Below are 115,343 nucleotides of genomic sequence, written 5' to 3' on the forward strand. Positions count from 1 at the left end.
GCGGCGCTCGCGCGCGGCTGGTGCCTGATGGACCTCAACCGGCCGCTGGAGGCCGCCGAAGCATTCGAGGTGGCCTTGCAGGCGCCTGCGTCGCAGATGCGCGAAGACGCTGCCTATGGCCAGAGCCTGGCCTACCTGCGCGCTGGTCTCACCAACAAGGCCGCGGTGTCGGCGACCAAGTCGACGCAGAGCCGGGGGCGGGTCGACGAGCTGCAGACGGCGATCCTCGCCGACCGTGCCATTGCCGCCTTCAATGCCAATCGCTACCGCGAGGCCATCCTTTTTCTCGATCAGCTCGGGCAGATCTCGACCCGCCGCCAGGACCTGATGGTGCTGCGCGGCTACGCCTACATGAACCTCAAGTACCACGCGGAAGCGCGACGCATCTTCGAGGCGCTTGCCGCCACCGGCAATAGAGACGCGATGCAGGGCCTTGCGGCCGTCGAGGCCAGCCAGGAAATCTGGCCGAACAAGAACTGATCGTCGATCCCGCGATGTCACGGCGACACCTGCTGCCGTACCAGGAGTGGAACGCCTGCCGCCGGACTCGGCGCGAGGGCCCGCCAACTCGTTCGCGCACAGGATGCAATCGGCAGGCGGTTCCGGATTTGCATATCGTGCTTGGCTTTGCCCCTCTTTGGAAGGAAATTAGCGAAACGCGGTGCTATCGTCCGGCCATGTCGCGGCGTTGATCTCATTGCATTCGCTGCGATCCGCGTAGAGGATGGAGCGTTATCGTCCGGCCGCTGTGGGAGGAGACCGCACTGGCCGGCACGATGGGAGGATAGACATGTTTCAGGGCGGATTGAGCTTCGCGCTTGGCGAGGACATCGACGCGTTGCGCGAGAGTGTGCGGCGCTTCGCAACGGACCGTATCGCGCCTTTGGCGGACGAGACCGATCGCAGCAACGCATTTCCGATGCCGCTCTGGCGCGAGATGGGCGAGCTTGGTCTGCTTGGGATTACCGCCGGCGAGGAGCATGGCGGGGCCGCTATGGGCTATCTCGCCCATTGCGTGGCGATGGAGGAGATCAGCCGCGCATCGGCCTCGATCGGCCTTAGCTACGGCGCCCATTCCAATCTCTGCGTCAACCAGATCAACCGCAACGGCAACCACCACCAGAAGGCGCGTTACCTGCCGAAGCTGATTTCCGGCGAGAATGTCGGTGCGCTGGCGATGTCGGAGCCCGGCGCCGGTTCCGACGTCGTTTCGATGACGCTCAGAGCCGACAAGCGCGGCGACCGTTATGTGCTCAACGGTAACAAGATGTGGATCACCAACGGTCCGGACGCCGACGTGCTCGTCGTCTATGCCAAGACCGATCCGACCGCCGGCCCGCGCGGCATCACCGCCTTCCTCGTCGAGAAGGGCTATGCCGGCTTTTCGACCGGCCAGAAGCTCGACAAGCTCGGCATGCGCGGCTCCAATACCTGCGAGCTGATTTTCAAGGACTGCGAAGTGCCGGAAGAAAACGTGCTCGGCACCATCGGCGGTGGCGTGCGCGTGCTGATGTCGGGGCTCGACTATGAGCGTGTCGTGCTTTCGGCCGGGCCGCTCGGCATCATGGCCGCCTGCCTCGATGTGGTCGTCCCCTATCTGCATGAGCGCAAGCAGTTCGGCCAGGCGATCGGCGAGTTCCAGCTGATGCAGGGCAAGCTCGCCGACATGTATGTAACGGCGAATGCGGCGCGCGCCTATGTCTATGCCGTGGCGGCGGCCTGCGATCGCGGCGAGACCACGCGCAAGGATGCGGCCGGTTGCATCCTCTATGCGGCGGAGAAGGCGACGGCGCTGGCGCTCGAAGCGATCCAGGCGCTCGGAGGTAACGGCTACACCAACGACTACCCGGCGGGTCGCCTGCTGCGCGACGCCAAGCTCTACGAGATCGGCGCCGGCACCAGCGAGATCCGCCGCATGCTGATCGGGCGGGAGCTGTTCACCGAGACGCGGTAGCCGCCGCCAACTGAAACGGCCGAACTCGATCGAAAGAGGACTTGATGACCCTTCTGAAATCTCACATTTCTCCGTCCTCCGATACGTTCAAGGCAAACCAGGCGGCCATGGCGGAGGCGATCGCGACTGTCGAAGACGCGGTGAAGGTGGCGGCCGCCGGCGGCGGTGATACCGCGCGCGAACGCCATGTCAGCCGCGGCAAACTCTTGCCGCGCGACCGGGTGGCCAGCCTCATCGATCCGGCAACACCCTTCCTCGAAGTCGGCATGACGGCGGCGCACGGCATGTACAACGGCGATGCGCCGGCGGCCGGGCTGATCACCGGCATCGGCCGGGTGTCTGGCCGTGAGTGCATGATCGTTTGCAACGACCCGACGGTCAAAGGCGGCACCTACTATCCGCTGACGGTCAAGAAGCACCTGCGCGCGCAGGAGATCGCCGCGGAAAACAATCTGCCCTGCATCTATCTGGTCGATTCCGGCGGCGCCAACCTGCCGAACCAGGACGAGGTTTTTCCGGACCGCGATCACTTCGGTCGGATCTTCTATAACCAGGCCAATATGTCGGCCGCCGGCATCCCGCAGATCGCCGTGGTGATGGGTTCCTGCACCGCGGGTGGCGCCTATGTGCCGGCCATGTCCGACGAGACGATCATCGTCGAAGGCCAGGGCACGATCTTTCTCGCCGGCCCCCCGCTCGTGCGCGCCGCGACCGGCGAGGTCGTCTCGGCGGAGGATCTCGGCGGCGCCGATGTGCACACGCGGCTCTCCGGCGTGGCCGACCATCTGGCGCGCGATGACGCTCATGCACTGGCGCTCGCCCGCCGGGCCGTTTCGGCACTCAATCGGCTGAAGCCGTTGACGGTCGAGCTGGTGACGCCTGAGCCGCCGCTCTACGACCCGCACGAGATCGCCGGCATCGTGCCCTCGGATCTGCGCACGCCCTACGACATCCGCGAGGTCATCGCCCGCACCGTGGACGGTTCCCGTTTCGACGAATTCAAGGCGCGCTACGGCACCACGCTCGTCTGCGGCTTTGCCCATGTGCACGGCATCCCGGTCGGCATCATCGCCAACAACGGCGTGCTGTTTTCGGAATCCGCCCTGAAGGGCGCGCATTTCGTCGAGCTCTGCGCCCAGCGCAAGATCCCGCTCGTCTTCCTGCAGAACATCACCGGCTTCATGGTCGGGCGGAAATATGAGACGGAAGGCATCGCCAAGCACGGCGCCAAACTGGTGACGGCGGTGGCGACGGCACGTGTGCCGAAGGTGACGATGCTGGTCGGCGGTTCCTTCGGCGCTGGCAACTACGGCATGTGCGGTCGGGCGTTTTCGCCGCGGTTCCTGTGGACCTGGCCGAACAGCCGCATCTCCGTCATGGGTGGTGAGCAGGCGGCCGGCGTCCTGACGACCGTGCGCAGCGAGGCCCTGAAGCGGGCGGGAACGCCCTGGAGCGAGGAGGAGGAGGCGCGTTTCCGCCAGCCCATCCTTGATCTCTTCGAACGCCAGAGCCATCCGCTCTATGCCTCGGCCAGACTTTGGGACGACGGCGTCGTCGATCCGCGCAAGACGCGCGACGTGCTCGGCCTGTCGCTGTCGGCGGCGCTCAATGCGCCGATCGAAGACACGCGCTTCGGCCTCTTCAGGATGTAGGGACACCGCCATGAAACGCGAAAACATCAATGCCCCGAACGCACCGCAGCCGCGTGGAGGCTACTCGCAGGCCGTTCGCCTGGAGAACTTCGAGCGTCTGCTCTTCGTCAGCGGGCAGGTGCCGCTGACGCCTGAAGACGCGCTGCCGAAGGGTTTCGAGGCGCAGGCGCGCCAGGTCTGGGCCAACATCGACGCGCAATTGACCGCGGCGGGCATGACCAAGGTCGATATCGTCAAGGTGACGGTGCTGCTTGCCGATCGGCAACACGCCATGGCCAACCGCGCGGCCCGCGCCGAATATCTCGGCGCGCTAGCACCCGCCATGACGGTCGCGATCGCCGGCATCTTCGATGCCGGATGGTTGCTCGAAATCGATGTGATCGCAGCGCAATAGGGCCAGGAGATGCCGATGTTTTCCAAACTCCTGATTGCCAATCGCGGTGAGATCGCCTGCCGGGTGATCCGCACAGCCAAGCGCCTCGGCATCCGCACGGTCGCCGTCTACTCCGATGCCGATGTCGGCGCGCTGCATGTGGCGCTGGCCGACGAGGCGATCCGCATCGGCCCGGCGCCGGCGCTCGACAGCTACCTTGTGGCCGAACGCATCATCGCGGCGGCGCACTCCGTCGGCGCAGACGCCATTCATCCCGGCTACGGCTTCCTGTCGGAGAATGCCGACTTTGCCGAAGCTGTCGAGGCGGCCGGCATCACCTTCGTCGGACCGTCGGCGTCGGCCATTCGCGCCATGGGGCTGAAGGATGCCGCCAAGGCGCTGATGGAGCAATCCGGCGTGCCGGTGGTTCCGGGCTATCACGGCGAGACACAGGAGCCGGACTTCCTTGCCGGGGAAGCGGTGAACATCGGCTATCCCGTGCTGATCAAGGCGCGCGCCGGCGGCGGCGGCAAGGGCATGCGGCGGGTCGACAGCGCCGCCGACTTTCCGGCTGCGCTGGAGGCGGCGCGCCGCGAGGCGGAAGCGGCCTTCGGCGACGGCGCGGTCCTGATCGAGAAATATCTGACGAAGCCGCGGCATATCGAGGTGCAGGTCTTCGGTGACCGGCACGGCAACATCCTGCATCTTTACGAGCGCGACTGCTCGCTGCAACGACGCCACCAGAAGGTGATCGAGGAAGCGCCGGCGCCGGGCATGACCGCGGAAGTGCGGCGCGCCATGGGCGAAGCCGCCGTTCGCGCGGCGCAGGCGATCGGCTATGTCGGCGCGGGCACTGTCGAGTTCATCGCCGACGTGACCGACGGACTCTGGCCGGATCAGTTCTATTTCATGGAAATGAACACCCGGCTGCAGGTCGAGCATCCGGTCACCGAGGCGATCACCGGCATCGATCTCGTCGAGTGGCAGTTGCGGGCTGCAGCCGGTGAAGCGCTGCCGAAACGCCAGAGCGAGATCGCCATCGACGGCTGGGCCTTCGAGGCCCGCATCTATGCGGAAGACCCGTCGCGCGGCTTCCTGCCGGCGACCGGGCATCTCACGACCTTGAGCTTTCCGGAGGAGGGCGTCCGTGTCGATGCCGGTGTCCGGCAGGGAGACAGGATCACGCCGTTCTATGACCCGCTGATCGCCAAGCTGATCGTGCACGGGTCCAACCGGTCGACGGCGCTGGCCAGGCTCGAGAACGCGCTCAGGGCCTGCCGCATCGGTGGCACGGTCACCAATCTCGATTTTCTGGCCCGCCTTGCGGCCGAACCGGATTTTCGCGCCGGGCACCCCGATACCGGCCTGATCGATCGTTCGATCGATCGGCTATCGGCGTCGCCGGTGCCGAACGATGCGGCCCTCGCGCTTGCGGCCATCATTTCGACCGGAGCCTTGCAGCCGGACGGATCGGCCGATCCCTGGTCTTCGCTCGGCCATTGGCAGATTTGGGGTGACGCAAACCGCAACATCGCGATCGAGCACCTGGGTGGACGGACGACCGTGGCGCTGGCGGCCCGTGGCCGGGATCAGTTCGCCGTCCACACCGGGACGGCGGCGCTGCCGGTCGTTATCCTCCATCGCTCTGCCGATGGCGCCCGGGCGGAAATCGCCGGCGCGCAGCAGGAGTTCCGTTTCCTGCGCGAAGGCGAGCAGATCACGCTGTTCCTGAACGGTGAGACCTACGGACTTCGCTTGCCGGACGCGCTTGGTGCCGGTCACTCAAGCGAGGTCGCCGACGACGCGGTCTCGGCGCCGATGCCCGGCATCGTCAAGCTCATCCGGGTCCGCCCCGGTGATGCGGTCGAGAAGGGCCAGGCGCTTGCGGTCATGGAAGCGATGAAGATGGAACTCACCTTGTCGGCCTCGCGCGCCGGCGTGGTCGAGAGCGTGCAGGTCAGCGAAGGCGAGCAGGTGACAGCCGGCGCCGTGCTGGTGATGCTCCAGCCGGAGAGCGCGGAATGAGCGGAGCGGCGCCTGGGCATGTGACGATCGTCGAGATGGCGCCGCGCGACGGGCTGCAGAATGAAAGCGCGCTCGTCCCAACGACTGAGAAGATACGTCTCGTCGATATGCTCTCGGATTGCGGCTACGAGCGGATCGAGGTGACGAGCTTCGTCAGCCCGAAATGGGTGCCGCAGATGGCCGACGCCGCCGAAGTGATGGCCGGCATCCGGAGGCGGCCCGGGACGCGCTACGCGGTGCTGACGCCCAACATGCGCGGTCTTGAAGCCGCGCTCGAAGCCGGCGCCGACGAGGTGGCGATCTTCGCGTCGGCTTCCGAAACCTTCTCGCAAAAGAACATCAATTGTTCGATCGCCGAGAGCATCGAGCGGTTCCTACCGGTTGCCGAACTGTGCCGGGAAAAAGGAATTCTGCTGCGCGGCTATGTGAGTTGCGTTGTCGAATGCCCTTATGAGGGTGCGATCGCCCCAGCGAGCCCCGCCCGCGTCGCCGACCTGCTCGACGATCTCGGTTGCTACGAGATCAGTCTCGGCGACACGATCGGCCGCGGCACGCCGGAGGCGGTGGACGCGATGCTGGCCGCGGTGCTGGAGCGCATTCCGGCCAACAGGCTCGCCGGGCATTTCCACGACACCTCCGGCCGCGCGCTCGACAACATTGCCGTTTCGCTCGACCGCGGCCTCAGGGTCTTCGACGGTTCGGCCGGCGGTCTCGGTGGCTGCCCCTATGCGCCGGGTGCTGCCGGCAATGTCGACACGCTCGCCGTCAACGCCTTCGTAACGGCCAAGGGTTTTGCGACGGGGCTCGACGTAGCGAAGCTCGAACAGGCCGCCGCTTTCGCGCGGACCTTAAGGACGGGATCATGACCTTCGAAACGATCCGGATCGAAACCGATGCACGCGGTGTCGCGCGGCTGACCTTGGCACTGCCGCAGAAGCACAACGCGCTTTCGGCGCGGATGATCGGCGAACTGACCGAGGCGGCAGAGCAGCTTTCGGCCGACCGTTCTGTCCGCGTCGTTATCCTTGAGGGCGAGGGCCGCAGCTTCTGCGCCGGCGGCGACCTCGGCTGGATGCGCGAGCAGTTCGATGCAGACAGGGCGACTCGCATTGCTGAGGCGACGCGATTGGCGATGATGTTCAAGGGGCTGAACGAGATCTCGAAGCCCATGATCGGCCGCCTGCATGGCAATGCCTTTGGCGGCGGCGTTGGCCTCATGAGCATCTGTGACGCGGCGGTTGCCTCGACCGACGCCAAGTTCGGCCTGACCGAAACACGTCTCGGCCTGATCCCGGCGACCATCAGCCCCTATGTCGTCGCCCGCATCGGCGAGGGTAAGGCGCGGCCGCTGTTCATGTCCGCCCGTCTGTTTGGTGCGGAGGAGGCGCGCGCCTTGGGGCTCGCCACCACCGTTGTCACCGCCGACGCGCTGGATGCGGCGATCGAAGCGGAGATCGAGCCCTATCTGGCGGTCGCGCCGGAGGCCACCGGCCGGGCCAAGCGACTGGCTCGCTCGCTTGGGGCTCCAATCACCGAAAAGACCATTGCCGCGACCATCGAACAGCTTGCCGATTGCTGGGAATCCGATGAGGCGCGTGAGGGTGTCGGCGCGTTCTTCGACAAGCGCGAGCCCGCCTGGCGGCGATAGGCGTCCTTGATTTGGGCATGTTTTGATCTTACTTTGATAACACGATGATCAAAACAAGTGCGGATCCTGTCATGGCTGCTGTCGGTCTCAACATCTCCACCGCCCACTACGGCGAGAGCCAGTCGTCCTTCCTGTCCGCTCGGCTGGTCGCCGAACGCCTTGGCGTGACGCTTGCCGAACTCGCGAAGCTGATCGGTGTCGCGCGCAACACGCTGACGGCGAAGTCCAGTGCCCGAAAGGTCGATGCGGCCTTGAGCAGCGTCGTCCGTATCCTTGCCATAGCCGGCGAAATGGCGGGCGACGATAGCCGCGCCGTCATCTGGTTCAAGCACCAGCCGATCCCCGGCTGGGCCGGCAAGACCGCCTATGATCTCGTCGGCGAGGGCAAGGCCGACAAGGTGCTCGCCTATCTCGAAGCCGTGCGTTCCGGTGTCTACGCCTGATGGCGGTTGGTGAGCCGGTGCGCCTCTGGCGCGCTTATGTGCCGCGCTGGGCGCATGCGCCGCTCTCGGGCGAAGGGGCAGGGCGGTACGGTGGGAGGTGGAATCCCGTTGGAACGCCGACGATTTACGCCGCCCGCGAGCTCTCGACCGCCTGGGCCGAATACAATCAGGGTTTCGTCCAACACCCGGCGCTGATCGCCCAGCTTGAACTCCGCTTTGCCCGTCTTGCCGATCTGACGGCGCCGGAGATCCTTTCCGACCTTGGTCTCACCGAAGAAATCCACCGATGCGAATGGCGCGATGCGCTCGATCGTGGTCTGGTGCCGGAGACGCACCAGCTGCAACTGGCGTTGAGCGACCGAGGCTTCGATGGCCTGATCTATCCGTCCTTCATGTCGCCCGGCGGCACCTGCGTCGCGCTGTGGCACTGGAACGCGGGCGAGGGTTCCGAACTGAAGGTTATCGATCCCGAAGGGCGCCTGCCGAAAACGCCGGCGTCCTGGCTCTGAAGTTGAGCCGTTTGCGTGGCGATGAGGCTGCCTCAGATCACCTTGCCCGGATTGAGGATGCCGTTCGGGTCGAGCGCCCGTTTGATCCGGTGCATGAGTTCGAGTTCGGCCGGGCTGCGCGAATGGTCGAGGAAATCCCGCTTCAGCGTGCCGATGCCATGTTCGGCCGAGATCGAGCCTTTGTAGCGCCGCACGATTTCGTAGACGATGCCGTCGACGATATGCGGCGTGTCCGCGTCGCTGTCAGGCTCCGAAAAGGCGATATGCAGGTTGCTGTCGGCGACGTGGCCGAAGAAAGAGACATGGGCGGCCGGGAACCGTTGAGATAGAGCCGCACCACATTCCGCGGCGAAGCGGCCGATATCGCCGATCGGCAGGCTGACGTCGAGGTTGACGAGCGCCGGCAGCTGGCTGTCCATCGCGTGGCCTTCGCGCACGCTCCAGAACGAACGGCTTTCCTTCTCCGACTGGGCGATCAGCGCATCGGCAATGATCCCATCTTCAAGCGCCTCACCGAGAAAGGCCTCGAAGCCGTCACGCTCGCTGGCATCACCGAGCAGATCCTGCTCGACGATCACCGCGAAGGGCGGGATTTCATCGAAGAACTTCAGCTTCTCCGCCTCGGCGTTGAAGCGGAAGTAGTTTTCCCACATCGCCTCGAAGGCCGAGAGGCCGGGCAGGCGGCGTTGGCAGCGCGTGAGGAAGGCGACCAGATCGTCGTAGCTTTCGAGAGCGCAGAGCGCCGTCAGCCGGCCGGCGGGCAAGGGCCGCAGGCGCAGGACCGCGCGGGTGATCACGCCGAGCGTTCCTTCGGAGCCGATGAAGAATTGCCGGAGGTCGTAGCCGGTGTTGTTCTTGATCATCTTGTTGAGCGACGAGATGATCGTGCCGTCGGCGAGCACCGCTTCGAGACCGAGCACGTTGTCGCGGGTCACGCCGTAGCGAAGCACCCGGATGCCGCCGGCATTGGTGGCGAGGTTGCCGCCGATCTGGCAGGAACCACGGGCGCCGAGATCGATTGGCAGCAGGAAACCGGCGTCTTCGGCGGCGCGTTGCGCCACTTCGAGCGGCGTTCCGGCCCGCACAGTCATGGTGCCTGCCTGTGGGTCGATCTCTTCGATGCCGGTGTAACGCTCGAGCGAGATCACCACCGCGTCCTTGCCGGCATTGGCGCCGCCAGCAAGTCCGGTCAGGCCGCCCTGGACGACGACCGTTTGGCCGTTCTCGTTGCAGAGCCGGAGGGCCGTGGCGATCTCGCCACTGCTTGTCGGGCGGATCACGGCTTTGGGCAGCTCCCGGCCGGTCAGGCTGGCGTCGCTCCGGTGGCGTTCGCCGATTTGCGTGCCGGTGAGCACGATGTCGCCGAGGGCTTGTTTCAGGTCGTCGACGATGGTCATGCGCTTCTCCTGGTTCCGCAGCCATTGTCGGCAGCGGGTATCCTTGCTTAGCGCATCGCGAAGCAAACCGATATCCGCACGGCGACTCTCAGCCCGTCGTTGTCGGCGCGCTTGCACGCTAGGCATGACGAGACGGGTGAAACTGGGCTAGGAGCGCGACCGGTCAGCTGCCGGTGCGTGCCAGTTCAAACGGTTCGGCGGTCTCCACTTCGGCCGGCGGCTCCGGCGTTGCGGCCGCATTCGCCTGCTCCTCCCTGAACAGTTTCCACTTTGTCGGTCGGAAGGCGATGCGGCTGTGGTCGCCGGCAGCGGCGCGTTCGGGCGAGAGTTCGATCTCGACATGCGGATGGTTGCGGCCAAGGTCAAGTTCGAGATGACGGGTGCCGGCGACGCGGCGGCTGGCGGCAACGAGGCCGGCAAGGCAACCGCCGCAGCCGTCGATCAGTTCGATGTCGTGCGGGCGGAAGTGCAGTTTCGCGGGGCCGTCGGGCTCGGACGGGGCGCGCAGCCCGATCGGCCGATCCTCGAACCAGATCTCGCCGTTCTGCAGCGTAACATTGAGGCAGTTCGACTGGCCGATGAAGCCGTAGACGAAGGGCGAGACCGGATGGTCGTAGATCTCGTCGGGGGTGCCGACCTGTTCGATCACGCCCTTGCTCATGACGACGACGCGGTCGGCGAGCTCCAGCGCCTCGTCCTGGTCATGGGTGACGAAGATCGTCGTGTGGCCGGTGCGGTCGTGAATGTCGCGCAGCCACTTGCGCAGTTCTTTTCGGACCTGCGCGTCGAGCGCGCCGAAGGGCTCGTCGAGCAGAAGCACGTTCGGTTCCACCGCCATGGCGCGGGCGAGCGCCACACGCTGGCGCTGGCCACCCGAGAGCTGCGCCGGATAGCGCTTGTCGAGGCCGGAGAGCTGGACGAGGTCGAGAAGGTCGAGGGCGCGCTTGCGGATCTCGGCCGACGGCGGGCGGCGATTGGAGGGCCGCACCTTGAGGCCGAAGGCGACGTTGTCGAGCACGGTCATGTGGCGGAACAAGGCATAGTGCTGGAAGACGAAGCCGATGTTGCGCTCCTGCACGGTCTTTTGCGAGGCATCCTCGTCGCCGAAGAAGATCGTGCCTTCGGTCGGGCTTTCGAGCCCGGCAACGAGACGCAGAAGCGTCGTCTTGCCGGAGCCGGAGGGGCCGAGCAGCGCGATCAGCTCGCCGGAGCGGATGTCGAGCGAGACGTCGTCGAGCGCCGGGAAGCGGCCGAATTCCTTGCGGATGTTGTGAACGCGCACGTCCATGACAATACCTTTCGAATGCCGGCTTTCCCGGTCAGTGCCTGCGGCTGGCGGCGATCTCGGCGCTGTAGCGGATCTCCAGCGCCGTCTTCAAAATCAGGGTGATCAGCGCCAGCAGCGCCAGCAACGCCGCCACCGCGAAAGCGGCGACGAAGTTGTATTCATTATAGAGGATTTCGACCTGCAACGGCATGGTGTTGGTCTCGCCGCGGATATGGCCGGACACCACCGAGACGGCGCCGAACTCGCCCATGGCGCGGGCGTTGCACAAAAGCACGCCGTAAAGCAGCCCCCATTTGATGTTGGGCAGCGTCACATGCCAGAAGGTCTGCCAGCCCGATGCCCCGAGAGACAAGGCTGCCTCCTCGTCGCTACTGCCCTGTTCCTGCATCAACGGGATCAGCTCGCGGGCGACGAAGGGGAAGGTGACGAAGACGGTGGCGAGCACCAGGCCCGGCACGGCAAAGAGGATCTGGATGCCGTGGCTCTGCAGCCAGGGACCAAGGACACTGTGCGAGCCGAACAGAAGCACGAAGACGAGGCCGGAGATCACCGGCGAGACCGAGAACGGCAGGTCGATCAGCGTCGTCAGGAAGGCCTTGCCCTTGAACTCGAACTTGGCGATCGCCCAGGCGGCGGCCACGCCGAAGACGAGGTTGAGCGGCACGGCGATGGCGGCGACGATCAGCGTCAGGCGGATGGCGGAAAAGGTTTCGGCATCGCCAAGGGCCAGCACGAATTCCGTCACGCCCTTGCGCAGCGCCTCGGTAAAGACGGCGGCGAGCGGCAAAAGCAAAAACAGTGCGACGAAGGCGAGCGCCGTGATCGTCAGCGTCAGCCGGGCAAAGCGGCTTTCGGAGGTGGCAGCGGCCAGTTCCGGCAGGGCGGCGCGAGGGCCGGAGGCCGGACTGAGACCGGGACTGGGTGCTGAGGCGGCGGTCAGGTCATGCGACATAGACATATCTCCGCCGGCTCCAGGCCTGGATCGAGTTGATGAGGAGCAGCATGGCAAACGAGATCGCCAGCATGACAGCGGCAATCGCTGTCGCAGCCGCATAGTTGAACTCTTCGAGCCGGATGACGATCAGCAGCGGGGCGATCTCGGAGACGTAAGGCAGGTTGCCGGCGATGAAGATCACCGAGCCGTATTCGCCGACACCACGGGCAAAGGCGAGCGCAAAGCCGGTGAGGCCGGCTGGCAAGAGCCCCGGCAAAAGCACCCGGCTGATCGTCTGGAAGCGGCTGGCGCCAAGGGTGGCTGCAGCTTCCTCCACTTCCTTGTCGATCTCCTCCATGATCGGCTGCACGGTCCTGACCACAAAGGGCAGGCCGACGAAGATCAGGGCGATGACGATGCCGGCCGGAGTGAAGGCGATCTTGAGGCCAAGCGGCTCCAGGAACTGGCCGATCCAGCCGTTCGGGGCATAGAGCGTCGTCAGCGCAATGCCGGCAACCGCGGTCGGCAGCGCAAAGGGCAGGTCGACCATGGCGTCGATCACCCGCTTGCCGGGGAACCGGTAGCGCACCAATACCCAGGCGAGGATGACGCCGAAGACGAGATTGATAACGGCGGCGATAAAGGCCGTGCCGAAGGAGATCTTCAAGGCATTGAGCGTGCGCGGATCAAGCGCCAGCGCCACGAACTGCGCCCAGCCGAGCCCGCTGGCGCGAAACACCAGACCCGACAGCGGGATCAACACGATCAGAACCAGCCAGCTCAGCGTGATCCCGAGCGACAATCCAAATCCAGGCAAAACACTCGGCTGGCGAAATCGCCAGGGTGCAGTCTTCGTCGCATCCGTCAATGGCACTACCTTTGCAGTCTTTACGCGGCACGATGAAACGCGCTTCGCTCGAGGGCTCGGCCCGGCGCGACGCGAAGCAGCGCGCGCAGCCGGGCTCGCCGGCTGCGCGCGCTGTTCAGGTTTTATTGGCCCGGCTTGTAGAGCGTGTCGAAGACACCGCCGTCGCCGAAGAATTTCGGCTGGGCTTCTTTCCAGCCGCCGAAGTCTTCGATGGTGACGAGCTTCAGTTCGCCGAACCGCTTGATATCGGCCGGGTCTGCCGCTGCCGGCTTGAACGGCCGGTAGTAGTGCTTGGCCGCGATCTTCTGGCCGGCATCGCTGTAGAGGTAGCCGAGATAGGCTTCCGCCACCTTGCGTGTACCCTTGGTGTCGACGTTGCCGTCGACGAGCGCTACGGGCGGCTCCGCCTTGATCGAGATCGACGGCGTGACGATCTCGAACTTGTCGGGGCCGAGTTCCTCGAGCGACAGGTAGGCTTCGTTTTCCCAGGCGAGCAGCACGTCGCCGAGGCCGCGCTGCACGAAGGTCGTCGTAGCGCCACGCGCGCCGGTATCGAGCACCGGCACGTGCTTGAAGAGCTCGGTCACATATTCCTGCGCCTTGGCGTCGTCACCGCCATTGGCGGAGCGGCCATAGGCCCAGGCAGCGAGGAAGTTCCAGCGCGCGCCGCCCGAGGTCTTCGGGTTTGGCGTGATCACCTGGATATCGGGCTTGACCAGATCGCCCCAGTCCTTGATGCCCTTGGGGTTGCCCTTGCGCACCAGGAACACGATCGTCGACGTGTAGGGCGCGCTGTTGTTTTCGAACTTCGTCTTCCAGTCTGCCGGGATCTTGCCGGTTTCCTTGGCGATCGCGTCGATGTCCGCTTCGAGCGCCAGCGTCACGACGTCGGCCTGCAGGCCGTCGATGACCGAGCGGGCCTGCTTGCCCGAACCGCCGTGCGACGTCTGGATCGTCACGGTCTCACCGGTGTCCGCCTTCCACTTCTCGGCAAAGGCAGCATTGAAGTCCTTGTAGAGTTCTCGTGTCGGATCATAAGACACGTTCAGGATCGTCGTGTCGGCAAACGCAACACTTGCAGCTCCCAGCTGCAGGCCTCCGAGCACGATTGCCAGTCCCACCATTCCGGTAATTCGTCCAAAGACCATTTCGACCTCCATTGGTTACCAGATAAAACTATCAATTTTGTCGACTGCTACAACGTAAACCGATGACGCCAGAAGCAGCTATGGGGAAATGTCCTATCGTTTTGTCGGGCTTTTCGGGAACGGTTTGCCTGCAACCGCCTCCGCGACCGCGCCAAACCAACGACAGAATACATGGAGAGCGCGAAGCGGCTGTCCAGAAAAAATGCGCGGCGGCGGAAATATTTGGCGCGCATCTGCGAGGAGGCGACGACGGCCGTGCTCGGCCGGCTGAACGCCGAAGACTTCCTCGGTTACTGGTCGGCGGTTGCCGGGGACGAAGCGGCCTGCTCTCGCGACCGCGGCTATGCGGACGGGCTGGTCGTGGCGGAAAAGGTGGTGTTTTCGAGGATGCTGACCGAAGCTCCCTGGGAGCGCACGCGGATCGCGAATGGATCGGTGATGGACGTCGTTTCAGACCTCAAGGCGTCCGGCGAAGGTGACATTCTCGTCAACAGCAGCGCCAGCCTCATCAAGTCGCTCCTTTCGGCCGACATGATCGACAGGCCCTATCTGCTGATCTGCCTGGAGATTGCAGGAGGTGGCGCGCGGCTCTTCGAGGACGGCCTGCCGGGCACGACGTGGCGCGTTGCGCACCAGGAGACGGGTGAGCGGGGCAAGATCGCGCTCGTTTATGACCGGGTCCGCTGAGCGCGGAGCGTCAAGAGTGGCGGCGCGGCAAACGCGCCGCTCAACTATGGCGACCGGCTAAAGCACGTGGCCGCGCGCCACTACCGGCCAGATATCCTTCAGCCTGTCGCCTTCGACGATATGGACGGCGTCGAACATGTTGGTCACGACGCAGGCGTGGTTCGGCACGATCCTCAGCTGCTCGCCGACCTTGAGCCCGATTGGCCCGTCGGTGACGAGGCGGCCGTGTTCCTCAGAGAGCTGGTCGATGCGGATGTCGTCGCGGCCGAGCACGTGGCCGTAGCCGGTGAGGCCGAGTAGATCCGAGGTCAGCACCTTGCTGCCGGCATCGATGATGGCGCGGTTCTCGGAGGGGACCGAGACGACGGTCGCAAGCACCGTCAGCGCGCACTCGTCCCAGCCGGCGACGCCGCGCGAAACCAGCGAGCGGTCGTTGTAGATATAGGTTCCGGGGCGGTATTCGCTGGCAACAGGCGCGCCGTCGGCATGCATCATGCTCGGCGTGCCGCCTGAGGTGATGGCGGGGACAGTGATGCCGTCGGCCTCGATCAACTGCTTCGCCTCGCTCATGAAGGCCTGGACCTTCGCCTGGCCGTTGACGGGCGGATAGGTCATCAGGCCGCCGAACACGAGCCCCTTTGCCTCTTCGATCCGGCGGGCGAGCTTGGCGGCCTCTGCCGGGGAGCCGACACCGCAGCGATCGGCGCCGGTGTTGCATTCGACAAGCACGTGCAGCGGCTTGTCCTTGTCGGCGAAATAGCCGGCGAGCCCGTCGATGACCGTTTCGCTGTCGGCGACGACCGAGAGCGAAACGCGGTCATTGAGCCGCTCCAGCCGCGCCATCTTGGCGTCGCCGAGAATGTTGTAGGTGATCAGCACGTCCTTGATCCGGTCGCTGCCCGCAACCATTGCCTCCGCCTCGGTGACCTTCTGGCAGGTGATGCCGATGGCGCCGGCTTGAAGTTGAAGCTCGGCCATCTGCGGCAGCTTGTGCGTCTTGATGTGGGGGCGCACGCGAATGCCGTGCTCATCCGCATAGGCCTGAAAGCGCTCGATGTTGCGCTTGGCAATTTCAAGATCGACGAGAACGGCCGGGGTTTCGATCGGCAGGGGCATCGCGACTCAACTCCTCTTGGGCGGCGCAGGATCGGGGCGAAACTACCTCAACTGCCCTTGACAAGATATGACCGCGGGCCTTTGATACGTCAATCCATTATTCAAGATTATGATGCATAGTAATAGAATAATGGTGGGGAGGCTAAAAAAGGGAGGAATGAAATGAGCAAGACCGTTTTTGCAGCGGCTGCCGTCGCAGTCATGGCTATGGCCGGCTCGGCCTTGGCCCAGGAGCCGGCGAGCAAGCTGGACGAAGTTATCGCCCGCGGCCATCTGGTCATGGGCACCGGCAGCACCAATGCGCCGTGGCATTTCAAGAGCGCCGACGACAAGCTGCAGGGCTTCGATGTCGACATGGGGCGCATCATCGCCAAGGCCCTCTTCGGCGATCCGGAGAAGATCGAGTTCGTCAACCAGTCGTCCGACGCCCGCATTCCGAACATCACCACGAACAAGGTGGACATCACCTGCCAGTTCATGACGGTGACCGGTGAGCGCGCGCAGCAGATCGCCTTCACCATTCCCTACTATCGCGAGGGCGTGGGCCTGATGCTGAAGGCCGACGGCAAATATGCTGACTACGCTGCGCTCAAGGCCGGCGGCTCGTCCGTCACCGTATCCGTCCTGCAAAACGTCTATGCCGAGGCCATGGTGCATGCCGCCTTGCCGGAAGCGACGGTCGACCAGTACGAGTCCGTCGACCTTATCTATCAGGCGCTGGAATCCGGTCGTGCCGACACGGTCGCCACCGACCAGTCGTCGCTCGCCTGGTACATGACGCAGAACCCCAACCGCTATAAGGATGCCGGCTACGGCTGGAACCCGCAGACCTATGCCTGCGGCGTCAAGCGCGGCGACCAGGACTGGCTGAACTTCGTCAACACCGCACTGCACGAGGCGATGACCGGCGTCGAGTTCGATTTCTATGCGAAGTCGTTCAAGTCCTGGTTCGGCAAGGACCTTGCTCCGCCGCAGATCGGATTCCCGGTCGAGTACAAGTAAGCCTCTCCGGGGCGATCCCGCCGCCTGCGGGGTCGTCCTGCGTCCTTCGGCATGGGTGGCTGAAACATGGGCTATACTCTGAATTTTGCCGCCGTCTGGCGCTCTTTCGATCTTCTGCTCGAAGGGCTGGCGCTCAGTCTCGGCCTCGCCTTCGCGGCAATCCTTGTGGGTTGCCTGATCGGTCTCGTCACCGCTTTCGGGCTGGTGTCGAAAAACCTGTTCCTGCGCAAGCCGGCCGGTCTCTATGTGACCGTCATCCGCAACACGCCGATCCTGGTGCTGGTACTGTTCAGCTACTTCGCCTTGCCGCAGCTCGGCGTCAGGCTCGGCAAGATCGAGAGCTTCGTGCTGACGCTGGCGATCTATTCCGGCGCCTATCTCGCCGAAGTCTTCCGCGGTGGGCTGCTTTCAGTTCCGCCGGGGCAGCGCGAGGCGGGGCTGGCGATCGGGCTCACGGAAATGCAGATACGCACCTCGATCATCCTTCCCTTGATGCTGCGCAACGTCCTGCCATCCTTGAGCAGCACGATGATCTCGCTGTTCAAGGACACTTCGCTTGCAGCCGCGATCGCAGTACCCGAACTGACCTTCGAGGCGCGCAAGATCAATGTCGAGACCTTTCGGGTGATCGAAACTTGGATCGTTGCGAGCTGCCTCTATGTCGCCACCTGCTCGGTATTGGCCGCCTTGATGCGCGCGGTCGAGCGCCGTCTCTCCGTGCCGAGGTGATCGCCATGGATTTTCCAGCATTTCTCGACCAGCTCTGGCTCGCCCGCATTCCCTTGCTGAAGGGGCTTGGTGTCTCGATCTCGATCTCCTTCCTGTCGATCGTCGTCGGAACGGTGCTCGGCGTCTTCGTCGGCCTGGCGCTCACCTATGGCTATCGCCCGGTGCAATGGGTCGTGCGCGGCTATACGGATTTCATCCGTGGCACGCCGGTGCTGGTGCTCGTTCTGGCGAGCTACTATGTGCTTAGCACCGTCGGTATCGATCTCGGGCCCTTCCAGGCCGGCATCCTGGCGCTCTCGGTCTTCTGCAGTTCGCATGTCGGCGAGCTCGTCCGCGGCGCCCTGCAGGCGATCCCGAAGGGGCAGACGGAGGCGGCGAAAGCAATCGGCCTGACATTCTCGCAGACCTTCGTCTACGTGCTCGGGCCGCAGGCGTTGCGGCAGGCGCTGCCGGCCTGGGTCAATACGGCGGCCGAGATGGTCAAGGCCTCGACGCTTCTGTCGATCATCGGCGTCGCCGAGCTTCTGCTTCGCACCCAGGAGCAGATCTCCCGCAGCTTCATGAGCCTGGAGTTCTATTTCTTCGCCGGCTTCCTCTATTTCGTCATCAACTACAGCATCGAGCGTTTCGGCCGTTACGTCGAACGCAAGACCGCTGTCCCATCCTGAGGCTTCGGCTCCGATGACCCAGACACTGCTTGAAATCCGTGACCTCCACAAACGCTACGGCGCCGTCGAAGTGCTGAAGGGCGTCGACTGCACCATGGCACAAGGGGAGGTCATCTCCATCATCGGCTCCAGCGGCTCGGGCAAGACGACGATGCTGCGCTGTATCAACATGCTGGAGGAGTTCCAGGGCGGCTCGATCCGCATCGACGGCCAGGAGATCGGCTACGAGACCGTGGGCGGCCAACGCCGCCGCAAGAAGGAAAAGGAAATCGCCCGCCAGCGGGCGATGACCGGCATGGCCTTCCAGCAGTTCAACCTCTTCCCGCATATGACCGCGGCCAGAAACATCATGCTCGGCCTGATGAAGGTCCGCGGTATGGGACGCGATGAGGCGCGGGCGGTTGCCGAGAAATGGCTGGACCGTGTCGGGCTGCTCTCACGCATGGATCACTATCCCGGCCAGCTCTCCGGCGGCCAGCAGCAGCGCGTGGCGATCGCCCGGGCGATCGCAATGAACCCGAAGCTGATGCTGTTCGATGAAGTGACCTCGGCGCTCGATCCGGAACTCGTCAACGAGGTGCTGCAGGTGATCAAGGGGCTTGCCGAAGACGGCATGAGCATGCTGCTCGTCACCCACGAAATGCGCTTTGCCTATGAGGTCTCGACGCGCGTGATCTTCATGAACCAGGGCCGCATCGGCGAAGAGGGCAACCCGAAGCAAATGTTCGTGAAGCCGCAGACCGAGCGCCTGGCGGAGTTCCTGAAAAGCTCGTCGTTCAATTGATGTGGGGGCTATGATCGGGCCGGCCGCCGCGGCAGCGACGGTCGGCTCTTGTTCGTCGCGAAAGGCTCAGCCTTTCGCCAGCGACCGGCCGCTTTGCGGATCAAAGAGATGCAGCGCATCCGCCTCGATGCTAAAGGCGCGCTCGTCACCGGCCAGAAGCGAGCTGCGCGGTGGCAGGCAGGCGGTGATGCGCTGCTCACCGATCCGTGCCGTGGTGACAAGTTCTGGGCCTGTCAGTTCGACCACTTCGACGCGCGCCTTGAATTGCGGCCCAGTCTCGTCGCTGGAGGCCAGCCGCAGCGCTTCTGGGCGGATGCCGATCTTGACGCGCTGACCATCGGAGACCACACCGCGAAAATGGGACGGCAGGGCGATTGCCTGATCACCGCCGGCGATCGTCACCTGACCCTGAGCAACAGTCGCATCCAAGATGTTCATCGGCGGCGAGCCGACGAAGCCGGCGACATAGAGCGTGGCGGGCCGGTCGTAGATCTGTTCCGGCGTGCCCAGTTGCTCGATCCTCCCGTCGCGCATGACGGCGATACGGGTCGCAAGCGTCATCGCCTCGATCTGGTCGTGGGTGACGTAGACGACAGTCGTCTTCAGCATCTGGTGCAGGCGCTTGAGCTCGGTGCGCATTTCCATGCGCAGCTTGGCGTCGAGGTTGGAGAGCGGCTCGTCGAAGAGGAAGACCTGCGGATTGCGCACCAGTGCGCGGCCGATCGCGACGCGTTGGCGCTGGCCGCCGGAGAGCTGGCTTGGCTTGCGCTCGAGCAGGTTCTCGATTTGCAACAGCTTGGCGGTTTCTTTTACCGCCTTCTCGCGTTCGGCGACCGGAACCTTGCGCATCTCCAGGCCGAAGCCGATGTTCCGCGCAACGCTCATGTTCGGGTAGAGCGCATAGGACTGGAACACCATGGCGATGTCGCGATCCTTCGGATGCGCGCCAAGAATTGAGCGCTCGCCGATGCGGATGTCGCCGCCGCTTGGCTCCGCCAGTCCGGCGATGATGTTGAGAAGCGTGGACTTGCCGCAGCCGGATGAGCCGAGAAGGACCAGGAACTCGCCGCTTTCGAGCGCGATGTCGATGCCCTTCAGCGTCTCGACTTCGCCATAGCGCTTGTGAATGTTCTCAATCGCAAGTGCGCTCATGCGCCGGTCTCCTGAAGGTAGGACGAAAGCGGTTGGCCGTAGCTGCGCGGCAGGGTGGAGATCGCCTCGGAAGCGATGGCGACGCCGGTGCGCAGACAGGCTTCGAGCGGCATCTCGGCGGCAAGTGCCGCGAGGAAGCCTGCATTGAAGACGTCGCCGGCGCCGATCGTATCGACCACGGTGACGACGGGTGCTGGCGACGATGAAAGGCGGCCTTCCGCGTCAATGGCGATCGCGCCGTGTGGTCCGCGCTTGACGACGACGATCGCGCCTTCGGGCATATGTTTTCGGAGTTCGCGTGCCGCCTCGGCCGGGTCGGTGACACCTGTCAGCGTCGTCGTTTCGACCTCGTTGAACAGCGCGAGCCGGCAGCGCTTCATCCAGCCGATGGTCGCGGCGCAGTTCGCCTCCGTCCAGCCGTCGAGCGGCCAGCCAGTGTCGAGTGCCACCGCAATGTCGTGCGCATCGGCCCAGTCGAAGAAACGATCGTATTCGGCCGTCAATGCGTCCGTCAGGAACGAGCCGGTCAGAAGCGCGTAGCCGCCGCGCAGCTTCTTGCCGTCGAGCATCGCCCAGACTTCCTCGAAGGTGAGGAGCGGCAGATGTCCGCGCGTGGTGAAGAAGGTGCGCTCGCCGTCCGGATGGGTGATGCCGACGGAGAGCGTGGTGCCGACGCTTTCGACCGGCCAGGACACGGACCGCTCGGGAAAGGCCTGCCTCAGCCAGGTGCCGAACTGGTCGTTGCCGACATTGGCTGCGATTGCGTAGTCGACGCCGAGCGAATCCCAGGCGAGCGCGCTGTTGCCGGCGCAGCCGCCGACGCGCAACTCGTCATGGTCGACGATGATTTCGGTTCCGGCTTTCGGCCAGGGGGCCGCCGGCCCGAGGATGAGGTCGACATTGGCGTTGCCGACCACGGCAAGAGGACGCATCGTTATTCGCTCCGGGTAATCTTGGTCGAGCGCACCGGAGTGCCGGCATTCTCGACGCGGGCCGCCGCAAAGGCGATCATGAAGGACTGCGCGACCGGCAGCATGGCGAAGATTGCCGCGAGGCCAGTGGCCGGCGCAAAGGGAATGGTGGTGACACCATCGCTCGCCGCCTCGCCGGAAGCGTCGAAGACGATGACCGGCGAACCGGCTTCGGCGGCCGAGATCGCCATAGCGCGAACGAGCCCGGCGGTTGCATCCGCTCCACGGAAGAGAACGACGCCAACCGAAGGGCCGAGCATTTCCATAGGCCCATGCCGGAGCTGACCGCCTTCGAGCGAGAAACAGGGCAGGCGCGAGAGTTCGGTCAAGCCGAGACCGATCGCCTCTGCGAGGCCCTGCAGGCGACGGCCTGAGGTGACGACGGAGCGGACGTTGCTCAGGGCCGCAAGCGCTGCGGACGTATCCGGCGATTGCGGGTTTTCCAACGCGGAAAGCGCTTCGCCGGTGTCATCGCCGAGGGCTGCGAGGACGGAGAGGTGCAGGGCGAAGCTGATTGTCAGGCTGCGGGTAGCAGCAAAGGCCTTTTCGGTGCCGCCGACGCCGACCAGCGAAGGCGCGTTGCTTGCGAGGAAGGAGCCACCTTCCAGCGTCAACCCGAACGTGTGCGGCGTTCCGCCATCGGTCTCGGCGAACCAGCGCAGCACTTCGGCGCTTTCGCCGGACTGCGAAGTGATGAGGATCGTCTTGTCCTCGATCGACAGCGGCTGGCCGAGCTGCTCTGAAAGCGGCAGGGCGACGGCGTCGATGCCATGAGCGCGGTAGAGCGGTTCGACAGCGCGGCCGACCGCATGCGAGCCGCCCATGCCGAGCAGCAAGAGTTTGCCGGTCGCTTTCAGCGAGCGGGCGATCTCTGCGGCGCGCGGCGCTGCGCCGCGGACGGAGGCGACCGCATCGGCGGCCTGCCACGCCATTTCACGATCGATTGCGGCGAGCCCTGCGGGGCGTTCCGAAGTGGTCATGGCCGTCATCCCTTCACACCGCCGCTGGTAAGCCCGGAGATCAGGGCACGTTGCATGACGAGGCCGATCAGTACCGGGGGCAGGGCGGCCAGCACCCCGGCTGTGGCGATCAGCCCGTAATCGGAGACACGGCCGCCGGCGAGATCGGAAATGGCAACCGTAAGCGTCTTGGCGCGCAGGTCCGACGTGAAGAGCAGCGCGTAGAAGAATTCATCCCAGGCAAGCAGGAAGGCAAAGAGTGCCGATGTCGCCATGACGGGTGCTGCGAGCGGCAGGGTGATGAGCCTCAGGATCTGGTCGAGGCGGGCGCCGTCGATCATCGCGGCACTCTCGATCTCCTTGGGGATGGAATCAAAGCCGGATTTCAGCAGCCAGGTGGTGAAGGGCGCCAGAATGGTGAGGTAGACAAGGGCCAGGCCGAACACAGAATTCAGAAGCCCGAGATAGGCAAGCCCCATGTAGAGCGGCACTGCGAGCGCCACCGGCGGCAGCATGTAGGTGGCGATCACCGCATAGAGCGACCAGGAGACATTTGACGTGCGCGACACCGCCCAGGCGGCCGGAATGGCGACCGCGATCGCTGCCAGCGTCGCCATGCCGGCGACCTTCAGGCTGTTGAACAGCGAAGCGGTAAAGGCCGCACCCGCGCTGTTCTCGATCGTCGACAGAAGCAGCCGGTAGCGCGAGAGGTCGATTTCCTCCGGCCACCAGTTGAGCGGCTTCGCCGAGAGGTCGGCGGCCGACGAGATGCTCATGACGAAGAGCCAGAGGATGGGGGCGAGAATGATTGCCGCCAAGAGCAGCGCTGCCGCATAGACGAAAACGGTAAAGAGTGGGCTTTGGCGTTCCATCACGAGGCTCCCGCGGCTTTGCGCACCATGGCCGCGTAGGCAACGGCGAGCACGGTGACGAGCAGGGTGACGATCAGCGCCAGCGACGCGCCGGATCCCGCCCGCTGGAAGGAGAAGGCTTCCTGATAGACCAGGATCGACAGGGTGCGGGTGCTGTTGGCCGGACCACCGCGCGTCATCACCCAGATGAGGTCGAAGACCTTGAACGCCTCGATGGTGCGCAGCACCAGCGCAACCAGCAGCGGGCCTGCGAGATAGGGCATGATCACGTAGCGGAAACGGTTGAAGGGCCCCGCGCCATCGACGAGCGAGGCGGCGGTGATATCTCGCGGCACGGCCTGGAGGGCGGCAAGCGCGATCAGCGCGACCAGCGGAAAGTTCTTCCAGCAATCGGCGACGATCAATGCCGCCAGCGCCGAACCGGGTTCGCCGAGCCAGGAGCGGTAGCTGTCGATCACTCCGAACTGCAACAGGGCGGCGTTCAGCGCGCCGTATTCCGGGTTGTAGATCAGCCGCCACAGCGTGGCATTGACCACGGTCGGCAGCGCCCAGGGCAGGATCATCAGGGCTCTGAGCGCCGTGCGGCCGCGGAATTGCTGGTTGAGCAGCAGGGCTGCGAGCACGCCCAGCACCATTTCGGCGGTAACGGAGACGACCGCGAACCAGGTCGTCGTGATGAACGCACGCTGGAAATTCGAGCCGCCAAGCATCTTGGCATAATTGTCGAAGCCGACGAACGTGCCTTCGGTGCCGACGAGCTTGGCGTCAGTGAAGGAAAGCCTGATCGTGTCGATCAACGGCCAGCCGATGACGGCGATCATCACCGCCAGCAGTGGCAGCATGAGCAGCCATGCGCGCGTTGTTATCCAGGTGCCGGACATAGGATGGAAACCTTCTCGGGCCTAGGGAGCCCCGTCATGCTATCGCATATTGCCCCGGACCGTAATCGACCCAAGCGAATGATGCGCCAAATCAAAGTGTTAAAGCGTTGCGGCGGCGCCGCCAATTCCCGCGGTCCCCGGGCGGTTTCCCGCCCGGGGCTTGGGAGGGCGGCTCAAAGGCCGCTGTTTTCGGCCGCCGTCTTCAGGGCGTCTTCGGCCGAGGCTTGGCCAAGAAGCGCTTCCTGGATCGCCTGTTGAAGGGCGGTCGAAAGTTCCTGGTACTTGGGGGTCGTCGGACGCGGATACATGGCAGCGAGGCCAAGCTTGGCAGCACCGATCAGCTCTTCCTGGCCCTTGGTGACGCTGGCGTCCTCATAGGAGGAGGCCCAGATCGGCAGGCTGAGCTTGGCGTAGGTGTTCTGCGTCTGCTGCGAGGTCATGTAGACGATGTACTTCCAGGCATCGTCCGGGTTCTTGCTGGTCGAGGTGACGCCGAGGCCCATCGAGCCGTTGACAGCCGAGACTTCGCTCTTGCCGGCCACGCCCGGTGCCGGCACGACGCCGACCTTGCCCGCGACCTTGCTTTCCTTCGGATCGTTGGCGAGGTTGTACATGTAGGTCCAGTTGAGAGCGAAGGCGGCTTCGCCGTTCTGGAACACCTTGCGCACGTCCTCCTCCAGGAATTCCTTGGAGTTCGGGTTGGTCAGGCCCGAGGTGTAGCTCGTCACCATGTAGTTGAGCGCGTCGAGACCGCCGCCAGAGGTGAAGGCCGGCTTGCCGCCATCGATGAACTTGCCGCCATAGGCGCTGACAAGCGTGGTGTAGTCGCAGATCGCGGCTTCGGCCTGCGACCAGCTCCAGGCGATCGGGGTTGCGAGCAGACCCTTGTCCTTGATGACCTTGGCCTGTTCGGCAAGCTCGTCCCAGGTCTTCGGCGGTGCCTTGATGCCGGCCTTCTCCAGGATTTCCTTGTTGTAGAACAGGTACTTGGTGTCGAGGATCCAGGGCATGCCGTAGCGCTTGCCGTCATATTCGACCGTCGTCCAGGCGCCGGGCAGCACGCCGGACTTCATCTCGTCGGTGATGCGGTCGGTGACGTCGACGAGCACCTTGTTGGCGGCATATTCGGCCGGCCAGATCACGTCGAAGAGCACGACGTCGTAGCCGCCGCCGGAGCCCTGTGCCAGCACGGTCTTGTCGTGCAGGCCTTCATAGGGAACGAATTCGAGATTGACCTTCACATCCGGGTTGGCCTTGGTGAAGGCCTCGGTCATGGCGCGTACATCCGCCTCGCTATAGGCGGCCTGCGCCATGAACAGTGCGTTGAGCGTCGTTTCAGCATGCGCGTGGCCAGCGAATGAGACGCCGGCAAGGGTCGCGCAAAGCAGCGTCGTTCTTATGGATTTCAACATTCCTACCTCCCAATGACATAAGCGTTTCAGATTTCCCGGCATGCCTTATGCGGCACGCCGCATGCGAGAAGTCCGCTCTTCACAAAGCGGCTGTCGACATAACAATTGGAGCGCTCGCGGTCGGTCCTGCCGCCGCTGTCGTTCCCCCGAAGCTCTTTTCGGCTTCTATTAAGTCAATTGTCTTGACTTATTTTTTGTTCAATATTCTAACAGTGTCAAGAGGGGTTTTTGGATGAACGATATGCGCCTGATCCGGGCGAAGAGCGGCACCAATCAGGAGGGGACGAGCGCGCATAACCGCCGCGTCATGATCGACGCGTTGCGACTGAACGGCCAATTGTCCCGCGCGGAACTTGCCCGCGCGACGGCGCTGACGAAGCAGACCGTTTCCAACATCATCGAGGATCTGGAGCGCGACGGGCTGGTCGAGTCACTGCAAGCAGTGCGTAATGGCCGCGGGCAGCCTTCGACGCCCTACCGGCTGGTGCCGGAAGGCGCGTTCGCAATCGGGCTGCAGATCGACCGGCACGTGACGCGTACGATCGCGGTCGATCTCGTCGGCCGGGTGCTCGCCCGCGGCGAGGCCAACCTGCCGGCCGGCGGGCCGGCGACCGGGGTCAGGACCATCCTGGAGCTGATCGAAAAGACCCGCCGTGACCTGACGGCGCTTGCGCCGCATTCGGAGGATCGCCTGGTCGGGCTTGGTGCTGCCATGCCGGGTCCCTTCGGCGTGGAGGCCGATGCCGACGACCCCTGGATGATGGCCGCCTGGCAGAACTTTCCGTTGCTCGAAACGCTTGCCGCGGGCACCGGGCTCGATGTCGGCCTGCAGAATGACGCCGCTGCAGCCGCCACCGCCGAGCGTATGGTCGGGGCGGCGCATGGCGTCGATCATGCGATCTGCATTTACTTCGGCTATGGCCTCGGCGCGGGCCTGATCCTCAACGGCGAACTCTATCGCGGCGCGAACGGCAATGCCGGCGAGATCGGCATGATCCTCAGCCTGCCGCGCGGGGCCAGCTCCGACGAGCGCATGCCGCTCGAACACCGCGCCTCGATCGCTTCGCTGTGCAAGCTTCTCGACCTCGACCCGGCCGATCCGGACCTCTATGCACGCATCGATGCTGTGGCAGAGAGCCCCGACCAAAGGCTGCTGCGGTGGATCGACGCCGCTGCCTTTGAAATGCGCGCGGCTGTTCAGGCGCTGGAAACGATCTTCGACCCGCAGACGGTGATCCTCTGCGGTGGCCTGCCGCCGGGCCTTGCGCGCCTGTTGACCGACGCGATGATGCCGCTGCTTCCGTCGATCGCCGACCGGCGAGACCGTACACTTCCTCGGCTGCAGGTCGGCTTCACCGACCCCTGGGCGGTGGCGATCGGCGCTGCCGCCGAGCCGATCAGCCGGACCTTCGATCCGCGCTTTTCCGCGATCCTCAAGACCCGGGCCGGCGCCGCCGTCTGACCGCCGGCTTTAGACGATCAGGTCCGGGGTTCGTCCAGACGGGCGAGTTCCGCAAATTCGGTGCCGAGAAAATCGAGCAGGGCGCGGACGGAGGGAAGCAGGCCGCGCCGCGACGGGAAGGCAGCATGAATGATGCCGGCCTTCGGCGCCCAATCGGGCAGCACGTCGACAAGCGTGCCGTCCTTCAGGTCCTGCCGCACGACCATGGTCGGCAGCTGGCAGATGCCGACGCCGTTGAGCGCGGCGAGCCGCAGGGCCACCATGTCTTCGGTTACGAGGCGTGGCCGATGTCGGACGATCGCGGTCGCGCCGTTGGGACCGTCGAGCCGCCAGTCGTGGCTTTGGCGGTCGGGGTTCCAGGCAAGGCTCGGCAGGCCGCCGAGATCCGCCGGTGCCGGCGGGTTGCTCAAACCGGCAAGCAGCCTGGGGCTGGCGACCAGCCTTTGTTTGCTCTCGGCGAACCGCTTGACGACGAGATCGCTTTCCTCGAGCGGCGGGAAGCGCACGCGGATGGCGACATCGATGCTTTCGCGCAGGACGTCGACGCGGCGATTGGTGCTTTCGAGCACCACCTCGACCTTCGGGCATTCGGCCATGAAGCGCGCGATCATCTCGCCCACCTGGAAATAGACGACCGACGACGGGCAGCTGACATGAACCACGCCCTGCGGTTCGGAACGGGTGCGGTCGATCATTTCCTGCGCCGCCTCGGCCTCCACCAGCATGGCGACGCAGTGGCGGTAATATTCCCGTCCGATCTCGGTGATGACGAAGTGGCGCGTCGAGCGCTGCACCAGCCGCACCCCGAGGCGCGCTTCGAGAAGGCCGATGCGACGGCTCAGGCGCGAGCGCGGCATGTTCAGTTTCCGGGCCGCGGCGGCAAAGCCGTTCTGTTCGACGACGTCGACGAACAGCTTGAGATCGTTCAAATCCTGCATGGGCGTTTGTCCTGTTTTCAGGACACTGTAGACCGATATGGCTGTCTACCGCCAGATTTGGTGCAGACGTATCTTCCCTCCAACGCTCTCGCTGACATGGCGAGACCAAGGAGAAACAGCCATGAGAAAGATACTCGGCATCTTCGGGAATGCGCATCCGCATTGGGTTGGTGATGGCTTCCCGGTCCGTTCGCTGCTGGCGCGCGACCGCGCCGGCGATCATGTGAGCCCGTTCCTTCTGCTCGACTATGCTGGGCCGATGAATTTTGCCCCTGGTGTCACGCCGCGCGGCGTCGGTGTGCATCCGCACCGCGGCTTCGAGACGGTGACGATCGTCTACCAGGGCGAGGTCGACCATCGCGACTCCGCCGGCAATGGCGGCCATATCGGTCCGGGTGACGTGCAATGGATGACGGCTGCGGGCGGTATCCTGCATGAGGAGTTCCATTCGGAGCGCTTCACACGCGAAGGCGGCACGCTCGAAATGGTGCAGCTCTGGGTCAACCTGCCGGCCGCCCACAAGAGTGTCGATCCCGGCTACCAGACCTTGCTCGATCGCGACATTCCGACGGTCAGCCTGCCGGATGGTGCGGGATCGCTCAGGGTGATCGCCGGAAGCTACGCCGGAACGCAAGGGCCGGCGCGCACCTTCACGCCAATCAACCTCTGGGACCTGCGCCTGAAGCAGCGAGGCTCGCTCAGCCTCGATCTACCCGAGGGCCATTCGCTCGGCCTCGCGGTCCTGCGCGGTAATGTGCTCGTCAACGGTAGCGATCTTGTGGGAGAGGCGCAATTCGTTCTCTTCGGCCGCGACGGGGGCGGCATTACGCTGGACGCCAATTCGGATGCGACGGCGCTCATCTTGACCGGCGAACCGATCGACGAACCGGTCGCCATGTACGGCCCCTTCGTCATGAACACCGAACAGGAAATCAGGCAGGCGATGACGGACTTCCAGTCCGGTCGATTCGGCAAGATCGCGAGCGTTTAGCCGCGCGAGACCGCATCGCGAACACGGAATGAACCACGACTGAACAGGAGACCGGGCGGTGCCGCCCCTCAATCCCAACGCCGAAGCGCATGCGCTTCGGGGAACCCGAACGCATGCCTGCTTCCCGAATGCAGCCATGCAATCAAGCCAGCAAGGAGCAAGACCATGACACCTGCAAACTTCAACGGACAGCGCCCGGTTATCGATCCCGATGATGCGGTGATGCTTTTGATCGACCACCAGAGCGGCCTGTTCCAGACCGTCAACGACATGCCGATGCCGAAGCTTCGGGCCCATGCGGCAGCGCTTGCCAGCATGGCGACGCTGACGAAAATGCCGGTCATCACCACGGCCTCCGTGCCGCAGGGCCCGAACGGCCCGTTGATCCCGGAAATCCATGCCAATGCCCCGCATGCCAAGTATGTCGCCCGCCGCGGCGAGATCAACGCCTGGGACAATCCGGACTTCGTCGCCGCCGTCAAGGAAACCGGCCGCAAGACCCTGATCATCGCCGGCACGATCACCAGCGTCTGCATGGCCTTCCCGGCGATCAGCGCCGTGCATGACGGCTACAAGGTCTTCGTGGTCGTCGACGCTTCGGGCACCTACTCGAAGATGGCTGAGGAGATTACCCTTGCCCGTGTCGTTCAGGCCGGGGTGGTGCCGATGGATACGGCAGCGGTCGCCTCCGAACTGCAGCGCACATGGCACCGCGACGACGCCCAGCAGTGGGCCGAGATCTACACCAAGATTTTCCCGGAATATCAGCTGCTGATCGAAAGCTACCTCAAGGCCCAGCAGGTCGAGAAGGATCAGGAACAGCTCGACTCGCAGCGCGGCTAAGGCCCGCGGCGGGCAAGAGAATGAAACACCCACGGCAGATATCCTGCCGTGGGTGTTTTGTCTTGATGATTAGCGGCGGTCGATTTCCAGAATGGTCTGGAACAGCACTTCTGCGCCGCGGGCGCATTCCTCGGGCGCGGTATATTCCGCCTCGTTGTGCGAGAGCCCGTCCTTGGATGGCACAAAGATCATGGCAGTCGGGGTGATTGTCGCGATATGGGCGGCATCATGCCCGGCGCCGGAGACCATGTCGGTCGCCGAATAGCCGAGCGCTTCCGTGCTGGCGCGCACGGCGTTCACGATCGCCGGATCGAAAACGACAGGCGCCTTCGACCAGATGTGGTTCAAGGCGACACCTGGCCCAGTCTTGCAGACAGCGTCTTCAAGGGCCGCTTGCATCTGATTGAGCCCCGTCTCGGAAAGATGGCGCATGTCGATCTGGAGCCGAACGGAACCGGGCACGACATTGCGCGAATTCGGCCCCACCTCGACGAAACCGACAGTGCCGACACCCGGCGGGTTTTGACGGGCGATGTCGCGGACGGCAAGGACGATTTCGGCCGCCGCAACAAGTGCATCGTCGCGCTGCGCCATCGGCGTGCTGCCCGCATGCGCCTCCGTGCCCGTGATGGTGACATCGAACCAGCGCAGCCCTTGGATGCCCGTGACGACACCGACCTCGGTCGCCGACGCTTCGAGCAGCGGCCCCTGCTCGATATGGAGCTCGACATAGGCGGCAAAGGAAGCCGGATCGATCTTGGCCTTGCCGCGATAGCCGATCGCATCGAGCGCCGAACCGACCGTGACACCTTCGCGGTCGGTGCGCGCCTGGGCGTCATCGAGCGCCAGCGCGCCGGCAAAGACGCCGGAGCCCAGCATTGCCGGCGAGAAGCGGGAGCCTTCCTCGTTCGTCCAGTTGACGACCACGAGCGGATGGCGAAGCCGGGTGGCGCTTTCCTTGAGGGTGCGCAGGATTTCGACACCGGCGAGCACGCCGAGGATGCCGTCGAAGCGGCCGCCCTGCGGCTGGGTATCGAGATGGCTGCCGACGGCGATCGCCGGCAGCGACATGTCCTCGCCGGCATAGGTCGCAAAGATGTTGCCGATGGGGTCAATCTCGACCGTGCAGCCGAGCGCGCGGCATTCCGCGACATACCAGTCGCGGACTTCACGATCCTCCTCGGTCAATGTCAGCCGCGTGACCCCGCCCTTGTCCGCAGCACCGAAGCGCGCGGTCGAGACGATGTCGGCCCACAGCCGGTCGCCGCTTGTCGCCGGCGTGTTGATGCGGCTGGTTTCGCTGCGCATGGCTTCGGCGCTCATTTCTGCTGCTCCGGCGCGTCCTTGTTGAGCCGATAGCGGAAATCGCAATGGGAGGCGCCCTGCATTACAGTCTGGGTGCGCTCCAGCGTGATGCGCGGGTCGTAGCCGGTGCAGAAGACGCCGTCGCGGTTGCAGGACAGCAGGTGTCCGATATGGCCGAGGCCCATCTCGCGATAGGTCTCGGCGTAGCGACAGCGCTTGACGTTGTAGTGGAATTCCTCGTCCGTCGCCTTGGTGACCTCGATGACCAGCGCGTCGTCCTGGGTCCAGAGATCCTGAAGTTCCTGGAAGGTGCGCAGGTTGGTGCCGCCGGGTGTCTTGGCGGCAAAGGTCCGGCCCGCCTCGATCGCGGCCTTGGTGATCGCCTTGTCGAGGATCGCCTGGGCGCGCTCCTCGCCGATCTCCTCGCGCATCGCCTCATAGATTGGCGCGATGATGCCGGCCTCGATGCGGCGGCGCGCGAGAATTCCGATCTCGCCATCCATCGCGACGCGCGAGTCGGCGTTTTGATTGTCCGTCTTTTCCATGCAATGCCTCCCTGTCTGCCTAGGGGCAGAAGAACAGGGGCAGTTTACTACGCTGTCGATGCTTCCGTGTTGCAAATCCGTACCGGAACGATCGAATGCTGTGCAAATATTTTGCGCCAATCTCCGACCGCGCAGGAATCATTCCCGCTTTTTGGGGAATATGCATAGCCGCGTGGTGTAGCGCCCGGAATCGGCGCTGTGCCGTCAGCGCTCGCTGCTTGAAACGAACCAGCGGTAATAGGGATTGGTCGGCTCTACGCGCATCAGCAATTCCATGTCGCGCGCCCACTCGTCGCGGTAGCCGGCATAGGCATTCAGCGAGGCCTGGTAGAACAGCATCAGCCGGTTGTGGGCATCCGTCACGGATTTGTCGAACGCCGGGTCCGCGCCGAGAAGCGGAGCCTTGCTGCGGAGGGCAACCAGGGCCGGCAGCGTGCGCTGCAACTCGTCGGGGCGAACCCAGCTTGCATATTCGATCCGCGGTTGGTCGTCGGTGACCGGCAGGGCCGAACCGGCATAGCGCTCCAACCCGGTGCGATCGGACATCCAGGTCGCGAGCAGGTCGGCCGGTCCGGAAATGCCGACGTCGCGAAGCGCTGCTGCAAGCGTCGGGTCGGCGAGCCGGGCGGCAATGCGGGAAGCGTCAAGCTCCTGCGGCTCAATGGAGCCAATGAGCAGCATCTCGTGCAGTTCGGTCGACCAGAGCGTCGCATGCGGGAAACTGTCGAGGAAGCTGCGCACGAGCGCGCGGGTGTCCTCGTCGTTCTGAGTGGCGATCGGCAGCCATTGCGCGACAAGCCCGTTCGGCGCGAGGCGCTCACGCGCCAGGCGATAGAAGTCGGACGAGTAGAGGTTGACCACGCCGGCGGCCGAGGGCGGCGGCGGTTCGAGCGTGATCAGATCGTAGCGGGATTGGCTCCGCATCAGTTCGCGCCGGCCGTCGGCTACGCGCACGTCGAGACGGCTATCGCCAGCCGCATTGAAGTTGCCGGCAAAGAGCGTCGAGGCGCGGGCGACCGAGGGCAGGAGTTCGGCGGCAACGCGCCGGTCGAGGCCGGGATAGGCGAGCAGCGCACCGGCGGTGATGCCGGTACCGAGACCGATGACCAGAGCCGATTTCGGCTCGCCCTTGTGGATGACGAGCGGCAGTAGCGCCTGCAGCCGCATGTAGCGCAGCGACGGCATGGCATCGCCGGTGTTGGAAACGCCCTGGATGTAAAGGCGGCGGAAACGGCGGTCGGGCTGCCCCTGTTCGATGACGGCGACGGTGGCGCCGAGACCCTCTTCATAGGAAACGATCGTGCCATTGCCGCGCGAAAGGTTGAGCAGGCTCGCCAGCCGATCCGACGGCACGATGACGGCGATCAGCACGGTGAGGGTGCCGAGAGCCGGTGCGAGTAGCCGCCGGCCCATCCAGCCGCCCTGTCCGCGACTGACGGCGACGAGCCCGATTGCGGCTGCGGCAATGGCGAGGACGGAAAAACTTCTGACGATACCGAGAGACGGGATCAGCACAAAGCCGGTCAGAAGCGTGCCGAAAATGCCGCCGAGCGTGTTCAAGGCAAGAACCCGGCCGGTGTCGCGGCCGGCGTGTTCAGGGTCGACGGCGAGCCCGAGGGCGACCGGGAAGGCGGCGCCGAGGATCAGCGTCGGGATAAAGACGATCGTCAGTGCGGCGACGAGGAAGCGCGCGCACATGCCGGCAAAGATGCTACCGGTGACGTCGGCGACGGCGGCCTCAGCGCTGGTCTGCAGCGCCGTCAGCCAGGGGCCAAGCAGCGCAAGTTCGGCGAGCGCCACCAGGCCGGCGAGCGTGATCAACAAGCCGAAGGCCCCCCAGGGGTCGGACAGGCGCTCGCTCCGGCGCGCAAAAAGGGCGGCGCCGAGGGCAAGGCCAGAAAGATAGGTGGCAAGCACCACGGAAAAGGCGAAGGAGCGGGTGGAGATGAACTGCACGATCGCCTGCGACCAGGCCACTTCATAGCCAAGGGCGATACCGCCGGCGATGGCATAGAGGACAAGCGCCAGCCGCGAACCGTTAGCGCTACGCGTTTCCCCAGGGAGTGTCCCTTGAACAGGTTCCCGGGCGATAGGCACATTCAGGGAAAGCGCGATCGCTGCGGCGACAAGGCCGAGCCCCGCTGCCGCAAGCCCTGTCGCCTGAACGCCGAGGGCGGGAATGAGAACGAAAGAGACCGCCAGGCACCCGGCGATCGCGCCGAGCGTATTGGCGGCATAGAGCCTGCCGCCCTTCGCGGCGACGCTGCCTGCTGAGGCGTTTAGCGCCCGCAGCAGGACCGGCAGGGTGCCACCCATCAGGAAGGCTGGCGTCGCCACGATCAGGACCAGCAGGGCCCAGGCGGCGAGCGGGCTGGTGCCCTCAATCGCGACGAAGACCGGCGCGATTCTGGAAAGTATGAAGGTGACGCCGGCGCCGAGTATGGCGACCCCGGTTTCAAGCAGGGCATAGAGGCGGAGCGGCTGGCGGGAACGGTCGCCGGCACGGCCAAGGACAAAACTGCCGAGCGCAAGGCCGAGGAAGAAGGCGCTGACCCCGGTGCTGACCGCATAGACATCGACGCCGGTGACCAGCGAAAGCTGCTTGATCCAGAGAACTTGGAAGACCAGAGCGGCGGTGCCGGAGAGGAAGAGCAGGAATGCCGCGGCTGCCGGAGCGATGTGCGTCCGCTTTGCCGCCGAGGTGCCCTCATTCGACTCCTCGAAAATTACCGATCGAGCGGGCGGAACGGTCTTCGTCATTGCGGCACGCCATCTCTTAACAAAGGCAGGAAGAGAAGGCGGCACACCAGGCGCCGCCTTCGAGAGTGTTATTGGGCAGGTTGGGACTTCGCCAGGATCTCGTCGATCTTCTGGTGCACGCTTTCTTCGATCTGATCGACCGAGAAGCTTGCCGGCTTCTGGCTTGGCGGATACTCGATGAAGGTTTCGAGGAACGCGGCGGATTTCCCGACCGCTTGGGCGAAGAGATAGGCATTTTTCGTTCGCCAGTCGTTGTATTGATCGGAGACGATGTCCGCCCGCTCATAGGGGTCCATCCGCAGGTTGAAGATCTTCGGTGCGCGCAGGCAGGTGAAGGGATCCTGCCAGACGTCGAAACCTCCCGGCTTGCGCATTTCGCAGTAGACGGCTTTCCAGTTGTCCCAGCGCATGCCGACGAGCTTGGCGTCGTCGTTGAAGTAGAAGAACTCCTTGCGTGCGCTCTTTGGCTGCTCGCCGGTGAGGTAGGGCAACTGGTTGTAGCCGTCGAGATGAACCTTGAATGTCTTGCCGTCGAGGTCGGTACCCTTCAGCAGACGTTCCTTGATGTCCTTGTCGCCGGCGGCAGCCAAAAGCGTCGGGAACCAGTCGAGACCCGAGAACATCTCGTTGGAAACGCCCGGCTTGATCTTGCCGGGCCAGCGGATCATTGCCGGTACCCGGAAGGCGCCTTCCCAGTTCGAGTCCTTTTCGCTGCGGAACGGCGTGGTCGCCGCATCCGGCCAGGAGAACTGGTTGGGGCCGTTGTCGGTCGTGTAGACGACGATGGTGTTGTCGGCGATCTTGAGCTCGTCGAGCAGGTCCAGCAGTTTGCCGACGTCCCCGTCATGCTCGATCATGCCGTCGGCATAGTCGTTGCCGGGCATTCCGCTCTGGCCCTTGTACTGGTCGCGCACATGGGTGAACAGATGCATGCGTGTCGTGTTCATCCAGGTGAAGAACGGCTTCTTTGCTTCCGTCTGCTTCTTGATGAAGTCCATTGCCGCCGCGGTCGTCTCGTCGTCGATGGTCTCCATGCGCTTGGAATTGAGCGCTCCGGTGTCCTCGACCTTGCCGTCGGCGAAGGAGTGCAGCACGCCGCGTGGGGCATAGGACTTGAGGAAAGCCGGATCGTCCTTCGGCCAGTATGGGCGTTCCGGTTCTTCTTCGGCATTCAGGTGATAAAGGTTGCCGAAGAACTCGTCGAAGCCGTGTGCCGTCGGCAGGAAACGGTCCTGGTCGCCGAGGTGGTTCTTGCCGAACTGACCGGTGGCATAACCCTGGGCTTTCAGCGCCTGGGCGATCGTCACGTCGCGGTCCTGGAGTCCGACCGGAGCGCCGGGAACGCCCACCTTGGACATGCCGGTGCGCAGCACGGTCTGGCCGGTGATGAAGGTAGAGCGGCCGGCGGTGCAGCTGTTTTCGGCGTAGTAATCGGTGAACATCATGCCGTCGTGCGCGATCCGGTCGATGTTCGGGGTCTTGTATCCGACAACGCCGAAGGAGTAGGCGCTGATATTGGTCTGGCCGATATCGTCGCCAAAGATGACGAGGATGTTGGGCTTGGCGGCATCCTGCGCGAAGGCCGGCAGCGCGGAGGCGGAAATCGACGACATAAGCACGGTGCCGGCGAGCGCCAGCGCTTTCGGTTTCGCGGCATGCCCGATGGTACACGCGGCGAGCCGGCCAAGCCGGTTTTTCAGATCGATACTCATCTCATGTCTCCCTGAGGCAGCAAGCAATCGCTCTCGGAATGCAGGCAAAGTTTCGGATTTACCGATTCAACTTCTACCGGCGGGTGTCCGCGGGTAAGTACGTAACAGTTACGAAGGTCGGCGACGGCGGGTAAATCAGGTCCGGCCCACGGCTCCGAAGCGCCTTGGCGGCGCGGCCTCCAGACCGGGATTAAGATCGGGCAAGTCCGATGTCGGGCCGCCGCCATCGGCGGAGGTTTCCGCCAGCCAGCGCTGTCTCGCCACGTTCAGACCGCTGCGTAACCGCAGGAGATCTGGCCCGCCCTGATGGGAGCTGCTGCTGCCATAGCGGCTGCGGCGATAATCGGCAAAAGCGTCTGCCGTCGCCGGGTCGGCGAAGCTGTCGAGCCAGCGCGAGAGCGGCGTGTTGCCAGTCCGGCGTGACCAATGGTCGAGCGCCGTCTCCAGCCGCGTGGGGTCGTGATCCCGACAGGCGTCGAGCACGTGGCGAAATGCCGTGGCCTCGGATTGCGCCCTCTGCTCGAGCGCGGTTTCCAGCCAGGTTTCGAGGCGACCGAACAGATTGGCGGCCAACTGGATAAGCGCCGCGAGAGCGGCGATCGATGCCGCGACGCCGAGCCACCACAACCAGTCGAAAGGTTCCTCAGCGGGCGGCGGCGCAGGCGGGGCGAGTGCGGGCGCAGCCGTTGGGGCAGCGTTGACGTTAACGGTCACTCTGGCCGCCTCGGCCGTCTGCATCGATCCGCTCGCCGGGTCGAACCAGGGCAGGCTGATCGCTGGAAGCGCGTAGGTGCCGGGCTTTGCAAAGACGTAGGTTGCCACGTCCTTGCGCAGTCCCGCCGTGATATCCCCGCGTGACGTGCGCTCCTCCGAAAGCACCGGATCGTGCCGGTAAAGCTGCACGTCCGCCGGGGCGTCGAAGGTCGGTTCGGGGATCATCATCGGCGCCAGGCCGGCGGCGCGGATGGTGATGGTCCGCACCAGGGCATCGCCTGCCTTTAGCCCCGCGGGATCCCGGTCGAAAGACTGCGTGAGGGTGATTTCTCCGGCGGTGACGCCGGCCTCTCCACCTGCGCCTTGCGGAACGGCTTCGACCGTGAACTTGAGCGAAGGCAACGTCACCTGACCCTTGCTCATCTGGCCGGGTACGGCGGCATAGCCGAACGGAATGACGGCGGGCGGCAGCACGTAGTCGCCTGCCGCCTGCGGGGTGATCGCGTAGGTTTTGCGGATGCCTGAGAAGGCCTCGCCGTTGACGGTCTCGTTGAGGTTCATGCCGCGTTCGTCGGGCATGGTGACAACAGTGCCGGGAAGATCGAACAGAGGAAACTGCGGCGGCGAAAGGAAGTAGTTCGGCACGAAGACGTCGACGTCGACCTCGATCTGCTGGCCGGCATAAATCGGCGCCTTGGTCGTGAGCGTCGCGCGGGCAAAGGGATTGGCGGCGAAGGCCGTGCCTGCAAGCCAAAGCGACAGGCCGAGGAGCCAGATGATCAGCCGCGGCAGGGCGGCGAGGGCTGTCACGGGGCCGCCTCCTTTGCTTCGATCGCAAATTTTCGTGCCAGCAGGTCGGCCGGCGACACCTGGATGTTGCGCATCCACATGTCGGCCGTCTGCGGTCCGCCCTGAACGGTCGCTTCCGTTCCCTTCTTGCCCTTGTCGTCGAACTGGGCCTGGTCCGGGTCAATGCCCGCCTGTTCCTGCTGTGCGTCCTGTTCCTGCTTGTCCTTGTCGGCCTTGCGCTTTTTGGCGATCTCGAGGTTCTTTTGGGCGTCGGTCCAGTCGGGGCGGCGCTTTAGCGCCTGCTCGTAGGCGGCGATCGCCTCCTCGGCCTTGTCGAGGTGCAGGAGGGCATTGCCCTGATTGTAGTAGCTTTCCGCCGTATCGCTCTCGGCAAAGGCGTCGATCGCATCCTGGAAACGGCCGGCGCGGTAGAGCGCTGCGCCGCGCCAGGCGGGATCCGCGAACGTTTCAGAGGCCCCCTGGAAATCGCCCTGTTCGAAGGCGCGACGGCCCTGCTGGTCCGGAGTGAGCCAGAGGTCGATAAAGCGATTGTCCGCCGCCTCCACCCGTTCGCTGCCCATGAGCGAAGTGGCCGCGAGCAGATAGACCGCCCAGCGTATGGTCCAGCCGCGTCGGAACCAGAAGAGGCCGAAGACGGCAATCGGAATCGTCAGCCACCAGCCGAGATCGTGCCAGCGCGTCAGCCCTTCGGCCGTCTTCGCTGCAAAATTCGTCTGGATGCGCCTGATGATCCAGCTGACGTCGGCGTCATCGGATGTCACCGACGCCACCTCGGCCTTGGATGCGGACTGCAGCGCCTTGAGGCCGTCGACATCGAGCTTCGCCCTGACATGCGCGCCGGTGGCGTCGGTCAGGAACCCGCCGTCCGCCGTCTTGACCGGACCGCCTTCTGCCGTGCCGATGCCGAGCACCATCAGCGAGTTGCGCCCCTGATACCCACCGAAGGCCGGGAAGGCGGAACGCTCGACGCCGTCGGTCATGAACAGGATGGTGCCAGGCACCGTTTCGTTGGCGAGCGCTTTTTCGACCTCCTGCAAGGCCTTGGCTGTGTCCTTACCCTCAACGGGCATGATCTGCGGCGACAGCGCGGCGAGGTAGGATTTGACCAGCGCGGCATCGTCGCTGAGCGGCAGCACCATGTGGGCGGAGCCGGCATAGGCGAACAACGCGGTGCGCGAGCCTTTCCTCCTGTCGAGAATGTCCTGGACCTTCAATTTGGCGCGTTCGAGCCGCGTCGGCGAAACATCGGTCGCGTTCATCGTCGGGTTGAGGTCAATGGCGATTGCCAGAGGTGCGGTGTCCTCGACGAAGGGCGGCCGTTCACGCTGCCAGGTCGGGCCAGCGGCTGCGATCGCCGCAACGGCGATCAGTGCGGCGGTGACGTGCACCGGCTGGAAACGCCGTTTCCCGCCCTTGTCGATCAGCAGGTGATCGAGCAGGTGCGGTGCGATCATGTCCTGCCACTGCGAGCGGACATCGCCGCGCCGGGTAACGAGGTAGATCAGCAGCGGGACGGCGGCGAGCGCCAGCAGCCACAGCGGCCGCAGAAAGTGAAAATCCGCGATCATGGCGCTGCCTCCCGGCGCTGACGCCGGTCGCCGAGCGAGGATAGGAGCCACATGACGGCGTGATAGGCGAGCACCAGCAGGAGTGCCGCACCCAGCGGATAGTAGAACAGCTCGATGCGCGGCCGCCAGGAGAGCGTCTTCTGGTTTGCCGGCGTCAACTGGTCGAGCAATTGGTAGATGTTCTGCAGACCGGCCTGATCCTGGCCGAAGAAGTAGCGCCCCTTCGTCGCTTCGGCGATCTGCTGGAGTGCCGCCGTGTCGAGCTTCTGTTCTCCTTGAGCATTGGGATCGCCGATGCCGACCGTGTGGATCACCACCTTTCGCTCGGCGGCGATGCCGGCGGCCTTGTCGGGCGGCATCTTACTGGCGGTGTCGTTGCCGTCGGTCAAGAGGATCATCACCTTGTCCGGCGCGGTGCTGGCGTCGAACATTTTGATCGCCAGCCCGATCGCATCGCCGACGGCGGTGCGGGGACCGGCCATGCCCGGCAGGCTGTCGGCCAGCATCAGCTTGACGGTCTTGTGGTCGAGCGTGAACGGTACCAGCGGATAGGGCGCATCGCCGAAGGCGATCAGGCCCAGCCGGTCATTGGGCCGCCGGTCGATGAAGTCGGCGACCACCGCGTGCACCGCTTCGGCGCGGGTCTGCAGGTTGCCGGCGGGATCGCGAAAGTCGCGCGTGTCCATCGACTGTGACAGATCGATCGCCAACATCAGGTCGCGCTGCGGTTCGACCTTTTCGATCGGCGGCTCGACATATTGCGGCCGCGCCAGCGCCAGCACGATCAGCGTCCAGCAGATGGGTGCGATCACCTTCTGGCCGAGATTGGTTCTCGGAACGACGGAGCCTTCGGTCGGACCGAGATTGGCCGCCGCGGTGATGTCCTTGAAGAACGGCACCCTGACGGCGGCCGACTGCTCGCGGTATGGCGGAAGCAGCCACCAGACAAGGAAGGGCAACGGCAGAAGGATCAGTGCCCAGGCGTGGTCAAGCACGTACATGATGCGCCTCGATCCAGTGCCGCGCTGCCGCGATGTAGGCCTTTGCCTCAGCCTCCGGAACCGCGGCGAGCGCCTGGCTGCCACGATACTCGGCTTCCTCGAAAAAACGCGCAGAGGCGATCGGAAAGACGGGACCGCCGGAATGAGCGTCGAGATATTTGGTCCAGCCGGTGCCGTGCAGGCCGGCAATGGCTTCGCGTGGCCAGATCGAGAGCGCGGTCCGCTTCAAAAGGACAGGCAGGGCCGCGAGCGCCTCGCCACGCGATCCGGTGGCGGCCAATCCGGCTTCTATCTTCCTGAGGTCGGCGAGCGCCTCGCGGCGGTAGCTGTTGGCCTCCCAGCGCCGGTACCAGCGCCAGCAGGCAAAGGCCGCCATGAGAAGGATAATGCAGCCGAGCACCGCCCACGCCTTGGTCTGGGGCATCATCGAGACAGGCTGCGGCAAGGCGATATCCGCGAGCTGCCGAAGGGCGGCGTCGAGCATCGGATCTCTCGCAGGTGCCGCCGTCGCCATCATCGCCTCCGCTGCCGGCTGGCGAGTTGGCCGAGCATGGTGCGCAGCTGCGGCGCCACCTCTTCCGCCGCAGAGATCGGCAGCATGGGCAGGCCGAGCTCCTCCTGCCAGGCGCGCAGCGCTCGCCCGCGCTTGCGGGCAAAGCTGTCGATCGCCTCGCGCACATTGCCATGGCCGAACTGCACTTCGGCCTGAAGCAGCCCGCCGCTAAAGACGATATCGCCCTTGCGCGGCAGTTCGAGCAGGAAGGGATCGTAGATCAGAACGCAGATCACATCGTTGTGGGCCGAAAGCTTCAAAAGCATGTCGCGGGTTTCGAGGCTGTAGCCGTCGAAGTCGCTGACGACGATGATCAGGTGATCGTGCCGGGCGATGTTGGCGACGGTCGTCAGCACGACGTCGAGCTGCTCGGCTCCATGCGGCGCCTGCGAACCGGCCTGCAGTGCGGTATTGTGGCGAACGATGCTGTCGGCGAGCCGGATCACCGCTTCGCGGCTGCGGTATGGGCGCGTTTCGGTCACCTCCTCGTCGCCGAAGACGAAGCCGCCGACACGGTCGCCAAGGGCCAGCACGCGCCAGGCGGAGAGCGCTGCCACTTCCGCCGCGGCGACCGACTTCATCGCGCGGCGGCTGCCGAAGAACATGTTGATGCGCTGGTCGACGAGGATGAGGGCCGGCCGGTCCTTCTCTTCGTCATAGACGCGGACGACCGGCTTGCCGGTGCGCGCCGTCACGCGCCAGTCGATGGCGCGGATGTCGTCGCCGGGCAGGTAGTTGCGTAGTTCCTCGAACGAAAGTCCGCGGCCGCGCATGCGTGATTCGTGACGGCCGGCAAGCAGGCGGCGCACCGGCGCCTTGCGCAGGAACGTCAGATCGCGGGCCATCGCTTCGAGACCGACAAGTGCGTCCACTGAGGTGTAGACGCCGGTGGCGTCGGCGGTGCGTGGCTTTATGATGCCGCGTGAGCGGGCGAGGGCCGGCAGGGATATGGCCATCGGCGAACCTCCATCCTCAGGCGACCGCGACGAGCTCGACGATGCGGTCGATCACCTGGTTGGCGGTGGTGCCGCCGGCATGCGCTTCGTAAGAAAGCACCAGGCGATGGCGAAAGACATTGTGCACGGTCGCCTGCACATCGTCGGGCGTGACGAAATCGCGGCCGTTCAGCCAGGCGTGCGCCCGCGAAACCTTATCGAGGCCGATGACGCCGCGCGGGCTCACGCCGACCTGAAGCCACTTGGCCAGATCCTTGTCGACCTTGTCGGGATAGCGCGTCGCCATCACCAGCGCGACGATGTAGTTCTCGATCGCTTCGGAAACGGTGATCGCCGATATTTCCTTGCGTGCGGCAAAGACCGCGTCCTGGGCAAGCTTTTCCGTCGCATGATTGTTGGATTTGGCGTTGGTTTCCTCCGAGCGCACGAGCCGCATGATGTCTGCCTCTGAGGCTGCGTCCGGATAATCCACCTGGATGTGCATGAGGAAGCGGTCCAGTTGCGCTTCGGGCAGCGGATAGGTGCCTTCCTGCTCGATCGGGTTCTGGGTCGCCATGACCAGGAACAGATCGGGCAGCACATGGCTCTTGCCGCCGATCGTGACCTGGCGTTCCTCCATCGCCTCGAGCAGCGCCGATTGCACCTTGGCCGGCGCCCGGTTCACCTCGTCGGCGAGGATGAGATTGGCGAAGATCGGCCCTTCCTGGAACTGGAACGCGCCCTTGCCGCCCTCGGAAAAATAGATCTCGGACCCCGTGATGTCGGCGGGCAAGAGGTCGGGTGTGAACTGGATGCGCGAAAGCTCCGCATCGAGGTTTTTGGCCATGCTCTTGATCGCTCGGGTTTTCGCAAGTCCGGGCAGGCCCTCGACCAGCAGATGGCCGTTGCTGAGCAGCCCCAGCAGCAAGCGCTCGATCATGCCCTCCTGGCCGATGATCGCTTCGCCGATGCGCTTGCCGAGTTGCTGGATATCGTCGCGTGCACCCATGAAGTCCTGCTCCCTTGCCCCGCCGGCAACATCAGTCGTCATGAACTTTCGCGAGAGCTTATTGTTAAATCAGGCCAATTGGAAAGAACGTAACAGTAACGAAGGCCTGAGCGGCGATGGCGGATACCTCTTGTGGCACGCGGCCTGCGCCCCGAGGGCTTTGGGCGATTGCGTAACGGTTACGTACTTTGGGCAGCGGGCATTTGGCGCTAACGTGTGCAGACCGTCCGCGCGCGTGCTAGCCGACGGTGCCAAGGGAGATCAGAGCCACATGCAAATGTCCCCGAAAATGCCCCTTGTCGACGAAACGCCCGCGGCGATCAGCGCCCGCGAGCAAATCTGGATCGAGGGCGGGACCTTTCTCATGGGTTCGGACAAGCACTATCCGGAGGAAGCGCCGGCCCATCCGGTGAAAGTTGACGGCTTCTGGATCGACGTCACGCCCGTTACCAACCGGCAGTTCGCCGCCTTCGTCGAGGCGACCGGCTACGTGACCGAGGCGGAGAAGACGCCCGATCCGAAGGACTATCCGGGCGCGCTTCCGGAAATGATGCGGGCGGGTTCAGTGATCTTCGACCCGCCGAAGCGGGTGACCAGCAACAGTCCTTCGCAATGGTGGAACTTCAAGTTCGGCGCCGACTGGCGGCGGCCCTATGGGCGGCAGAGCAACATCCGCGGCAAACTCGACCATCCGGTGGTGCAGGTCTCCTACCTCGACGCCAAGGCCTATGCCGCCTGGGCGGGAAAGGACCTGCCGACGGAGGCCGAATGGGAGTTCGCCGCGAAAGGCGGGCTCGAAGGCGCGGAATTTGCCTGGGGGGACGAACTGGTGCCCGAGGGACGTTTCATGGCAAACACCTGGCACGGCATGTTTCCGACGGAAAACCTGAAGCCCGACGGCTTCGAGCGGACCTCGCCGGTCGCGAGCTTTCCCGCCAATGGCTACGGCCTCTACGACATGATCGGCAATACCTGGGAATGGACCAGCGACTACTGGTCCACCCGCCACCCTGCGCCGGCGCAAAAGAGCTGCTGCATACCCGCCAATCCGCGGGGCGGGGACCGGGAAGCGAGTTTCGATCCGCGGCAGCCGACGATCCATATCGCCCGTCGCGTCGTGAAGGGCGGATCCCATCTCTGCGCGCCTAACTATTGCCGTCGGTATCGTCCGGCGGCGCGTCACGCGCACGAGGAAAACGCGGCGACGACCCATATTGGGTTCCGTTGCATTCGGCGGCCCTGATCCGGCCGGAGGACTTGAAAACCGTTCCGCCAGGAGGATGGATGATGACGGCAACAGCGATGCGTTTGGGGTTCGTGATGGACGAAAGGGCTTGCAAACCGCGGCTTCGCGCAAGGCTCGCTGGCCTGCTGCTCGCGTTCGTTGCGGCCTTCGCCTCACCTGTTGCCCTTGTGGCGGCCGATGCGCCGGCCGACATTCTGCCCTCGTGGAACGATGGCGAGGCGAAAAACGAGATCGTCGATTTCGTCACACGGGTCACCAGCGAGGGCAGCGCCGATTTCGTGGCGCCGGCAGAGCGGATCGCCGTCTTCGACAATGACGGCACGCTGTGGACCGAGCAGCCGAACTATTTCCAGGGCATGTTCGCCATCGACCGCGTCAAGGCGATGGCGCCCGAGCACCCCGAATGGAAGGACAAGGAGCCTTTCGCATCGCTGCTGAAGGGGGACATGGCAGGCGTTGCCGCCGCCGGCGAAAAAGGCATCGTCGAGTTGGTCATGGCGACCCATGCCGGCATGACGACGGACGCGTTCACGAAAACGGTCACGGATTGGTTCGCGACCGCCCGGCATCCGCGCTTCGATCGCCCCTATAACGAGATCACCTTTCTGCCGATGCGCGAGTTGCTCGATTATCTCAGGGCAAGCGGCTTCAAGACCTATATCGTCTCGGGCGGCGGCATCGAATTCATGCGGCCGATGACCGAACAGATGTATGGGATCCCACCCGAGCAGGTGGTCGGCAGCAGCATCACGACGAAGTACGAACTCGACGGCGACGCGCCGGTGCTGATGCGGGAGCCCAAGATCGACTTCATCGACGACGGTGCCGGCAAGCCGGTCGGGATCAACACCTTTATCGGCCGCCGCCCGATCTTCGCTGCCGGTAATTCCGATGGCGACTATGAGATGCTGCGTTGGGTAACGGCGGGGTCCGGCCCGCGTTTCGGCATGATCGTTCACCATACGGACGGGGAGCGCGAATGGGCCTATGATCGGCAATCGCCTGTCGGCAAGCTGGACAAGGCGATGACCGAGGCCGAGCAGCGGAACTGGCTTCTGGTCGATATGAAGAACGACTGGCGCAAGATCTACGCCTTCGACAAATAGGTGGCTGCACGGCTGGCGCCGTGCGCCTCAGCGATCGATGTTGGGGCGAGGGCCGAGTGCCAAGCGCGACTTTAGCGCGGGGCCGTGGTCGACTATCGTCGCGCGGACGATGGTGCTCTTGCTCGTCTTTCCCGCCGCGGAACATCTCTCAACACCGATCGCGATATCGCGTGTGCCGCCTGTGCGGCCGCTGACGGCCCGAATCATGGGATTCGAGGCGAAGATTGCCAAGGTGCCGGCAATCCGGACCAATGTTACTGTTACGTACTTCCGAAAATCGGCGTTCGTGCCACTTTTCGCTCAGGGGAGAGGTAAGCGAGGGTCGGATTGGCCACAAGCACCGACCGGCGAGCCGGCCCCCCGACCGCAACGGTGTCTGGTCGTCGCTGACACCTTGGGGAATGCAAAGGCATGAGCATCGATTGTCGTTCAAACGGATGGTAAACCATGCCCAGCGCAGCCTCTCAACGGGGACTACTGAAGCTTATGCTCAGGCTGCCGGCTCTGCGCGGCCAGTTGCAATTGCTCTGTGCCAAGAACCAGTCCCTGGCAAGCCTCTGCGAAGCCTATGAGGAAGCGAGCTCTATGCTTGACCGGCAAAGGCGTCTCGCCCCTCTGGATCATTCGATGATCTCGGAGTATGAATTGATCTGTCGCGAGATCGAAGAAGAGGTCATTTCCGTCTGTATCGCCGATACGGGGACGTGAGCGTAGTCCGTTGTGATTAACAAATAGCTCGCTTGAGCTTGTCAGAGCGACGAAAACCCCACAAGAATTCTATGGGAATGATCGGGCGTTCCTGTTCCAACTTAAAATGATTCAATTCTTCGATGAAAATATTTTGTGACGGTGCGATATTCTTCTTTCCGCCACAGAAGCTCTCGTCTAGAGTTCGCCTCGCGTTGCACTCTCTTTGGGGTTGTGGCAGTTGGGAGCGCATCATGGAAGCCAGCAGAAATGCGGGTCAAACGAACTGCATTGCCGTTGCAGAATGCGAGGCGCGAGCCGCCCTTGAGCGCATTCTTGCCGACAGCCAGTTTCACGCGACCGAGCGTCATCGCAAGCTGTTGCGGTACGTGGTTGACGAGTTTTTCGCTGGCCGTTCGGGCCAGGTGAAAGCCTACACGATCGCCATTGACGTCTTCGGACGGCCCGCCTCCTTCGATCCTGCGACCGATCCGATCGTGCGTGTGGAAGCGTCGCGCCTGCGCGCGGCCCTGGCGCAATATTACGAGGCGCTCGGCGAAAGAGCGGAGCTTCGCATCGAGCTGCCGAAAGGCAATTACGTTCCGCAATTCGTGATCAGCGGTGAGCCTTTGAGAGGGGTGCTCGAGAGCACGACGCCGGTTGCTGAGGCGGCAGCCGAGCAGCCCATCGAGCTCGCGATTGCGCCTGCCGTTCTTGCCCGCAAATGGCGCCCGCTTGCGGGCTTCGCGGCACTTGGAACCGGCGTGGCGGTCATGGCCGGGGCCTTCTACGTGTCCATTGCCGACCACCTTCCCTGGCAGCCGGTTTTCTCGGCCAAGCCGACGATCGTCGTTGACGTGCCGACGCGGCAGGGTGCCGACGACGACGTGCAGAAGAAGGCGGGTGACTATCTGGTCCACGCACTCTCGCAGTTTTCCGCCGTCCGCACCCTTGCGCCGGTCTCGCCCGCGGGTGTCGACGTGGCGTCGATAACCGGGTGGGTTTCGTCCGCGCCGCCGGTCAAGCTGCAGGGCAGCAAGGAATACAGGCTTTCCATCGCCTACAGCACCGACGAGCGCCGGCATGAGGTCTCCTGGCAGGTGATCGATGTGCAAAGCAACGAGGCGTTGAGGTCCGGCAGCTCGAAGGTGGCGCTCGACAGCGGCGACGCGCAGGAAATACAGGAAAAGCTGCTTTCTCGTCTGGCCCTTTCGCTTGCCGGCGAAGAGGGCGTCATTGTCAGTCTGGAGGCTGCGCGGCAACTGGTGACGCCGTCGATCGGCTTCGGCTGCGTGCTTCAGGCGGATGTGGCACTGGCGCGGATCGACCCTGAGGGACTGGTTTCGGCCCACGGCTGCCTTGAAAAATCCGTCGCCTACCAGGCCGCCGACGCCGATGTTTTGGCGAGCTTGGCGATGGTGTTGGTGGCAACCGGCGAAGCGAGCGCCGCGCCGACGGTGGCTGAGCGTGCGCTGAAGCTCGCCGACAAGGCCGTTGCGCTGGCACCGCAATCGAGCCAGAGCTACGTCGCCCAGATGCAAGCGCGCTTTGCAGCCGGCGACAGGGAAGCGGCGTTCATTTCCGGCCGGCGCGCGGCGGCACTCAATCCGCTCGACGACGCCATTCCGGCGCGGCTAGGCCTGCTGCTTTTCGTCAGCGGCGCCTATTCGCAAGGGGTGAATCTGGCCCGTGTGGCGGATGCCGGCAGCGAGTATCTTCACCACGATGCCGCGCTGACCCTGGCGCTGGAAGACTACCGCAGCGGCCGCTACCGCGAAGCGCTGAGGCGCGCACGCGAACTTGCCAATCCGGCGGACATGGCGGTCAATCTCCTGCGCGTGGCAGCGGCAGGCCAACTCGGCCTGACGCGGGAAGCGACCAGCGCTTTGGACGGATTGCGCCTGAACGAAACGCGCGCGTCGCAGTCGTACGATACGGAATTGGTCGCTCGAGGCTACGCGCCGGACCTGATCGCGTTGCTTGATGACGGTCTCGCCAAGGCCGGCTTCGCCCAGCAGTAAGGCCGGGCCCGAGCCCCTTTTAGTTTTCGGCGGCGACCCGGATCACCAGCTTGCCGAAATTGCGGCCGTCCAGCAGACCGATGAAGGCTTCCGGCGCATTCTCGAGCCCGTCGACGATGTCTTCGCGGTAGCGGACTTCGCCGCTTTTGATCCAGCCGGCCATCTCCTGATAGAAGAGCGGCCTCTGATCGGCAAACTCGCGCTGGATGAAACCCCGGATGAGCAGGCTCCGGCTGAGCACTTCGCGCATGACGCCGGGCAACCGGTCGCTCCCGGCTTGCGCGCCTGCGGGCTGGTTGTAGTGCGCAATCAGGCCGCAGACGGGCACGCGAGCGAAGTCGTTCAACAGCGGGAACACCGCATCCCAGACATGACCGCCGACATTCTCGAAATAGACATCGATGCCTTTGGGGCAGGCGGCGGCGAGCTGTTCGGCGAAATCAGGTGCGCGATGATCGATCACCGCGTCGAAGCCGAGCGTGTCGCGAACGAAGGCGCATTTGTCCGCACCGCCGGCGATCCCGACTGCGCGCGCACCCTTGATGCGGGCAATCTGCCCGACCGCCGAGCCGACGGCGCCGCTTGCAGCCGCCACGACGACCGTTTCGCCCGGCAGCGGTTTGCCGATCGTCAGCAGCCCCGCATAGGCGGTGAAACCGGGCATGCCGAGAATGCCGAGTGCCGTCGAAAGAGGTGCGGCCGCCGGATCGAGCTTGCGCAAGTCAGTACCACGCGACAGCGCATAGCTTTGCCAGCCGGAGTGGGAAAGAACGAAATCGCCGTCGCTGAAATCCGGGTGACGCGAGCGGAGGACGCGGGCGACCGTGCCGCCCTCCATGACAGCGCCGATCTCCACCGGCTTGGCATAGGAGCGGCCGGCATTCATGCGGCCGCGCATATAGGGGTCGAGCGAAAGGTAGAGGATCTTCAGGAGAACCTCGCCTTCCGCCGGCTCCGGGATAGCCGTTTCGACGACGCGGAAATCGCTCGGCACCGGTTTTTCGGATGGCCGCGCGGCAAGCAGGACCTGGGTATTCTTGCTCATAGTCTTTTCCTCCTGTGCGTGTCCCGATGCCCCGCGGCGGCTGACGCGCGACGAGAAGCTCTTTTCGCATGAAACGAAACAAAGGCCTACAGACGAGTTTTGAGCCGCAAACGGCTCCGCGGGCTCGCCGCTGCGGACGAGCCCGCGGAAAATGCGAAAGCGTCTTACGCTCAGGCGGCGTCGATCGCTTGTCTGAGATCGGCGATGATGTCGTCCGAATGTTCGATGCCGATCGAAAGCCTGACATAGCCGGGCGTCACCCCGGTCTTTAGCTGGTCGATCTCCGACAGCTGCGAGTGCGTCGTCGTGGCTGGATGGATGGCCAGTGAGCGGGCGTCGCCGATATTGGCGACATGGTAGAGCAGTTTCAGCCCGTCGATGAAACGCCGGCCCGCCTCGCGACCGTCCGTCAGCTCGAAGCCCACGAGCGCGCCATAGTGGCCGTTCAGCAGATATTTCCCGCCGCGTGCCTTCGCCTCGCCATCCTGGAACTTCGGGAAGATCACCCGCGCCACCTTCGGGTGGGTGCGGAGGAACTCGGCCACCTTGATGGCATTCTCGTTGTGCTGTCGGATCCGGAGCGGCAGCGTTTCCAGACCCTGGATGAACTGGAATGCGTTTAGCGGGCTGATCGCGGCGCCGAGGTCGCGCAACAGCACCGCGCGGGCGCGCAGGATATAGGGATGAAACGCGATCGCGGCCGCTTTTTCGAGCCAGGTCTTGCCCTGGTAGCTCGGGTCAGGCTCGTGCAGGTTCGGATGGCGCGCCTCATGCTCGTGCCAGGGAAACTGGCCGCTGTCGATGATCGCGCCGCCGATCGAGGTACCGTGCCCGCCGATGTATTTTGTCGTCGAATAGACGACTACCGCAGCGCCGTGGTCGAAGGGCCGGATCGTCAGCGGGGCCGCCGTGTTGTCGACGATCAGCGGAATGCCGAAGCGCTTGCCGATCTCGGCGACCTCGGCGATCGGAAAGACTTCGAGCTTCGGATTCGGCAGGGACTCGGCATAGTAGGCACGTGTCCGGTCGTCCGTCGCCCGGGCAAACGCCTCGGGATCAGCCGCATCGACGAAACGAACCTCGATGCCGAAACTTTTCAGGGTGGCGGCAAACAGCGCCCAGGTACCGCCATAAAGGCCGGCGGCGCTGACGACGTTGTCGCCGGAGCGCGCAAGGTTCAGGAGCGCGAAGGCCGATGCCGCCTGGCCGGAGCCAAGTGCCAGCGCGGCTGCTCCCCCTTCGATCTCCGCCAGCCGCTGCTCAAACGCGTCTTGCGTCGGGTTGGAAACGCGGGTGTAGAGATGCCCCGGCGCCTCCAGCGCAAAGAGCTTGTCGGCGCCGTCGGTGCCGGGCAGTTGATAGGAGGTCGTCTGGTAGATCGGCACGGCGACGGCGCCGCTTGCCGGATCGAAACGATAGCTGCCGCCGTGGAGCGCCAGCGTTTCGGGATGCAACCGCCCGCCGGCTTCGCGCAGGCCGTTCGGCGTCTTGATCTCGACTGCCGGTTCTTCCGGCTTCTGATGGATCGTCATGCCATTTCTCCTTGGCTCTCAGGTTGATCGGCGCTGTCCGGTTGATCAGGCGGGCACGGCCGCCTTTGGCTGTTCCAGCAGGTCTGCGTGGTGCGCGGCGGCGACATCGGGGTGCGAGCGCAGCCGGGATTTCAGCACGTTGCGGCCGACCTCGTGGAAGAGCGGGTTCTGCGGATCCTGGGTGACGCCGCGGACCTCGGCTGCAAGCTGTGGCGGGAGATCGAGCACCGGGATGGTCGAAGCGAGATTGGCGCCGAGGAAGAAGGCGACCGAGAGCCGATCGCCGCCAGCTGGCGGCGTTACCACCCGGTGGATGTTGGCGAGCAGATAGCCGTTCGATGCCAGTTCCAGGAGTTCGCCGACATTGATGACGAAGGTGCCGCGCTTCGGCGGTGCGTCGATCCAGCCGCCCTTGCCGTCGTCGACCTGCAGTCCGCCGACCACGTCCTGCAACAGGATGGTGACGAAGCCGCCGTCCTTGTGGGCGCCGACGCCCTGATCGCTTTCGGTCTTGTCGCGGCCGGGATAGCGGATGATCTTCAGCAACTGGTTGGGGCCATCGCGATAGATCGGCCCGAAGACATCGGGCTTCTGCCCGAGCGCTTCGGAGAAAATCTCGATCAGCCGGATGCCGAGCCCGGTGACGGCTTCGATATAGCCAAGGATCGCAGGCTTCAGTTCCGGCAAGGCGTCCGGAAACTGGTTCGGGCCGACAAGCCGCTTCCACGGCGCATCGCCGGACGCGATATTGAGGCTCTGGCGCTCGGGACCAAAGTCGACCTGTTCGCGCCAGTCCTGCGTGCCGCGCGTGTATTCGAGGCCGGCGCGATTGTAGCCGCGGAAGTGCGGCGACTTGCGCATCTCGATCGCCAGCTTGTCGTCCTCCGGCAGCGCGAAGAAGCGGCGCGAAAGCGAGAGAATGCCGTCGATTTCGTCCTGCGGGATCCCGTGGCCCTCGAGATAAAAGAAGCCCACCGAGCGGGCAACGCTGCGCAACTCGTCGAGCGCTGCGGCCCGCTCGGGGTGGCCCGCCGCAAAGCGCGAAAGGTCAAGGACGGGCAGGGTTGGATTTGTCTGGCTCAAGCTGGTCTCCCTTTGTCGTTCAGGCGGTGGGCCAGTCGATAAGGGCCCTGCGCCGGTTCGCACATGATGGGAGAAGCCTAACCGGAGGTGGCTCGCTCACTCAATATTGTCTATGGAAATTATGGACTAAATTTCAACGAAAGCGTGAAGCGCGCTTTCGAACGGAACTGGTTTGCGGGGAATATCCGTCCCGGTCGTCTGTTTTACGGATTCCCTGAGCTGTCTCATGCGTGCGAGAGCAATGATCGTTCGGCGACGAAATCCGCTTGCGGCGAAGCGCGGGGAGCGGCAGACGCTAGGCCTAACAACGACCAAAACCCCGCTTCGCCTTCGGCCAAACGGGGCTATTTTCGTGTCATCGCTCAATCGCAAAGCCACCGGTCCGCGCAGGCGGACCAATCGCGGGATGACGGCAATCCCAAAAGCGGCGTGGAACTCAGCAGCGGCCGAGGCTCGGGCGCGTCAGCAACTCGTTGGTCAGATGCGCTCTCTGGCTGCCGCAGTCCTCGGCCTCCTTGAGCAGCGATGCGAGCGCGAGTTCGAGACAGTATTGCACGCCTTCGACGTTGAGGGTCTTGGCGGAGTCGCGCGCATAGGTGACAAGACGAGCCAGTGCCAAGAGCTCCTTTTCCTTGTCTTCCGGTTCTACCGGCACAGCAAATGAAGATAGCATAATTTTCCCCAGCTTCCTTTGGATCCGCAGATCCAGCCCACCGTGGCCAATCATAGCGTGACTTCGCGGCATTGCGCGTGACATGAGCGTGACACACGTTGTATGTGAAAACCACATCCTTAAGATGAAGCGTCAGGTTGACCGAACAACCTCTTCCACATGCTGGTAGAATTGAATTTCCAGCCTTGCGATGCAACCGTCCGTTGGGTTGGCGCGTGTCGCAGTGCGTCCAGTAAATGTCGCGCGTCGATGCCCTTCTGGTCGACATATTCGCTCGCGAGCAGCGCGGTGAGACGGGCGGGGTCCGTCCCCGCCGGCAGTGCAACGCGCGCGACGATGCCCGCCCAGTTGCGCTCCTTGTAGAACATGGCGGACGCCGTCGCGCCCATCGATGCGATGAGCGCTGGGTCAAGGGCTTGGGTCTGCGAGAGGCGCTTGAGCGTCGCATCGACGTTGACCAGCGGGAGTGTCAGCGGCAGATAGCCGAGTTCGGCCGGGCCGTGGATCAGCGCAACGTCGGCGTCGTCCACGCGGGCTCCTTCGGCGTATTGCCGGTAGATCTCGCCAATGCCGACCATGCCGAAGGGCGCGCATTCCACCGCGCGCAGCGCGCCCATGCTGGCCGCGCCGAAGACCTGCACGCCCAGCGACAGCGCATAGAGGATTTCCTTGTGCCAGACGGGCGCAACATTCTCGAAGTTGCCGTCGATAAGCCCGATCGCGGTTGCACCGCCCTCAACTGCGCGCAGGACGTCGCCCTGAACGGCAGGCGGGAGGATTAGGACGCTCTTGTCCGCCGCGTTTCGTGCGTCCGGCAGCGTCGGGCCAACAAAGACAACGTTCATCCGGCCTCCAGAGCACGGGCGAGCGCGCGTTCTGCGAAGCGACGCTTGCGCAGGCCGTCGGGATTCTCGAGGGCCGGAACGATGACCTTGACCACCGAGAAAGGTGCAACGCCTTCCATCAGCGGAACGACGACAACCGTCCGGATGCCAGCCGCTTCAAGCCGCAGCAGTACGTAATCGAGCAGCGCCTGAGGCCCGGCCGGGGCATCGGGGGCCGCCACGCTTGTCCGGAGCGGCACGGCGGCAAACAGGCCTCGCGTTTCCTCGGGAAGGTCGCGGGTGAAGGTTTCCGGAAACACATCGTCGCGGGCGCCGCTGATATAGGTAAGCCGCGACTGGGCGGCCTCGGTCACGGCACGGATGGCGGCGCGCCGCGCCACGGGGTGGGCACCGTGGCCGATCGTGACGTCGTGATAACGCGGATGCCTGGCCGAGAGAATGCCCGCTTCGGCGAGGGTTGCGGCATAACAGGGGATGCCGATGTCGCTGGTCATGTCGAACAGGCGCAACTCCAGACCTGAAGAGGCGATCCGTTCCGTAAGGGCATCGAGGACAGGATCCTCGAAACTTCCCGGATCGATGCAGCTTCGGTGCTTGCCGTTCAGCGGCAGCATTCGCCACAGCGTTTCGGCGTCGCGCTCGATGCGCTCGAGCAAGCCGTGCAGGGTCGCCTCGACCTCGGTGTTGCCCGAGGCCAGGCCATCGGAGGACTGCCAGTAACGATAACCGACGATCGTCCGGTCGAGGATTGTCGCTTCGCGCGGAACCCAGGTGGTTGCGCCGTCAAAGAGGTCGAAGCCACGGAGCCAGTCGATCGTTTCGTCGTCCTGAAGGTCCGCTTGCCCCGCCGAGATGAGCCCCGGCAGATGCAGCGTTCGACCGCCCGTTTCGGAAAGAGCCCGGCTGGTGGCCGTTCTTGTCGGGGCCGACGGCGCGCAGGCCACTGCCCGCTCGATCGCCTCCATGGCCGCCGAAACCTTGGCGTCAACGTCGGTGATGCCTTTTCCCTGGTTGATGACGATCGATCGGGCGTTGGGCGACACGGCGCTCCACACGGGAATGCCGAGCCGGTCGAGGCCGGTCAGCCGCGCAAGCCGGGTGACGCCGAGCGCCGGCAGGAATGCCTCGATCCGCCGGAACGTTTCTTCTGGCGGGCAGGCGCGATCGCTGTAGGAAAGCGGCTCGGCCGCCGGACGGCTGGAATGCTCGTCCGACGGCCGGCCAGTTTCAGCGGCTTGTGCCACGCGTGGACTAGCCGTCCATGAACCCGCCGGAAACGGAGCCGGACGAGGCCGCAACCACGGCGAGATTGACGCCCTTGTGCACCATTGCCCCGCTGTTGTTACGCAGGTCGTTGGCCGCAGCCAGCGGCCCCTGCGTCGGCGTTGCGATCTGCGAGACCGTGCCCGCATCCAGATCCGCAACCCAAAGCCGGTTGTCACCCGCCAAACCGATCACCACTACTTTTGCCATTTTCCCCTCCTGGCCGTTGCTGATGTGAGAAATCAGAAGCCCGCCTTGCGCAGGCCCTCGCAATAATGAACGCGCTGCCATTCTTCCCTAAAGGGAACGATGGTCATCCACTTGTCGAGATCAAAGTCCGGATGCACGTCGAAAGTCTTACGGACGAACTGGCGCGCTTTTTTCCGGTTGCCGAGCATGCCCCAACTTGCCGCCGACAGCCGGTCGGCAGGGGTCGGATCGCGCATGCGCTCGATATAGGCGATCGCCTGCTCATACTGGCCAAGCGAGTAACTGGCGCCGGCCGCGGTCCAGAAATATTCGTCCGGCGCAATCGGGTTGAGATCGATTGCTGCCTGGATCTTGCGCAGGCCACCCTCGGGGCGCGAAGCTTGCACCAGCGTGTCGGCGTAGCTCGCGATCACGTTGGCGTGCTGAGGGCTCAGCGCCTCCGCCTTGTCATGGTATTCCATGCTCTCGTCGAACTGTCTCAAGTAGAGCTTGACGACGCCAAGCTCGCGATAGCCCGTTGCCAGCGTGTCGTCGGCCACCACCGCATCGCGCGCATGCCGTTCCGCAAGCGCCAGCAGCTCTGCGTCGCCGCGGGCTGTCAGCAGCCACTCGAAAAAATAGCTGCGGGCGAGCCCGCTCATCGCCGGCGCAAAGCCGGAGTTCTCATAGAGCGACTGGCGGAAACTCTTGCGCGCGCGCCGCAGCTCCGGAAGGTTGAGCTGCTTGAGATAGCGCTGTCCGAGCAGGAAGCTGCGGTAGGAGCCGACATTGGTCTCGTAGGTCTGGCGATGGGTCTCGTTACGCTCCACCTGGTTGGCGATCGCCAGTGCGATCTGGCGGGCAATTTCCCGCCGTGAGGCCATCAGCCCGTCGCCATCGAGATTGAAACGGTCGGCCCAGATCACTTCGTCATTGCCAAAGAAGATCAGTTGCGTGAAGAGCGTCAGCCGGCTGCCTTCGTCGGTCAGGCGCGTGTCGAGAATGTAGCTGATGGCGTGCTTCTGGTAGGTGCTGGCCTTGTCTGCCTGCAGGCTGATCTGTGCGGCCGTGTAGGGCGCGATCACCGAAACCGAGCGAAGCGCGCAAAGCCCGATCGTCACGTCCTCGATCAGGGCGCTTGCAAATTGTGTTGCCGGACTGTCGACCGCGCCGTTGTTCGGCGGCAGAAGGACGACGCGCGGCGGGCGCGAGTCGGCAGCCGACTCCGACGTCGGCGCGATTATCGTCGAGATCGACCGCAATTCCGGCCTGCTGATCGCGATCGCGCCGCCGCCATTCGAGACAGCCCGCGCTTCCAGATGGTAGCCCTCAAGCTGAAACGCCTGGGTCAGGATCTTGCGCACGTCCTCGTCGAGCGGGTTGCGCTCGAGCAGCCGGGTCGCTGCCGCCTTGACCAGCTTGCGATGATTGTTCGTCGCCTCCGCTGCCGCGAGAAGCAGGCTTTCGCGCAGCAGCGCCATATGCTCGCCACGCTGCCGCTCGATCCAGCCATGCAGCGCCTGCCCCTGGGACTTCAAGTCCTTGAGGAAGTCTTCCTGGAAGGTTTCGACGGCCCACTGGAGACGGGAAAGTGGATCGCCCGCCTCACGCCCGATGGTATCGAGGTCGCTCTTGAGCCGGCTGGCGTCGAGGCGCACGGCCGACGGCGAGAAACACAGGAAGTGACAGCCGAGTTCTTCCTGGCGCGCGCTGATGCGGGAGATCGTCTTGCGCAGATTGACGAAGGCCTGGCTCGGGACGATCTCGTCCCAAAGGAGCTTGGCGACATCGTTTCTGGACTTCTCGCTATGGCCGCCGACGATCAGATGACACAGGATCAGCAGACCCTTTTCGGGAAACGCTACCTCACGCCCGCCGTTATCGACGAGCCGCAAGCGCCCGAGGGTCTGCAGTCTGAATGTCATCCGGTCATTCCTGTCGGGCGCGGGTGCTTAGCCGTGCAGGTCCTGAGCGTGGCTCGTGCTTGAGCGGACGGTCTCGGTCTCCGGCGTCTGGGCAACGGCGGCGACCAGCGAGATGATCTTCTTGCGCAGCACCGGGTCCGTGATCTTCAGGAAAGCGCGGTTGAGCGCGATCCCTTCCTTCGACGAAACGAAGGACGAGATTTCGCTCGGCTCGCGTGTTGTGTCGCCGTTGCGTGCGCCGGCAGGGTCTTCACCCTCCTGGAAGAAGAAGCTCGGGTGCACGCCGAGGATATCGGCGATCGCCTGCAGACGGCTCGCGCCGATGCGGTTGGTGCCTTTTTCGTACTTCTGTACCTGCTGGAATGTGATCCCGAGACCGTCGGCCAGCTTCTCCTGGCTCAGTCCGGCCATCAACCGACGCATCCTGACGCGGGAACCGACAAAGACATCGATCTGGCTGGGGGCTTTCGTGTTCACTTGTATTTCCTCCGCACGTAGGAGTGGTCAAATCATACATATGAGTTTGCTTGAATAAATGACTCTATGCAATCACTACGGGCTAAAACACAAAGATTTGCGACGCTTTAATGAATTTGCCCGGGGAGACGGGATAGCGACCGTCGCGATCGGGACAGAAGCGGGCAACCTGAAGGACCGGGGAGGGGCGGTGAAACGGCATGCGCCCCTGCGGCGCTCCGAATCGTTCCGGTATCCGGCATTTGCTGCGGCACGTTCCGCTCCGTTGTGTCTAACTTCTCGGTGACCCGTTACGGTCGCCGTTACTGTTACGTACTTGCGCTGTGGCGATGGGCAAAGATGTCTATGGCTCAATCAGTTCCGGTGCCAGCTTCGGCTTCAGTCGTTGCGGGCGCGGGTCGGCCGCCCGGGATCTCGGAGAACCGTAATGCGCAGACTGACACTCGCCTTCACCCTCCTCGCGATTGCCGCGGTTCCGGCGCAGGCCGGGCCGGCAACGACGAGCGCCTCAGTCAATTTCCGGGAAGGACCGGGAACCGGCTTCAACAGTCTGGGGACGATCGCCGAGGGAACCGAGGTCGATGTCAAGGAATGCGACGATGCGGGCACCTGGTGCGCGGTAAGCTTCAATGGCCAGAACGGCTTCGTGAGCGGCAAGTACCTGAACGATGCCGATCCCAAGGGGCTCGGTTGGCCGCGCGCCTACAAGACCGATAGTGGCGCGACCATCACGCTCTATCAGCCGCAGATCAACGCCTGGAAGGATTTCACCGAACTCGATGCGCTGATCGCCGCCGAATACAAGCAGTCCGACGACGCCAAGCCGATCTTCGGCGTGGTTGGCGTTACCGGCAAGACCGATGCCGACAGCGCCTCCGGCCAGGTCGTCGTTTCTGATATCAAGATGACCGAGATCAACTTCTCCGTCCTCGACCGGAAGGAACTGGCGGATCTGACGCTCGAGGTCGGCAAGCTGATGCCGGTCGGGACGATCACCATTTCGGAGGACAAGCTGACGGCGAGCCTCGCCGACTACCAGCGGCTCGGCAATGTCGAGGGGTTGAAGGCCGACGCGCCGCCGATCTTTATCAGCAAGAAGCCGGCGATCCTGGTGCAGACCGACGGCAAGGCCGTGTTTGCCCCGGTCAAGGGCGTCGAGGGGCTCTCCTTCACGGTCAACACCAATTGGGATCTGTTCAAGGTCGAGGCTGACGCCACTTATTACCTGCGCAACGACAAGTCATGGCTGCAATCGAAGGATCTCGCCTCGGGATGGCAGTCCGCCTCGTCGCTTCCCGACATACTCAGCAAACTGCCGGACGACGACAACTGGAAGGATGCCAAGGCGGCGATCCCGCCGCAGGCGGACAAGGTGATCGTGCCCGACGTGATCTATTCGGACAAGCCGTCGGAACTGCTCGCCTTCGACGGTGAGCCGAAACTCGAACAGGTGCCGGGCACCGGTCTCAAGGTTGCGACCAACACCGAGAGCGACGCCTTTTACCGTGACGCTGACTCAAGCTGGTACATCCTCGTATCCGGTCGCTGGTTCGCGAGCACCGCGCTCGACGGCCCCTGGACCTTCGCGACGCCCAAGCTGCCGCAGGACTTCCAGAACATTCCGCAGGATGCCGCCTATTACATGGTGCGCGCGTCCGTTCCCGGTACCTCCGAAAACGCAGAGGCGCGGCTGAAGGCGAGCATCCCCGAAAAGGCGCGTGTCTCGCTCGATGGCTCCGTCACGGTGGACGTCGCCTATAGCGGCGACCCGAAGTTCGAAACGATCGACGGGACGTCCCTGACCTACGCGGTCAACACCAACGAGACCGTCATCAAGGTCGGCGACAAGTATTTCGTGCTGAAGGACGGGGTCTGGTTCGTCGGCGATGCACCGACCGGGCCGTTCGCTGTGGCAAAGGCGGTGCCGGACGAGATCTATACCATCCCGCCGTCGTCGCCGATCTACAATGCCACCTATGTGCGCATCTACGATACCGAGCCCGACGCGGTCTGGTTCGGCTATACGATGGGTTACCTGGGTGCCTATCTCGCCTGGGACACCTTCGTCTACGGCACCGGCTGGTACTATGACGACTATTGGGATTACGGCTGGGCCGGTGGCGGTTACTGGCCCTATTATCCACGCCCGGTAACCTATGGCGTCGGCGCCTTCTATAATCCGGCCATCGGTACGTTCGGCCGCTATGGATATGCCTACGGGCCCTATCGCGGCATTGCTGCCGGTGCGGCCTACAATCCGCGCACGGGCACCTATGTTCGCGGCGTGGCCGGCTACGGACCGAACGGAGACCGCGGCTTCGTCGCCGCCTACAATCCACGCACAGGCAACGCGGCGATCGCTCGCGGCGGACATAACGTCTACGGAAGCTGGGGCACCGCGTCCGTCAAGCACGGATCCGATTTTGCCCGCATCAGCGGCGGCTCGACCGCCAATGGCGCCGGCGTCAATTGGCGCACGTCGGACGGGAACCATGGCTTTGTCGCCGGCGGCAAGGGCGGCGACGTCTATGCCGGCCGTGACGGAAACGTGTATCGTCGTGACGACGGACGATGGCAAAAGCATACGCCCGACGGTTGGCAGCCAGTCCAGAAGCCTTTGATCCAGGATAGGACCAAGGCGGGCGAGCAATTCTCCGCCAATCATCCGGATGCAGCGGAGAACATCAACCAGAGGATCGAGACGCGGCAGCAGGCCGGCCAAGGTGTGGCGCAGGCTGCCCGCGAGCGTGCCCCCGACCATCTGGCGATCGACAATATCGGCCGGCAGCTCGGCAACCAGCGCAGCTTCGAGCGGCAGTCGTTCGATCAGCGGCCGCTGAATTTCCCGACCGGTGGCGGTGGCGGCTTTGACCGCCCGGGCGGCTTCGGGGGCGGCGGCTTTGACGGCGGCGGTTTCCAGGGTGGTGGTGGATTTGGCGGTGGGGGTGGCTTCCATGGTGGAGGCGGTTTCCACGGAGGCGGTGGGTTCCACGGTGGCGGTGGCTTCCGTCGCCGCTGACCGCGTCGCATTTGGCGTTGACGCAACAGCCCGGTGGTATGTTAGCCTTTGTAAAGATTGGGAGTCGTGCCGGTCGGGGGACGGGCATGTTCGTCGGGGGTGATGAGAATGGGCTGTGTCGGGTCGTCGGGTCGCTTGCTTATGGGGCCGCTCTTTGGTCTCCTTGCTTTTCTTTCCGCTGTTTTCGGGCTGGTTTCGCCAGGGCTGGCGCAGGAAGCCGCGCCGGCGGCTCCGCCCGCAAAGGTCCAGCAGCTGATCCAGCTTCTCGATGATCCGGAAGTGAAACAGTGGCTGTCGACGAAACAGGCCCCGCCCGCCACTGCGGCCGAAGCTCCGGCCGGAACGCCCGCAACCGGTGTCGTGGCGCGTTGGACCGCCGAAATCAGGCGTCATCTGACCGGCATCGGCAACGCCGTGCCGCGTGTCCTTCCGGAAATGCAGGCGGCGCGCCAGCGCCTTTCCGGCGACATGGAGAGCCATGGCGCCGCTCCCATCCTCAAAGGGTTTTTCCTGATCCTGGCGATCGGCTACGGCGCCGAATATCTCCTGCGCTGGCTGCTCGGACGCAGCCTGAAGGGGGCGGTGCTGACGGGGCCGGCCCGCACCATGCTCACACGGCTTCTGCCGCTTATCGTTTTTGCGGCTGCCAGCATGTCGGTGCTGGCGATCGCCGACTGGCCGACGCGGCTGGAAACGACGATCGCGCCGCTGCTCGGCGCCTGGATCGGAGCACGCCTTTTGATGATCATCGCCTCGGCGGTCCTGACGGGGGGACCGGTCAACGAGGGGAATGCGGACGGGCGAGGCGGTTACCTCTCGCTCACGCCCGATGAGGCCAGCTTCTGGCACCGGCATGCCCTATGGCTGATCGGTGGCGGGGCGCTCGTCTGGGGTGTCGGCGACGCGATGAGCGCGTTGTCGATTTCCGCGGACGTGCGCAATCTCATCACCGCGCTTCTTGGGCTCGTGGTCCTCGCGCTCGGGATCCTCACAGTCGTGCGGCGTCCGGTGGGGGCCGTTGTCGGTTCGCGCCGTATCGTCGGCAACGTGTTCCTGGTTGCGTTCCTGATCGTGCTTTGGCTGCTTTGGGTCGCCGGCATGGACGTGCTGTTCTGGATCGGCCTTTACGTGATCGGCTTGCCGCCGCTGCTGCGTTTCACGAGCGCCTTTACCAAGACGATGCTGGATAGCTCGGCAGAGGACGATGCGCGCGTGGTGCGCAACATCTTCATCGAGCGCGGGGCACGGCTGCTGGTCATCGCGCTTGCCGCCGGCTGGCTGGCGCTCGTCTTCAAGGTCAGCGCCACGTCTATGATGCAGGACGACGCCTTCAATCGGGTGTTCCGCGGCGTCCTGGCGGGTATCGTCATCCTGCTGGCTGCAGATCTGGTCTGGCAGCTCGTCAAGGGTTTCATCAACCTGCGCGTCAAGCAGGCCAATCACGCGACCGAGGATCCGGCCGAGCGCGCCCGCAACACCCGCCTGATGACGTTGCTGCCGATCCTGCGTAACTTTCTGGCAGCCTTCATCGCGATCGTGGCCGTGCTGATGGTGCTCTCCGGCCTTGGGGTGGAAATCGGCCCGCTGATTGCCGGCGCCGGTGTCTTCGGCGTGGCGATCGGCTTCGGCTCGCAGACGCTGGTCAAGGACGTCATCAGCGGCATCTTCTATATGATGGACGATGCCTTCCGCATCGGCGAATACATCCAGAGCGGCAGCTACAAGGGCACGGTCGAATCCTTCAGCATTCGCTCGGTCAAGCTCCGGCATCATCGCGGTCCCGTGTTCACGGTGCCTTTCGGCTCGCTCGGCGCGGTGCAGAACATGAGCCGCGACTGGGTGATCGACAAGTTCCTGATCAACGTTTCCTTCGATGCCGACGTCGCCAAGGTGAAGAAACTGGTGAAGGGCATCGGCGCCAAGCTGCTCGAAGATCCGGATATCGGGCCGCTGATCCTGGAAACGGTCAAGATGAAGGGTGTCGAGAACTTTGGCGACTACGGCATGACCTTGAGTTTCGCCATGAAGACGAAGCCGGGGGCACAGACCCAGGTCCGGCGCCGGGCGCAGGTGATGATCAAGGAATCCTTCAAGGAAAACGGCATCAACTTCGCCTCGCCGACCGTGCAGGTGGCGGGCGACGAGCAGCAGCAATCCGTCGCCGCGGCCGCCGCGACCCGCGACGCCATCGCCAAGAAGAATGCGGCCGCCGCGCTTGGCGAAGGCGGTCCGCCGCAGGAATAGCATTTCGGCAACAGGGTTCTCGGGCTGGGGGCTGACATGAAACGCGTTCTCTTGGGGCTGCTGCTTCTCGTGTTCTTCACGGGAAGCGGCGCCTTGGCACAGTCGAATGAGCAATTCCTTCGCTCGATGTTCGTCCCCCACAAGGACGACTTCGACGGCATGGAAAAGCGGCGCGTGATCCGCATCATCGTGCCTTTCAGCAAGACCATCTATTTCCTCGATCGTGGCCAGCAATTTGGCACGGCCGTCGACTTCGGAACGGCGCTCGAAAACGAACTCAACAAGGGGAAGAAGAAGCAGATCGACAAGATCCGCGTCGGGTTCCTGCCGATGCCGCGGGCGCGTCTGCTCTCGGCGCTCGAAGAAGGGCTTGGCGATATCGTCATGGCCAATCTGACGATAACCGAGACGCGGCTTGCAAAGGTCGATTTCACCGCGCCGCTGTTCGACGAAGCCAAGGAGGTGCTGGTCACCGGCCCTTCGGCGCCGGCGATCACAAGCGTCGACGATTTGAGCGGGCAGGAACTGCATGTGCGCCGATCGAGCAGTTATTACGAGCACCTGGCGGCGCTCAGCGCCGGCTTCGAAGAGGCCGGTCGCGCGCCGATCACGCTGAAGGACATGGATGAGAACCTCGAGGACGAAGACGTCCTGGAGATGATCAATGCCGGCCTGCTGCCCTGGACGGTCGTCGACAAATACAAGGCGGACATCTGGGTGAAGGTGTTCACCGACCTCGAGGTGCGCGACGACATCGTCGTTTCCGACCACGGGGAGATCGCCTGGGCGATCCGCAAGGGCAGCCCCAAGCTTAAAGGTGTGCTCGACGACTTCGTCAAGACCCACAAGGTCGGGACGACCTTCGGCAACATCCTGAGGAGCACCTATTACAAGGGCGACAAGATGCTGAAGCGCGCCTATGCGCCAGCCGATGTCGAACGTTTCAAGCAGCTCGTGGAAATCTTCCGCACGCACGGGAAGACCTATTCCTTCGACCACCTGATGCTGATGGCGCAGGGCTACCAGGAGTCGCAGCTTGATCAGTCCCGCCGCAGCCACAGGGGCGCGGTCGGCATCATGCAGTTGCTGCCATCGACCGCTGCGGACAAGGCCGTCAACATTCGCGGCATCGATAAGGACGAGAACCTCAACGTCGAAGCGGGCTCGAAATATCTGCGCTACCTTGTCGATACCTACATCGACGACCCGGCCGTCACGCCGAAAAACCAGATGCTGTTTGCCTTCGCGGCCTACAATGCCGGACCGGGGAACCTGCGCAAGTTCAGGGCCAAGGCCAAGGATATGGGGCTCGACCCGAACCTCTGGTTCGGCAATGTCGAGAATGCGGCGGCGGCGATCGTTGGGCGCGAGACGGTGCAATACGTCAGCAATATCTACAAATACTATGTCGCCTATAGCCTGCTCTCGGAGCATGATACGGAAACCACGGTCGAGAAGGCCGGCAGCACAGGGGTGGCTGCAACGCCTTAGCGAACGCGGCGGCGCGATCTGGCCGCGCTGGAAGAAGAGAAACGAAACAAGGAGTGGCAGGCACGGAGCGGTCCACGGACGGCGATGGGGCTGCCAGGTGATCATGGTGAAAAACATCCGCAGCCTTGGCGGGCTGTTTGGCCTGCTTGCTCTGTCCGCGGTGACGCTTGCGGGCTGCACGACGCCGGACCTGGAGCCGATCCCCGGCAGCATCACCTATGGCGGGCAGCCGCGCACGAAGCTGACGAAGGCGCCCGTCGGCAGCATCGTCCCGCACCGCTTCACGAGCGGCAACAGCTTCGTTCAGGAAACCTATGTCATCGAGCCGGACCGTTCGCTGAAACTGATCCGCCGGGACTACTACGATTTGCCGATCGACCGATGAACCGCTGGCGGTCGGGCCTGGTATCCCCTTGGCTGCAGATGGCGGCGCGGACGCATGCTTTCCTCTCCCGCGATCCCACCGGAATGCGGCAAGCTCCCGGCGCGGTCGGTTGACAGGCCGCCGCGGAGAAACGATAGCTCGCTGCGGATGAAGATCGCCTTTTACGCACCGCTGAAATCCCCTGACCATCCCGTGCCTTCGGGTGATCGCTTGATGGCGCGCATGCTGGTTGCAGCACTCCGTGCGGGAGGGCACGAGGTCGCGGTCGTCTCGGACCTGCGCAGCTTCATGGCGGCCGCGTCGGACGTAGATTTTCGTGAACTGGAGCAAGCGGCGGCAGGTGAGATCACCCGCCTCCGGCAGGGCTGGATGCGCGACGGCGCCCCCGATCTATGGTTCTGCTACCATCCCTACTACAAGGCGCCGGACCTGCTCGGCCCTTCGCTTTCCGCCGAATTCACCATCCCCTACGTAACGGCAGAAGCCTCCTACTCGGCGCGGCGAAACGAGGGCGTGCGCGCGATCGCCCAACGCCACGTGCTCCAGGCCATCGAGCAGGCGGCAGTCAACATCTGCATGACGCGCCGGGACCGGGATGGCCTGCTGGAGGCCGCGCCCGACTGCCGCCACGCGATGCTTGCACCCTTCATCGATGCGGCCCCTTTCGTGCCGGGCGGCGGAAGCACGGATGACCTCTGCCGCATGGTCGTAGTCGCCATGATGCGCAGCGGCGACAAGCTGGACAGCTACCGCATGCTGGCGCAATCGCTGACACACATCGCCGATAGCCGCTGGACCCTGACGATCGTCGGCGACGGTCCGTGCCGCGACGAGGTGCAACAGGCCTTCTCGGCCTTGCCGTCCGACCGGCTGGACTGGCGCGGCGAAAGGAGCGCTGCCGATCTGCCGGCTATCCTTGCCGGCAGCGACCTCTACGTTTGGCCGGGCTGCGGCGAGGCCTATGGGCTTGCCTATCTCGAAGCTCAGGCGGCGGGCCTGCCAGTCGTTGCGCAGAATACCGCCGGCGTGCCGGAAGTGGTCAGGGACGGCGAGACAGGGATCCTTACGCCCGACGGCGATGCCACCGCCTTTGCGGCGGCGATGCGCGCGCTGATAGAGGATCCGGTCCTTCGGCGGAGATTGGGTACGGCTGCCGGACGGTTCGTCCACGACGAACGTTCCTTCCCTGCCGCGGCGCGGCGGCTGCGCACGATATTTGACGAGCATCTGGAGGCGACGGCATGAGACGACCCCATTGGCAGCAGCTTGCCGTCGCGCTCGACCGCGTGGCCGCGTCCGGTCGACAGGTTGATTTCTGGCTGCGGGACGACGACGCCGCCGAGCCGACGGCAGGTCTCGACCGCCTGTTGTCGCTGGTTGACAAGCACCTGGTTCCGGTGGTCATCGCCGTGCCGCCCGCGCTGACGGGCGAGGCGCTTGCGCGCCGCCTCGATGGACATGCCGGCGTCAGCGTCGCGGTGCACGGCTGGGCGCACCGCAACCATGCTCCGCCCGAGGAAAAGAAACAGGAACTCGGCGCGCACCGGCCACGCTCAACGGTTCTCGATGAACTCACGGAGGGTTACGCGCGTCTCCAGGCGCTGTTTCCGCGCAGCTTTGTGCCGATGCTGGTGCCGCCGTGGAACCGGATCGACGGCGCGCTTCTGGATGACCTGCCCGGGGTCGGTTTTGCGGCGCTGTCGGTCTTCGGTCCGGAAAAACCCTCGCTCTTCAAGCTCGTCAACACCCATGCCGATGTGATGGATTGGCAGGGAACACGCGGCTGCCGCGAGCACGCGGCGATTGTAGCAGACATCATCGCCAGGCTAAGGCAGATCTGCGGTGACGATGAAAAGAGGCGGGATCAGGCCGGGCGAACCATCGGAGTGCTCACCCATCATCTGGTTCACGACGCCGGCGTTTGGTCCTTCATGGAGGAGCTCTTCACGCTTACGGCCGCGCATCCGGCCTGTCGCTGGCGGACCGGAGCCGATCTCATAGCTTAATGATCCTTTCGCTGGCGGAAGCGTAGTTTGGCCAGCTGCCGCGACAAACAGTAGGGACGCTTGCCGCCATGTCAGGGAGGCGCGGCCGTCGGATGCGACGGCCCATGTTTTGCTGGAACACCACCTCAGCCGCTACCGGGTACGACAGTGTCGTCATCGTTGTCCGGCAGCAACCCTGAGCCGGGGGTCTTGGTCTTGTCGGTCAGTCGATCCTTTGCATGAGGACCTGCGGTTGGAAGATGCTGCCCACCCGACGGATCCTTGCCGGTTTCCTCGATCGCCTGCTGGGCCTTCTTGTCCTTGCTCATGCGGTGCTCCTTCTTTGGAAAGAAGGAATCCACGAGGCGTGAAATAGTTCCGGCCCGAATTTCGGGTAAAGGACATCCCGACGCGATTTCAGATGCTCAATCGAGCTCGACGATCTGTCCGTCGCGGGCGGCAAAGGCGCCGGGGAATGTCGCCTGGACATCGCGTTCCATGGCGGCCAACGCCTCATCGGTGCGCGACGGATCGTGGTGGAACATGGCGAGCTGCTTGACGCCGGCGGCCATCGCCAGTCGTGCGCCATGCATGCCGGTCGAGTGTCCGTAACCCTGAAAATGCTCCATCTCGCTTTCGAGATAGGTGCAGTCGTAGACGAACAGGTCGGCCCCGGCGATCAGTTCGAGCACGCCGGGATCGAGGACGCCCGGCTCGTGCTCGGTATCGTAGACGAGAGCGACGGCGCGGCCGTTCCATTCGATCCGATAGCCGACGCAGCCACCGGGATGGTTGAGGCTCGTCGTGCGGATGGTGACGCCGGCACGCGGGGTCAGCACGTCACCGGGTTTGAAGTCCATGCCGTCGAGGCTCGCTTGACAGATGTCGGGATCGACCGGGAACCATGGTGGGCGCATGAAATCGCGGATCATCTCCCGCGTGGTCATGGTGCCGTGCAGATGGCCAGACCAGAAGCGCACCGAATTGCGACATTTGTAGATGGGTTTGAAATAGGGAAGACCGATAATGTGGTCGTAGTGGCTGTGAGTGAAGAACAGATCGAACTCTTCGACGCCTTCGTCGATCAGCGCATAGCCAGCCTCGCGCAGGCCAGAGCCGGCATCGAACAGCAATACGTCCTTGCCGCATCGAATTTCGATGCAGGATGTATTTCCCCCATAGGCGACGTATTGTTGGCCGGAGACCGGCAAACTTCCTCTTACGCCCCAGAACCGCACTCGAAAGTTGTCGTCACGCATTCAGTTTCGGCTTCACTACGCACGCTTGGACCATTTTGATCCTTGTGTGACTGTTAAACAAGCACAGATGGCCACACCCCTGCAATGCCATGGGTTATTATTTGGAAACTAACCATCGCGTCGCCAAGTCCCCCTCCGGCCAAATCCGCTCCTCGCCTATCTTCTAGGCTGCAGAAACGGACTGAGGTGTCTCCTTGGTAACAGCCAATGAAACTTTTTGTTGCGCTCCCGCGTGAATTATCTGACGAACGTTAAGGGCGAGCGAAGATCGAGGCGCTGATGGCTGAGGCAATGGAAGGCCGATTTTACGATAGCGTGCCGTTGTTCGACGCCTTCGAAGGCGTCGCGGACGAAGCGAATTACCGGCCGTTGCCGGATGGCTGGCTGCTGGCCGTGGCCGATATCGTCAACTCGACCGGTGCGATTGCCGACGGCCGCTACAAGACGGTCAACATGGCCGGCGCCAGCGTCATATCCGCCCTGATGAACGTGCTCGAAGAAAAGACGATGCCCTTCGTATTCGGGGGGGATGGCGCCTTGGCGGCGCTGCCGGCATCAATGGCCGACAGGGCCCGCGACGCGCTGGCCGCGGTGAAGACCTGGGTGGCGGAGGAACTTGACCTTGAGTTGCGGACCGCGCTCGTTCCGGTCAGCGACATCCGCCAGCACGGGCTCGACATGCGTGTCGCCCGCTTCAAGGCCAGCGACGAGGTTTCCTACGCGATGTTTGCGGGCGGCGGGGCAAGCTGGGCCGAGGCGGCAATGAAGGCCGGGCGCTATCACGTCGCGGCAGCGCCTGCCGGCAGCCGGCCGGACCTGACCGGCCTTTCATGTCGCTGGAACTCGATCGAGTCCTGCCACGGCACGATCGCCTCGATCATCGCGGTGCCGGGGGCGAAGGGCAACGGACCGGAGTTCCAGGCGCTGATCGCCGACATCGTCGCGCTTGCCGACGAGGAAGATCGCGGCGGGCACCCCGTTCCCGAGCTTGGGCCGACCGCGCGGCTCTCGTTCCAGGGGATCGACATCGAGACGCGTGCGGCCGCTCCGCGAGGGCGACGTTTCCTGAAACGTTGCATTATCACCGTGCAGACGCTGGCACTTTTCGTCTGCCTTCGCATGGGCTGGAACTTCGGTCCTTTCGATACGAACCGGTATCGCCGCGACCTTGCCGACAACACCGACTTCCGTAAATTCGACGACGGCCTGAAAATGACGATCGATATCAGTGCCCCGTGCCTCGAACGGATCGAGGTGCGGCTGCAGCGGGCAGAGGCAGAGGGCGTCGGACACTATGGCCTGCACCGGCAGGATTCGGCGCTGATGACCTGCATCGTGCCGACGCCGATGACCCGCGACCACATACACTTCGTCGACGGCGCCTCTGGAGGCTATGCGGTGGCGGCGAGCAATCTCAAGGCCGCGCTGGCGCGCAACAAGGCTACTCAACCCTTTGCGGGTGGCGCCGGCTAGCTGTTGTGGCCACAGGGATGCGCACGACCGTTGCGCTATGCCTTGATAATGTGGCTGCCCGTCAGGCCGTTTCGATGGAAGACGTTGCGGGTATCGACGACGAGCGGCGCCCACTTGGCGAGGGCTGCGTAGTCCACCTGGTCGTGGTCGGTGGCGATCAGCACGGCGTCGAACGCCGCCACCGTGGGCTCGTCGAGCGTCACTGAACTCCGGCCCTTCAGAGCGGCATATTCGCGCGTCGGCGGGATCTCGGTAACGTAGGGGTCGTGATAGGCGGTGTGGCCGCCGCGCTCCTCGATCAGTTCGATCAGGCGCAACGATGGGCTCTCGCGAATATCGGGAACGTTCTTCTTGTAGGCGAGGCCGATGACGAGAACGGTGGAGCGGCTGAGCGCCTTGCCGGCGTGCCGGTCCAGCGCCTCGGCCAGTCGGCTGACGACGTGGCGCGGCATGGCCGAGTTGATCTCGCCGGCAAGCTCGATGAAACGCGTCGGCAGTTCGTATTCGCGCGACTTCCAGGTGAGGTAAAAAGGGTCGATCGGAATACAGTGGCCGCCGAGGCCGGGGCCGGGATAGAACGGCATATAGCCGAACGGCTTGGTTTTGGCGGCCTCGATCACTTCCCAGACGTCGATGCCCATCGCCTCGTAGACAATCTTCAATTCGTTGACGAGCGCGATGTTGACCGAGCGGAAGATGTTTTCGGTGAGTTTCACGGCTTCCGCCGTGGCGTTGGACGAGACCGGAACGACCGTCTTGACCACGGAAGCGTAGAACGCCTCCATCAGCTTTGCCGCCTCGGGGCCGTCGCCGGCGACGACCTTCGGAATGCTCACGGTCTCATAGACCGGGTTGCCCGGGTCTTCGCGCTCGGGTGAAAAGCCGACGAAAAATTCGGCGCCGGACTTGAACCCGGTTTCCTCGAGGATGCTGCGCACGATGCCATCGGTCGTACCGGGGTAGGTGGTCGATTCCAGGACGATGAGCTGCGCGGGACGCAGGGTTGCGGCGATCGCGCGCGACGTCTTTTCGACAAAGGAAAGGTCCGGGTCGCGATATTTGGTCAGGGGCGTCGGCACGCAGATGATGATGACGTCGCAGCCGGACAGTTCGAGGAAATCCGTCGTGGAACGGAAACGGCCAGCACCGCTCTCCCGGGCAAGGACAGCGTCCGAGACCGCCCCGATGTAGGACTTGCCCGCATCGAGCGCGACGATCTTGCCGGGATCAATGTCGAAACCGATGACGGAATAGCCCGCGCGCGCTGCCGCAATCGCCAATGGCAGGCCGACATAGCCGAGCCCGATGACGCCGGCCTTGGCGCTCCGGGCGGAGATGGACGACAGCAGGCTTTCGAAATGAGGTGAGGTCAAGTTTCGGTTCCGGATCTCGTGGACAGACAGGCGCGGCGCGCGAACATGTCGTGGTTTGTTGGAGAGAAACAAGCCCCAAGTCAAGCGAGGCCCGGCACCAGGGCCGCTGGCAGGCCGTTGAGCCGGCTATCAAATCTTCATGCTGCAACAGGTCGGAAAAATCTTCGTTCGCCTCTGGAAATTGGCGGCGCGCGTGAATATCTGCAACATATAAGTGCCGCATTCCGGGTGCCTGCACGTCATCGACGCCGGAATCGGTTGGAGCATTTTCTTAACGGGCACGGCTCATCATCATCCACCGCGAACATGAACCGGCAAATTGCCGGGGCGTTCGCCGTCTCCGGATGCTGACGCGGGACGGTCTGTCATGCGAGGACGCGAAATGGGCCCGACGAACGACAACGTATCCGAAATCCTCATCGACAAGGTCGCCGACTGGCTGATGCGCACATCGCTGAGCGACGCGCCGCTGGAGACGATCGTCAAAGGCTTCTGCGAGCGGCTGGCGGCCGCCGGCTTGCCGCTGATGCGCGTCCATCTTTCCTTCTCGATGCTGCACCCGCTTTACGATGCTCTGGGCTTCACCTGGGTGCGCGGCAAGGGCGTGGAGGTCAGCGGCCTTCGGCACGAGGAACTGGCGCTTAATCCCGAGCGGTTCCTGCAGAGCCCCTACTATTACCTGCTCAACAACAATCTCGAGCATGTCCGCCGGCGCATCTACCAGGATACGCCGTCCGAGTTCCCGATCTTCGACGACCTCAAGGAAATGGGGGCGACGGACTATCTGGCCTTCATGCAGTCGCTCGGCGCCGATTCCGGCCATGGCATGGTCGGGTCCTGGACGACGGATCGCCATGGCGGCTTCACGGACGATGTCATTGGCGCGCTTTTGAAGCTGCAATATCATCTGGCAGTCGCGGCGAAGATGGCGGTGCTCGGTAAACTCGCCGACAACATGCTGACCACCTATCTCGGCTCCAGCGCTGGCCGGCGTGTGATGAGCGGCCAGGTTCGCCGCGGCGACGGCGAGACCGTGCGCGCCGTCCTCGTCATGGGCGACATGCGCCGCTCGACGATGCTGGCAGAAAAGGAAGGGCGTCAGTCCTATATCGAGACCCTGAACACCTATTTCGATGCGATCGCAGCCCCCTTCAATCGCAACGGTGGCCATATTCTGAGCTTCGTCGGTGACGGCTTCATCGCCGTCTATCCCTGTGGGCGCCACAAGGAGCCCTCGGAATTTGCCGCCCGCGAGGCCTTTGCCGCCGTGCGCGCGGCAACCGCACGCATGGACATGCTGAACGGCGAGCGGCGCAAGCAGGCACGCGATCCGATCGGCTACGGCATCGGTCTGCATGTAGGCAACGTGATGTTCGGCAATGTGGGCCTGCGCGACCGGCTGACGTTCTCGGCCTTCGGCTCGGCCGTCAACGAAGTCCAGAGGTTGCAGAACCTGACCAAGAAATACGCCCACAGCGTCGTCGCGAGCGAAGCCTTCGTCAATTATTGCGGCGGCGACTGGACGGCCCTCGGCCAGGAAAAGCTCCGCGGCGTGCGGCAGAAATTCACGATCCTCTACCCCAACGACGCTGCCTTGCTCGCAAGGGCCGATGAACGCTTCGACGACGTGTTGCAGGATGGACTTTCCGAGGCGGAGCATGTCATGCTGCTTCATCGCAATACGCGTCCGCTCCAGCCGCCGCGCGGCCTTATCGACAAGATGCTTCAATAGGGGGAAGAATGTTTCGCACCGTCCTTTTCGTCGCTTCCATCGTCATGGCCGGGAGCGCGATGGCGCAGCCATGGGAAACCAAGCTTTCCGACGACTTCGAGGGGCGGGGTTTTGCGCCTGAGGGCGGGCTCTACTATCGCGAGAACTTCGAGCAGACCGCCGGCACGGTGGAGTTTCAGAACGAGGTCAAGCATAACGGTAATGGCGCGCTCAAGCTGAGCGTCGTTCCGACCTGTCCCGATTCGCTCGACGGTTGCAGCGAGCGGGCAGAGATCTGGGAAAAGACGGCGCTGCGCGTGCCATACGACCAGGGCGTCTGGTATGGTTTCGCGGTCAAGTTTGCCGACCCGATCCCGAATGAGGACCATCGTTATCTGATCGCCCAGTGGAAGCGCGAGATCGATCCGGGTGCCGAGGGCGATTTCAGCCCGTTCCTTGCCTTGAGGCTCGAGGCCGGCAAACTTTTCGCCACTGTGGAAACGAACTATATCGCGCCGCTCTGGGCCGGTCCTGAGGGGAAGCCGGCGAGCTGCAAACCGGGCGAGATCCCCGTATGGGGGCGGCCGGGCGTCAACCAGATGCGCATGCTGGTCGCCGCAGACAGCAACTGGGAGCTGATCGACGGCAGTCTCTTCAATGCATGCACCGATGCGATCAAGGTGACGAACCACGGCAATCCGTTGCCCGACCCGAAGTCCGGCTGGATCGATTTCGCGATCTACACGCTGCCGGGAGCCAATGGCACGGGTCGCATCGAACTCTTCGCCAACGACAAGCCGATCATCACGGTGACGGGCCATATCGGTCACGACGACAAGGGGCTCGGCAAGAACCAGTACTTCAAGTTCGGCCCCTACCGGGCGGCCGATAAAACCGACTGGACGCTGTTTTACGACGACTTCCGACGCTCGGCCAATTGCGCCGACGTGTTGAAGGGCGGTGCCTGCCCTTCGTTCTAACCATCTGAAGATGCAGGTGGGTAGAGCCTCGTCTGCAACCGGGTGTGCTGGACAGCCCTTGGAAGCTGCGCTAGTCTTTTTTTAGAGGCGGCGGATAAAAAGCAATGAGGGAAGCGTGCTGCTATGACATCTGGGGCGGACCTGCTTCGAGTTGAAGGTCTGCGGATCACATTCTCGGTGCTCGGCGGCGAAGTTCAAGCCGTCAATAACGCGAATTTCAGAATTTTGCCCGGCAAGGTGACGGCGCTCGTCGGCGAGTCCGGATCGGGGAAATCCGCAATCAGCCAGGCGGTGATGGGCATCTTGCCCAACGTCGCCAAGGTTGGTGGCAAAATTTTGTTCAACGACCCGACGACGGCTGCAAAGCCGATCGACCTGCTCTCGCTGGAGCGGGAAGGGGAGGAGATCCGCAGCCTGCGCGGCACGCGCATCAGCAAGATCTTCCAGGAGCCGATGACATCGCTGTCGCCGCTCCACACGATCGGAAACCAGATTTCCGAAGTGCTGAAGATCCACACCGACGCGGAAAAGGCGGAACGTCGGGCGCGAACGGAAGAGCTGCTCGGCTATGTGGGCTTTGCCAATCCGAAGCGCGCCTACGACATGTATCCGTTCGAGCTTTCCGGCGGCATGCGGCAACGCGCGATGATTGCCATGGCATTGATCTGCCGGCCGGCGCTGTTGATCGCCGACGAGCCGACGACAGCGCTCGACGTGACCGTTCAGGCGCAGATCCTGAAACTCCTGCGCGAGCTTCAGGTCAAGCTCAACATGGCCATGCTTCTGATCACCCATGACCTTGGCGTCGTCGCCAACATGGCCGACGAGGTTGTGGTGATCTATCACGGCCAGATCGTCGAGGCGGGTCCGGTCGAGGCGATCTTCCGCAACCCGCAGCATCCCTATCTCAAGGGCCTGATGGCCGCGGTTCCGCATTTCGACATGAAGCCCGGCGAGCGGCTGAAGGCACTGCGCGAAGTGCCGGTCAAGGCTGGAACGCTGCTCGGGACTTCGGCCGCCGACCGGCGCACCGGTCCCGACGTGCTTTTGTCCGTCCGCAATGTCTCGAAGACCTATGGAACGCGCAAATCGTCCTGGTTCGGTGGTGGCGAAGATACGCTGCATCGCGCCGTCGACGATGTCAGCTTCGACATCCGCCGTGGCGAGTGCCTCGGCCTCGTCGGGGAAAGCGGCTGCGGCAAGACCACCGTCAGCAAGATCCTGATGCGGGCCGTCACGCCCGACCAGGGCTCGGTGATCTTCGACAATGGCGAGGGGTCGGTCGATGTGCTGAAAGTGCAGGGCGACGACCTTAAGGCCATGCGGTCCAAGATCCAGATGGTCTTCCAGGATCCGGTCTCCTCCCTCTCGCCGCGCATGACGGTCAAGAACATCCTCAGCGAGCCACTCGAGATCCACGGGCGCGGAACGGGCAAATCGCGCGAAGAAACGGTGCGTTCGCTGCTGCAGGCCGTCGGTCTCGACCAGCGCTTCATTAATCGGTACCCGCACAGCTTCTCCGGTGGTCAACGCCAGCGCATCGGGATCGCGCGGGCTCTCGCGCTGGTGCCGGAGCTGCTGATCTGCGACGAGCCGGTTTCCGCGCTCGACGTCTCCGTCCAGGCGCAGATCCTCAACCTGCTGAAGGACCTGCAGAAGGAACTGGGACTGACCTGCCTGTTCATCTCGCACAATCTGGCTGTCGTCGACTATATGGCCGACCGCATCGCCGTGATGTGCGCCGGGCGTATCGTCGAGCTGGCACCGCGCGAGGTGCTGATGCGCAATCCTGTTCATCCCTATACCAAGTCGCTGCTGGCGGCGGTTCCTTATCCGGATCTCGACCGGCCGCTGGATTTCGAACTGCTGAAGGACAGCGAAGGTTCGGACATGCGGCGCTGGGGACCGCAGTTCCGGGACGATGATGCCGGCGACGCGCTGATCCCCGCGGATCTCGGTGGTGACCACATCGTGCTGGCGCGCCGGTCCGTGGATGCAAGGGAGTTGCGGCCATGATCACCCGCCGAACTGTACTGGCATTGCTTGCGACCGTGGCTCTGCCGACGCGGCTCTTTGCAGCTGCAGGCGAGCCCGCATTCTGGGAAAAGCAGATTGCCGACGGCAAGCTGCCGCCGCTTGCCGAGCGCCTGCCGAAGACGCCGCGTGTCATCAACGTCGCGGCCATGGGGCGCCAGCCCGGCAAGTACGGCGGCGAGGTGCGGATGCTGATCGGCAGCGCCAAGGACATCCGCCTGATGACGATCTACGGCTATGCCCGTCTGGTCGGCTTCGACGAAGCGTTGAAGATCGAAGCGGACGTTCTCGAAAGCTTCGAAACGGTCGAGGACCGCATCTTCACCTTCCACATCCGTGAAGGCCACAAGTGGTCCGACGGCACGCCGCTGACGTCGGAGGATTTCCGCTATTGCTGGGACGACGTTCTCAATAACGAGAAGCTGAGCCCGGCCGGGCTGCCGACGGCGCTGGTCATGGATGGCGAGGCCGCCAAGTTCGAGATCATCGACGAACGCACGGTGCGCTATTCCTGGTCGACACCCAATCCTGACTTCCTGCAGAAGCTCGCCGGCGCCCAGCCGATGGTGGTGGTGATGCCGTCGACCTACCTGAAACAGTTCCATGAGAAATATCAGGAAGAAGACAAGCTCAAGGCCCTGATGAAGGAGGAACGGGTCAAGAAATGGAGCCAGCTGCACATGCGCATGGCCCGTTCCTACCGCCCGGAAAACCCGGACCTGCCGACGCTGGACCCCTGGCGCAACACGACGCCGCTTCCGGCCGAACAATTCGTCTTCGAGCGCAATCCCTACTATCATCGCGTCGACGAGAACGGCCTGCAGTTACCCTATATCGACAAGTTCGTGCTCAGCGTCAGCTCGTCTGCGCTAATCCCGGCCAAGACCGGCACCGGCGAAAGCGACCTGCAGGCGACCGGTATCGACTTCGTCGACTACACCTTCCTCAAGGATTCCGAGAAGCGCTATCCGGCGAAAGTGCTGCTGTGGAAGAAGACGCAGGGCTCGCGCCTGGCGCTGCTTCCCAACCTCAACTGCTCGGATGCGGTCTGGCGGGCACTGCTGCAGGATGTGCGCGTTCGCCGCGCCCTGTCGCTTGCCATCGACCGCACCGAAATCAACAAGGCGGTGTTCTACGGGCTGACGAAGGAGAGCGCCGACACGGTGCTGCCCGAGAGCCCGCTCTTCCGGCCCGAGTTCGCCAATGCCTGGGTCGCCCACGATCCGGAACAGGCCAATGCGCTGCTCGACGAAGCGGGCCTGACCAAGAAGGACAGCGACGGCATCCGCATTCTCTCCGACGGCCGCGCGGCGCAGATCGTCGTGGAAACGGCCGGGGAAAGCACACTCGAGACGGACGTGCTGCAGCTCATCACCGACTACTGGCAGAAGGTCGGGATATCGCTCTTCATCCGGACCTCGCAACGCGACACGTTCCGCAGCCGCGCCGTCGGTGGCGAGATCATCATGTCGATGTGGTTCGGCATAGACAACGGCGTGCCGACGGCCAGCATGAACCCCGGCCAGCTTGCGCCGACCGCGGACGACCAGCTGCAATGGCCGGTCTGGGGGCTGAATTATCTTTCCCACGGCGAAATGGGCCAGGCCCCGGACCTTCCGGCAGCCGTGGAACTGACGGAACTGCTGCAGCGCTGGCGGCATTCGGCCGAAGACGCCGAGCGGACGGAGATTTGGAGCCGGATGCTCTCGATCTACACCGACCAGGTGTTCTCGATCGGCATCGTCAACGCCTCGCTCCAGCCGATCCTCGTGGCAAAGAAGCTGAGGAACGTGCCCGACACTGCGCTCTACGGCTTCGACCCCACGTGCTATTTCGGTGTCTACAAACCCGACACCTTCTGGATCGAACAGGAAGCCTGACATGCTGCGATATATTCTCTGGCGTATCGCGGCGATGGCTCCGACCCTCCTCATCATTTCCGCTCTTGTCTTCACCATCATCGAACTGCCGCCAGGAGATTACTTCGAGAGCTATGTTGCCGAGATCAAGGCGCAGGGCGAAGGCGTCGACATGGAGCAGATCGAGGCGCTCCGGAAGGAGTACGGCTTCGATCAGCCGCCGGTGCTGCGCTACGTCTACTGGCTCGGCGGCATGCTGCAGGGCGATTTCGGCTATTCCTTCGAATACGAGCTTCCGGTGAGCGCCGTCGTCGGCGACCGCCTGTGGCTGACGATCCTCGTTTCCTTCGTCACCATCATCTTCACCTGGCTGATCGCTTTCCCGATCGGCATCTACTCGGCGACCCATCAGTACAGCTGGGGCGACTATGGCCTGTCGCTGATGGGCCTGATCGGCATCGCCATCCCCAACTTCATGCTGGCGCTGATCCTGATGTACTTCGCCAATATCTGGTTCGGGATTTCCATCGGCCACCTGATGGACCAGAAATATCTCGCTGAACCCATGAGTTGGGAAAAGGCGAAATCGATCCTCGAACACATCTGGATTCCGGTCATCATCGTCGGCGCGGCGGGAACCGCCGGCATGATCCGGCGCCTGCGCGCCAACCTGCTTGACGAGTTGCAGAAACAGTATGTGGTGACGGCACGCGCCAAGGGGCTTTCGCCGATGCGCACGCTGGTGAAATATCCGCTGCGCATGGCGCTGAACTTCTTCATCTCGGATATCGGTTCGATCCTGCCGGCGATCATCTCCGGCGCGGAAATCACCGCGATCGTGCTTTCGCTCGAGACCACCGGCCCGATGTTGATCAAGGCGTTGCAGAGCCAGGACATGTATCTTGCCGGGTCGTTCCTGATGTTCCTGGCCTTCCTGACGGTGATCGGCGTGTTGATCTCCGACATCGCGCTCGCCATTCTTGATCCTCGAATTCGGCTGCAAGGCAGGAGCACCAAGTGACGTCATTTCTTCCGGCGCCCGGCGAGCCCATGCCGCACTACGTATCTACGGCTCCGTTCGACCCCTATTCCGTCGAGGCGATGACGGACGAGCAGGTGCGCGTCAACCAGGCTTCGCAGCTGCGGCTGATGTGGTGGAAATTCCGCCGTCACAAGCTGGCGCTTGCGTCCGGCGTTTTTCTCGTCGTGCTCTACCTGATGATCGTCGTCTGCGAGTTTCTGGCGCCCTATAACCTGCATACCCGGAATATGGACTATATCTATGCGCCGCCGCAGGCGGTGCATCTCTTCCATGAGGGCAAGTTCGTCGGTCCCTTCGTCTACGGCCGCACGATGACGCTGGACATGGATACGCTGAAGCGCAACTACGCCGACGATACCAACGATGTGCAGCCGCTTCGCTTCTTCTGCCGCGGCGACGGCTATCGCTTCTGGGGGCTGTTTGAAAGCAACGTGCATTTCGTCTGCCCGGCAACGGGCGGCGAGGCCTTCTTCCTCGGAACGGACCGCCTCGGGCGCGACGTGCTGTCGCGCATCATCTATGGCGCGCGGATTTCGCTGACGATCGGCCTTCTCGGCATTACCGTCAGCTTCGTGCTCGGCATCGTCATCGGCGGTCTTGCCGGCTACCACGGCGGCGTCTTCGATCTCATCGTCCAGCGTGTCATCGAGGTGCTGCAATCGATCCCCAGCATCCCGCTCTGGCTGTCGCTGGCGGCGATCATGCCGGCGACCTGGAGTCCAATCTTCATTTATCTGGCGATCACGATCATCCTCGGCCTGCTCGATTGGACCGGGCTTGCGCGCGCTGTCCGCTCGAAGCTGCTGGCCTTGCGTGAAGAAGACTATGTGCTTGCGGCCCAGCTCATGGGTGCAAGGAGCAGCCGCATCATCGGCCGGCACCTCGTGCCCGGTTTCATGTCGCATCTGATCGCCACCGCGACCATCTCTATTCCCGGCATGATCCTCGGGGAAACGGCGCTCAGCTTCCTTGGCCTCGGTCTCAGGCCGCCGATCACCAGCTGGGGCATTCTGCTGACGGAGGCGAAAAGCGTCAGCGTCATTGCCTTCTATCCCTGGCTCCTATTTCCCACAATTCCGGTCATTCTTGTGATTTTGGCGTTCAACTTCTTGGGAGATGGGTTGCGTGACGCGGCGGATCCCTACAAATGAAGCCCGGTTTGACGCAGCCATACGGCCCGCGTGAAACGGTTCATCGTACCCTGAGTGAAAGGTTTCTTGCATGATGCGGCGTTTTGAAGATGCCCGGATCCTCATGTATAGCCATGACACGTTCGGGCTCGGACACCTCAGGCGCTGCCGCACGATCGCGCATTCGCTGGTGGAAGACTATCGCGGCTTGAACATCCTGATCATTTCCGGGGCGACGATTGCCGGCGCGTTCGACTATCGCGCGCGCGTGGATTTCGTGAAGATCCCGAGCGTGATCAAGCTGCATAATGGCGACTACACCTCGCTCGACCGCCATATCGAACTCGATGAAACGCTGAAGATGCGCCAGGCGATCATTCGCCATACGGCAGAGACCTTCAAGCCGGACATCTTCATCGTCGACAAGGAGCCGATGGGCCTGCGCGGCGAGGTCGAGGAAACGCTGACCTATCTGAAAGCGCACGGCACGACGCTCGTCCTCGGCCTGCGTGAGGTCATGGATGCGCCGCACCTGCTCGAGGCAGAGTGGAAGCGGCGCGATACCATGCGCAAGATCGAGCAGTACTACGACACGATTTGGGTCTACGGCCCGCCTGATTTCTACGACCCCCTGACCGAACTCGACGTGCCGCCCGCGGTGCGCGAGCGCATGAACTTCGTCGGTTTTCTGCAGCGCAGCGTCCCGCGCGAGGAATTGCCGGGTCATAAGCCTCAGGGCGACTACATCCTCGTCACCACTGGCGGCGGCGGAGATGGGGCGGACCTGATCCACGACGTCATCCATGCCTATCAGCAGGATCCGGAGCTCACGCACAAGGCGCTGATCGTGCTAGGACCCTACATGCCGGTCAAGAAGCGGGAAAAGCTGATCCGCAAGGGCAGCAAGATCCCCTATATCAAGATCATCGAGTTCGACAATCGCATGGAAGAGCTCATTGCCGGCGCCAAGGGCGTCGTCGCCATGGGCGGCTACAACACCTATTGCGAAATCCTCTCCTTCGACAAGCCGGCGCTGATCGTGCCGCGCATCCAGCCGCGCGAGGAGCAACTGATCCGCGCGCGCCGGGCTGCCGAGCTGGGGCTGATCGAGATGCTTCTGCCGGACGAGGCGGAGGATCCGTTGCGGCTGGCGGCGGCGCTGAGGGCGCTGCCTTATCGTGAGCCACCGTCGAAAAGCGGCGCCAACGGCCTGCGGCTGGAAGGCCTCGTGCACATCTCCGAGATCGTCGGCAGATGGCTCGATCGGCCGTCGAGCGACCACCTGAACATCGTGAAGAAATCGAGCTGAAGCATTGCCGACAGACCGCAAGATTGCAGTCGTGCTGAAGGGCTACCCGCGTCTTTCGGAAACATTCATCGCCCAGGAACTGCTTGGCCTCGAGCGCGCCGGGATAGAACTCGTCCTGATCTCGCTTCGGCGTCCAACGGACGGCAAGCGCCACCCGGTGCATGACGAAATCCGCGCCGACGTCCACTATCTGCCGGAATATCTGCATGAGGAGCCGCTAAGGGTTCTGCGCGGGCTCGTGCGCTGTCTGCCGAAACCCGGATTCTGGCGCGTCCTGGGTCTGTTCCTCAAGGACCTGCCGCGCGATTTCAGCCGCAACCGCTTTCGCCGGCTCGGCCAGGCGCTGGTGCTCGCCTCCGAATGGCCTGGACAGCCGCGCTGGCTGCACGCGCACTTCATCCATACCCCTGCTTCGGTGACGGCCTATGCCAGCGTGATCGCTGGCACGCCCTGGACCTGTTCGGCGCATGCAAAGGACATCTGGACCTCGCCCGACTGGGAACTGTCCGAAAAGCTCGGCCTTGCGCGCTGGACCGTGACCTGCACACGCATGGGGTACGAGCATCTCCGCAGCCTTGCCAGCGACAAATCGAGAGTACATCTGAGCTATCATGGCCTCGACCTCGACCGCTTCCCGCATTTCGACGGCACGCATTCCAATCGCACCGGTTCCGATCCGGCCGATCCCGTCCGCATCGTCAGCGTCGGCCGTGCCGTTGGAAAAAAGGGCTACGACGTGTTGCTGAAGGCGCTGGCCAAGCTGCCGGCAGAGCTTCATTGGCGGTTCGAGCATATCGGCGCCGGCGAACTGACCGGCCAATTGAAGACGCTCGCCACGGAGCTCGGCGTCTCCGACCGTATTGTCTGGAAGGGCGCGCTCGACCAGACCGATGTGCTTGCGCACTATCGGGCAAGCGACATCTTTGCGCTCGCCTGCCGGATCACCGCGGACGGCGATCGGGACGGGTTGCCGAACGTGCTTGTCGAAGCATCGAGCCAGCGGCTGGCCTGCGTCTCGACGGCGATATCCGGCGTTCCGGAACTCCTCGAGGACGGCGAAAACGGCCGTGTCGTTCCGTCGGAGGATCCGCAGGCACTTGCGGCCGCGCTTGAGGAACTGATCCGCAATCCGGCACTTCGCCACAGGTTCGGCGATGCGGCCGAGCGGAAGGTTCGCGGCCAGTTCGACCACCACACCAGCATCGAACAACTCGCCGGCCTGTTCGCCAGCGAATGGAGAGCCGCCTGATGTCCGCACGTCGCGTCTTCTTCTACGTACAGCACCTGCTCGGCATCGGTCACCTGGCGCGGGCAAGCCGGATCGCGAGCGCCTTGGCGGCCAAAGGCTATGACGTGACCGTCGTGACGGGCGGCAGCCCGGTGCCGGGGTTCCCCGCAAACGATGTGAAACACGTGGCCCTGCCGCCGGTGCTGGCTGGCGACAAGGGGTTTAGCGGACTTGCCGATGGCGAGGGAAACCCGGTCAGCGAGGCTTTCAAGCAAGAGCGCCGCGACCTGCTGATCGAGGCATTTCTTGCCTGCAAGCCTGACATCGTCATCTTCGAAGCCTTCCCCTTTGGCCGCCGCCAGATGCGTTTCGAGTTGATGCCGCTGCTGGAGGTGATCGAGAAGCAGGAGCCGCGGCCCCTCGTTGCCGCATCGCTGCGCGATATCCTGCAGGAGCGGACGAAGCCCGGGCGCGCCGAAGAAACCCTCGACGTTGTCAGGGCGCATTTCGACCTCGTGCTCGTGCATGGCGATCCTGCCTTTGCGCGGCTAGAGGAGACCTATCCGTATACGGCGGAGATCGAAGACAAGATCGTCTATACCGGTCTTGTCGCCGGCCATGCCCCTGAACCTCCGGCTGAAAGGTTCGACGTGCTTGTTTCGGCTGGCGGCGGCGCGGTCGGCAAGGAGCTGATCGGCGCGGCACTACAGGCGGCCGGGCTGCTTGCGGGCGACCTGAAATGGTGCCTGATCACCGGGCCGAACCTGCCGCAGGACGACTATGATGGCTTTGCCGCCGCAGCGCCCGCAAACGTGCATCTGTTCCGCTTCCGCAAGGATTTTGCGAGCCTTCTGTCGGGTGCGCGGCTCTCGGTTTCCCAGGCCGGCTACAACACCGTCTGCGATATCTTCCGTGCCGGCTGTGCGTCGCTGCTCATTCCCTTCGTCGCCGGCGGCGAGACCGAGCAGTCGACGCGCGCCGAAAGGCTCGAAAAGCTCGGCCTTGCCGGCGTTCTGCCAGAAGCGGACGTGACACCGGAGAGGCTGGCCCGCGACGTCGAGACGATGCTGGCGCGGCCAAGGCCGGAGATCCCACCACTCGACCTGAACGGCGCCGCTAGAACGGCGGAGATACTTGGGCTTCAGACGGTCCGCTAGCCGTAGTCGGTGGTGCCCATCGGTCTCCGCTGAAGGCCGCCCTTGAGCGGAACCACCGAAATAGAAAAGTCGCTCGGCAAACCAATGGTCGGGCGACCATTCGACTATCTGCCAGTATGTACGGAGCCTGGATATTTTCCTCGCGTTCTGCGTGTCCCGGCTGGCTGTCTCCGGAATGGTATGTTAGTGAAATCAATAATACTGATTCTGAATATACGCAGTGCATTTCCACCGAACGATAACCTGGGTTCCTGTGTGCACTAAACTCAAGGTCTTGCCAGGACTGGGTCATACTCTTGGCGAAGAGTTTCCCGTACGGCTTTCCTGCCTTGTCTACCTCTCCAACATCCGCCGGCCTCTCGCGCACGGCATCGCCTGTGCGCTGCAGCGGCGCCGGCTGGCGAGCGTAGAGGCAGCGGGGCACCCGCGATGAACGGCGGCCGCAGAGCAATGCAAGGGGATTTCGGCGCGTCGAGCGCGTAAGGCAGGAGGGGCAGTTGAGAAATCTGATCGCGCTGTTGATCTCAGTGACCTTGGCATTGGGGGCCGGGGAGGTAATGCTGCGCATGTTCACGCCGTTTCCGATCGGAACGCAGTCGCACCGAAGCATCGACGAAAAGTATGGCTATCGTCTCGATCCTACCCTTTCCGGCGTTGACGAGGACGGCTTCCGCGACCCGGCAGGCGCACGGCAGGGCTTTCAAGTCGCCGCAATCGGCGACTCGATGACCTATGGCAACAACGTCGAAAGCGGTCAGACCTGGCCGGCCGTCTTCCAGGCCATCACCGGCGAACACACCTACAATTTTGGTGTCGGAAGTTACGGCATCTACACCTACCACGCGATCGTCCACGATGCGCTGGCAAATGGAGCCAAAGGCGCGATCGTCGCCATTTTCCCAGGCAACGACTTCGCGATCGTTTTTTCGGCATGCGATATCATGAACGCGCGTTCCGACTTCTGGCTTGCAGAGCAGGCACGGCTTCACCTGCAGGCTCTCTTCAGTCCGACCGGAAGCCATACGCAATGCACCAAGGCGCGATCGGCGAGCATCAAGACGAAGCTGTTCGAGAACGTCGCGCTTCTGAGCGCTTATCAATATGCGATAAAGGACCGTGTGACGAGCTTGTATGCGCGCTTCCTTGGCACGGGCAGCGATGAAGCGTCCGAATATTACCGGTTCCTGGACGGGATCCCACCGGTGTCGAGGCGCTATGTGGATGATGCCGGTCGCATGAGCGATTTGGCCTCGTCCGAGACAGCGGCGATGTTTGCGGACTTTGAACGTTTTGCGGCCGACTGGGCCGCGCAGGGACGGGGACGGGTAGGACTGTTGCTGATTCCGTCCAAGGAGCGTGTGGTTTTCGAACACCTTCGGCGCGGTGGCCAGCTGGCGGTTGCCGATCCCGCCTTCATCCGCAGTGTCGAGCGTCAGATCGCACTCGAGGACAAAATTCGGGAGGTCGCCGGCCGGCTTGATCTGCCGTATCGTAGTGCGGTGGATGCAACGACTGACGCCTTGCGGGATGCGATCCTGGCCGGGCAGCGCTTTTATCCTGATAACGACGGACATCCGTTTGAGGCAGGCTACAAGGCGTTCGCAGGAACCGCGTCGTCGCTCTGGAACGAGATGAAATCAAGGGTCGCCGAGACGCATGACTGAACGTCGGGGGGGCGGCGGTACCCGTGGAGGCCGACGACAGACAACGGTGCCGGAGCGCACGGGTGCTGTCCCGGCAAACAAGTGCGATCTCGATCGGTTCAGACCGTGCCGATCAGCATGAAGCGGGTGTATTTTTTGGTCGGCAGCGCGCCGGCGAACTCCACGGTCGTCAGTGCCGCCTGCTTGGCGAATTCTTCGACCGAGGCCACGCAGTTGATATGCGTCGGCTCGCTGAAATAGTCGTTGGACTGGAGCAGCACCCGCGTACCGGCCGGAATGCGATCGAGCCATGCCTTGAGGTCTGCGATATGCTCGCAGCTCGTATTGATCACCACGTCTGCCGCGAGCGCCGCGTAGTCGATCGCATACATGTCCGCCGTCACGGCATGAAACTTGTCCGGAAAGGCCGCGTTCAGCGTCCGCGCCACCGCTTCGACGTCCGGATCGATGTCGAAGCTGTCGACTGCCGCCACATCGAAGCGCTGGTCTTCCAGCAGCATGGCGCCGAGAATGCCGTACCAGCCGCCGAGGATGGCGATCTTGCCGTAGGAGGGGCCGGCCACCTCAAAGAGCGTATCGCGCGCCCAGACCTTGCAGGCAACCTGCTTGTGGTTGAAGGCATTGGCGATGTGGGCGTCTGGATGTTTGGCGATCACCCGGCCGATCCCTTCGATCAGCGGACTGCGCGTATAGGCGGCGATGCCACGCGCGAGATCGAAGGCATGCTCGTACCAATCGTTGGATTGGCAGGGGGGATGGCTGGTTTGTTTCATGCGGTCGTTGTAAGCTGCGCATCGAGCGAGTGCAATAACGGCGTGTGCTTTCGGGAGCGTCGACCTCTGCCGGTTGACTTCAAGGCCGCCTGTTGGAAACCGCGTCCATTGCAGATTTCCCTCGCACCTGCATAATCGATCAACCGGATTCGGCGCCGGGCGGAATATGCAGGCGTCCCTTCAGGAGCGTGCCTTAGGGTACCCGTCCGGAGGTGTCGCCGAAGAGTGATGCGTGCTGGGGACATATGGCAACCCGGCCCGCCAGCAGCAGTCGTGTTCAATAAGGTCCTATCGCCAGTAACATGGAACCACGCCTTTCCCGCTATATCTGGACCCACACGCGCAAGGACCAGCTTTGGATCCTGGTTGTCGTCGCGCTGTCGATGATCCCTTACTTCCTGTCGTTCGATCTGCCGAAGCAGATCGTCAACGGGCCGATCCAGGGCGATGGCTTCGACAGTCCGGAGGCCACTCAGGCCTTCCTGCCGATATCCTTCGACCTGCCGTATTTGGGCACGTTCAACGTCTTTGACGGCTTCCAGCTCGGCCGCGAAGGCATGCTGCTCGCCCTCAGCCTGGTGTTCCTGGCGCTGGTGGTGGTCAACGGCCTCTTCAAATTCTACATCAACACGTTCAAGGGCCGGCTCGGCGAGCGGCTCTTGCGCCGCATCCGTTTCGAACTCGTCGACCGGGTCCTGCGTTTTCCGCCCAGCCATTTCAAGCGGGTGAAGCCCGCCGAAATCGCGACGATGATCAAGGACGAGGTCGAGCCGCTCGGTGGTTTCACCGGTGATGCCTTCGTCTCGCCCGCCTTGCTCGGCGGCCAGGCCTTGACGGCGCTCGTGTTCATCCTGCTGCAGAGCTTCTGGCTCGGGCTGATCGCAACGCTGATCGTCGCGGTTCAGGCGGTCATCATTCCGCGCATGCGCAAGCGGCTTCTCGTGCTTGGGCGCGAGCGGCAGTTGACGGCGCGCGAGCTTTCCGGCCGCGTCAGCGAAATCGTCGACGGTATCGGCGCGATCCGTGGCCACGATACGTCGAACTACGAGCGCGCCGACATCGCGGCGCGGCTCGGCCGGATCTTCAAGATCCGCTACGACCTCTACCAGTGGAAATTCCTCGTCAAGTTCATCAACAACTTCCTCGCACAGGTCACGCCCTTCCTGTTTTACGCGATCGGCGGCTATTTCGCCCTGCAGGGTCGCCTCGACATCGGCCAGCTCGTCGCTGTCATCGGCGCCTACAAGGACCTGCCGGGTCCGCTGAAGGAACTGATCGACTGGGACCAGGCCCGTCAGGACGTCCAGGTGAAATATGCGCAGGTGGTCGAGCAGTTCAGCGTCGACACGCTGCTCGATCCCAAGGTCCAGGCGGTGGCAACCACCGCTGCCGTGCCGCTCGCAGGCCCGCTTGCCGCCGTCAATCTGACGGTGATCGACGATGGCGGCTCGACGCTGCTTGACCACGTCTCGCTGCAGGTCCAGCCCGGCGAGAAGGTGGCGCTGATGGGTGGTGGCGAAGTGCTCGCCGAGGCCTTCGGCCGGCTCGTCTGGCCGGCAAGCGGCAAGGTGCTCGTCGGTGGCCAGGACATCTTGGAGCTGCCGGAATCGGTGACCGGCCGACGGATCGCCTACGCCTCGTCCGACGTCTACGTCTTCCAGGGCAGCCTCGGTGACAACATCCTTTACGGGCTGAAGCATGCGCCGCTCACGGACGAGATCTATGAGGGCGAGCGTGCGACGCACCGCAAGTGGGAGGTGACCGAAGCCCGGCTGGCCGGAAACCCGTATCTCGACGTCAACAGCGACTGGATCGACTATGGATCCGCCGGGGCGAACGGACCGGACGATCTGCTCGTGCAGATCCGGCCAGTTCTCGACGCGGTGCTTTTGACCAACGACGTCATGGCGCTGGCCGTGCGCTCGACCATCGATCCCCACGAGCATGCGGAGTTCGCCGCAGGCATCGTCGAGATGCGCAGCGCGCTCCGGCAGCGTCTCGAAAAGGAAAAGCTCAGCGACCTCGTCGTGTTCTTCGAGCCCGGGACCTACAATGTCGAGGCGACGATCGGCGAAAACATGCTCTTCGGCACCATCACCGATCAGGTGATGTGGGCAGATGCGCTGGAGAACCATCCGTTCTTCAAGACGATCCTGCAGCGGGTCGGCCTGCGCGACACCTTTTATGAGATGGGCATCGAGATCGCCGAGAACGTCGTCGAACTGTTCCGCGACTTGCCGCCGGATCACCCGTTCTTCCAACAGTTGACCTTCATGACCGCCGAGGAAATCCCGGTCTATGAGGCCATCCTCCAGAAGGTACGCACGAAGGGCAAGGGCGAGGTCTCCGAGGACGACCAGATCAAGGTGATCAGGCTGTGCTTCGATTACATCGAGCCGCGGCACCGTTTCGGTCTTTTGACCGACGAGGTCATGGCGAAGATCGTCGCCGCCCGGCGCGAGTTCGACGAAGGCCTGCCGGCCGATCTCGCCGGGATGATCGAGCACTACCGCCCGAACCGATTCATCGCGTCCGGCAGCATTATCGACAACGTGCTCTTTGGACGTATCGGTCACAAACACGCCGACGGCTCGGAGAAAATCCGCGCGATCGTCCGGGATCTCTTCGAGGCGGGCGGTCTCTACAACGAAGTGCTTGCTTTCGGCTTCGACTTCAATGTCGGCGCCGGCGGCAAGCGGCTGACGGCCGCGCAGCGGCAGAAGCTCGACCTTGCGCGCGCGCTGATCCGCAATTGCGATTACTACATCTTCAATCAACCGCTCCTGGCGCTCGACCAGCGCGTCCAGGAACAGGTCGTCCGCAACGTCTTTGCGATGCTCGATCAGGGCGGGCGCGATCCGGCGGTCATCTGGGTTCTCGCCAATCCGGCGCTGGCGGACCTCTTCGATCGCGTCGCCCGGTTCGAAAACGGGCGCCTGCTGCACGACGCCAATGTGGATGAACGACCTGACTACAAGGAAATGGCATCTTGATGTAATATTAATGTCAGGGCACGAGCATATGGTCCCGCCGCGATGCGGGAGGCAAGTTGCCCCCGACGGGAACTCGGAGACACGGATTGTGATGTTGCTCAAAGATGAAGTCGAAATGCTGCGCCGAATAACCCTGTTCTCGGGATTGCCGCCGGCAAAGCTGAAACTTCTGGCCTTCACGTCCGACAGGGTCATGTACAGCGCCGGCGAAGCGCTGTTCTATCAGGGTGACATCGGCGACGCGGCCTATGTCATTCTTTCCGGCAAGGCGGAGGTGCTCATCAATACGGCGGGTGGGCCTTTCAAGATCGCCGAAGTCGAGCAGAATTCGATCGTCGGCGAAATCGCCATTCTCTGCAACACGCCACGCACCGCGACGGTGCGCACCAGCACGCCGCTCGAGGCCCTGCGCATCCGCAAGGACGATTTCCTCAAGCTTCTGGCCGACTTCCCCGAGATGGCGGTGGAAATCATGCGCGTTCTCGCCGACCGCCTCGCGCAAACGACGGCGGAGCTCAGCGAGGCCCGCGGTTCGATGGAGCCGGTGGACGCCTGACGGCGGCACCTCCTTTGTACGGGCGAACCTTCCCGAAAATGCAGGCGGCGATGTGCCGGGGCAGCCATTCGCCTCGGTCATATGAGCCCTTCGCAAAATCCATTCCGCTTCGTCCGGATATGGGTTAGAGAAACGCCATGCGTTCGATCACCTATTTCCACAAGACCGTTCAGTTTCCCGACAAGCCGGAAAAGAAGCGCTTTTTCGCGCGGCTGCAGAACGGCGACTGGGAGCCTTGCACGTTCCAGAACATCGCGCGCCTGGTCGACGCCAAGACGACTTTCATCGACATCGGCGGCTGGATCGGCGTGACGCCCTATTGGGCGGCGCAGATTGCCGACAACGTCATCACGGTCGAGCCCGATCCTGTCTGTTTCGGCATCCTCAAGGAAATGCAGCCGGAGAATTGCGGCGAAGTGCGGGTCATCAATGCAGCGCTATCGGAGGATGACGTTCTCGTGCTGCATTCCGTCGGTGGCGGTTTCGGCAGCTCCGAAACATCGGCCCTGATCGCCGACGACGACGGCGAGGCGATCCGTGCGCGCACCGTGACGATCGCAGCCCTTCAGGACATGGCGCGGACCGAAAGGCTCTGTTTCAAGATCGACATCGAAGGTTACGAGTATCGCGCGCTGGACCAGTTCCGCACGATCGATCGGATGCGGACGGCCGGCGTGCTGCTGGCGGTTCATCCGCAGATCCTGTTTGCGTCGCTGACGGGCTCCAGGCTGTCGCGCGTCCTTCGCACCATGACCGCCACTATCGGATTGATCCGTAGTCTGAAGGGCTTCCGCCTCGACAATCCCTCGGCAATCTGGACGGCGCTACGCAAATCGATCGCGCGCCGGGAGTTTCGCGGTTTCGACCTGCTGTTCGTGGCGCGCGAGGGTAGCCGCTAAGGAGCCTTTGGCGGCTCAAGTCCTTTCATGCATGAGGACAAGGACGGTAATGTCCGGGCATCCGCCGAGAACCGAAACGATCCTCGGTTCGGTTAACCATGCCCCCGCTTAAAGTTAACTCTTCGTTTCAAAATGTTACTTCCGGTGGTATAGGTTCGCTGCTGCTATTTCCTGGTTTTGGTTGTGGCGCGTCGCGGAGGGCGGTTGCATGTCCTGGTTATACGTTGCCGGTGTCGCCTATGGCCTGACGGCGTTTTTTCTCGTGGGGATGACCTACCTTGAAGGATTGCAGGCGCATGCACCTTGGAACATGTACCGCGTGGCCGGGCTTCTGGTCTGCGTTTTCTGGCCGATTCTGTTTCTGTATCTGATGCTCAGGATGGCATCGAAAAGACGAATTCCGGAGCGCTGACGGCAAGGGCCAGCGGCGCTTATCCTCAACGCGGCGCCTGAACGGCGGTATTTACCATACAACTAGAAAATGCCGGAGATTAACCCATGATTCCGTCATGCGGTTTATGGTCCGGCAGTGATCGAACGGTGTGAAAGTATCTCGGCATGTGCGGTTACGGTGGCTATTTCGGGTCGGTCCCGGATGCGGAAATCCTTCTCAAAAGGATGGCCTCTGCGATCGCGCATCGTGGCCCGGACGAAAACGGCGTTTTTGCCGCACCGGAGGCCGGGCTCGCCCATGTAAGGCTGTCGATCGTCGGTCTCGGCGACGGCCAGCAGCCGATGTCCGACGAAACCGGCGACCTTTCGATCGCCTTCAACGGCGAGATCTTCAACTACGTCGAATTGCGCGAGGAACTGCGCGCCAAGGGGCGGCGGTTCCGCACCGCGAGCGACACCGAGGTCATCCTGCATCTCTACGCCGTGATGGGTGAGGACTGCCTGTCCGTCCTCAACGGCGATTTCTCCTTCGCGATCTGGGATAGACGCCGTCAGCGCATGGTGTTGGCGCGCGACCGCATGGGCGTGCGCCCGTTGTTTTACACGACCCATGCCGGGACATTCTATTTCGCCTCCGAAATCAAGGCGCTGCTCCAGGTTCCCGGCATTTCCGCCGAACTCGATCCCGTTGCGCTCGACCAGATTTTTACCCTTTGGGCGCCGATCGCGCCGCGGACCGGCTTTCGTGGCATTCACGAGCTCGAGCCGGCTCACCTGATGATCGTCGAGAAGGGCAAGACGTCGATCCGCCCCTATTGGCAACTCGACTATCCGGGCCACGACGCGCCGCCGCTGTTTGCCGATGAGCGCAGCGCGGCCGAGGAACTACGCGCCCTTCTTACCGATGCGACCCGGATCCGCATGCGGGCCGACGTGACCGTCGGATCCTATCTCTCGGGCGGGCTCGACAGCTCCATCGTCTCGGCGCTTGCAGCCGGAATGGCGCCGCAGGGTCTGCGCACGTTTTCCGTGACGTTTGATAGCGTCGAACACGACGAGAGCGCCTTCCAGATGGAAATGGCGAAGGCGCTCGGCACGCATCATAGCGCGGTCGCCTGTCGTGCCGGCGACATCGCGAAGGTCTTTCCGCAGGTCGTCCGTTTCGCCGAACGTCCGATTATCCGCACGGCACCCGCCCCGCTTTACCAGCTCTCGGGTCTCGTGCGCGAGCAGGGATTGAAGGTCGTGCTGACGGGCGAGGGCGCCGACGAGGTCTTCGCCGGATACGATATCTTCAAGGAGGCGCGGGTGCGCCGCTTCTGTGGCCGCCAGCCCGGCTCGCGAATCCGGCCGCACCTGTTCCGCAAGCTCTACCCCTATCTGCCGGGCCTGCAGCAGCAATCGGCGGAATATCTCGCCGCTTTCTTCGGCGCCGGCGACGTGCCGCTCAACGACCCGCTGTTCTCGCACCGCCCGCGGTTCAAAAGCACGGCCGCGACCAAGATCTTCTTTTCTCCTGACCTGCGCGCCACGCTGAAGGACTACGACGCGGCCGAAGATCTGGCGAGCCGGCTTCCCGCTGCCTTCGGTCGCTGGCATCCGCTGCACCAGGCGCAGTATCTCGAAAGCCGTTTCCTTCTGCCCGGCTACATTCTCTCCAGCCAGGGCGACCGCATGGCCATGGCGCACGGGATCGAAGGACGCTTCCCGTTCCTGGACCACCGCCTCGTCGAGTTCGCGACGCGCCTGCCGCCGGAAATGAAACTGAAGGGGCTGGTGGAAAAACACATCCTGCGCGAAGCGACGAAGGACCTGCTTCCGCCGACCATCGGTCAGCGCACCAAGCAGCCCTACCGCGCGCCCGACAGCCATTCCTTCACCGGCGCCGGCGAACTGGAATACGTTCGCGATGCCATGAGCGAGACACGCATCGGCGACAGCGGTCTGTTCAATGCCAAGGCCGTCAGCAAGCTCTACGAGAAATGCCAGTCGCAACCGACTACCGGCTTTAGGGACAATGCCGCCTTCGTCGGCATCCTGTCGACGCAGCTCTGGCTCCAGACCTTTACCGGCACCAGCATCCGCGCCGCTCAAGCGGCCTGAAACCCATTGGGAAAGGAAATGAAATGACGGAAACCATCAAGGACAAGGTCAGGGCCTTTGTCATCGAGAACTTCCTGTTTGGCGATACCTCGTACGATCTCGCCGACGGCGCCTCTCTGATCGAGAACGATATCATCGACTCGACCGGCGTTCTCGAACTCGTCGCCTTTATCGAAGACCAGTTCGGCATCGCCATGGCCGACGCAGACATCGTGCCGGCGAACCTCGATTCGCTCGCGCGCATCTCGGCCTTCATCGAGGCAAAGGCCGGAGTGCCGGCCACGGCCTAACCAAGACCCGAGGGCGTTCCATGCGGTTCGAGCAGTTTCTCATCGGCAATGCGGCAAGGCATGCGGCCAAGACGGCGCTGGTCACCGATCGCAAGCGCCTCAGCTACGGCGAGTTCGACGATCTGTCGAGCCGGCTGGCGGCCGCGTTGGCAAAGGCAGGCGTCAAGCGCAACGACCGCGTCCTCGTGTTCATGGACAATTGCTGGGAGGCGGCCGTCTCGATCTTTGCGATCCTGAAGGCGGGCGCGACCTTCAGTCCGATCAACGCCTCGACCAAGGCCGACAAGCTCGCCTACATCATCGACGACTGCGAGGCGGCTGCGATCCTGACGCAGGCCAAGTTGATGCCGGTGGTGGCGGACGCCCGGGCGCAGAGCAGCGGCAAGGCGGATATCTTCGTCGCATCGACCGCGGCGCCCAATGGCCAGTCGCCTGCCGGAGCGGTGCCCTTCGAGGGCTGCCTGTCGGCGGAGGCGACGCCGGTGCCGCATGGCGGCATTGACGTCGATCTGGCGATGCTCATCTACACATCGGGGTCGACCGGCCGCCCGAAGGGCGTGATGATGACCCACCGCAACATCGATGCGGCGTCGGAATCGATCACCACCTATCTGCGCAACGAGCACGACGATATCATCCTCAACGTGCTGCCGCTCGCCTTCGACTATGGGCTCTACCAGTTGCTGATGGCGATCAGGCTCGGGGCGACGCTGGTGCTCGAAAAGTCCTTCGCGTTCCCGCATGCGATCTTCGAGCGTATTCGCGAGGAGGGCGTCACCGGCTTCCCGCTGGTGCCGACGATGGCGGCGATGATCCTGCAGATGCGCGACCTTGAGCCGGGTTTCCTGCCGAGCCTGCGCTACCTCTCCAACACCGCCGCCGCCCTGCCGCCGCCGCATATCGCCCGCCTGCGCGAGCTTTTCCCGGGCGCACGACTCTATTCGATGTACGGGCTGACAGAGTGCAAGCGCTGTACCTACCTGCCGCCGGAGGAACTGGATCGCCGGCCGGGCTCCGTCGGCATTGCCATCCCCAACACGGAAGCCTTCGTCGTCAACGACGAGGGCAGCCGCGTGCCGCCGGGCGTTCCCGGCGAACTCGTCATCCGCGGGCCGCATGTAATGCAGGGCTACTGGCGCAACGACGTGGCGACCGAGCGCATGCTGCGGCCCGGGCCGAACCCTTGGGAGAAGGTGCTCTATACGGGCGACCTTTTCCAGACGGACGAAGAGGGCTTTCTCTATTTCGTCGGCCGCAAGGACGATATCATCAAGACCCGCGGCGAGAAGGTCGCGCCCAAGGAAGTCGAGACCGTGCTCCATGCCCATCCCGGCATTGCCGAGGCCGTCGTCATCGGCATGCCGGATCCGGTTCTCGGCCACGCGATCGCTGCCCTTGTGGTGCGCACGGATCCTGACTTGACCGACAAGGACATCATCCGCCACTGCACCCGCCACCTCGAAGATTTCATGGTGCCGAAGATCATCGAATTCCGCACCGAACTGCCGAAGACGGATACCGGCAAGGTCAGCCGCCGACTTGCCGCCGAGACGATGGAGCCTGCACAATGAACATCAGAACAACCGGGGGCAATGGCCCGTTTTCGGCCGAAACCCTGACAATCGACCACGCGGCCGAGACCGATCGCATCGTTTCCGCCTTGCGCGGACAGTTGCGCTCCATGAAGAAGCGCGGTCTGGTGCTCGGGCTTTCGGGCGGCATCGACTCCAGCGTTTCCGTGGCGCTTGCGGTGCGCGCGGTCGGCGCCAAGAACGTCTTCTGCCTGTTCATGCCGGAAAACGATTCCGATCCGGAAAGCCTGCGCTTCGGCCGGCTGGTCGCTGAAACCTTCGGCGTCGAGGCGATCGTCGAAGACATCGGGCCGATCCTCAAGGCCATGGGCTGCTACGAGCGCCGCGACGCCTTCATCCGGGAACTGGTTCCGGACTATGGCGACGGGTGGGCCTCGAAGGTCGTCATCGCCAACGCGCTTGAGGGAGAAGGCTACAACATCTCCTCGCTGGTCGTTCAGAGCCCGGAAGGCGTGCAATCGAAACATCGCATGCCGCCCTCGGTCTATCTCGGCGTCGTTGCGGCCACCAACATGAAGCAACGCACTCGCAAGCAGGTCGAGTACTATCATGCCGACCGGTTGAACTTTGCCGTACTCGGCACGCCCAACCGGCTGGAATACGACCAGGGATTCTTCGTCAAGAACGGCGACGGCGCCGCCGACGTAAAGCCGATCGCCCATCTCTATAAGTCGCAGGTCTATGCGCTTGCCGCCCATCTCGGCGTTCCCGCGGAAGTTTGCCGTCGCCCGCCGACGACCGACACCTATTCGCTGGAACAGACGCAGGAGGAGTTCTATTTCTCCCTGCCTTACGACCGCATGGACCTCTGCCTTTATGGCCTCAATCACGGGATCGAGATCGAGGCCGTCGCCAAGGCGGCCGGCTTGACCGTGGTCCAGGTCGAAAGGGTCTGGGCGGATATCGCCGCCAAGCGCAAGGCGACGCGCTACCTGCATCTCGGGCCGCAACTGGTGCAGCCCGTGGAGGAAATTGCCGGCTATTGAGGCCTGGCCGCACCGCCGCCCATCGTCAATCGAAGCTGCCGCCGATCAGCCGGCTCCAGTATTCGCCGGAAATGCCGTTGAAGAAGCCCTGTCCGTCGCGGCAGGCTTCGACGATGGTCTGGTCGCGCGAATGCACAACGGTCGAGGCGACGTGCACGAAGGCGATGCGTCGGCCGAGCATGGCTTCCATCAGCGCCGGTTGCGTGCGCCCGCGCAAACCCGCAAGCCCACGTCTCGACGCCTCGTCGACCAGGCAGTCAATGACCGGCCCGGCCTGCCCTGGCCGCGCCAGGATCTGCAGTACCCGACCGATTTCACCGGCTTTGACGTAGTAGGCGAATGCACCGACCACGGCGCCCGTGCGCGCCGTCACCAGCGCGTAGGCGAGTTCGCCCTGCTCGGGCTTCTTTTCGGCATCGGCAAGGATGTGGTCGAGCTGCCCGTCGCTCCATTCGGGGCGAAGCGGAAACGGCGCGGTGAACTGGTCGACGACGGCGGCAAAGCCGCTGCGGTCCGTCTCGGTCGCGGTGAAGCCGGCCGGTGCCGCCCCCGCCTCGGGCAGGGCGGACCAGCGCTGCTCGCCCTGGCCCATGCGCTTGCGATAGAACCTGTCGAGTGCGCGCGCGAAGGGGGCGGCGAGCCGGGCGGGCTTGATGCGGTTCGAGGCGACGCTCAGGCTAAAGGTCGCCGGACGGATGACGCGCACCCAGTCGAGGCTGTATTGCGGCAGGACCACGCCCCGAAGCCGCGTCCACATCTGCACAGAGACTTCGCTTGCTGTCTCACTGAAGGATAGATCCTGCGGACCGGCGAGGAAGGCCTTCATGAGGCGCGCTCCGGCCAAGGGGTCGCTTTCCCGGTCTTCCGCCATCAGCGATCCGCAGATCGCGGCGCGCAAGTGCCGGCCGTTCAGTGTCATCGGCAGCGCATTGACGCCGACGAAGCCGGTAATCCGACCCTCGTCGTTCACATGCACGAGAGGTCTGATTTCCGGATCGCAGCCTGGCCCGTCGAGATAGAGTTGCCGCATATAGTCGGCAAGTGCTGGCGAAGCGGTCCGCTCGTCACGGAACACCCGCTGGAACATTCCGGCGACCGCTGGAACGTCCGCGTGGTCTAGCGAACGGATTTCGCTCATCGGGCCTGCTCTCCGGCGCCGGCCTCTGCCGGGCCGGCGATTTTCTGGACGATGGCGACGCGCGGCTTGCCGTCACGGTCGGATGCGAAGGTGACCGGTGCATAGGCTTTCGCCCGTGAGAGAAGTGCAGCCGCCTGCCGATCCTGGCCCTCGCCGAACTCGAACAACAGCCAGCCTCCCGGTTTCAGGAAGGCAAGGGCGTCCCGGATCAGGCGCTGGTGTATGGAAATGCCGTAGGGGCCTCCGTCGAATGCCTCGCGCGGCTCGTTGTCGAGCAGATGCGCGCGGTCCCCCTCCAGCCGGCCGGTCGAGATATAGGGTGGATTGCAGACCACCATGTCGATCTTGCCCTGGAGATCGTCGCTTTCGAGCGCCGCAAAAAGATCGCCCTGCCGGACAAAGACGCGCGACCCGAGGCCGAGCCGATCGACGTTGCGGCGGGCAAGCGCCACGGTGCTGTCCGTCAGGTCAGCGCCCCAGACACGCGCCGACGGGATCTCTCTGGCGATACCAACGGCGAGGTTGCCGGAACCGCAGCACATGTCGATGATGGTGACGTCGAGGGGGGCGCCTTCAAGGATTGAGACGGCTCTTTTTCCAAGAAGCTCTGTTTCTTCCCGTGGAACCAGGACGTCGGGCGCAAGTTCCAGTTCGACACCCATGAAGCGGTGCAGTGTTGCGGCCCGGTCTTCGGTCGGTCGGTCGGTCTGATTGCTGTCGTTTTGCGCCACAGCCACTCCTCATGTCGCTGGAAAACTCTGTAGACGTGCGGACCGCAGCCTAGTGCAATTGAGTAAACGGAAGCTGAAATACAATTGCCGCGAGCACGTTAACCGCGCAATCATTTCTGCCTGTTACCGTGCGCGTGATCAGAAGGCGGGTGCTCGCTGTCATTGAACGCTTTTTGCGTGTAACAATGACGGGTTGAGGTCAAGGGCAGATCGGAATGGCTTCGGAAGGTGTGAAGGAACGCGCGCACAAACCGTTCCTCTCGATGATCATATCCTATGCTGCATCCGGCGGCAGCCTTGTCATTGGCTCGGCTGCGCAGCTTCTGACCTTTGCGATCCTCGCGCGCTTTCTCGGCGTGCATGAATTCAGTGTCTTCGTCGCAATCACGGCCGTTGCCAACATCGCGGTTCACCTTTGTGGTCTCGGCGCGATGGAGTGCCTGGTGCGCCGTGTCGCGCGCGACCGGGGCATGTACCCGCAGATGCTCGGCCACAACATCATTCTGACCTCGATCAGTGGCGTGCTGCTGGTGTTGCTCGGCGCAGCGGTGTTGCCGTTCTTCTTCACGCTTTCGCCCGATCCCGCGGCCAATGTCGCGGTGATCACCTTGATGCTCGTGACCAACATCATCTTCGTGCGGGTCATCGTGCTGGCGGAGCAGATCTTTCTTGCGCATTCGAATTTTGCCTCGGCCAACAAGGTGGTCGTCGGTTTCGCCCTGGCGCGCACCATAGCTGCAGCGCTCGCCTGCATCGCCTTCGGGGTCGCGACGGTGGCCTCCTGGGCTGTTTGGCAGTTCGTATGCCATGTAATCGTGGCCCTCGGCTGCTGGCGAGCGGTCAAGGGGTTGGGACGCCCGACCTATGGCATCGTGCGGGAAGAGCTACCGCTCGGGCTCTATTTCAGCATCCCGTTCATCCTGCGCGCCGTCCGGCAGAACGCCGACCTTCTGGTCCTGAGCCTCGTGGCGAGCGCCGAGGTCATGTCCAGCTACAGCGTCGCGCGGCGCATGCTGGAGAGCAGCTATCTGTCGGTTGAGGCCTTGAACCGGCTGATCTATCCGGGTTCGGCAAAGGCAACGGCAGCCGGCCTGCACCACGCCTTCGAGCGCGTGCGCAAGGTTCTGTTCGCGGCCACCTCGATCAGCATTGCCGCGGCCGTTGCCGTTTTCGTGCTGGCGCCGGTGCTGCCCTATCTCTTCGGCAAGGACTACGTCTCCCTCGTTTCCTTCGTTCGCATCCTGTGCTGGGTCGTGGTGCCGCTCGCCATGTGGTCGGTGGCGATGGAGGCCCTTGGTGCGTCCGGCCACCATCCGGCGCGCGCTTTGGTCATGGGCCTTGGCAGCGTGCTTGGTGCGGCACTCACCGCCTGGGCGACCTGGTACGCACCGCCGACAGGCACGTTTATTTCCTTCTACGTGATCGAGACCGCGATGGTGATCGTCTCATGGGCGGTCTTCCTGCGCTTCGTGCGGCGCGATCGGGAACAGGCCGGCGCGGCCTCCCTGTCGACGGGGGTGGTGCATGGAGGTTGAGCTCGGGAAGATCCAGGCCGCACGGTCGTCCGGACGGGAAATGCCCCGGATGGGCAATGTGCGCGCCATGGAACCCCGGGATATCCCAGCCGTCAGCAGCATGTTCACCCGGATCTTTCGCAAGCGGGAGCAAGAGGCGAGCGCGGAGCTTCAGAACTATGTCGAGACCATCTTCTTCGGCAGCCCGCTTTATGCGCCGGAACACGGCAGCATCGTCTACGACGACGGGACCGGCGGCATCGGCAGCGCCATTCTAGCGATTCCCATGGAGTTCACGGTCAACGGTCGCCGAACGGTGGCGAAACTTCTCTGCGCCTTCATGTCCGAGGGCAAGGCCGGTGCGGTCGGCGCCGCCTGCCTGGCGCGCGCCATGCGTGCGACACGGCAAGACATGTGTTTTTCCGACAACTCGTCTCCGGTCAGCGCCGATCACTGGGTCGCTGGTGGTGGCGTCGTGCTGCCGATCCAGAGCCTCGACTGGCGCCGCTCCTTCCGGCCGTTCAGAGCCTGGGGGCTGACGGTTGGCAGGCAAGTGCGCCTGCTCAGATCCCCGATGCTCTCCGAGCCGCTTGCGCTTGCGGACCGGCTTTTGCGCCGCCGCCGCCCGCGCACCAAGCCCGATCCCGTTGCCGGCTGCACGACGCACGCCATTGATCCCGCTGCCTTCGTCGATCTCGCAGAACCCATGCTGCAGCGATTTTCCGTCAGGCCGGTCTGGTCGCGCAGCGAATTCGACTGGCTGGTGACGGTCGCGCGACTGAACACGCCGCTCGGCGAGCTTCTCTGCCGCGAGGTCCGGGATGAAAGCGGGCGCGTCATCGGCGCTTATCTCTACTTCGGCAAGGCCGGCGAGCGGGCAACGGTGCTCAACGTCGTCTGCGAGGCCGGCCGTGAGTTCGCCGTCACCGCACAGATGTTCCATGCGCTTGACGCCGAGGGTTACGCGCTCGCCGTCGGCAGCTCGCAGCCGTTCCTCATGAATGCGATCTCGCGCCAGAGATGGCTGTCCTTCCACCATCGCGGCTATTTCTGCATGGTGACGCGGCATGCGGATCTGAAAGACGCGGCCCAGCGCAACGATATCTATGTGGGCGGTCTGGCATCGGAGAGCTGGAGCCGGTTGTTGACCGACTTCTGAAGCGACGGGTTAAGCGGCAATCCTGCCGTTTAACGGAATATTCACCGTACAACCTTAATTCTGCGCTAGAAGGCGGCTCGCGGGGTCACGATCTTCGCGTCTTGATGGGCGTGCGTGAGGGATGCTTATGTATAGGCCGGACGAGGCCGGAAAACAGGGGGCCAGCCAACCGGCACGCGAGCAGCGTGCACCGGTCGAAAGAGGCTCGCTGCTCGATCTGCTCTCGTCAGACCTTCACGAAGCGAAGTCTGGCGCTGACGGTTCGGCAACAGACAGGCCCGCCGAAGTCCAGCATCAATCCAGAGATATTCCGAAAGCCTCGCCCCATCCGGCTGACTTGGTACCGCCCGTGTCCAGAGCGGCCGGCGCGCCTCGCGACAGCTATTTTCCCGGGTTGAGTGGCCTCAGCCGGATCGGCGTCGACGATATCATCGGCTGGTTGCGCGACGGGCTCATCTGGATCGTGCTGGCGCTCGTCCTGTGTGTGGGGGCCGCGCTCGCCTATGCGATGACGGCGACGCCCCGCTATACGGTCTACACCGATATCGTCGTCGATCCGTCCAACCTCAATGTCGTCAGCGATGACGTCTTCACCACCAATCCGCAGCGCGATGCGCAGTTGCTGGAAGTGGAAAGCAAGCTGCGTATCCTGACGTCGCGCAATGTGCTGTCGCGGGTGATCACCCAGATGCGCCTCACCGAGGACCCGGAATTCGTGAAGCCCTCGGCCTTCAGTTCGCTGAAGAACCTCTTCTCGACGAAGGCGGAGCAGCAGGCCGGAAACGAGCTTGCTGCCATGCGGGCCTTGTCGGAGCGGGTGGAAGCCCGGCGCGAAGAGCGGTCCTTCGTGGTGGTGATGAAGGTCTGGAGCGAAGAGCCTGCGAAAGCGGTGACGCTGTCGGATGCGATCGTCGCGGCTTTCGAGCAGGAGCTGTTTCAGTCCGCCGCCGAGAGCGCCGGTCGCGTCGCGCAGAGCCTCAACGCCCGGCTCGACGAGTTGCGCCACAACGTCACCGAATCCGAACGCGCGGTCGAGGATTTCCGCCGCAAGAACGGGCTGCAGTCGACCAATGACGGTCAGCTCGTGAGCAATCAGCTTTCGAACGAACTCAACACCCAGGTTCTCGACGCCCAACAGCGCTTCATCCAGGCCGATACCCGCTACCGGCAGATGAACGACGCGATAACACAGGGGCGGACCGCAAGTGCATCCGAGTTTGAATCCGTCAACATGACGAACCTGCGAGAGCAGTATAACGTGCTGCAGCAGCAGATCGCCTCCATGCAGCGCACCTATGGGGAGCGCCATCCCCGCCTCGTCAATGCGCGCTCGGAGCGTGCGAACCTGGAATCGGCCATGGCCGACGAGGCGCGCCGCATCCTCGATCGCGCCAAGGCGGACATGGACCGGGAGCAGCAGGCCTTTTCGGCCTTGCGCGCCAAGGCGAGCGACGAGAAGTCGAACGTGTTCTCCGACAACGAAGCCCAGGTGCAGCTGCGAGACCTCGAAAGGGACGCGCGCGCCAAGGCTGCCATCTATGAGACCCACCTGGCGCGCGCCCAGCAGATCACCGAACGCCAGCAGATCGACACGACCAATGTTCGCGTGATCTCGCGCGCCTTGCCGCCGAATGCGCGCAGCTGGCCGCCGCGCACCGTGGTTCTGGTCGCCGGCGGCGGTTTCCTGGGGACTATTCTCGGCATATCCCTCGCGCTTGCCCTCGGTCTGTGGAGATACATCCGTCGTCCGCAGCCCCTGGCGCCGTGAGAGGGCGGCCATCGTGCCCGATCTCAGCGGCAGCCCGGCCAATTCTGCAGAAACCTTGAGGGTCCGCGTCGGGACCTTCCTGTTCCTGGCCATTTCCATCTACTACTGGATCCCCTTTCATTCCTTCGTCGACCTGACCAAGGAAAGTCTGCTGGAACCGGGCGGCGACAATTCCAGCCGGCTGAACCAGATCGTGGCACTGCTGCTGTTTGCAGGCGCCTCCTGCTACGGTGTGCTGCATCCGATGCGGCGTGGGCTTATGCAGCCGCGGGTGCTGCTTGCGATCCTGCTTTTGTGGGTGCTCTTTGCCTGCCTGGTCTCCGCTCATCCGGCCAACGGCATCAAGGCGATCATCCTGACGACGATGGTTGCGGTCAACGCCAACGTCTATCTGCTGCTGCCGGCCAACGAGCGGCACTTCGCCAAGATGCTGGCGGTCTCGACGCTCGTCATGCTCGCGGTTGCCTATTACGGCGTCCTGTTCAAGCCGCTTCTGTCCATTCACCAGGCCAACGAAGTGCTGGAGCCGATGCATGCAGGGCTGTGGCGCGGCCATTTCCGTCACAAGAACGAAGCGGCGGTCGCCATGGTGCTTGCCTCGTTTCTCGGCCTGTACGTCCTGCGCCGGTGGTCGAAGCTTGTCGGCCTGACCATCGTTAGTCTGGCCTTCTTCTTCCTCATCCATACGGGAGGAAAGACCTCGACGGCGATGTTGCCGGGCATTCTGCTTCTGGCGTGGCTCTTCGAACATGTGCGCTTGCTGCGCATCCCGATCGCGATCGGCGGCGTGGCCCTGTTCAACCTTTTCGCCGTCGGGTCGGCCGTCTTCCGACCGCTCGGCGAATTCGTCTCGTCGCTCGGCATCGACGCGACCTTCACGAACCGGGCCGATGTCTGGCGCTTCGCCTTTTCGGTGATCGCCGAACAGCCGTTTATCGGGCGTGGCTTCAAGGCCTTCTGGCAGACCGAGGAAGTGGTGTTCAGCGGCGGTGGCATCGAGACTTGGGCGGTTCGTGCGGCCCATGCGCACAATTCGTATCTCGAGACGCTTCTCGTCATCGGCATTCCGGGGTTGATCCTCACGCTGCTTTGGTTGGTGGTGCTCCCGCTCTATCATATCTCGCGCATTCCGCCGGCCCGGCAGCACAGCGACCTCACGCGGCTGTTCCTGCGGATCTGGCTCTATTCGATCTACAGCGCCAGCCTTGAGGCCTTCTTCTTCGATGGTCCGAATGTGCTCTGGTTTACCTTGCTTTTCGCGATTTGCGGTTTGCGCCTGCAGTCCTCGGCAGCGCTTGCAACCGAACCACGCCCGCTTGCACAAAGGATGGTGGCGCATGCCTAGTTTTTCACAGGCTCTGTCGAGGGTCGACGGCCTTGTCGACCGCGTCGCCAACCGGCTGATCTGGCGTCTCGCGTCGAAACCCCGTGACGTCATAACCGACGCGCCGCTCGTGTCCTTCACCTTCGACGACGTGCCGGACACAGCACTTCACAATGGCGCCGCTATTCTCGAACGTCACGGCGTGCGCGGAACGTTCTACATCGCCGGGGGGCTTGCGGGGCGCGTCGAAACGGATCGCACCCTGATCTCGCCCGAGGGCTGCGCGGATCTCGCCTGCCGGGGTCACGAGGTCGGCTGCCACACCTATTCCCATAGCAAGATCAGGCGTTTGGGCGGAAGTGGGCTTGCCCGGGATCTCGACCGCAATGCCGCCTATCTCAGGCAAAGCGGCGTCGGCCCGGCCGCGACCAACTTTGCCTTTCCCTACAACGCCGCCTGGCCGCTGGCGCGCCGGGAGTTGGCGCGCCGCTACCGCACCTGCCGCGCGGCCGGCGAGGGCATCAACCGCACGGCCGTCGATCCGCTGATGCTGAAGGCCGTCGAGATCCGGCAGCCGGAGACGGACGCGCAGGCGCTCACGGGCTGGATCGAAGATGTCGTCGATCGGCCTGGCTGGCTCGTGTTTTTCACCCACGACATCGCCGCGCGCCCGACGCCCTATGGCTGCACGCCCGAGACCTTCGAGAACCTGGTTCGCTACGCGGTTGAGAAGGGCTGTGTCGTGTTGCCGGTCGAGCAGGCGCTCGACAGGCTCGGCTGGTAGGAGGACGCATGTCGCGGCAGGGAAACGGCGGCAACAGGCTGCTCGCCATCAACAATTACTTCTATCGCCGTGGCGGCGCGGAGGCGGTCTTTTTCGACCACATGAAGATGTTCTCGGACATCGGCTGGGACGTGGTGCCCTTCGCCATGCAGCACGAGGATAATGAAGCCTCGCCATGGTCCGAGTATTTCGTCTCCGAGATCGAGTATGGCCGGCGTACCAACCTCCTGCGCAAGGTGGCGCAGGCGGCGAGCGTCATCTACTCGCGCGAAGCGCAGAAGAACGTCAGCCGGCTGATCGAGCGCGCTCGGCCCTCCGTCGCCCATGCGCACAACGTCTACCATCATCTTTCGCCCGCGATCTTCTCGACGCTGAAGGCGGCCGGCATTCCAGTCGTCATGACCGCCCACGATCTGAAGCTCGCATGTCCCTCCTACAAGATGCTGCGTGACGGTGCCGTCTGCGAGGACTGTCGCGGCGGGCATATCTACAACGTCTTGCGTCATCGCTGCATCAAGGGGGAGACGACGCTGAGCGCGGTGGTGCTCGCTGAAACCGTGGTCCACCGTGCGCTCGGTCTCTACCGCCACAAGGTGGACCGCATCGTCGTGCCGAGCAAATTCTATGTCGAGAAGCTGGTCGAGTGGGGCTGGCCGCGCGAACAGATGGTCCATATCCCGAACTTCGTCGATGTCGACGTCTATTCGGCCGACTGGGTCGAGGGCGACTATTTCGTCTTTGCCGGACGCCTGGCCCCGGAGAAGGGGCTGGCGACGCTGATCCGCGCGGCGGCCACATCGGGCCAACGGCTGGTGATCGCCGGAACCGGCCCCGAGGAAGCGATGCTGCGCCAGTTGGTTGCGCAAACCGGCGCCGACGTGACCTTTGCCGGCTATCTCTCAGGCCAGTCCCTGCATCGTCTGATCGGAGAATCCCGGGCGCTGGTTCTGCCTTCCGAATGGTACGAGAACGCGCCGATCAGCGTGCTTGAGGCTTATGCTTTGGGGCGACCGGTGATCGGCGCCTCGATCGGCGGCATTCCTGAAATGATCCGCGAAGGCGAGACGGGCATGACCGCGATTTCGGGCGACGCCGATGATCTCGCCCGCGTGCTCTCGACGATGGCCGGTCTGCCGGTTGCCGAACGCGCTGCGATGGGTGCTTCGGGCCGACACTGGATCGCCAGTGAGTTCTCCGCGGCCGCCTATCGAGAAAGGACGGTCGACCTCTACTCCAGGCTGGGAGCGGTCTGATCGCGTCCGGCATTAACGTTACGATACAATTTGTAGTAACCTGGGCTCGCCCTATGGTTTTCGGTCATTTATATAAGGGGTGAATGAAATATCTTGGCGATGATTAAGTATATCGCCCTAGTAAACGGAACGGGCAACCTTCGAGGCGACACATGAGCAGAAAGCCTGATGTTTCGCGAAGTCATCGCCAGCAACAGCCGGTGATTGCGCAGGAGATGGTGCAGACCGGACTGTCGGACGGAGCCGGCCGGCTGCCTCGACATAGCGCCGCGCTCGCAGGCCGGCAGCATGGCCACCCCGTTCAGAGCGGCGCGCTGGCCGCGCGCGGCGAGCGCAAGCGCGTGATGATGCTGGGCTTGCGCGGCATCCCCAACGTTCAGGGCGGCGTCGAGAAACACGTCGAAATGCTGGCGAGCAAGCTGCTCGGATACGGCTGGGACGTCGAGGTGGTCGGACGTCGTCGCTATCTGGAGGATCGCAACGCCTACGCCTGGAACGGCGTCGACGTCGTCCCTCTCTGGGCACCGCGCCGGATGGCGTTGGAAGCCATTGTACATACCTTCCTCGGTGTCTGGCTCGCCGCCTGGCGGCGCCCGGATGTCCTGCACATTCATGCCATCGGCCCCGCGCTGATGACGCCGCTTGCGCGCATGCTTGGGCTCAAGGTCGTGGTGACCCACCATGGCTACGACTATGACCGGCAGAAATGGGGCGGTTTCGCCAGGCGTACGCTGAAGCTCGGAGAGCGCCTCGGCATGCGGTTCTCGAACGGACGTGTGGCGATCTCGAAGGACATCGCCGAGACGATGCATGCCCGGCACCATGTCTCCATGACACTGGTCCCGAACGGCGTCCAGGTCACTCCGCCGACCGGCGAGGCCGGCATTCTCGCGGAGTTCGGCCTGGAACGGCGGCGCTATATCCTGCTCGCTGCCCGGCTGGTTCCGGAAAAGCGACAGCTTGATCTCATCCGCGCTTTTGCCAAGTGCGACTTGGCCGATACGAAGCTCGTTCTTGCCGGCGGCGCTGAATTCGAAACGCCCTACGTCAAGGAGGTGAGGGCGCTTGCGCGCGACGTGCCGGGCGTCGTGCTCACCGGCTTTCAGACAGGCGACAGGCTGGCGGAACTCTTCGACAATGCCGCCCTTTTCGTGTTGCCGTCCAGCCACGAAGGCATGCCGATTGCGCTGCTTGAGGCGATGGCCTACGGGCTGCCGGTCCTTGCAAGCGATATCGTCGCCAATCAGGAGATGGAGCTTGCGCCCGACGAGTATTTCCCGTTGGGCGACATCGACGCGTTGGCGTCCGGTATCGTGGAAAAACTCGCAGCCCCGCTCAGCGACGAGGAGGTGCGCGAGCGTGCGGCGCACGCGGAAGCTGCCTATAGCTGGACAAATGTGGCACAAAGGACCGCGGCGGTGTATAGCGCGTTGCTGGCGAAATAGCCGGACGTTTGCGTCCGCCGTGTCGCCGGCCGGAGCTTGCCCCGTGCGTTCACCACGCACCGCTCTCCTCAAAAATGCGGCCGCGCCCCCGCAACGCGATGAACGCGCAGGCGCCGTCGCCGATCGTTCGATGATTGCCGTGCCTCGCACGCCTCCTGGAAGACAAGCCGACAATGACTATCAAACGCGCCGCCAGCCTCTTCGCATGGATCCTCTTTGCCGTGATCGCCTATTCGACGATGTCGCCGCTCGACCTGCGGCCCCGCATCGGGCACCTGGTCCATCTCGAACGGTTCGGTGCCTTCGGCCTGCTGGGCCTGCTGTTCGCGATCGCCTATCCGAGGCGGCTGGGGCTCGTGCTGGTTCTGGTCTTTGCGACGGCCATCGGCTTCGAGCTGCTGCAGATGGTTTCGGCCGATCGCCACGCACGCGTGACGGATGTGATGGTCAAGCTTCTTGGCGGCGCCTGCGGCGTCTTTGGCGGCTGGTTCCTTCATCGCTTTCGCTTGCCGCTGCTGCGACTGCTGGGGCGGTAAACCAAAACGCAAAATATCGCCGATAAGATCGGCGGCAACCGGAGCAGGCCTGCGCTCCGTCGAGACTGGGGGATCGCGTGGCAGTATCCGTCATCATCAAGACGCTGAACGAAGAAAAGCGCATCGCCGCGACCATTGAAAGCGCGCTGAAGGCGCTCGAAACCGTTGGCGGCGAGGTCATCGTCGCCGACAGCGGCTCCAGGGACAGGACGGTGGAGATCGCCTCGCGCTATCCGGTCGTGATTGCACAGATCAGCCCGCCGGCACTTCCGAGCTGCGGCATCGGCCCGCAACTCGGCTTCCAATACTCGCGCCACGCGCATATCTGCCTGCTCGATGGCGACATGTTGCTGGACGACGATTTCCTCGAAGTGGCGGAAGCGTTCCTCGCCGACGACCCCGATGTGGCTGGTGTCACCGGCCATGTCCAGGAGATGCTGACCTCAAACCTTGAATTTTCCCGCCGGGTCACACGCAATTCCCCAGAAAACCGGATCGGCGCGATCGACCGCATGAATGGCGGCGGCCTCTATCGCCGGGCGGCGATCGAGGCGGTCGGTTACCTGTCGGACCGTAATCTGCACGGTTATGAGGAGTTCGACCTCGGCATCCGGCTCAGAAGTGCCGGCTTTAAGCTGCATCGCCTCGACCGACGCTTCGTCCAGCATTTCGGCCACACCGACAATTCCTATCGCCTGCTCGTGCGCCGCTGGAAGAGCAAGTATCTGTTCGGCATCGGAGAACTGCTGCGCGCCTCGCTCGGCCAGCCCTATTTCCTCCAGCTCATCAGAGAGCTGCCGGAGCTCAAGCTTTGGGCGCTGGTCTATCTCTGGTGGGCGGCGTCGCTTGCGATCCTGCTGTTCGTGCCCGATAAACTCCTTGCGCTCGGCATCGTTCTTGCGATCCTTGCCGGCGTGGTCGGGCTGATGAGCCTGCGCAAAGGCGGTTTCAGCATGGGGCTTTATACCGTCGTCGCCTGGTTCTTCCATGCAGCGGCGCTGCCGGTCGGCTTCTTCCGGGCGCGCCGAAAGCCTGACGCGCCGATCGAAAGCAAGCTGCTCGGGGCCCCGGCATGATGCGGCGGCCATTGCTGGTAGCCGCGGCAGCGCTTGCTGCTGTCTGCTCGCCGGCGCAGGCATCGGACCAGTGGCTTGCCGTGCAGGAAATTTCCCTCGAGTTCGAGGCTGGCAGCCCTCTCGATTTTTCGTCTTTCCTGCCGAACGGCACGATCGATGCGGATCACCGCCTGGTCGCCGGTGCCGGCGGGCGGCTTGCCTTCGCGAAGTCGCCGGACAAGCCGGAGCGCATGCTCTGCGCATCGCTTGCCTGGAGCCCAGCCTCCGGCGGGTTTCCGGATCACGAAACGGCTGACCGCTACGCCCGGCAGCTGGCGATGCGCGGCTACAATCTCGCCCGGCTGCATTTCGTCGATGGCAGCCTGATGTTCGGCCGGGACCGGGATTTCGATTTCGACCCCGAGACGCTCGACCGTGTCCACTACCTGCTGGCGGCGCTGAAGAAGAACGGCATCTACTGGATGATGGACGGCCTCTCGTCGCTGCGCGGCGTTTATGGCGGTTTTGACGATCGTTGGGACGATGGCGGTAACCTCAAGCTCGAGCTGTTTGTCGACGAGCGGGCGTTCGACCACTGGAAGCGCATGCAGGAGATGATCCTCGGGCGCGTGAACCCCTACACGGGCGTGGCGCCAATCCGCGACGATGCGCTGGCGGTCGTCATTCTCGCCAACGAGAACGGCATGGAGTTCGACACCGTCGTGCACGATCGGCCGGGCAAGCCGCCCTATGATCCGCAGCTTGCCAAGCCGTTCAACGTGTGGCTCGCCAAACGCTACGGATCGACCGAGGCGCTCGCCAAGGCGTGGCCTGACCTCCGCCCGGACGAGACGATCGAGGCGAGATCCGTGGCGCTGCCGGCGGACCGCTACGTCCCTGCTCCGCGGCTGCGCGACCTGCAGGCCTTCTTCACCGAGACGGAAGAGGCCACGACCGCGCGCATGAGCGAGGTGCTCCGCAGGCTCGGCTACCGCGGCTTGATCAGCAACTACAACAACTGGCCGACGGTGCAGGCGTCGCTCAGCCGCCGCGGCCTCGAAGCCGTGACCATGAATACATATCACGACTGGGTCAGCGGCTACGCCCCGGGAAGCAAGACGACGCAGGTCAGCTCGATCGCCGACGGTGTTAATTATATCCGCATGATCGCGGCAACGCGCTGGCTCGACCGGCCGTTCCTCGTCAGCGAATATGATCATCTGTTCTGGAACCGCTACCGCTACGAGGCCGGGCTGGCGATGCCGGCCTATGCGGCGCTGCAAGGTTGGGACGCGCTTTGCCGACATGGCCATGGCCCGATCGTTCTTTCCTATGGCGAGCCGTTCCCGCACAAGAAGGCGATGCTGCCTTATGCCATCGCGCTCGATCCCGTCGCGCGCGCCGGCGAGACGCTGTCGGCGCTTCTCTACCGGCGCGGCGACGTGGCGACCTCAGCCGTCACCGTCCCGTTTGCGGTACGTGGCGAGGAGGATCTTTCCGACGACATGCAGGCCCGCGAACCGGAACGCCTGACGGACCTGGCGTTGGTCGGGCGGATCGGTCTTGAAGACGTGAACCGGCTCGGCGATGTGCCGGCGGTGAAGCAACCGCGCCAGCAAGACAGCGAAGGGATACTCGGCAGCCTGCGCCAAAGCGGCGCGCTTTCTGATGAAAACGGTACCAGCATCGATACCGGCATTTACCAGAGCAGCACCGGCGAGATCCTGTTGAATCGCTTTGCCGGACAATTGCGCGTCGTCACCGACAAAACGGAGGCAGCCGCCTTCTCGACGCTGCGAGAGCCGATCGATCTTGGCCTGCTCAGGGTCGAGCGGGCCGATGGCAATGGGCTCGTTGCGCTCTCGGCGCTCGATGCGGATGGAGGGCTCGCAAGGGGCCGGCACCTACTGCTGATCTTTGCGACCGATGCACAAAACACCGGCATGGCGTTTCGCGACACCGAGGAGAAGGTGATCGAGGACTTTGGGCGGCTGCCGGTTCGGCTGCGTGAAGGCTATGTCGATCTGACGTTGGCGCGAACCGCAAAGAACTGGAGCGTTTCGCCCGTGGGCCTCGACGGCAAGGTGCATGCGCCGGTGGCGCAAGGCACGGGCGACGTCGCCTTCCGGCTCTCCAACAATGGGCCCTTCGGCCCAACCACCTATTTCCTCCTCGAATTGCGGTAAGGAGTGGCGCGGCACATCGCTGGATCAATGAATGGCCACGATGTCAGTCTATGCTCCGCCCCTTTCACGTACAGGAGGTTGAGATGAGAATATCGGAAGCCATGCATCCCGGCGCTCGCTGGATCTCTCCCGAAACCGATCTGAAGACAATCGCGCGTATCATGCGCGACGAGGACATCGGTGCGCTGCCGGTCGGCGAAAACGACCGCCTGATCGGCATGGTCACGGACCGCGACATTGCCTTGCGCGCCTTTGCCAACGGGCGGGACCCGGCGTCGATGACGGCGCGGGACGTGATGACGAGGGATATCGTCTATTGCCGCACGGACGAGACGATCGAACATGCCGTTCATCTGATGGAGGCCAAGCAGGTGCGGCGTCTGCCGGTGATCGACCAGGACAAGCGCATGGTCGGTATGCTGTCGCTGGGGGACGTCTCCCATGCGGGCAGCCAGCAATTGTCGGGCGAACTCGCCAGAGCCGTCACGGCCCACCACGTCTAAGGTCGGGCTCTACAGGATGCGGCGCCTTTAAGAGGGCGCCGCAAGCCGTTTCGTTTGGGGTCATCAGAACCGGTAGCTGATACCGGTGCCGATGAGCCACGGATCGAGCTTGACCTTGCCGCTGACAGCACCGGCGCCGGGCAGGGTGGCGTTGACCTCCGGTTCCAGGAACAGCTTCTTCACGTCGAAGTTCAGGCCCCAGTGGTCGTCGAGCTTGATGTCGACGCCCGCCTGCAGCGCCACGCCAAAGGTGTTCTTCAGGTTGAAGCTGGAGAAATCGCCGCGGGGCTTCTCGTTGTAGAACATCGTGTAGTTCACGCCTGCGCCGACATAGGGCTTGATCTCGTCGGTGACGTTGAAGTGGTACTGTAGCGTGAGCGTCGGTGGCAGCAGCCAGGCCTTGCCGATCTCGCCGAGGCCGGCGATCGAGCCGCTGCCGCGTGCCGTGTGTGGCGTCGTGCCGAGGATCAGTTCGGCGGCGATGTTGTCGGTGAAGAAATAGGTGATGTCGAGTTCCGGCACCACGGAATTGCTGACGCCGACCTTTTCGCCGTCGAGCGCGCTGCCGTTGAGATAGAGCGTGCCCTTGTCGTCAGGCAGGACAGCCAGTGCGCGGCCGCGGATCATCCACGGGCCTGGCTCGCTTGCGAGAGGCATTTCCGGTGCCGCGACCGCGCCCGACTCGGAGAGATCTGCCGCCGTCGCGAGCGCGAGCGGCGCCGCAAGCGCGGCGAAAAGGACGGCAGATGGCAGAATGGCGCGAGTAGGCATGATTTTCCGGACCCCCAGAAGAAGTTGAACATCGCCGGTCAGGGCGTTGGCGGCAGGGATTCTGCGGCCGACGGCACTATGCTCAACAGGGCGTCTCAGCGGTTGTCTTGGATCAATGCGCGCGCGAATCACCAAGCCCTTGGGGATAAAGGTGGATTCGGCTGAAGATGCGATATCCGCGCCAATCCCCTGTCAGGCGGGCATGCGCGGAATGCTGGCAAGAAGACGCTGTGTGTATGGGTGCTTCGGGGTGGCCAAAATGTCGCGGGTCTTGCCGCTTTCGACCACCTTGCCGCGCTCCAGAATGACCATCTCCTCGCAGAGGGCCGCGACGACGCCGAGATCGTGCGAGACGAAAACCAGCGTCAGCTTCTCGGCGAGTGTCTTGAACAGCTCGACGATGCGGATGCGGGTGGAAAGGTCGAGCGCGCTGACCGCCTCGTCGGCGAGTACGATCTGCGGTCGAGCGACGATGGCGCGGGCAATGGCGATGCGCTGGCGCTGGCCGCCGGAAAACTCGTGCGGGTAGCGGTGGAGTGCATCGGCAGGAAGCCCGACCGCTTCGAGCGCCGCGGTGACCGCCTGCGTCCGGTCACCCGGGATCCGCAGCGACCGCAGCGGCTCGCCGATAATGTCGATCACTCGCTGGCGCGGGTCGAGAGAGGAATAGGGGTCCTGGAAAACCGGCTGCACAGCACGACGATAGCGCTGCATGAAGGCGCTGCTGCCGGTGTCGAGGATCTCCTCGCCGAAGCGAATGCTACCGCTCGTCGGGCGAATGAGCCCGAGCATCAGTCGCAGCAGCGTCGTCTTGCCCGATCCGGATTCACCGACGAGACCGACGCTCACTCCCGGTCGCACCGATATCGAGACGTTGTCGAGGGTGGTCTGCTGGCGGGAATAGCCGAAGCTGACGTTTTGAAGATCGAGCATCATGATCCGGTTGCTCCCAGCGCTTCGTCGAAGAGACGGGCGGCCTCGACCAGCGTCCTGGTATAGTTGTGCTGCGGCTTGCCGAAGACCGAGCCGACCAGTCCCTCCTCGACAGCGATACCGTTCTTCAGCACGAGGACGCGCTCCACCACCTGGGCAACCACGGGCAGGTCGTGGCTGATGAACAGAAGCGCCATGCCGGTCTCGCGCACCAGCTGGTCCAGCAGCTTCAGGATCTCCGCCTGCGTCGTGACGTCGAGCGCGGTCGTCGGCTCGTCGGCAATCAGGAGCTTCGGGCGGCAGGCGAGCGCCATGGCGATGGCGACGCGCTGGCGCTGGCCGCCGGACACTTCGTGCGGGTAGGAATTGATGATGCGGTCGGGCTGCGGCAACGCCACCTTGTCGATGAGGTCGCGGACTTCGCGTTGGACCGCCTCCTTCGTTGCCTTGCCGCCGTCCCGTTCCAGACGCCGGCGAACGGGCTCGGCGATCTGTCGGCCAATCTTCATCAGCGGATCGAGCGCCGTCAGCGGCTCCTGGAAGACGACCGCTGCGGCCACGCCGCGCAGCCGGTTCATCACCCGATCTGTGGCGCCGACCACCTGTTGCCCGTCGAGCGTGATCGAGCCGGCGACAGTGATCGACGGCGGCAGCAGGCCGGTCGCTGCCATTGCCGTCATCGATTTGCCGGAACCGGACTCACCGATCAGGCCGATGCGTTCGCCGGGCCGGATTGAGAGGGAAAGGTCAGAGACCAGCGGCTTGTCGCCGGCGCGGATGTCGAGACCCTTGATGTCGAGAAGCGGCGTCATCGCGATCTCCCCCGTGTCGGATCGGCGATATCGCGCAGGCCGTCGGCTAGGAGGTTCATGCCGATGACGAGTGCAACGAGGGCGATGCCCGGCGCGATCGCGCCGATCGGCGCCGTATAGACGGTCCCTTGCGCTTCCTGCAGCAGCCGTCCCCAGGAGGCGTTCGGCGGCGGCGCACCGAGCCCGAGATAGGAGAGCGACGCCTCGGCGATAACGGCCAGGCCGAACTGCAGGGCGAAGTTGACCGAGAGCGTCGGCCAGATGTTGGGAAGCACATGGCGGAAGACGACTCCGGCCCAGGAGGTTCCCGATGTGCGCGAGGCGACGATGTAATCCTGCCGCAGCACCCGCTTGGCAAGGATGCGGGTCAGCCGCGCGACGATCGCCGAGATGGCAAGCCCGAGTGCCAGGATCGCCGACCAGAGACTGGCGCTGTCGCTTGCCGCCACCACGAGCATGGCAAGCAGCAGGGTCGGAAAGGCGATCAGGATATCGAGCGTCGCGGCCATCACGTCGTCGGCAAGGCGCGTGGCGAAGGCTGCGAGAACGCCGAGGCTGACGCCGATCGCAGCCCCGATCACAACCGCACCCGTGCCGACCAGCAGCGCTGTGCGGGCGCCGATCATCAGCTGGGTAAGCAGGTCGCGGCCCAAGCGGTCAGTGCCGAGCCAGTGCAAAAGCGACGGCGCTTCCAGTCGTCCGCCTGAGGCGTTCAATGGATCATAGGGCGTCCAGAAGAGCGTCAGTACCGCAACGGCGACGTTGAGGCCGACGAGCGCAAGACCGACGGTAAGCGCCAGCGAGCGCCGGCGCTTCGGCGCAGAAACGGATGTACCGCTCGAGGTCATGCGTTGCCTCCGACGGCCCGTTCGCGCAGGCGTGGATCGATCAGCCGTTGGGTGAGGTCGGCGGCAAAGCCGATCAGCAGCACCAGCAGGGTGGAGATGAACAGCACGCCCTGAACGTTCGGATAGTCGCGCTGCTCGATCGCAAGCAGCAGCATCGAGCCAAGGCCTGGCAGCGCGAAGACGCGCTCGACGACGACCGCGCCGAGCAAGGTCGTCGCAAGCTCGATGCCGAGGATGGAAACGATCGGCACGGCGCCATTGCGGATGCCGTGGCGAATGAGCGCTTCGGGGAAACTGGCGCCGAGGGCGCGCGCCGTTCGCAAGTAATCGCTACCGAGAACGTCCTGCGTCGCCGAGCGCACATAGCGCAGCAGTGACGCGCCCATGACGAGGCCGATCGTCATGACGGGCAGGGCGAGCGCATAGAGCACCTGCCCCTCATTCTGCCAGCCGCGGCGGGGAAAGCCGCCCGAAGGGAACAGCCGGAAGGTGACGGCGAACAGCGTGACCAGCAGAATGCCGACCCAGAAGACGGGGATGGCGATGCCGAGCTGCGAAACTGTCGAGATCAGTCCGCCATACCAGCGATCGGCCTTGACGGCTGAGAGGATACCGAGCGGAACGGCGATCAGGATGGAGAGCACGAAACCCATCAGCGCCAACGGCACGGTGACCGTCAACCGCGCGGCGATCTCCTCGATCACCGGCTTGCCGCTGACGAAGGACGTGCCGAGATCGAAGCGGGCGAGGCTGCCGGCAAAGCGCAGAAACTGCTGCCAGAGCGGCAGGTTCGAGCCGACCTGTTCGCGCGCCTTCTCGATCTGCACGGCATCGGCGCCGACGGAGAGAAGCGCATTGGCGGGGTCGCCGGGCAACAGGCGCAACAGCACGAACAGCACCACCGCTGCGATCAGCAGCGACAGAAGCAGGATGGCAAAGCGGCGGACGAGATAGGTGAGAATGGCTGCATTCCTTTCTTCTCACGGGATCCGTGATCAGAGAGCTGGCTTTTGCACCAAAAAGAAGAGGGAGGCTAGAGCATCTCTCGTCTTTGGGAGTGCCTGTGGAAGGCCTGAGAGGTGCTCGGACGAATTGGCGCGAAACGCAATCAGCCCCCGGAACGGATCCAGGGGCTGTCGTTTACGCATCCGGCGCGGATGCGCGCCGGATGGCCATGCCGCTTACTGCTCGCTCTTCTTGATGCCGAAGGCGAAGAACTGCGAGTTCAGGCCGTTCACGGGATAACCGGTAACGGCCGAGCTCGAGACGACGATCTGCGGGTAGAGGTAGAGCCAGTTGCTGGCGGCATCCTCGGCGATGATCGTGTTGGCTTCCTTGAGCTGTGCGGTCTGCTCGTCGGTGTTGGCCGCTGCCTCCGACGCTTTGATCAGGTCGACGACTTTGGGATTGTTGTAGCCCCAGTAGAAGTCCGGATTGCCGTAGAAGACGATGTCGCGGTGATTGACGTGCTCTTGCAAAGTCGCCTGGAAGTCATGCGCTTTGTAGACCTTCGTGTACCACTCGTTGGCGGTGATCACGTTGATCTCGACCTTGATGTTGACCTTGGCGAGTTCGCTCTGGATGAACTGGGCGACGATCGGATGAGGGTCGTAGTTCGGCGTGTCGAGCTTGAAGGTGAAGCCATCGGCAAAGCCCGCTTCCTTCAGCAGCGCCTTGGCACTCTCGACGTCATAGGCATCGACGGCGGTGAGGTCCACGTACCAGGGGTCCGTCGGCGGAACGAAGGAGCCGATCAGCGTGCCGTATTCGCCCCAGATCGACGTCAGCAGCTTCTTGTCGTCGATGGCGCGGGCGATCGCTTTGCGGACCTTGACGTTGTCGAAGGGGGCGACGCGGTCGTTGAAGGCGAGCAGTTCCTTGGTCGTCGACTGGCCGGCGGTGACGGTGAAGTCAGGATTGTCCTTGAACTGAGCGATCGAGTCCG

At 63.7% G+C, this 115,343-nt stretch carries 100 protein-coding genes and 1 pseudogene (2 of these 101 running past the window's edge); 57 read left to right on the forward strand and 44 right to left on the reverse strand.

Features of this window, described 5'->3' with window-relative positions; all coding sequences use genetic code 11:
- From FA04_RS21470 to FA04_RS21510, 9 genes are all read left to right on the forward strand, one after another.
- On the forward strand, positions 1-480 hold the 3' portion of the coding sequence (locus tag FA04_RS21470; RefSeq protein ID WP_034789945.1) for a cellulose synthase. 1,701 nt of this gene lie to the left of the window's left edge; only the last 480 of its 2,181 coding nucleotides appear in the window; the start codon falls outside the window, past its left edge; its stop codon occupies positions 478-480.
- Between the two features lie 310 nt (positions 481-790).
- Positions 791-1,954, forward strand: coding sequence for an isovaleryl-CoA dehydrogenase (locus tag FA04_RS21475; RefSeq protein WP_034789942.1), 1,164 nt, complete (start codon positions 791-793; stop codon positions 1,952-1,954).
- A 44-nt stretch (positions 1,955-1,998) separates the two neighbouring features.
- A complete protein-coding gene (locus FA04_RS21480; protein WP_034789940.1) occupies positions 1,999-3,606 on the forward strand; it encodes a carboxyl transferase domain-containing protein in 1,608 nt (535 codons plus the stop codon).
- A gap of 10 nt (positions 3,607-3,616) precedes the next feature.
- On the forward strand, positions 3,617-4,000 hold the full coding sequence (locus FA04_RS21485; RefSeq protein ID WP_034789939.1) for a RidA family protein: 384 nt from the start codon (positions 3,617-3,619) through the stop codon (positions 3,998-4,000).
- 15 nt (positions 4,001-4,015) lie between these two features.
- On the forward strand, positions 4,016-6,004 hold the full coding sequence (locus tag FA04_RS21490; protein WP_034789937.1) for an acetyl/propionyl/methylcrotonyl-CoA carboxylase subunit alpha: 1,989 nt from the start codon (positions 4,016-4,018) through the stop codon (positions 6,002-6,004).
- Positions 6,001-6,870, forward strand: a complete 870-nt coding sequence (locus tag FA04_RS21495; protein ID WP_034789935.1) for a hydroxymethylglutaryl-CoA lyase — start codon at positions 6,001-6,003, stop codon at positions 6,868-6,870. The genes FA04_RS21490 and FA04_RS21495 overlap by 4 nt, the downstream gene beginning before the upstream one ends.
- Entirely contained in the window at positions 6,867-7,652 is a 786-nt protein-coding gene (locus FA04_RS21500) for a crotonase/enoyl-CoA hydratase family protein (protein WP_034789934.1), read from the forward strand. The genes FA04_RS21495 and FA04_RS21500 overlap by 4 nt, the downstream gene beginning before the upstream one ends.
- Positions 7,653-7,723: 71 nt before the next feature.
- Positions 7,724-8,095, forward strand: a complete 372-nt coding sequence (locus tag FA04_RS21505; RefSeq protein WP_034790287.1) for an antitoxin Xre/MbcA/ParS toxin-binding domain-containing protein — start codon at positions 7,724-7,726, stop codon at positions 8,093-8,095.
- Complete coding sequence (locus tag FA04_RS21510) at positions 8,095-8,604, forward strand: RES family NAD+ phosphorylase (RefSeq protein WP_034789933.1); 510 nt, start codon at positions 8,095-8,097, stop codon at positions 8,602-8,604. The genes FA04_RS21505 and FA04_RS21510 overlap by 1 nt, the downstream gene beginning before the upstream one ends.
- Positions 8,605-8,636: 32 nt before the next feature.
- Here FA04_RS21510 and FA04_RS21515 read toward each other — a convergent pair whose 3' ends face one another.
- The 5 genes from FA04_RS21515 to FA04_RS21535 all read right to left on the reverse strand — a co-directional run bounded on the left by FA04_RS21515 (position 8,637) and on the right by FA04_RS21535 (position 14,215).
- Positions 8,637-10,001 carry an FAD-binding oxidoreductase gene (locus tag FA04_RS21515; RefSeq protein WP_034789931.1) on the reverse strand — a complete coding sequence of 455 codons (1,365 nt, stop codon included), beginning with the start codon at positions 9,999-10,001 and terminating at the stop codon, positions 8,637-8,639.
- A gap of 163 nt (positions 10,002-10,164) precedes the next feature.
- Positions 10,165-11,289 carry a sulfate/molybdate ABC transporter ATP-binding protein gene (locus FA04_RS21520; protein WP_064817026.1) on the reverse strand — a complete coding sequence of 375 codons (1,125 nt, stop codon included), beginning with the start codon at positions 11,287-11,289 and terminating at the stop codon, positions 10,165-10,167.
- Positions 11,290-11,320: 31 nt separating this feature from the next.
- The gene (gene cysW / locus FA04_RS21525; RefSeq protein ID WP_112773461.1) at positions 11,321-12,241 is read right to left on the reverse strand and encodes a sulfate ABC transporter permease subunit CysW; all 921 of its coding nucleotides are present in this window, start codon (positions 12,239-12,241) and stop codon (positions 11,321-11,323) included.
- Positions 12,231-13,091 carry a sulfate ABC transporter permease subunit CysT gene (gene cysT, locus FA04_RS21530; protein WP_064817027.1) on the reverse strand — a complete coding sequence of 287 codons (861 nt, stop codon included), beginning with the start codon at positions 13,089-13,091 and terminating at the stop codon, positions 12,231-12,233. Before cysT ends, cysW begins: the two co-directional genes overlap by 11 nt.
- A gap of 122 nt (positions 13,092-13,213) precedes the next feature.
- On the reverse strand, positions 13,214-14,215 hold the full coding sequence (locus tag FA04_RS21535; protein ID WP_370689622.1) for a sulfate ABC transporter substrate-binding protein: 1,002 nt from the start codon (positions 14,213-14,215) through the stop codon (positions 13,214-13,216).
- A 237-nt stretch (positions 14,216-14,452) separates the two neighbouring features.
- On the opposite strand from FA04_RS21535, the pseudogene FA04_RS21540 reads away from it, so the two are divergent.
- Positions 14,453-14,926, forward strand: a pseudogene (locus FA04_RS21540) (dihydrofolate reductase family protein); the annotation flags it as partial.
- Positions 14,927-14,983: 57 nt separating this feature from the next.
- Here the strand turns inward: FA04_RS21540 and FA04_RS21545 are convergent.
- A complete protein-coding gene (locus tag FA04_RS21545; protein WP_034799096.1) occupies positions 14,984-16,042 on the reverse strand; it encodes a D-TA family PLP-dependent enzyme in 1,059 nt (352 codons plus the stop codon).
- A gap of 162 nt (positions 16,043-16,204) precedes the next feature.
- Between FA04_RS21545 and FA04_RS21550 the strand changes: the two genes are divergently transcribed.
- From FA04_RS21550 to FA04_RS21565, 4 genes are all read left to right on the forward strand, one after another.
- Positions 16,205-17,044 carry a transporter substrate-binding domain-containing protein gene (locus FA04_RS21550; RefSeq protein WP_051659481.1) on the forward strand — a complete coding sequence of 280 codons (840 nt, stop codon included), beginning with the start codon at positions 16,205-16,207 and terminating at the stop codon, positions 17,042-17,044.
- A 66-nt stretch (positions 17,045-17,110) separates the two neighbouring features.
- Entirely contained in the window at positions 17,111-17,773 is a 663-nt protein-coding gene (locus FA04_RS21555; RefSeq protein WP_034799098.1) for an amino acid ABC transporter permease, read from the forward strand.
- Positions 17,774-17,778: 5 nt separating this feature from the next.
- Positions 17,779-18,441 carry an amino acid ABC transporter permease gene (locus FA04_RS21560; protein WP_034799100.1) on the forward strand — a complete coding sequence of 221 codons (663 nt, stop codon included), beginning with the start codon at positions 17,779-17,781 and terminating at the stop codon, positions 18,439-18,441.
- 13 nt (positions 18,442-18,454) lie between these two features.
- Positions 18,455-19,225 carry an amino acid ABC transporter ATP-binding protein gene (locus FA04_RS21565; protein ID WP_034799101.1) on the forward strand — a complete coding sequence of 257 codons (771 nt, stop codon included), beginning with the start codon at positions 18,455-18,457 and terminating at the stop codon, positions 19,223-19,225.
- 66 nt (positions 19,226-19,291) lie between these two features.
- Here FA04_RS21565 and FA04_RS21570 read toward each other — a convergent pair whose 3' ends face one another.
- The 6 genes from FA04_RS21570 to FA04_RS21595 all read right to left on the reverse strand — a co-directional run bounded on the left by FA04_RS21570 (position 19,292) and on the right by FA04_RS21595 (position 25,472).
- On the reverse strand, positions 19,292-20,377 hold the full coding sequence (locus tag FA04_RS21570; protein WP_034799110.1) for an ABC transporter ATP-binding protein: 1,086 nt from the start codon (positions 20,375-20,377) through the stop codon (positions 19,292-19,294).
- A complete protein-coding gene (locus tag FA04_RS21575) occupies positions 20,374-21,309 on the reverse strand; it encodes a carbohydrate kinase family protein (protein WP_034799113.1) in 936 nt (311 codons plus the stop codon). The genes FA04_RS21570 and FA04_RS21575 overlap by 4 nt, the downstream gene beginning before the upstream one ends.
- Positions 21,310-21,311: 2 nt before the next feature.
- Positions 21,312-22,328: an SIS domain-containing protein gene (locus FA04_RS21580; protein WP_090426584.1), complete on the reverse strand. Its 1,017-nt coding sequence runs from the start codon at positions 22,326-22,328 to the stop codon at positions 21,312-21,314.
- A 5-nt stretch (positions 22,329-22,333) separates the two neighbouring features.
- Entirely contained in the window at positions 22,334-23,179 is an 846-nt protein-coding gene (locus FA04_RS21585) for a carbohydrate ABC transporter permease (RefSeq protein ID WP_034799119.1), read from the reverse strand.
- Positions 23,179-24,060 carry a carbohydrate ABC transporter permease gene (locus FA04_RS21590; RefSeq protein ID WP_034799121.1) on the reverse strand — a complete coding sequence of 294 codons (882 nt, stop codon included), beginning with the start codon at positions 24,058-24,060 and terminating at the stop codon, positions 23,179-23,181. Before FA04_RS21590 ends, FA04_RS21585 begins: the two co-directional genes overlap by 1 nt.
- Before the next feature lie 173 nt (positions 24,061-24,233).
- Entirely contained in the window at positions 24,234-25,472 is a 1,239-nt protein-coding gene (locus tag FA04_RS21595; RefSeq protein WP_034799124.1) for an extracellular solute-binding protein, read from the reverse strand.
- Positions 25,473-25,704: 232 nt separating this feature from the next.
- Between FA04_RS21595 and FA04_RS21600 the strand changes: the two genes are divergently transcribed.
- Positions 25,705-26,934, forward strand: coding sequence for an ROK family transcriptional regulator (locus FA04_RS21600; protein WP_034799127.1), 1,230 nt, complete (start codon positions 25,705-25,707; stop codon positions 26,932-26,934).
- Between the two features lie 17 nt (positions 26,935-26,951).
- Here the strand turns inward: FA04_RS21600 and FA04_RS21605 are convergent, their stop codons facing one another.
- Positions 26,952-27,872, reverse strand: coding sequence for a LysR substrate-binding domain-containing protein (locus tag FA04_RS21605; RefSeq protein WP_034799129.1), 921 nt, complete (start codon positions 27,870-27,872; stop codon positions 26,952-26,954).
- Between the two features lie 121 nt (positions 27,873-27,993).
- Between FA04_RS21605 and FA04_RS21610 the strand changes: the two genes are divergently transcribed.
- Positions 27,994-28,863 carry a pirin family protein gene (locus FA04_RS21610; RefSeq protein ID WP_034799131.1) on the forward strand — a complete coding sequence of 290 codons (870 nt, stop codon included), beginning with the start codon at positions 27,994-27,996 and terminating at the stop codon, positions 28,861-28,863.
- A 165-nt stretch (positions 28,864-29,028) separates the two neighbouring features.
- Positions 29,029-29,706, forward strand: a complete 678-nt coding sequence (locus tag FA04_RS21615) for an isochorismatase family protein (protein WP_034799134.1) — start codon at positions 29,029-29,031, stop codon at positions 29,704-29,706.
- Between the two features lie 69 nt (positions 29,707-29,775).
- Here FA04_RS21615 and FA04_RS21620 read toward each other — a convergent pair whose 3' ends face one another.
- The 10 genes from FA04_RS21620 to FA04_RS21665 all read right to left on the reverse strand — a co-directional run bounded on the left by FA04_RS21620 (position 29,776) and on the right by FA04_RS21665 (position 42,618).
- Positions 29,776-31,029, reverse strand: coding sequence for a Zn-dependent hydrolase (locus FA04_RS21620; protein ID WP_234798800.1), 1,254 nt, complete (start codon positions 31,027-31,029; stop codon positions 29,776-29,778).
- Entirely contained in the window at positions 31,026-31,556 is a 531-nt protein-coding gene (locus FA04_RS21625; protein ID WP_034799136.1) for an L-2-amino-thiazoline-4-carboxylic acid hydrolase, read from the reverse strand. The genes FA04_RS21620 and FA04_RS21625 overlap by 4 nt, the downstream gene beginning before the upstream one ends.
- Before the next feature lie 204 nt (positions 31,557-31,760).
- Positions 31,761-34,316 (reverse strand): spermine/spermidine synthase domain-containing protein, encoded by a 2,556-nt coding sequence (locus tag FA04_RS21630; RefSeq protein ID WP_234798801.1) that lies wholly within the window; start codon positions 34,314-34,316, stop codon positions 31,761-31,763.
- Between the two features lie 68 nt (positions 34,317-34,384).
- Positions 34,385-35,929 (reverse strand): arylsulfatase, encoded by a 1,545-nt coding sequence (locus FA04_RS21635; protein ID WP_051659503.1) that lies wholly within the window; start codon positions 35,927-35,929, stop codon positions 34,385-34,387.
- A gap of 234 nt (positions 35,930-36,163) precedes the next feature.
- Positions 36,164-37,552 (reverse strand): BatD family protein, encoded by a 1,389-nt coding sequence (locus tag FA04_RS21640; protein WP_051659482.1) that lies wholly within the window; start codon positions 37,550-37,552, stop codon positions 36,164-36,166.
- Complete coding sequence (locus FA04_RS21645) at positions 37,549-39,120, reverse strand: vWA domain-containing protein (RefSeq protein ID WP_034799139.1); 1,572 nt, start codon at positions 39,118-39,120, stop codon at positions 37,549-37,551. Before FA04_RS21645 ends, FA04_RS21640 begins: the two co-directional genes overlap by 4 nt.
- Positions 39,117-40,121: a vWA domain-containing protein gene (locus FA04_RS21650; RefSeq protein ID WP_034799141.1), complete on the reverse strand. Its 1,005-nt coding sequence runs from the start codon at positions 40,119-40,121 to the stop codon at positions 39,117-39,119. Before FA04_RS21650 ends, FA04_RS21645 begins: the two co-directional genes overlap by 4 nt.
- Complete coding sequence (locus tag FA04_RS21655; protein WP_234798802.1) at positions 40,108-40,605, reverse strand: DUF4381 domain-containing protein; 498 nt, start codon at positions 40,603-40,605, stop codon at positions 40,108-40,110. Before FA04_RS21655 ends, FA04_RS21650 begins: the two co-directional genes overlap by 14 nt.
- 29 nt (positions 40,606-40,634) lie before the next feature.
- Positions 40,635-41,630 carry a DUF58 domain-containing protein gene (locus tag FA04_RS21660; RefSeq protein WP_082573022.1) on the reverse strand — a complete coding sequence of 332 codons (996 nt, stop codon included), beginning with the start codon at positions 41,628-41,630 and terminating at the stop codon, positions 40,635-40,637.
- Between the two features lie 16 nt (positions 41,631-41,646).
- Positions 41,647-42,618, reverse strand: coding sequence for an AAA family ATPase (locus tag FA04_RS21665; protein ID WP_034799146.1), 972 nt, complete (start codon positions 42,616-42,618; stop codon positions 41,647-41,649).
- 277 nt (positions 42,619-42,895) lie between these two features.
- Here FA04_RS21665 and FA04_RS21670 point away from each other — a divergent pair, with 277 nt between their 5' ends.
- The 4 genes from FA04_RS21670 (at position 42,896) to FA04_RS21690 (ending at position 47,678) form a co-directional block, all read left to right on the forward strand.
- Complete coding sequence (locus FA04_RS21670; protein WP_082573032.1) at positions 42,896-43,861, forward strand: formylglycine-generating enzyme family protein; 966 nt, start codon at positions 42,896-42,898, stop codon at positions 43,859-43,861.
- Positions 43,862-43,938: 77 nt separating this feature from the next.
- Positions 43,939-44,970: an HAD family hydrolase gene (locus FA04_RS21675; protein WP_034799720.1), complete on the forward strand. Its 1,032-nt coding sequence runs from the start codon at positions 43,939-43,941 to the stop codon at positions 44,968-44,970.
- Positions 44,971-45,417: 447 nt separating this feature from the next.
- A complete protein-coding gene (locus FA04_RS21685) occupies positions 45,418-45,678 on the forward strand; it encodes a hypothetical protein (protein ID WP_034799152.1) in 261 nt (86 codons plus the stop codon).
- Between the two features lie 233 nt (positions 45,679-45,911).
- A complete protein-coding gene (locus FA04_RS21690; protein ID WP_034799155.1) occupies positions 45,912-47,678 on the forward strand; it encodes a tetratricopeptide repeat protein in 1,767 nt (588 codons plus the stop codon).
- 19 nt (positions 47,679-47,697) lie between these two features.
- Here FA04_RS21690 and FA04_RS21695 read toward each other — a convergent pair whose 3' ends face one another.
- The 9 genes from FA04_RS21695 to FA04_RS21735 form a co-directional block, all read right to left on the reverse strand.
- Positions 47,698-48,723 (reverse strand): NADP-dependent oxidoreductase, encoded by a 1,026-nt coding sequence (locus tag FA04_RS21695; RefSeq protein ID WP_034799157.1) that lies wholly within the window; start codon positions 48,721-48,723, stop codon positions 47,698-47,700.
- A gap of 170 nt (positions 48,724-48,893) precedes the next feature.
- On the reverse strand, positions 48,894-50,255 hold the full coding sequence (locus FA04_RS21700; protein WP_082573023.1) for an O-acetylhomoserine aminocarboxypropyltransferase/cysteine synthase family protein: 1,362 nt from the start codon (positions 50,253-50,255) through the stop codon (positions 48,894-48,896).
- Between the two features lie 45 nt (positions 50,256-50,300).
- A complete protein-coding gene (locus tag FA04_RS21705; protein ID WP_034799159.1) occupies positions 50,301-51,338 on the reverse strand; it encodes an isopenicillin N synthase family dioxygenase in 1,038 nt (345 codons plus the stop codon).
- Between the two features lie 436 nt (positions 51,339-51,774).
- Positions 51,775-52,011 carry a hypothetical protein gene (locus FA04_RS21710; protein WP_034799160.1) on the reverse strand — a complete coding sequence of 79 codons (237 nt, stop codon included), beginning with the start codon at positions 52,009-52,011 and terminating at the stop codon, positions 51,775-51,777.
- A 119-nt stretch (positions 52,012-52,130) separates the two neighbouring features.
- Positions 52,131-52,856 carry a TfuA-like protein gene (locus tag FA04_RS21715; protein ID WP_034799163.1) on the reverse strand — a complete coding sequence of 242 codons (726 nt, stop codon included), beginning with the start codon at positions 52,854-52,856 and terminating at the stop codon, positions 52,131-52,133.
- On the reverse strand, positions 52,853-54,100 hold the full coding sequence (locus FA04_RS21720) for a YcaO-like family protein (RefSeq protein WP_082936545.1): 1,248 nt from the start codon (positions 54,098-54,100) through the stop codon (positions 52,853-52,855). The genes FA04_RS21715 and FA04_RS21720 overlap by 4 nt, the downstream gene beginning before the upstream one ends.
- Positions 54,101-54,107: 7 nt before the next feature.
- On the reverse strand, positions 54,108-54,329 hold the full coding sequence (locus FA04_RS21725) for a hypothetical protein (protein WP_034799164.1): 222 nt from the start codon (positions 54,327-54,329) through the stop codon (positions 54,108-54,110).
- A gap of 32 nt (positions 54,330-54,361) precedes the next feature.
- Positions 54,362-56,233, reverse strand: a complete 1,872-nt coding sequence (locus FA04_RS21730; RefSeq protein ID WP_034799166.1) for a hypothetical protein — start codon at positions 56,231-56,233, stop codon at positions 54,362-54,364.
- 27 nt (positions 56,234-56,260) lie between these two features.
- Positions 56,261-56,710, reverse strand: a complete 450-nt coding sequence (locus FA04_RS21735) for a helix-turn-helix domain-containing protein (RefSeq protein ID WP_034799168.1) — start codon at positions 56,708-56,710, stop codon at positions 56,261-56,263.
- Positions 56,711-57,137: 427 nt separating this feature from the next.
- Here FA04_RS21735 and FA04_RS21740 point away from each other — a divergent pair, with 427 nt between their 5' ends.
- The 6 genes from FA04_RS21740 (at position 57,138) to FA04_RS21765 (ending at position 65,855) form a co-directional block, all read left to right on the forward strand.
- Positions 57,138-59,729 (forward strand): SH3 domain-containing protein, encoded by a 2,592-nt coding sequence (locus tag FA04_RS21740; RefSeq protein ID WP_051659487.1) that lies wholly within the window; start codon positions 57,138-57,140, stop codon positions 59,727-59,729.
- Between the two features lie 141 nt (positions 59,730-59,870).
- On the forward strand, positions 59,871-61,973 hold the full coding sequence (locus FA04_RS21745) for a mechanosensitive ion channel family protein (protein WP_034799170.1): 2,103 nt from the start codon (positions 59,871-59,873) through the stop codon (positions 61,971-61,973).
- 36 nt (positions 61,974-62,009) lie between these two features.
- Entirely contained in the window at positions 62,010-63,464 is a 1,455-nt protein-coding gene (locus FA04_RS21750; RefSeq protein ID WP_051659488.1) for an MltF family protein, read from the forward strand.
- Between the two features lie 103 nt (positions 63,465-63,567).
- Positions 63,568-63,849: a hypothetical protein gene (locus tag FA04_RS21755; RefSeq protein WP_034799172.1), complete on the forward strand. Its 282-nt coding sequence runs from the start codon at positions 63,568-63,570 to the stop codon at positions 63,847-63,849.
- A gap of 147 nt (positions 63,850-63,996) precedes the next feature.
- The gene (locus FA04_RS21760) at positions 63,997-65,094 is read left to right on the forward strand and encodes a glycosyltransferase family 4 protein (RefSeq protein WP_034799173.1); all 1,098 of its coding nucleotides are present in this window, start codon (positions 63,997-63,999) and stop codon (positions 65,092-65,094) included.
- Positions 65,091-65,855 carry a polysaccharide deacetylase family protein gene (locus FA04_RS21765; RefSeq protein WP_034799174.1) on the forward strand — a complete coding sequence of 255 codons (765 nt, stop codon included), beginning with the start codon at positions 65,091-65,093 and terminating at the stop codon, positions 65,853-65,855. Before FA04_RS21760 ends, FA04_RS21765 begins: the two co-directional genes overlap by 4 nt.
- 125 nt (positions 65,856-65,980) lie before the next feature.
- Here the strand turns inward: FA04_RS21765 and FA04_RS21770 are convergent, their stop codons facing one another.
- Positions 65,981-66,163: a hypothetical protein gene (locus FA04_RS21770; protein ID WP_034799175.1), complete on the reverse strand. Its 183-nt coding sequence runs from the start codon at positions 66,161-66,163 to the stop codon at positions 65,981-65,983.
- Between the two features lie 96 nt (positions 66,164-66,259).
- On the reverse strand, positions 66,260-67,093 hold the full coding sequence (locus FA04_RS21775; RefSeq protein WP_034799176.1) for an MBL fold metallo-hydrolase: 834 nt from the start codon (positions 67,091-67,093) through the stop codon (positions 66,260-66,262).
- Positions 67,094-67,372: 279 nt separating this feature from the next.
- On the opposite strand from FA04_RS21775, the gene FA04_RS21780 reads away from it, so the two are divergent.
- Positions 67,373-68,566: a DUF3095 domain-containing protein gene (locus FA04_RS21780; protein WP_034799177.1), complete on the forward strand. Its 1,194-nt coding sequence runs from the start codon at positions 67,373-67,375 to the stop codon at positions 68,564-68,566.
- A 35-nt stretch (positions 68,567-68,601) separates the two neighbouring features.
- Here the strand turns inward: FA04_RS21780 and FA04_RS21785 are convergent, their stop codons facing one another.
- Positions 68,602-69,939 (reverse strand): nucleotide sugar dehydrogenase, encoded by a 1,338-nt coding sequence (locus FA04_RS21785; protein WP_034799179.1) that lies wholly within the window; start codon positions 69,937-69,939, stop codon positions 68,602-68,604.
- Between the two features lie 382 nt (positions 69,940-70,321).
- On the opposite strand from FA04_RS21785, the gene FA04_RS21790 reads away from it, so the two are divergent.
- The 10 genes from FA04_RS21790 to FA04_RS21835 all read left to right on the forward strand — a co-directional run bounded on the left by FA04_RS21790 (position 70,322) and on the right by FA04_RS21835 (position 84,053).
- Positions 70,322-71,671, forward strand: coding sequence for an adenylate/guanylate cyclase domain-containing protein (locus tag FA04_RS21790; protein WP_034799181.1), 1,350 nt, complete (start codon positions 70,322-70,324; stop codon positions 71,669-71,671).
- A gap of 8 nt (positions 71,672-71,679) precedes the next feature.
- Positions 71,680-72,630, forward strand: coding sequence for a polysaccharide lyase family 20 protein (locus tag FA04_RS21795; protein WP_034799183.1), 951 nt, complete (start codon positions 71,680-71,682; stop codon positions 72,628-72,630).
- A 123-nt stretch (positions 72,631-72,753) separates the two neighbouring features.
- A complete protein-coding gene (locus FA04_RS21800) occupies positions 72,754-74,646 on the forward strand; it encodes an ABC transporter ATP-binding protein (protein WP_034799185.1) in 1,893 nt (630 codons plus the stop codon).
- Complete coding sequence (locus FA04_RS21805; protein ID WP_034799188.1) at positions 74,643-76,544, forward strand: ABC transporter substrate-binding protein; 1,902 nt, start codon at positions 74,643-74,645, stop codon at positions 76,542-76,544. Before FA04_RS21800 ends, FA04_RS21805 begins: the two co-directional genes overlap by 4 nt.
- Before the next feature lies 1 nt (position 76,545).
- On the forward strand, positions 76,546-77,544 hold the full coding sequence (locus FA04_RS21810) for an ABC transporter permease (protein WP_034799190.1): 999 nt from the start codon (positions 76,546-76,548) through the stop codon (positions 77,542-77,544).
- A complete protein-coding gene (locus FA04_RS21815; protein ID WP_090426408.1) occupies positions 77,541-78,716 on the forward strand; it encodes an ABC transporter permease in 1,176 nt (391 codons plus the stop codon). The genes FA04_RS21810 and FA04_RS21815 overlap by 4 nt, the downstream gene beginning before the upstream one ends.
- 70 nt (positions 78,717-78,786) lie before the next feature.
- On the forward strand, positions 78,787-80,004 hold the full coding sequence (locus FA04_RS21820; RefSeq protein ID WP_034799192.1) for a glycosyltransferase family protein: 1,218 nt from the start codon (positions 78,787-78,789) through the stop codon (positions 80,002-80,004).
- A gap of 4 nt (positions 80,005-80,008) precedes the next feature.
- Positions 80,009-81,253: a glycosyltransferase family 4 protein gene (locus FA04_RS21825; protein WP_034799194.1), complete on the forward strand. Its 1,245-nt coding sequence runs from the start codon at positions 80,009-80,011 to the stop codon at positions 81,251-81,253.
- The gene (locus FA04_RS21830) at positions 81,253-82,389 is read left to right on the forward strand and encodes a glycosyltransferase family protein (protein ID WP_177235716.1); all 1,137 of its coding nucleotides are present in this window, start codon (positions 81,253-81,255) and stop codon (positions 82,387-82,389) included. The genes FA04_RS21825 and FA04_RS21830 overlap by 1 nt, the downstream gene beginning before the upstream one ends.
- Before the next feature lie 497 nt (positions 82,390-82,886).
- Positions 82,887-84,053 carry an SGNH/GDSL hydrolase family protein gene (locus FA04_RS21835; protein ID WP_034799199.1) on the forward strand — a complete coding sequence of 389 codons (1,167 nt, stop codon included), beginning with the start codon at positions 82,887-82,889 and terminating at the stop codon, positions 84,051-84,053.
- 98 nt (positions 84,054-84,151) lie between these two features.
- On the opposite strand, the gene FA04_RS21840 is transcribed toward FA04_RS21835, so the two are convergent.
- A complete protein-coding gene (locus FA04_RS21840; protein ID WP_034799201.1) occupies positions 84,152-84,826 on the reverse strand; it encodes a methyltransferase domain-containing protein in 675 nt (224 codons plus the stop codon).
- A gap of 302 nt (positions 84,827-85,128) precedes the next feature.
- Between FA04_RS21840 and FA04_RS21845 the strand changes: the two genes are divergently transcribed.
- The 8 genes from FA04_RS21845 to nadE all read left to right on the forward strand — a co-directional run bounded on the left by FA04_RS21845 (position 85,129) and on the right by nadE (position 94,638).
- The gene (locus tag FA04_RS21845; protein WP_034799202.1) at positions 85,129-87,819 is read left to right on the forward strand and encodes an ABC transporter transmembrane domain-containing protein; all 2,691 of its coding nucleotides are present in this window, start codon (positions 85,129-85,131) and stop codon (positions 87,817-87,819) included.
- Between the two features lie 91 nt (positions 87,820-87,910).
- Positions 87,911-88,375, forward strand: coding sequence for a cyclic nucleotide-binding domain-containing protein (locus FA04_RS21850; protein ID WP_034799203.1), 465 nt, complete (start codon positions 87,911-87,913; stop codon positions 88,373-88,375).
- A 137-nt stretch (positions 88,376-88,512) separates the two neighbouring features.
- Positions 88,513-89,274, forward strand: coding sequence for an FkbM family methyltransferase (locus tag FA04_RS21855; protein WP_034799205.1), 762 nt, complete (start codon positions 88,513-88,515; stop codon positions 89,272-89,274).
- A gap of 208 nt (positions 89,275-89,482) precedes the next feature.
- Positions 89,483-89,686, forward strand: coding sequence for a hypothetical protein (locus FA04_RS21860; RefSeq protein WP_034799207.1), 204 nt, complete (start codon positions 89,483-89,485; stop codon positions 89,684-89,686).
- Between the two features lie 146 nt (positions 89,687-89,832).
- On the forward strand, positions 89,833-91,770 hold the full coding sequence (gene asnB, locus FA04_RS21865; protein ID WP_034799209.1) for an asparagine synthase (glutamine-hydrolyzing): 1,938 nt from the start codon (positions 89,833-89,835) through the stop codon (positions 91,768-91,770).
- Between the two features lie 23 nt (positions 91,771-91,793).
- A complete protein-coding gene (locus FA04_RS21870; RefSeq protein WP_034799210.1) occupies positions 91,794-92,060 on the forward strand; it encodes an acyl carrier protein in 267 nt (88 codons plus the stop codon).
- A gap of 20 nt (positions 92,061-92,080) precedes the next feature.
- A complete protein-coding gene (locus FA04_RS21875) occupies positions 92,081-93,631 on the forward strand; it encodes a class I adenylate-forming enzyme family protein (RefSeq protein ID WP_034799212.1) in 1,551 nt (516 codons plus the stop codon).
- Positions 93,628-94,638, forward strand: coding sequence for an NAD(+) synthase (nadE, locus tag FA04_RS21880; protein ID WP_034799213.1), 1,011 nt, complete (start codon positions 93,628-93,630; stop codon positions 94,636-94,638). Before FA04_RS21875 ends, nadE begins: the two co-directional genes overlap by 4 nt.
- Positions 94,639-94,663: 25 nt before the next feature.
- On the opposite strand, the gene FA04_RS21885 is transcribed toward nadE, so the two are convergent.
- Both FA04_RS21885 and FA04_RS21890 read right to left on the reverse strand, forming a co-directional pair.
- Entirely contained in the window at positions 94,664-95,776 is a 1,113-nt protein-coding gene (locus FA04_RS21885) for a hypothetical protein (protein ID WP_034799214.1), read from the reverse strand.
- Positions 95,773-96,438, reverse strand: a complete 666-nt coding sequence (locus tag FA04_RS21890) for a N5-glutamine methyltransferase family protein (RefSeq protein ID WP_082936574.1) — start codon at positions 96,436-96,438, stop codon at positions 95,773-95,775. Before FA04_RS21890 ends, FA04_RS21885 begins: the two co-directional genes overlap by 4 nt.
- A gap of 284 nt (positions 96,439-96,722) precedes the next feature.
- On the opposite strand from FA04_RS21890, the gene FA04_RS21895 reads away from it, so the two are divergent.
- The 11 genes from FA04_RS21895 to FA04_RS21945 all read left to right on the forward strand — a co-directional run bounded on the left by FA04_RS21895 (position 96,723) and on the right by FA04_RS21945 (position 110,034).
- Complete coding sequence (locus tag FA04_RS21895) at positions 96,723-98,042, forward strand: lipopolysaccharide biosynthesis protein (RefSeq protein WP_034799217.1); 1,320 nt, start codon at positions 96,723-96,725, stop codon at positions 98,040-98,042.
- 49 nt (positions 98,043-98,091) lie between these two features.
- Positions 98,092-99,180, forward strand: coding sequence for a GNAT family N-acetyltransferase (locus FA04_RS21900; protein WP_418235969.1), 1,089 nt, complete (start codon positions 98,092-98,094; stop codon positions 99,178-99,180).
- A 127-nt stretch (positions 99,181-99,307) separates the two neighbouring features.
- Entirely contained in the window at positions 99,308-100,948 is a 1,641-nt protein-coding gene (locus FA04_RS21905) for a GumC family protein (RefSeq protein ID WP_034799221.1), read from the forward strand.
- A 13-nt stretch (positions 100,949-100,961) separates the two neighbouring features.
- Positions 100,962-102,293, forward strand: coding sequence for an O-antigen ligase family protein (locus FA04_RS21910; protein WP_034799223.1), 1,332 nt, complete (start codon positions 100,962-100,964; stop codon positions 102,291-102,293).
- A complete protein-coding gene (locus tag FA04_RS21915) occupies positions 102,286-103,056 on the forward strand; it encodes a polysaccharide deacetylase family protein (protein WP_034799224.1) in 771 nt (256 codons plus the stop codon). Before FA04_RS21910 ends, FA04_RS21915 begins: the two co-directional genes overlap by 8 nt.
- A gap of 8 nt (positions 103,057-103,064) precedes the next feature.
- Entirely contained in the window at positions 103,065-104,309 is a 1,245-nt protein-coding gene (locus FA04_RS21920) for a glycosyltransferase family 4 protein (RefSeq protein WP_034799226.1), read from the forward strand.
- A 344-nt stretch (positions 104,310-104,653) separates the two neighbouring features.
- The gene (locus FA04_RS21925; protein ID WP_034799732.1) at positions 104,654-105,754 is read left to right on the forward strand and encodes a glycosyltransferase family 4 protein; all 1,101 of its coding nucleotides are present in this window, start codon (positions 104,654-104,656) and stop codon (positions 105,752-105,754) included.
- Between the two features lie 173 nt (positions 105,755-105,927).
- Complete coding sequence (locus tag FA04_RS21930; protein WP_034799228.1) at positions 105,928-106,290, forward strand: VanZ family protein; 363 nt, start codon at positions 105,928-105,930, stop codon at positions 106,288-106,290.
- Between the two features lie 77 nt (positions 106,291-106,367).
- Positions 106,368-107,366 (forward strand): glycosyltransferase family 2 protein, encoded by a 999-nt coding sequence (locus FA04_RS21935; RefSeq protein WP_034799229.1) that lies wholly within the window; start codon positions 106,368-106,370, stop codon positions 107,364-107,366.
- The gene (locus FA04_RS21940) at positions 107,366-109,531 is read left to right on the forward strand and encodes a hypothetical protein (protein WP_034799734.1); all 2,166 of its coding nucleotides are present in this window, start codon (positions 107,366-107,368) and stop codon (positions 109,529-109,531) included. The genes FA04_RS21935 and FA04_RS21940 overlap by 1 nt, the downstream gene beginning before the upstream one ends.
- A gap of 83 nt (positions 109,532-109,614) precedes the next feature.
- Positions 109,615-110,034, forward strand: a complete 420-nt coding sequence (locus FA04_RS21945) for a CBS domain-containing protein (protein ID WP_034799235.1) — start codon at positions 109,615-109,617, stop codon at positions 110,032-110,034.
- A 63-nt stretch (positions 110,035-110,097) separates the two neighbouring features.
- Here the strand turns inward: FA04_RS21945 and FA04_RS21950 are convergent, their stop codons facing one another.
- The 6 genes from FA04_RS21950 to FA04_RS21975 all read right to left on the reverse strand — a co-directional run.
- On the reverse strand, positions 110,098-110,805 hold the full coding sequence (locus FA04_RS21950) for an OmpW/AlkL family protein (RefSeq protein ID WP_034799236.1): 708 nt from the start codon (positions 110,803-110,805) through the stop codon (positions 110,098-110,100).
- Positions 110,806-110,997: 192 nt separating this feature from the next.
- Entirely contained in the window at positions 110,998-111,744 is a 747-nt protein-coding gene (locus FA04_RS21955; RefSeq protein ID WP_034799237.1) for an ABC transporter ATP-binding protein, read from the reverse strand.
- Positions 111,738-112,550, reverse strand: coding sequence for an ATP-binding cassette domain-containing protein (locus FA04_RS21960; protein ID WP_034799243.1), 813 nt, complete (start codon positions 112,548-112,550; stop codon positions 111,738-111,740). Before FA04_RS21960 ends, FA04_RS21955 begins: the two co-directional genes overlap by 7 nt.
- On the reverse strand, positions 112,547-113,398 hold the full coding sequence (locus FA04_RS21965) for an ABC transporter permease (protein ID WP_034799244.1): 852 nt from the start codon (positions 113,396-113,398) through the stop codon (positions 112,547-112,549). The genes FA04_RS21960 and FA04_RS21965 overlap by 4 nt, the downstream gene beginning before the upstream one ends.
- A complete protein-coding gene (locus FA04_RS21970; protein WP_089043728.1) occupies positions 113,395-114,360 on the reverse strand; it encodes an ABC transporter permease in 966 nt (321 codons plus the stop codon). The genes FA04_RS21965 and FA04_RS21970 overlap by 4 nt, the downstream gene beginning before the upstream one ends.
- 219 nt (positions 114,361-114,579) lie before the next feature.
- Positions 114,580-115,343 carry the end of an ABC transporter substrate-binding protein gene (locus FA04_RS21975; RefSeq protein ID WP_034799248.1) on the reverse strand. Its footprint extends 781 nt past the window's final position, so 764 of the gene's 1,545 nt are visible here — the last part of the coding sequence; its start codon lies off the right edge, out of view — the gene reads right to left on this strand; it ends in the stop codon at positions 114,580-114,582.

It is taken from the genome of Ensifer adhaerens, from assembly GCF_000697965.2.
GTDB classification, from domain to species: domain Bacteria; phylum Pseudomonadota; class Alphaproteobacteria; order Rhizobiales; family Rhizobiaceae; genus Ensifer; species Ensifer adhaerens.

Bases quoted from the DNA above. Each gene is read 5' to 3' on its own strand.
- FA04_RS21475 (WP_034789942.1), top strand. From the start codon at position 791: ATGTTTCAGGGCGGATTGAGCTTCGCGCTTGGCGAGGACATCGACGCG.
- FA04_RS21480 (WP_034789940.1), top strand. From the start codon at position 1,999: ATGACCCTTCTGAAATCTCACATTTCTCCGTCCTCCGATACGTTCAAG.
- FA04_RS21485 (WP_034789939.1), top strand. From the start codon at position 3,617: ATGAAACGCGAAAACATCAATGCCCCGAACGCACCGCAGCCGCGTGGA.
- FA04_RS21490 (WP_034789937.1), top strand. From the start codon at position 4,016: ATGTTTTCCAAACTCCTGATTGCCAATCGCGGTGAGATCGCCTGCCGG.
- FA04_RS21495 (WP_034789935.1), top strand. From the start codon at position 6,001: ATGAGCGGAGCGGCGCCTGGGCATGTGACGATCGTCGAGATGGCGCCG.
- FA04_RS21500 (WP_034789934.1), top strand. From the start codon at position 6,867: ATGACCTTCGAAACGATCCGGATCGAAACCGATGCACGCGGTGTCGCG.
- FA04_RS21505 (WP_034790287.1), top strand. From the start codon at position 7,724: ATGGCTGCTGTCGGTCTCAACATCTCCACCGCCCACTACGGCGAGAGC.
- FA04_RS21510 (WP_034789933.1), top strand. From the start codon at position 8,095: ATGGCGGTTGGTGAGCCGGTGCGCCTCTGGCGCGCTTATGTGCCGCGC.
- FA04_RS21515 (WP_034789931.1), bottom strand. From the start codon at position 10,001: ATGACCATCGTCGACGACCTGAAACAAGCCCTCGGCGACATCGTGCTC.
- FA04_RS21520 (WP_064817026.1), bottom strand. From the start codon at position 11,289: ATGGACGTGCGCGTTCACAACATCCGCAAGGAATTCGGCCGCTTCCCG.
- cysW (WP_112773461.1), bottom strand. From the start codon at position 12,241: ATGTCGCATGACCTGACCGCCGCCTCAGCACCCAGTCCCGGTCTCAGT.
- FA04_RS21535 (WP_370689622.1), bottom strand. From the start codon at position 14,215: ATGGTGGGACTGGCAATCGTGCTCGGAGGCCTGCAGCTGGGAGCTGCA.
- FA04_RS21545 (WP_034799096.1), bottom strand. From the start codon at position 16,042: ATGCCCCTGCCGATCGAAACCCCGGCCGTTCTCGTCGATCTTGAAATT.
- FA04_RS21550 (WP_051659481.1), top strand. From the start codon at position 16,205: ATGAGCAAGACCGTTTTTGCAGCGGCTGCCGTCGCAGTCATGGCTATG.
- FA04_RS21555 (WP_034799098.1), top strand. From the start codon at position 17,111: ATGGGCTATACTCTGAATTTTGCCGCCGTCTGGCGCTCTTTCGATCTT.
- FA04_RS21560 (WP_034799100.1), top strand. From the start codon at position 17,779: ATGGATTTTCCAGCATTTCTCGACCAGCTCTGGCTCGCCCGCATTCCC.
- FA04_RS21565 (WP_034799101.1), top strand. From the start codon at position 18,455: ATGACCCAGACACTGCTTGAAATCCGTGACCTCCACAAACGCTACGGC.
- FA04_RS21570 (WP_034799110.1), bottom strand. From the start codon at position 20,377: ATGAGCGCACTTGCGATTGAGAACATTCACAAGCGCTATGGCGAAGTC.
- FA04_RS21575 (WP_034799113.1), bottom strand. From the start codon at position 21,309: ATGCGTCCTCTTGCCGTGGTCGGCAACGCCAATGTCGACCTCATCCTC.
- FA04_RS21580 (WP_090426584.1), bottom strand. From the start codon at position 22,328: ATGACCACTTCGGAACGCCCCGCAGGGCTCGCCGCAATCGATCGTGAA.
- FA04_RS21585 (WP_034799119.1), bottom strand. From the start codon at position 23,179: ATGGAACGCCAAAGCCCACTCTTTACCGTTTTCGTCTATGCGGCAGCG.
- FA04_RS21590 (WP_034799121.1), bottom strand. From the start codon at position 24,060: ATGTCCGGCACCTGGATAACAACGCGCGCATGGCTGCTCATGCTGCCA.
- FA04_RS21595 (WP_034799124.1), bottom strand. From the start codon at position 25,472: ATGTTGAAATCCATAAGAACGACGCTGCTTTGCGCGACCCTTGCCGGC.
- FA04_RS21600 (WP_034799127.1), top strand. From the start codon at position 25,705: ATGAACGATATGCGCCTGATCCGGGCGAAGAGCGGCACCAATCAGGAG.
- FA04_RS21605 (WP_034799129.1), bottom strand. From the start codon at position 27,872: ATGCAGGATTTGAACGATCTCAAGCTGTTCGTCGACGTCGTCGAACAG.
- FA04_RS21610 (WP_034799131.1), top strand. From the start codon at position 27,994: ATGAGAAAGATACTCGGCATCTTCGGGAATGCGCATCCGCATTGGGTT.
- FA04_RS21615 (WP_034799134.1), top strand. From the start codon at position 29,029: ATGACACCTGCAAACTTCAACGGACAGCGCCCGGTTATCGATCCCGAT.
- FA04_RS21620 (WP_234798800.1), bottom strand. From the start codon at position 31,029: ATGAGCGCCGAAGCCATGCGCAGCGAAACCAGCCGCATCAACACGCCG.
- FA04_RS21625 (WP_034799136.1), bottom strand. From the start codon at position 31,556: ATGGAAAAGACGGACAATCAAAACGCCGACTCGCGCGTCGCGATGGAT.
- FA04_RS21630 (WP_234798801.1), bottom strand. From the start codon at position 34,316: ATGACGAAGACCGTTCCGCCCGCTCGATCGGTAATTTTCGAGGAGTCG.
- FA04_RS21635 (WP_051659503.1), bottom strand. From the start codon at position 35,929: ATGTCGTCGATTTCCGCCTCCGCGCTGCCGGCCTTCGCGCAGGATGCC.
- FA04_RS21645 (WP_034799139.1), bottom strand. From the start codon at position 39,120: ATGATCGCGGATTTTCACTTTCTGCGGCCGCTGTGGCTGCTGGCGCTC.
- FA04_RS21650 (WP_034799141.1), bottom strand. From the start codon at position 40,121: ATGTACGTGCTTGACCACGCCTGGGCACTGATCCTTCTGCCGTTGCCC.
- FA04_RS21655 (WP_234798802.1), bottom strand. From the start codon at position 40,605: ATGCTCGACGCCGCCCTTCGGCAGCTCGCGGATATCGCCTTGCCGCAG.
- FA04_RS21660 (WP_082573022.1), bottom strand. From the start codon at position 41,630: ATGGCCATATCCCTGCCGGCCCTCGCCCGCTCACGCGGCATCATAAAG.
- FA04_RS21665 (WP_034799146.1), bottom strand. From the start codon at position 42,618: ATGGGTGCACGCGACGATATCCAGCAACTCGGCAAGCGCATCGGCGAA.
- FA04_RS21670 (WP_082573032.1), top strand. From the start codon at position 42,896: ATGTCCCCGAAAATGCCCCTTGTCGACGAAACGCCCGCGGCGATCAGC.
- FA04_RS21675 (WP_034799720.1), top strand. From the start codon at position 43,939: ATGGACGAAAGGGCTTGCAAACCGCGGCTTCGCGCAAGGCTCGCTGGC.
- FA04_RS21685 (WP_034799152.1), top strand. From the start codon at position 45,418: ATGCCCAGCGCAGCCTCTCAACGGGGACTACTGAAGCTTATGCTCAGG.
- FA04_RS21690 (WP_034799155.1), top strand. From the start codon at position 45,912: ATGGAAGCCAGCAGAAATGCGGGTCAAACGAACTGCATTGCCGTTGCA.
- FA04_RS21695 (WP_034799157.1), bottom strand. From the start codon at position 48,723: ATGAGCAAGAATACCCAGGTCCTGCTTGCCGCGCGGCCATCCGAAAAA.
- FA04_RS21700 (WP_082573023.1), bottom strand. From the start codon at position 50,255: ATGACGATCCATCAGAAGCCGGAAGAACCGGCAGTCGAGATCAAGACG.
- FA04_RS21710 (WP_034799160.1), bottom strand. From the start codon at position 52,011: ATGCTATCTTCATTTGCTGTGCCGGTAGAACCGGAAGACAAGGAAAAG.
- FA04_RS21715 (WP_034799163.1), bottom strand. From the start codon at position 52,856: ATGAACGTTGTCTTTGTTGGCCCGACGCTGCCGGACGCACGAAACGCG.
- FA04_RS21725 (WP_034799164.1), bottom strand. From the start codon at position 54,329: ATGGCAAAAGTAGTGGTGATCGGTTTGGCGGGTGACAACCGGCTTTGG.
- FA04_RS21730 (WP_034799166.1), bottom strand. From the start codon at position 56,233: ATGACATTCAGACTGCAGACCCTCGGGCGCTTGCGGCTCGTCGATAAC.
- FA04_RS21740 (WP_051659487.1), top strand. From the start codon at position 57,138: ATGCGCAGACTGACACTCGCCTTCACCCTCCTCGCGATTGCCGCGGTT.
- FA04_RS21745 (WP_034799170.1), top strand. From the start codon at position 59,871: ATGGGGCCGCTCTTTGGTCTCCTTGCTTTTCTTTCCGCTGTTTTCGGG.
- FA04_RS21750 (WP_051659488.1), top strand. From the start codon at position 62,010: ATGAAACGCGTTCTCTTGGGGCTGCTGCTTCTCGTGTTCTTCACGGGA.
- FA04_RS21755 (WP_034799172.1), top strand. From the start codon at position 63,568: ATGGTGAAAAACATCCGCAGCCTTGGCGGGCTGTTTGGCCTGCTTGCT.
- FA04_RS21760 (WP_034799173.1), top strand. From the start codon at position 63,997: ATGAAGATCGCCTTTTACGCACCGCTGAAATCCCCTGACCATCCCGTG.
- FA04_RS21765 (WP_034799174.1), top strand. From the start codon at position 65,091: ATGAGACGACCCCATTGGCAGCAGCTTGCCGTCGCGCTCGACCGCGTG.
- FA04_RS21770 (WP_034799175.1), bottom strand. From the start codon at position 66,163: ATGAGCAAGGACAAGAAGGCCCAGCAGGCGATCGAGGAAACCGGCAAG.
- FA04_RS21775 (WP_034799176.1), bottom strand. From the start codon at position 67,093: ATGCGTGACGACAACTTTCGAGTGCGGTTCTGGGGCGTAAGAGGAAGT.
- FA04_RS21780 (WP_034799177.1), top strand. From the start codon at position 67,373: ATGGCTGAGGCAATGGAAGGCCGATTTTACGATAGCGTGCCGTTGTTC.
- FA04_RS21790 (WP_034799181.1), top strand. From the start codon at position 70,322: ATGGGCCCGACGAACGACAACGTATCCGAAATCCTCATCGACAAGGTC.
- FA04_RS21795 (WP_034799183.1), top strand. From the start codon at position 71,680: ATGTTTCGCACCGTCCTTTTCGTCGCTTCCATCGTCATGGCCGGGAGC.
- FA04_RS21800 (WP_034799185.1), top strand. From the start codon at position 72,754: ATGACATCTGGGGCGGACCTGCTTCGAGTTGAAGGTCTGCGGATCACA.
- FA04_RS21805 (WP_034799188.1), top strand. From the start codon at position 74,643: ATGATCACCCGCCGAACTGTACTGGCATTGCTTGCGACCGTGGCTCTG.
- FA04_RS21810 (WP_034799190.1), top strand. From the start codon at position 76,546: ATGCTGCGATATATTCTCTGGCGTATCGCGGCGATGGCTCCGACCCTC.
- FA04_RS21820 (WP_034799192.1), top strand. From the start codon at position 78,787: ATGATGCGGCGTTTTGAAGATGCCCGGATCCTCATGTATAGCCATGAC.
- FA04_RS21830 (WP_177235716.1), top strand. From the start codon at position 81,253: ATGTCCGCACGTCGCGTCTTCTTCTACGTACAGCACCTGCTCGGCATC.
- FA04_RS21840 (WP_034799201.1), bottom strand. From the start codon at position 84,826: ATGAAACAAACCAGCCATCCCCCCTGCCAATCCAACGATTGGTACGAG.
- FA04_RS21845 (WP_034799202.1), top strand. From the start codon at position 85,129: ATGGAACCACGCCTTTCCCGCTATATCTGGACCCACACGCGCAAGGAC.
- FA04_RS21850 (WP_034799203.1), top strand. From the start codon at position 87,911: ATGTTGCTCAAAGATGAAGTCGAAATGCTGCGCCGAATAACCCTGTTC.
- FA04_RS21855 (WP_034799205.1), top strand. From the start codon at position 88,513: ATGCGTTCGATCACCTATTTCCACAAGACCGTTCAGTTTCCCGACAAG.
- FA04_RS21860 (WP_034799207.1), top strand. From the start codon at position 89,483: ATGTCCTGGTTATACGTTGCCGGTGTCGCCTATGGCCTGACGGCGTTT.
- asnB (WP_034799209.1), top strand. From the start codon at position 89,833: ATGTGCGGTTACGGTGGCTATTTCGGGTCGGTCCCGGATGCGGAAATC.
- FA04_RS21870 (WP_034799210.1), top strand. From the start codon at position 91,794: ATGACGGAAACCATCAAGGACAAGGTCAGGGCCTTTGTCATCGAGAAC.
- FA04_RS21875 (WP_034799212.1), top strand. From the start codon at position 92,081: ATGCGGTTCGAGCAGTTTCTCATCGGCAATGCGGCAAGGCATGCGGCC.
- nadE (WP_034799213.1), top strand. From the start codon at position 93,628: ATGAACATCAGAACAACCGGGGGCAATGGCCCGTTTTCGGCCGAAACC.
- FA04_RS21885 (WP_034799214.1), bottom strand. From the start codon at position 95,776: ATGAGCGAAATCCGTTCGCTAGACCACGCGGACGTTCCAGCGGTCGCC.
- FA04_RS21890 (WP_082936574.1), bottom strand. From the start codon at position 96,438: ATGGGTGTCGAACTGGAACTTGCGCCCGACGTCCTGGTTCCACGGGAA.
- FA04_RS21895 (WP_034799217.1), top strand. From the start codon at position 96,723: ATGGCTTCGGAAGGTGTGAAGGAACGCGCGCACAAACCGTTCCTCTCG.
- FA04_RS21900 (WP_418235969.1), top strand. From the start codon at position 98,092: ATGGGCAATGTGCGCGCCATGGAACCCCGGGATATCCCAGCCGTCAGC.
- FA04_RS21905 (WP_034799221.1), top strand. From the start codon at position 99,308: ATGTATAGGCCGGACGAGGCCGGAAAACAGGGGGCCAGCCAACCGGCA.
- FA04_RS21915 (WP_034799224.1), top strand. From the start codon at position 102,286: ATGCCTAGTTTTTCACAGGCTCTGTCGAGGGTCGACGGCCTTGTCGAC.
- FA04_RS21920 (WP_034799226.1), top strand. From the start codon at position 103,065: ATGTCGCGGCAGGGAAACGGCGGCAACAGGCTGCTCGCCATCAACAAT.
- FA04_RS21925 (WP_034799732.1), top strand. From the start codon at position 104,654: ATGATGCTGGGCTTGCGCGGCATCCCCAACGTTCAGGGCGGCGTCGAG.
- FA04_RS21930 (WP_034799228.1), top strand. From the start codon at position 105,928: ATGACTATCAAACGCGCCGCCAGCCTCTTCGCATGGATCCTCTTTGCC.
- FA04_RS21940 (WP_034799734.1), top strand. From the start codon at position 107,366: ATGCGGCGGCCATTGCTGGTAGCCGCGGCAGCGCTTGCTGCTGTCTGC.
- FA04_RS21945 (WP_034799235.1), top strand. From the start codon at position 109,615: ATGAGAATATCGGAAGCCATGCATCCCGGCGCTCGCTGGATCTCTCCC.
- FA04_RS21950 (WP_034799236.1), bottom strand. From the start codon at position 110,805: ATGCCTACTCGCGCCATTCTGCCATCTGCCGTCCTTTTCGCCGCGCTT.
- FA04_RS21960 (WP_034799243.1), bottom strand. From the start codon at position 112,550: ATGACGCCGCTTCTCGACATCAAGGGTCTCGACATCCGCGCCGGCGAC.
- FA04_RS21965 (WP_034799244.1), bottom strand. From the start codon at position 113,398: ATGACCTCGAGCGGTACATCCGTTTCTGCGCCGAAGCGCCGGCGCTCG.